This window comes from Mesorhizobium sp. NZP2077 (assembly GCF_013170805.1).
Lineage (GTDB): Bacteria > Pseudomonadota > Alphaproteobacteria > Rhizobiales > Rhizobiaceae > Mesorhizobium.
This window is the reverse complement of sequence record NZ_CP051293.1, coordinates 1,569,990-1,667,500: the sequence shown is the minus strand read 5'-3', so window position 1 is coordinate 1,667,500 and position 97,511 is coordinate 1,569,990. Positions and strand designations below refer to the sequence as shown.

Sequence of the window (97,511 nt, the reverse complement as noted above, 5' to 3'; positions counted from 1 at the left end):
CCAACGGGAGATTCACCTCCGGGTTTGGCGCACGCAAGCATCCTATCCTCGGCTACGTCCGCATGCACACAGGCACCGATTGGGCCGCCCCGATCGGATCGCCGATCATCGCTGCCGGCAATGGCGTCGTCGAGAAAGCCGGCTGGGCCGGCGGCTATGGCAAGCAGATCATCCTGCGCCATGCCAATGGCTACGAGACCTCATACAATCACCAGAGCGCCTTTGCCAAAGGCATCGCGCCGGGCGTTCATGTTCGTCAAGGCCAGGTCATTGGTTATCTCGGCCAGACCGGTCTCTCCACAGGTCCTCACCTCCACTACGAGCTGATCGTCAACGGCACCAAGGTCGATTCGATGCGTGTCCGCCTGCCGGTCGGCAAGGTGCTGAAGGGCGACGACCTCGTCGCCTTCAAGCGCGAGCGCGAACGTATCGACGATCTGCTGAAGCAGGAAGATGGCAATTCGCTGAAGGTGGCGAGCGCCAAGATCGACGGCTGATCCCCCGGCTTTTCAGTCCTGCCTGGATTCGGCGCGCCGCGACCAAGGCAGAGGCGAGCCGGAAACTGTCGTCCAAGCGATGACGGCGGAAAGCAGGCAAAGCAGCGCCGTCACCGAAGAGACCACCGAAAAGGCGGCGTCGCTGGCGGCGAGCCTTGCCGCATCGAGCGCCGGCGCAAGGTCGGCTGGCGCCGGTTCGCCAAAGCCTGGCACGCCTGATATCGCACTGCCGTCCAATGCATTGGCGTAGATCCAGGCGGCCAGTGACCCCATCGCCGCCACCGCGATTAGGCCGCCAATGCGCGAGACGGCATTGTTGATGCCCGAAGCTGCCCCCGTATCCTTGTCTTCCACCGCTGTCATGATCGCGGTCGACAGTGGCGAGACGACCAGCGCCATGCCGAGCCCCATCAGCGCCATCAACGGAAATGTTCCCGTCCAGAAATTGTGGATGCCGGCATGGGTGAGCAAGGCAAGTCCGGTAAAGGCGAAAGCCACGACCAGGCTTCCGCAGGCGATCGGGAAACGCGGCCCGATCCGGTCCGACAATTGGCCGACCGGTCCCGAGAGAAGCGCGATCGATGCCGACAGCGGCAGGAAGGTGAAGCCGACTTCGGCCGTGCTCAGCCCCCAGCCGGCGATCAGCAGCATCGGCAGATAGAAAAGATTGGCCGACAGCGCGAAATAGAGGAAGAAGGTCGCGAGATTGGCGCCGGCGAAAGCGCCGATGCGAAACAGGCTGAGGTTGATCATCGGCTCGCGCTGCCGCTGCTCGAACAGGACAAAGACGACAAGCAGCACGACGCCGGCGACGATGCTCGGCCCCGCCATATGGCCCTCGCCGCTGGAACTCATCGAGGTCAGCCCATAGGCGAGCGCGCCGAAGGCCAGTGTCGCCAGCGCCCCACCACCGAGATCAAGGCTGCGTTCTTCCGTCGGCGCATCGGCCGGAATCTTGGCAAGCAAGAGATAAATCGAGATCAGGCCGAGCGGTAGGTTGACGGCGAAGATCGCACGCCAGATGCCGCCGCCGAAAGCCGACAGCACGAGGCCGCCGAGCACCGGGCCTAGTGCCGTCGTCAGCGCTGATGCGGCGGCCCAGATGCCGATCGCGCGGCCGCGTTCTTTCTTCGGGTAGGCCTTGGCGATGATGGCGAGACTGCCCGGCACCATGATCGCCGCACCAATGCCCTGGAGGGCGCGAAACGCGATCAGCACGACAGCATTCGGCGCCAGCGCGCAGGCGAGCGACGCCGCGACGAACAACACGATACCGGCGACGAAGGCGCGGCGCAGCCCGAACCTGTCGCCGGCAGCCCCGCCGGCAAGGATCAGCGCCGACAACGTCAACGCATAGGCATTGGAAATCCACTGCGCCTCGGCAAGGCTGGCACCGAGGTTGATGCGGATCGCCGGCATGGCGATGGCCAGGATCGATCCGTCGATGAAGCCGAGCGCCGAAGTCAGGATTGCCGCAATCAGCACGAATCGCCGCTGCGATTGCGGACAGAACGTCCCGTTGGCAACCGGGCTGGTCAGCGGGACGGCGGCGGCTTCGCTTGGTGAATGCATGGCACCCTGCTTAGACCCCAAGCGCGCCGGCAACAACCGGCCAGCAGGTTGCAGTCCTTGAAACCAGCCGGTTGGCCAGGATACATCCACCCCGGATGCAAACGGCAGCAGTCATGCTAAGTTTTCCGGAAGGCGGCAGGCGGGAGAAATCGATGAAGCGTCCACTTGAAGCATCGGCGGAAGGGCGCGGCCGCATCGTCGGCATCACCGACGGCGTCTTCGCCATCGCGCTCACGCTCATCGTGCTTGAGATCAGGGTGCCGGCGCATGAGGCAATCCATTCAGAACACGATCTGCTTGCCGCCATCGCAGCACTGGCGCCACGCTTCCTGACCTATGCCTTGAGTTTCCTGACCCTGACCATCTTCTGGTTCGGCCAGCAGGCGCAGCATGGGCTCATCGCCAGATCCGATAGACGGCTTGCGACGCTGAACCTCTGCTTTCTTGCCTTTATCGCCCTGCTGCCGTTCTCGACCGACCTTCTGGCCGACTTTCTCGAATTCAGGACTGCGGTGCTGGTCTACTGGCTCAACCTGCTGATGCTCGGTCTCACCCTGTTCGCCAGTTGGCGCTATGCAGAGAAGAACGGCTTTGTCGCGGAAGATGTCGATGCCGAAACCAAGCGCACGGTCTATCTGCGCATCGTCAAGGCGCAGATCCTGTGGGCGGTCGGCGCGCTACTCTGCCTGATCAACCCGTTGCTCAGCGTCGGCTTCATTCTGGTCGTGCAGTTCACCTATGCCGCCGCGCTGCGCGGCTCATTGCTGCGCAACGTCATCGGCTGAAGGTCCGCCAACGAATTCCACGGTAACGCCTGGCGATACCAGCTTGGCGAGTTCGCGCGCGTCCCAGTTGGTCAGGCGCACGCAGCCATGACTTTCGGTCTTGCCGATCTTCGACGGTTCCGGCGTGCCATGGATGCCGTAGGTCGGCTTGTCCAAGGCGATCCAGACCGACCCTACAGGTCCATTCGGGCCTGGCGGAACGGTCAAAATTTTGTCGTTCTGGCCCTGCTTGAAATTGATGTTCGGGTTGTAGGTGTAGTTCGGGTCGAGCGCGATGCGCGACACGGCGTGGATGCCGGTGGGCGACGGCGTGTCGGCCGAGCCGATGGTCGCGGGATAGGCTGCGACCAGCTTGCCGCCCGCATCGTAGGCGTAAACTTCTTTCTTGGTCTTGTCGGCGACGATGCGCGCGACCGGCGTCGACACCAGCTTGCCGAAATTGGCGACCTTGATGATCGTGCCGGGACGGTTGAAGTCGAGGCCCTTGTTGATCGACTTCAGATAGTTCTCATCCATGTGGAAGCGCTCCGCCAGCGCCTCGGTGACAGAGGTGTAGCACATGCAGTTGAGCTGCGCCTTCTGGCTGTAGTCTTCCGGGATCGAGGCGACATAGGGGCCGGCCGCGTCCTCCGCCGTGATGGTGTAATTCGCGAAGGGATCGCCACCGGATTGTGCCAGTGCTGCCTGGATGCCGACCGCATCGGTCGACTTCAGATTGCTGCCTGTAATTTCATTATAGGCGGCAAGCGCCTTGTCAACGTTCGAGCCGAAGCGACCGTCGATGACGCCAGGCGAAGCACCACCGCGGTCGAGCAGCACTTGCAATGCCGCGACGTCCTGGCGGGCTCCAAGCGACAGCGACGGATCGACGGCGGCCTTGCCGTTGGTGTCCGGCGGCAGGGCTGCCTGCGTTTCCGGATTGGTCTGCTGCACGTCCGGCTGCGCCGGATCGATCGAGGCCTCGTTGAGCGGCTGGCGCTTGATGGTGCCTGGCTTTGCCGGCTGCGGCGCGTCGGGATAGTTATCGTAACTGCCGTCGTCCTGCGGCGCCGGCGGATAGGCATCTACGGAATTATCACTATTGGGATCGTATTCATCGGCTGGCGGCGGGATGACCCGGCCTTCCTCTTCCAACTGCTTGCGGCGGAACCGCGCCATGTCTTCCGGATCGTCGAGATAGTAACGATCATCGTTGGCGGGAGCCCGGCCCAACTCGCGCAGCCTGGTTTCACGGCGCAACGCACGACGATCAAGCCGTGTCTGCGGCGGCTGGATGGCGACAACCTTGCCGGTGTCGGCATCGACGATCACGCGGTTGCCGCGGGCGTCGTAGTAGATGTCCAGATTTCCGTCCTGGGCGACGAGAATGCCGCCATCATTGGCAGCGCGAGCAATTCTTGGTGCGTTGTCCTGTGTCGGCGCGGCAAGCGCGGCAGAAGACACAAGCCCGGCGGCAATCGCCGAAAGGGCAAAGATCGTGCGGAACATCGTGGCCAAACTCTCCGGTCCGTAATTGCCGCCGCCCGGCAGTGGTGTCCCTGTAAGGCGAACCCCTTCGCCAGCAAACCAGTTACCCCACCATATGGTTCCAACATGAACCGGGCATGAAGATGGCGGATTTCCGGCGTATCGACGAATATTAGCTAGGGTCAGGACTCATTGATCCAGAAGATGAAGGCTGCAGCGAAGGCGATCGCCGACAGGAAAGTGTGAGCACATCGGTCGTACCTGGTGTGGATGCGTCGCCAGTCTTTGAGGCGTGCGAACATGTTCTCGATCCTGTGGCGTTGTCGGTATAGGACAGGATCGTAGCTGTGCTGAATACGATGCTTGGCATGGGGCGGGATGCATGGCGTGATACCGCGCTCGACGAGCGCCTGACGGAAGGCCGCTGAACTGTAGGCCCGATCGGCCAGCAGGGCGTTGGCGGCGGGCAAATCCTCGATCACTGCCGCAGCAGTCTTGTGATCATTGGCCTGCCCTTCGCTCAGATGCAGCAGCCGCGGGCGTCCCTTGCCGTCACAGACCACTTGCAGCTTGGTGGTCAGTCCACCTCGGCTGCGTCCGATACATCGGGATAGAGCCCCTTTTTAAGGAGGCTGGCGGCAGTGCGATGCGCTTTGAGATGGGTGGCATCGATCATCAGATTGTCCGTTTCGCCGCCCTGCGCGGCCAGTTCCGCCAGGATGCGATTGAACACACCCAGCCGACTCCAGCGGATGAAGCGGTTGTAGATGGTCTTGTGCGGACCGTAGTCAGAAGGGACATCTCGCCAGCGAAGCCATTGCGGATCACGAACAGGATGCCGCTCAGCACCCGGCGGTCATCTACACGCGGCACACCATGCGACAAAGGAAAATAGGGCTCGATCCGGCGCATCTGCTCCGGGGTCAACATCAGCAAATCACTCAAGGCGGCACCTCCTGCCACCTTGAATCACCCAACAGATATCAATTCAACAAATTAATAGGTCCTGACCCTAGCTTGCGAGCCCTAATGCCTTGCGCCCCTGCCTGGTCAGCTTCAGGGCGACAAGGCGATGGCTCTCGCGCAGATAGTCCTTCAGCGCAGCATCATCCATGCTCTGGCTTGTCCGACGCTGGATCCATGTCATGCCGCGCGAGGCAAGGTATGGCGCGGGCAGCAAGCCCGGCTGTTCCTTCAGCAAATCATAGGCGATGTCGGAACATTTGAAGGTGACGAAGAGCTGCTGGCCCTGATCCCAGCCGCCGATCGCAAACACCTTGGTCCCGACCTTCCAGACATGGGCGCCGCCCCACTGGACGACATGGTTTGTCGCGGGCAACGAGGCGCAGAAGCCGTTGTAGTCGTCCAGCGTCATCCGCGCCCCACCATCACGATGAAAACGCCGCGCGTCCAGGCTGGACGCGCGGCGTTGGATCAGGCCGCCGCTTCGGTCGCGACGACCGTCGGCTTCGAGCGGAAGTTCAACCGGTCGGAGCCGGCGGTGACCTTGACCGTCGAGCCGTCAAGAATCTCGCCGAGCAGGATCTTCTCCGCCAGCGGGTCCTGCAGTTCCTTCTGCATCACCCGCTTCAGCGGCCGCGCGCCGTAGGCCGGGTCGTAGCCCTTGGCCGCCAGCCACTCGATCGATTCGTGATCCAGTGACAGCGTGATCTTGCGATCGACAAGCAGGCTCTCCAGTCGCTTGAGCTGGATCTCGACAATGCGGTCCATGTCCTTGCGGCGGAGCCGGTGGAACAGGATCACCTCGTCGACGCGGTTGAGGAATTCCGGCCGGAACGACGCCTTGACCACATTCATAACCTCGTCGCGCACGGCATCGACATCCTGGTCCTCGCCGAGATTAACCAGATATTCGGCGCCGAGGTTCGACGTCATGATGATCAGCGTGTTGCGGAAATCGACCGTGCGGCCCTGGCCGTCGGTCAGACGCCCGTCATCGAGCACCTGCAAGAGCACGTTGAAGACATCGGGATGCGCCTTCTCGATCTCGTCGAACAGCACGACCTGATAGGGCCGGCGCCGCACGGCTTCGGTCAGCGCGCCGCCCTCCTCATAGCCGACATAGCCGGGAGGTGCACCGATCAGCCGCGAGACCGAGTGCTTCTCCATGAACTCCGACATGTCGATGCGCACCATGGCGCTGTCGTCGTCGAACAGGAAGCTTGCCAGCGCCTTGGTCAGTTCGGTCTTGCCGACGCCGGTCGGCCCGAGGAAGATGAATGAGCCGATCGGCCGGTTCGGATCCTGCAGCCCGGCGCGCGCGCGCCGCACCGCCTTGGAAACGGCCTGCACCGCCTCGCCCTGGCCGACGACACGCTTGCCGATCTCGTCTTCCATGCGCAGCAGCTTGTCGCGCTCGCCCTGCAGCATCTTGTCGACCGGAATGCCGGTCCAGCGCGAGACGATATGGGCGACGTGGTCCGGCGTGACCACTTCTTCGACCATGCCGACCTTGCCGTCCTGGGCCTCGGCCTCCTTCAGCTTCTTTTCCAGCTCCGGGATCTTGCCATAGGCAAGCTCGCCGGCGCGCTGGAATTCACCTTTGCGCTGGGCAATGGCGAGGTCGTTGCGTGCCTCGTCGAGCTGCTTCTTCAAGTCGGCGGCAAGCCCGAGCTTCTGCTTCTCGGCCTGCCACTTGGCGGTGATCTCGGTCGATTCCTCCTCGAGGCCGACAAGCTCCTTCTCCAGGCGGGCGAGCCGGTCCTTCGAGGCCTCGTCCGTCTCGACCTTCAGTGCCTCGCGCTCGATCTTGAGCTGCATGATGCGGCGGTCGATCTCGTCCAGCGCCTCGGGCTTGGAATCGACCTGCATCCTGAGCCGCGAGGCGGCCTCATCGACCAGGTCGATCGCCTTGTCGGGCAGGAAGCGGTCGGCGATGTAGCGGTTGGACAGCGTCGCCGCCGCCACCAGCGCCGAGTCGGAGATACGCACCTTGTGGTGCTGCTCATACTTCTCCTTCAGGCCGCGCAGGATCGAGACGGTGTCCTCCACCGTCGGCTCGTCGACAAAGACCGGCTGGAAACGGCGGGCAAGTGCCGGATCCTTCTCGACATGCTTTCTGTACTCATCGAGCGTGGTCGCGCCGACGCAGTGCAGTTCGCCGCGCGCCAGCGCGGGCTTCAACAGGTTCGACGCATCCATGGCGCCGTCCGCCTTGCCGGCGCCGACCAGCGTGTGCATCTCGTCGATGAACAGGATGATCCCGCCAGCGGCCGAGGTGACCTCCGAAAGCACGGCCTTCAGCCGCTCCTCGAATTCGCCGCGATATTTGGCGCCGGCGATCAGCGCGCCCATGTCGAGCGCCATCAGCTGCTTGTCCTTCAGCGATTCCGGCACGTCGCCATTGACGATGCGCAGCGCCAGGCCTTCGGCGATCGCCGTCTTGCCGACGCCCGGCTCGCCGATCAGCACCGGGTTGTTCTTGGTGCGGCGCGACAGCACCTGGATGGTGCGGCGGATCTCGTCGTCGCGGCCGATGACCGGATCGAGCTTGCCGGCGCGGGCGTCGGCGGTGAGGTCGCGCGCGTACTTCTTCAGCGCGTCATAGCCCTGCTCCGCACTCGCCGAATCGGCGGTGCGGCCCTTGCGGACATCGTTGATGACCTGGTTCAGCGCCTGCGCGGTGACGCCGCCCTTGGCCAGGATTTCGGCGGTCTTGGCCGACTTCTCCATGGTGAGCGCCTGCAGCAGCCGCTCGACGGTGACGAAGCTGTCGCCGGCCTTTTTGGCCAGCTCTTCCGCCGTCGAGAACACCTTGGCCAGCGGCTGCGCCAGATAGAGCTGGCCGTTGCCGCCTTCGACTTTCGGCATCGCCTCGAGCGCCGTCTCGACGCCAAGCTTGACGTCGCGGACATTGCCGCCGGCGCGCTCGATCAGCGACGCGGCCAGGCCCTCGTCATCGTCGACGAGCACCTTCAACATGTGTTCGGGGGTGAATTGCTGGTGATTGCGGGAGAGCGCCATGGTCTGCGCGGACTGGATAAAGCCGCGCACGCGCTCTGAGTATTTCTCGAGGTTCATATCTGTCTCCTTCCATCACCGGCCCGCTTTGCGGCACCGGATCAGATTGCGGTGACGGACCCGCCCATTTGAGCCGGATCCTGTTCAGCCGAGATATGGTGCATGGACCATGCCGTCTCAAGACGCCTTGATATCGGTCAATGCATAATATTCCACGTCAGCCCAAACGAAAACGGCGAAGATTTCTCCCCGCCGTTCAACGTCTTGAAGTGCTGTTCGATCAGTTGTCGATATCGACAATCACGGGCTCGGCATTGCCGCTGTCGACGGGGCTGGCTGCCACCTCGCCCGTATCGGCGCTTTCGCTACCGCCATCGACCTGATCGACGTTTGTGCGCGGACGGCGCGGACGGCGCGGGCGACGGGCAGCACCGCTCTCGGCGGCCGCCTCGTTCAGCTCGGCCTGGGCGGCAAGAGCCGCTGGCGAGAAACTCTCGAACAGCGGAGCCGGCTCGGCTGCCGCAACGATCTCGACCGGTGAAGCGGACTCTGCCTGTGCGTCCACTTGGACCGGTGTCTCGTTGCGCTGCTGCTGGCCACCTTGATCGGAGGACGAAGCAAAGTCGCGCTGGCCGTTCTGGCCGTAGCCGCCATTGGGGCGACGATCACGATGGCGTCCGCCATTGTTGTCGCGGCCGTTGTTGCGCCCGCCATTGTTGTCGCGCCCACTATTGTCTCGATTGTCGCGACCGTTTTCCCGGTTCAGCGCAACCTCGGCCGGCATGCCTTCGATGACCGGCTGCGGGCCGGCGCCATGGTTGGTCACCGGGATCTGGGCATCGGAAACATTGTTGTTGCCGGAATTATCGAAGTCGTCACGATCCTCGTCGCCGTCATCGTCGAAATCATCGCGATTCTGTTGCGCATTCTGGATCGGCATCTGCGCCTGTGCGGCGGCAATGATGCGGTTGTAGTGTTCGGCGTGCTGGAGGTAGTTCTCCGCCATAACCCGATCGCCGGAGCTGTGCGCGTCTCGGGCCAGGGTGGCGTATTTTTCGGCGATCTGCTGAGCCGATCCGCGGATCTTCACGTCCGGGCCGTTGCTCTCGTAGTTGCGCGTCAGGGGATTCGGTCCCTTGCGGTTGTTGTTGTTATTATTGTTGTTGCCACCGCCGCCGCCATTGTTGTTGCGACCGCGCATGCGCCTGTTCTGCTGTTGTGGCCTCATTCGACTCTCTTCATTTTGAAATTTTTGAAAACTCGTCACGAACGGTGGCGCTCATGCAGCCAGCCGTTTGGTTTCTTCACCGGCGTTCGCCCGCATCAATTGCGTTGGCGCCACGTGCCATCCTGTTCCGGTTACATCACTTGCCGGACGATTCCCGCACGAAGCTTGGGCGTCGTTTGCGCAAGAAGGCAGCTATTTCCAAGGAGGACCGAATCGCTAAGAGCACTGCCTGCTTCGTCTCATCCGGTTGCGGTGACCCTAGCCGCATTCCCTGGTATTGCCAAGCGGTTTTTTCGCAGTGCGTCAAGGCTTATCCCCATTGAAAGACAAGAACCCTGTCGTTTCCGCCGAGATCGCGCAAAGCAGAGGCCGATGCATAACCTGCCGCCTTGAAAATGTCCGTAACCTCGTTGCGCTGCGTGTGGCCGATCTCGACCGCAATCCTGCTTTCGGCTTCAAGAAACCGTGCCGCCTCGGCGGCAATGATCCTGTAGGGGTTCAGCCCATCCACACCGCCATCCAACGCTAGGCGTGGGTCGAAATCGCGGACCTCGTCCTGCAGATTTCCAATGTCTTGTGAGGGTATATAGGGAGGGTTTGCGGCAATTACATGGTATCGGCCGGAAACTTTTTCGAACCAGTCCGACTGCAGTGTCGTGAACCGGCCGCCAAGCCCGAGCTGTCCGGCATTGCGGGCCGCCGTTGCCAGCGCGCCGGCGGAAATGTCGACACCGGTAGCGGTCGCGGCCGGCACCGCACTCAGCAGCGCCAGCGCGATGGCCCCTGTGCCGGTGCCGAGATCGAGGATGCGGCAGGCGCCTTCCCGCGCGGCTATTGCCTTGACGAAAGGCAGCACCGCCTCGACCAGCGTCTCGGTATCCGGCCGCGGCTCCAGTGTTTCCGGCGACAGCGACAGGCGCAAACCGTAGAATTCGCGGTAGCCGAGGATGCGATGCACCGGTTCGCCACCGGTTCGCCGCCTCAGGGCGTCGTCGATCGCGGCGATGGCCTTCCTGTCGATCGTCCGTTCGGGTTCGGCAATGGCCTGCGTGCGCGTCGTGCCGGAAAAATGTTCGACGATGAGCCGCGCGTCGAGCGCCGGATCGGCGACCGCGGCCGCCGCAAGCCTGACCCGCGCTTCCCGCAGCAGCAGCCCCAGCGCTTCGGACAGAGGATCAGCCATCAAGGCCGATATCGGCCAGCAGTTTCGACTGGTGATCGGCGATCAGCGCGTCGATGACCTCGTCGAGTTCGCCCATCATCACCCGGTCGAGCTTGTAGAGCGTCAGGTTGATGCGATGGTCGGTGACGCGGCCTTGCGGGAAATTGTAGGTGCGGATGCGCTCCGAGCGGTCGCCGGAACCGACCTGCGACTTGCGCGATTCGGAACGTTCCTCGTCCGCCTTGCTGCGCTCGAGATCATAGAGCCGGGCGCGCAGGATCTGCATGGCCTTCGCCCGGTTCTGGTGTTGCGACTTTTCCGCCTGCACCACCATAATGCCGGTCGGCAAATGGGTGATGCGCACTGCAGAATCGGTGGTGTTGACGTGCTGGCCGCCGGAGCCCGAGGCGCGCATCGTGTCGATGCGGATGTCTTCGGCACGGATCTCGATGTCGACCTCTTCCGCTTCCGGCAGCACGGCGACGGTCGCAGCCGAAGTGTGGATGCGCCCGCTGGCCTCCGTCGCCGGCACGCGCTGCACGCGGTGCACGCCGGATTCGAATTTCAGATGGGCAAACACCCCCCTGCCGGAAATGGTGGCGATGATTTCCTTGAACCCGCCAGCGTCGCCGTCGCTGGCCGACACCGTCTCGAACCGCCAGCCGCGCCCGGCGGCGTAGCGCTCATACATGCGAAACAGGTCACCGGCGAAAAGCGCGGCTTCATCGCCGCCCGTGCCGGCACGGATTTCGAGGATGGCGTTCTTGTCGTCGGCGGCATCCCTGGGCAACAGCAGGACCTGGATATCCTTCTGCAGCGCCTCGATGCGCTCCTCCACCCCGGGCAGATCCGCCTCGGCGAGCGCCCGCATCTCGGCGTCTGTGCGCTTGTCGGCGAGCATCGCTTCGAGGTCGGCCTGCTCATGCTCGGCCGAGCGCAGTTCCCTGACCTTGGCCACCATGTCCTGCAGCTCGGCATATTCCGATGCCATTTTCACATAGGCATCCGGCGCCGGTCCGGCCGACATCTGCGCTTCGAGCATCTCGAAACGCTTGACGACTTGATCCATACGATCGCGGGGCAAATTGACCATGATGAGGGCCCTACAACGGGATCGAACGATCGTCGGCGAAGGCCTGCAGCAGCGCCCGCATCGGCAACCCTTGTGCCGGCGCCATCAGATTGTCGTCGAAGAACGCCGTCAGCTCGTCCAGCGGCAGTTCCGTCAGCATCGCCTTGACCGGGCCGATCGAGGCCGGCGACATCGAGATCGAACGGAAGCCGAGGCCGATCAGCGCCATCGCCGAGATCGGCTTGCCGGCCAGTTCGCCGCACAGCGTCACCGGCGTGTGGTTGCGGATGCCGGCATCCGCGATCTGCTTGAGCACACGCAGGAACGGCGCCGACAGCGTGTCGAAGCGGTTGGCCAATTGCGTGTTGCCGCGGTCGACCGCCATGACGAACTGGAACAGATCGTTCGAACCGACCGAGACGAAATCGACGGCTTTCATCAATTCGTCGAGCTGGAACAGTAGCGACGGCACTTCCAGCATCGCGCCCAGCTTGAGGCTGGTCGGCAAATGATGGGCAAAGCGAGAGAGATGCCTCACCTCGCGGTCGATGATTTCGCGCGCCTGCGCGATCTCGCCGAGTTCGGTCACCATCGGCAGCATCAGCTTGAGCTCGCGCCCGCCGCTGGCCTTCAGCAAGGCACGGATCTGGGTGCGCAGCAACCCAGGCCGATCAAGCGTCAGGCGGATCGCCCGCCAGCCGAGCGCCGGGTTCTCTTCCTGGATGGCACCCTTGAAATAGGGCAGCACCTTGTCGCCGCCGATATCGATGGTGCGGAAGGTGACCGGCTTGCCGCGCGCCGCCTCGAGCACGTCGCGATAGAGTTTCTCTTGCGCCTCGGCGCGCGGGAAGGTCGAGGCGACCATGAACTGCAATTCGGTGCGGAACAGGCCGATACCGGCCGCACCTGCCTCGGCAAGCTGCGGCAGGTCGACGGCAAGCCCGGCATTCATCAAGAGATCGACCTGGACGCCGTCCCTGGTCGTCGACGGCTTCTTGCGCAGCTCGCGATAGACCTCTTGCCGGCGGGCGCGGAAGCGCACCTTCTCGGCATAGGCGGCTTCGAGATCGGGCTGCGGCCGCAGATGGATCACGCCCTCTTCCCCGTCGACGATGATGGCGTCGCCGTTTTCCGCCATGGAAACGGCGCCCTTCATCTGTCCGGCGACCGGAATGCCCATGGCGCGCGCAACGATGACGACGTGGCTGGTGGCTGCGCCATCCTCGAGCACCAGCCCGCGCAATTTGTCGCGGGGATAGTCGAGCAGTTCAGCGGCGCCCATCGAGCGGGCAACGATGATGGCGTCCTTCGGCAGCGAGTTGGCGACATCCTCCGGCCCGCGTCCCATCAGCTGGCGCAGCAGCCGGTTGGCGAGGTCGTCGAAATCGCTCATCCGTTCGCGCAGATAGGGATCTGTCATGTGAAGCATGCGGGCGCGCATGTCGCTCTGCACCTTCTCCACCGCAGCTTCCGCCGTCAGGCCGTTGCGGATCGCCTCTTCCAGGCGCCGCACCCAGCCGCGGTCATTGGCGAACATGCGATAGGCTTCGAGCACCTGGCGATGCTCGCCCTCGAACGCGACGTCGCGGCGCTCCAGCATGTCGTCGATGGAGAGCCGCAGCGAGCCGAGTGAGGTCTCGAGCCGCCGGACCTCTTCCTCGCTGTCCTCGTTGAACAGGTTGGTGACGACGATGCGCGGCTCGTGCAGCACGACATGGCCAAGTCCGACGCCGTCGTTGAACGACAGGCCGGTGAAGCTGACAGGCCGGCGCAGGTCGAGTTCGAGGCCAGGTCGGGTCAGCCGCGCCAGGTCGCCGGTGGCGATCATCTCGGCGATGACCATGGCCGTGGTTTCCAGCGCCTCGACCTCATCGTCGCGGTAATGGCGCATGGTCTTGTTCTGCACGACCAGGACGCCCAGCGTGCGCCCTGCCCTGAGCACCGGCACGCCGAGGAAGGAATTGTAGATCTCTTCCCCCGTCTCCGGCAGATAGGCGAAGGCCGGATGTTCCTGCGCGTTGGAGAGGTTGAGCGGCCGCGCGCTTGCCGCGATGGTGCCGACAAGGCCTTGCCCGAGCCTCAGCTGCGCCAGGTGGACGGCGTTCGGGTTCAGACCCTCGGTGGCGTAAAGCTCGAGCACCGAATCGGCGCGCAGCACGTAGAGCGAGCAGACTTCGGCGACCATGTTGGAAGCGATGTCGCGCACGATCCGGTCAAGCCGCTCCTGCGGCTCCAGCGGCTCCTGCATGAGCTCGCGGAGCCGTTTCAGCAAAACGCGCGGGCCACTGGCCTGGTCACGCATCGCGGCTTCTTCTCCAATGGGCATATTGCCCGCCGCAGTTTCCACTGCGACCGGCGCACACGCAACAACTCAAATCGTTCTCGCTACTGCTTATCCAGACCGTAGACGGAATGCAAAGTGCGAACCGCGAGTTCTGTGTACGGACCGTCGATCAGTATCGAAATCTTGATCTCGGAGGTGGTGATGGCGCGGATATTGATCGCCTTGTCGGCCAGCGCCTTGAATGCGGTGGCGGCGACACCGGCATGGCTCCTCATGCCGATGCCGATGACCGAAACTTTCGACATGCCGGCTTCCGACTGCACGACATCGTAGCCGATCTCGGCTTTCAGGCGCTCCAGCACGATAAGTGCCTTGTCGACGTCTCCGGAAGGCACCGTGAAGGTCATGTCGGTGAACTTGCCGTCCTCGGAGATGTTCTGGACGATCATGTCGACATTGATGTTGGCCTCGGCCAGCGGCCCGAAAATGCCGGCGGCGACGCCTGGACGGTCGCCGACGCGGCGCAGCGAAATCTGGGCCTCGTCCTTGGCGTAGGCAATTCCGGTGACGACCTGCTGTTCCACGATCTCTTCCTCGTCGCAAATGAGCGTTCCCGGAGGATTGAGCAAATCCCCCATTCCGGGCGCGTCGGGATCGTCGAAGGACGACCGCACGAAGGTACGCACCCTGTGCACCATGGCAAGCTCGACCGAACGCACCTGCAGAACCTTGGCGCCGAGCGAGGCCATTTCAAGCATTTCCTCGAACGAGATCTTGGCCAGCCGCCGCGCCTTGGGCTCGATGCGCGGATCGGTGGTGTAGACCCCATCGACGTCGGTGTAGATGTCGCAGCGGTCCGCCTTGACCGCCGCGGCGATGGCGACCGCGCTGGTGTCGGAGCCGCCACGGCCAAGCGTGGCGATGCGATTGTCCGGCCCAATGCCCTGGAAGCCGGCGATGACGGCCACCTGGCCCTCGCCGAAGCGTTTGATCAGGAAGGCGCCGTCAATGTCGAGGATGCGCGCCGCGCCGTGCGCGTTGTCGGTCTTGATCGGGATCTGCCAGCCCTGCCAGGAGCGCGCATGCACGCCCATGTTCTGCAAGGCAATGGCCAGCAGGCCCGCCGTGACCTGTTCGCCGGAGGCGACGACTGCGTCATATTCGCGGGCGTCGTGCATCGGCGAGGCCTCGCGCGTCCAGCCGACCAGCTCATTGGTCTTGCCGGCCATCGCCGAAACCACCACCGCCACCTCATGGCCGGCGTCGACCTCGCGTTTGACGTGACGCGCCACATTGCGGATGCGGGCGATGTCGGCGACGGAGGTTCCGCCGAATTTCATCACGATACGCGCCATGGAAGCGAAATGCCTTTGACTGAAGCCGGCCTGGAGCCGAAAACGAAGGAAAGCGCCCGGCTCTCGCCCGCCGCTGAATGCGCGGCCTCCTTAGCCAAATGCTTTCGGTTTCGCAAGGCTGGCGGCGGAATGCCGGCTCAAGACGACGCCATATTGCCTTCCAGGCCCGCGCCGCTTACCAAATGCTGCCCGCGGGGAATTCCTTTTGGTTCGGCATAACACATGATTGCTCGTCTTCGACGCGCCATGCGATTGCAATCGCTCCCGCTTGTCGTCGGCTTCGCCTTGCTGGCGCTGATCGTCGGCACTCGCGCCCTGCTGGTCGAGGGCCAGCGGGCCAACCGTGCCGCCGCGCGCGAGACAATCGAATACCAGGAACAGCTTTCCGGGCTGCTTTCATTGGCACAGGACGCCGAGAGCGGCCAGCGCGGTTACCTGCTGACCGGCGAGAAATCCTATCTCGAGCCGTACCAGAAGGCTGTCGATGCGATCCCGGGGCAACTTGCCCACATCGATGCCATGACAGCCTCGAACGATCAGCTTGCCCCGCAGGTCAGCCACATCAAGGACGCGCTGGCGCAAAAGCAGGCTGAACTGGCGGAGACGATCGCTCTCTACGACAAGGGCGACGCGACCGGGGCCTTGCAACTGGTCCGCAGTGGCCAGGGCAAGGCCGCCATGGACGAGATCCGCGCCAGCATGGATACGATCCGGCGCATCGGCGCCGCCGACATCGCCGCGCGCGACGAGCACACCGACCAGGTCGAGGCCTGGCTGCGGATCGGCTCGCTGGTCGCGCTGTTGGCGGTCTTCCTGCTCGGCGCCTACACGATCCGCCAATCCCGCCGCCGCTTCCGCGAGGTCGTCACCGCCCAGGAAGAGCTGATGCGCAAGAACATCGAGCTCGGCAACGAGATCCAGACACGTGAAAAGGCCGAATCCCAGATACGCCAGATGCAGAAGATGGAGGCCGTCGGCCAACTGACCGGCGGCATCGCCCACGATTTCAACAACATGCTGGCGGTGATCCTCAGCGCCATGAATCTTGCCCAGCGCAAGCTGAAGCGCGGCGAGAACGATATCGAGAAATTCATCGAGGCTGCGACGGATGCGGCGACCCGCGCGGCCAATTTGACCGGCCGGCTGCTTGCCTTCTCCCGCCAGCAACCGCTGGCGCCACAGGTGGTCGATACCAACCGTCTGGTGACCGGCATGTCCGACCTTCTGCACCGTGCGCTCGGCGAAGGTATCCGCATCGAAACGGTGCTGGCGGGCGGTCTGTGGAGAACCCATGCCGACCCCAGCCAGATCGAGAATGCAATCCTCAACCTGGCGGTCAACGCTCGTGACGCGATGGGAGAAGAGGGCAAGCTGACCATCGAGACCGCCAACAGCCATCTCGACGACAGCTACGCCGCCACCCATGCAGAGGTGATCGCCGGCCAGTATGTGATGATCGCGGTCAGCGACACCGGTGAGGGCATGTCGGCGGATGTGATGGCCAAGGCCTTCGAGCCTTTTTTCACGACCAAGCCGGTCAACAAGGGCACGGGACTTGGTCTGAGCCAGGTGTTCGGCTTCGTCAAGCAGTCTGGCGGCCACGTCAAGATCTACTCCGAGCCAGGCGAAGGCACGACGATCAGGATCTATCTGCCGCGATTTTTCGGAGCGGAGGAGCCGGTAGCGCCTGCCGAGCGGGGCAAGAACCCTGCCAAGGCCACCGAAACGATCCTGGTCGTCGAGGACGACGCCCGTGTGCGGGCCTCAACGACGGACGCTATGCGTGAACTCGGCTACACGGTGATCCACGTTGGAAGTGGCCAGGAGGCCCTTCAGAAGCTGGCGGCGACCTCTGGCATCGCCCTGCTTTTCACCGACATCGTCATGCCGGTGATGAACGGCCGCAAGCTCGCCGAGGAAGCGGTCGCGCGCCAACCCGGTCTGAAAGTCGTCTTCACCACCGGTTTCACCAGGAATGCCGTCGTCCACAACGGCGTGCTCGACCGTGACGTGCACTTCCTGGCCAAGCCGTTCACCATCGAGCAGCTCGAGGCCAAGCTGCGTGACGTGCTGGACGCGAAATAGACCGGCGCCTTCGGCAACGCCGGCGCTTTGTCGGCCGTTCCTTGGCAGCATTGAAAATTGCTGCCTTGACATTCCCGCCCTCACGCCCGACTTCCTAGCGCTCTGAAGCAATTCCAGGAAAAGTGTGAAACGGTTTTCCGTCAGGAACTGCGACAAATCAAAGAGCTCTAGGAGACCAACCGATGCCAGAGCCCCGACGATCGACGATCGATGCCGGAGAAGTGGAACGCTTTTCCGCCCTTGCCGCCGAATGGTGGAACCCGAACGGCAAGTTTCGTCCGCTGCACAAATTCAATCCGGTCCGGCTTTCGTATATCCGCGACCAGATAGCGGCGCGCTTCGGCCGTGATCCGCGCGCAGCGCGGCCGTTCGAGGGCCTGCGCATCCTCGATATCGGCTGCGGCGGCGGCCTTTTGTGCGAACCGATGGCGCGGCTTGGCGCCGAAGTGGTCGGAGCGGATGCCTCCGAAACAAACATCGAAGTGGCGAAACTGCATGCGGCCGAAGGCAATGTGAGCGTCGACTACCGCGCCACGACGGCCGAGGACCTTGCCGACGCCGGCGAGACATTCGATGTCATCCTCAACATGGAAGTGGTCGAGCATGTCGCCGACATCGACCTGTTCGTCGCCAAATGCGGGCAGATGGTCCGACCCGGCGGCATCATGTTCGTGGCCACCATCAACCGCACGCTGAAGGCGCTCGGCCTCGCCATCATCGGCGCCGAATACGTGCTGCGCTGGCTGCCGCGCGGCACCCACCAGTTCGGCAAGCTGGTGCGCCCGGAAGAGCTGGAAAAGGCGCTGGGCGGTGCCGGCCTGACGATCATCGACCGCACCGGCGTCACCTACAGTCCGCTTGCCGACCGCTGGGCGCGGTCGAAGGACATGGACGTCAACTACATGGTGCTGGCGGAAAAAGGGTCGGTCTGACCCTGTCTCGTTTCAGGTTTCTGATCTACTACCCTTCTGGCTCTGAGCCTTGGTGGTGATGAAGACGCCGACGGTGATGATGACGGCGCCGACCCAGGTCAGCAGCTGATAGTGCTCGCCAAGGAAGATCGTACCGGCAAACAGCCCGACGGCGGCCGCCACATAGCCGATCTGGCTGAGATAGACCGGGCCGCCGACCGCTTGAAGCCGGAAGAAGAAGGCGAACATCGCCGATGCCGATGCGACCTGCGCGACGGCGACCAGCGGCACGGCGCCGAGCGGAACGAAGGCCCTGATGCCAAACAAGGCGAGAATGCCGGCCAGCAGCAGCGTCGCCGACGCCAGATGGCTGCCGACGGCAAGTTCGATCGGACCGGTGCCTTCCGGCCAATCCACCGTGCGGTAGATGTTGCCGGCGGCAAGGCTGACCGGGATCAGAAGCCCCATGACCACCCAGAACAGATCGGCCGGCTGGCCGGCCTCGCCGCGCGTCACCGCCACCATGACGGCGCCGACGAAGCCGACGGCGATGCCGACAATGCCCAGCATGTTGGGGCGCCGGACACGCAGCAGGATCGAGAACACCAGCGTGATGACAGGCGAAAGCGTGAACATGATGCCGGTATAGCCGGCGCCTAGATGCGGAATGGCCGAGAACATCAAGAGGTTGGGTGCGGCATAGGACACGGCGGCCGTAACGAAGAAATAACGCAATTTGTGGCGGGTGAGCCGGATGCGCTCGCCGCGTGCCAAGAGCACGCACAAAAGGACGCCGCCGGCGCCGAGCGAGATGACGAAGGCCCAGACCATGGCCGGCACACCGGCCGCCGTGGCAAGCTTGCCGAAGGGCAGCGTCAGGCCAAGCAGGCCGCCGGTGACGACCAGCAGGCCGAGCACCGAATCCCAGAGAAATTTCATGATCGAGCCCTGTGGTGCGCGACCCCTTGGCCGGCGTTGCCTCTTGCGGTAAGATAATAGAAAGATTCTTAACGTCAAGATATTTAATGGTGAGACAGTGGACAGGGCAGCGCGTGCGATCGAGCAGTGGAAACGGGAGCGGCCGGATCTTGATGTCTCGCCGATGGGCGTGCTCGGGCGGCTGAACGAGGCATCATCCCTGATAGCTCGCGACCGCCTCGCTCCGCTGTTTGCCCGCTACGAATTGCAGGCCGGGGAATTCGACGTGCTGGCGACGCTGCGTCGTTCCGGCTCCCCGTACGCGCTGACGCCGACAGCTCTCTACGAGGCCACCATGGTGACCTCAGGCGCCATGACCAACCGGCTCGACCGGCTGGAGACCTCCGGGCTGATCCAACGCGGACCGCACCCCAACGATCGGCGCGGCATCGTCGTGCGGCTGACCGAAAAAGGCTTCGCCTTGATCGACGAGGCCGTCACCGCCCATGTCGCCAACGAACACGAGATTCTCGCAGGCCTGACCCGCACTGAGCAGGAGACGCTTTCACGCTTGCTTGAGAAGCTGATCGGTAGCCTGAGCTGACCGCTCAGTTGCGGTCGTCCGGGAACACCGGGATTGGCATGAAATCGACGCCGTCGTCGGCCAGGCCCTTGGCCTCTTCCAGCGTCGCCTCGCCATAGATGCCGCGCGCATCGGTTTCACCGAAATGGATTTTCCGCGCTTCCTCGGCGAACTTGTCGCCGACATAGTCGGCATTCTCGCGCACCTTCTCGGCCATCGCCTTGAGTTGCGCCAGGGCCTGCTTCTGCGCCTCGCCCATGGCAAGCGCTATGGTCTCCTGCTTGCGGGCCGTCGAAACCGCGGGCGCCATCAGGGCCTTCTGCACCTTGTGCGAGCCGCAGTTCGGACAATCGACGAAGCCACGCTTCTTCTGCGCCTCGAAATCGTCATTGCTGCGAAACCAGCCCTCGAACTCGTGCTCGTTCTCGCAGATCAGGGAAAAGCGGATCAAGAGGCTGCACCCCTGAGACGCGGCGCCTCCGCCGCACCGGCATTGACGGCAAAATCCCGCGCATTCTTCAAATTGGGGATCTTCTTGCGCGCCGCGAGAGACTGCGCCGGGTCGATCTCGGCCACGATCACCGCGGGCTCGTCATGCGCGGCCTCGGCGATGATGCGGCCCCAGGGATCGACGATCAGCGAATGGCCAAAAGTCTCGCGGCCGTCCTCGTGCAGGCCGCCTTGCGCGGCGGCGACGACAAAGGCGCCATTCTCGATGGCACGCGCTCTGAGCAGCACATGCCAATGCGCCTCGCCGGTCTGACGGGTGAAGGCGGCGGGCACGGTCAAAACTTCGGCTCCTGCCAGCGCCTCGGCACGGAACAGTTGCGGGAACCGCAGATCGTAGCAGACCGCGAAACCAAGCTTCGCGCCCGCGACCTCGGTCACAACAGCCTCGGTGCCCGGCTCGTACGCCGCGGATTCGCGCCAGCTCTCTCCATTGTCGAGGTCGACATCGAACATGTGGATCTTGTCATAGGTGGCCAGCGTGGCACCGTCCGGACCAAACAGCAGCGCCCGGTTGGCAAGCTTGCCGTCGGCGCGCAGGATGGCGGTCGAGCCAATGTGCAGGAAGACGCCGAGTTCGCGCGCCAATCCGCGCGCGGTCGCGACGATGACGTCCTTGTCTTCGGAGGTGAAGGAGGCTGCCCGCGCTTCCTTGTCGCGGATCAGCGCCCCGGTCATTTCCGGCGTCTGGATATAGGTCGCACCCTGGGCCGCCGCTTCACGCACCAGCCGTTCGAGATCGACCGCATTGCGCTCGGGGCTTTCGCCTGAACGCATCTGGACCGCCGCAGCCTTGAAAACACCCATCATCATACCCTCAAATCGTCGCGCCGTTGGCGAGCAGTTTGTCCAGCCGGCCTTCGGCCTCCAGCTCGTGGAGGTCGTCGCAGCCGCCGACATGCGTGTCGCCGATGAAAATCTGCGGAAAGGTCGTACGCCCGTGCGCCTTGGAAATCATCTCCTGGCGCAGTTCCGGCGAAAACGAAGCGTCGTGCTCGGTGTAAGCGACGCCTTTGCGCTCCAGCAACCGCTTGGCCGCCGTGCAGTAGCCGCACATCATGCGGGTATAGATCGTGACATCGACCATGCCTAATTTCCGCCTTCGTTGCCGACTTATATAGTCGCGGACTCGTCCGCCCGGAAGTCCCCCGGCAACACACGCGCAAAGGTCAGCACGTCGACGGCGGCCGCACCTCCCCTTTTCAGCGCCTTGGTTGCCGCGCGCACGGTGGCGCCCGTGGTGTAGACGTCGTCGATCAAAAGCACCCTGCGGCCGGCGATCTCGATTTCCGCCTCGACCGGCACGCGAAAGGCAGCGCGCACATTCTCCTCGCGCTCCTGCCGTTCCAGTCCGACCTGCTGGCGGGTGAGTTTCACACGCCGCATGGCGGAAGGCGCGAAAGACAGCCAGCTGAACTCGCAAACCCCGCGCGCCAACTCCGCCGACTGGTTGAACCGCCGCCGGAAGAAGCGCCGCCAGTGCAGCGGCACCGGCACCACCACATCGGCCTCGGCGATGAGATCGGCGCCGGCGCGCACCATCCAGCGCGCCATCCAAGGCGCCAAATCCGTGCGATCCTGGTATTTCAGCCCTTGCACCATCTGCCGGGCGACGCCGGAATAGGCGACGGCTGCCCGCGCCCGCTCGAAGGGCGGCGGATCGGCGATCGCTTCCGCCGACAGAAAGCCCTCGCCCATATGATGGGTGAACGGCGTGCCCATCACCGGGCACCAAGGTCGTTCCAGCAGCCGCAACTTCGGCCAGCAGGCGCCGCACAGCACGCCGGGCTGCGAGACATGCCGGCGGCAACCGGCGCAGACCGGCGGAAACAGGATGCGCGCCGGCCAGCCGAGAGCCGAGCGGGTGAGGTTCCTGATCCCGATGGACTTGATCTCTGACATCGGATCGGCCACGTGGTTGGTTCTCCGCGCCACCATACCAATTATATCTGGGGCGTCGACAAACAAGGATGCGCCCGTTGCAGCCGATAATGGATACCTCTTTGTGGCTCGCGCACAAGCGGCGTGCGCTCACCCATCCGGTTGACGGTGCCGACTTCCTCGTGAGCCGCGCCGCCGAAGACCTGGCCGACCGGCTGGGCGCTGTCGAGCGCAGGTTCGCCAAGGCGGCGGTGCTGTTTTGCCAGACGCCGGCGGCGGCCGATGTACTGGCCGTGAGCGGCAAGGTGACGGAGATCGTCCGCGTCGAGACGGACGCGGTTTTCCTCAATGGTGCCGCCGGCCTGGTCGCACCGCTGGAAACCGTGCCGTTCGAGCCGCAAAGCCTCGATCTGGCGGTGTCGCTTCTTTCGCTGCAGGCGATGAACGACATTCCCGGCATGCTGATCCAGATCCGCCGCGCGCTGCGGCCGGACGGACTTTTCCTCGGCGCCTTCGCCGGCGCCGGCACGCTCAGCGAACTGCGCGAAAGCCTGCTTGCGGCCGAGACCGAGCTTTACGGCGGTGTCAGCCCGCGCGTCATCCCCTTCACCGACGTGCGCGATGCCGGTGCGCTTTTGCAGCGCGCCGGTCTCGCTTTGCCGGTCGCCGATGTCGAGACCGTGACGGTGCGCTATGCCAATCTGTTTGCCTTGATGGCCGATCTGCGCGCCATGGGTGAAACCAGCGCGCTTGCCGATCGCAGCCGGCGACCGGGTACGCGCGGACTGTTTGCCCGTGCCACGGAAATCTACGCCGAGCGGTTTTCCGACCCCGACGGTCGGATCCGGGCAAGCTTCTCGATGGTTTGGATGTCCGGCTGGGCGCCCGATGCGTCACAGCAGAAACCGCTGAAACCAGGTTCAGCAAAGGTCTCGCTGAAGGCTATTCTGGAAGGACCCGGCAAACACTGATGCATGTCGCCCAAAAGTGATACGACGCGCTCTAGGCTGCCGCCACGATCGCGCTCAAGGCGAAGCAAACGCGTTCGAAAGCCTGCTGCTGTTGTCGCTGAACAGCCAGGTGATCGAGTTGAAGACCTGGCCGATACCGCCGATGATCGTCAGCGACAGCACGGCGACGATCAGGGCGTACTCGACGACGGTGGCGCCGGTCTCGTCCGTCAGAAAACGCAGCAGCATTGTTTTCATCACCTCGATCCCCCTTGCCAGGACCTTACCGCCGATCTGTTAAGAAAGGTTAACGGCAAAGCCTTAACAGGCGGTGAAACCGCCCCCTTCTCGAAAATGTCTTAACCATGTCAGCAGTCGCCACTGGTCCTGCCGTCGGAGCCGATGATGCAGACTGAATCTGGCTGCGGCTGCAACACGCTGCGGCGCACCGTGTAGGTGCTGCGATGGCTGATCGAGCCGGTGGCCGTCATGTCGAGACCAGGAAAATCGTCGCGCGCCGATTGCGAGCGCGTCTGTCTGTCGAGGAAAGGGGTCGCGATCAGCGCCAGCGCCACCGCGGCCGACCCGAACAGCAGCGTGATGCGCAGGATGCCCATGCCGGCATCGGCGGCACGGAAACCGCGCTCGGGCCGGATGGAATCCCAATCCCTGTCCAGGCTCATACGATCGCTCCCCAGCGAATTGGCGACGCGGCCGCGAGGACACGGCCATGCATCAATTTTTCACGATCAGATAAATCTTCCATTAACGCTGGCTGATATGGATCCTGGTCCCGATCCTCAGAGCAATTCCAGGAAAAGTGTGAAGCGGTTTTCCCGGGAAAAGCGCATAGCGCTTTCCCTTGGGAATTGCGTCAAAACAAATCCTCAGAGCAGGTCGATGAGGAACGGGATCAGCGGCGCATCGGCCGGCGGCATCGGATAGTCGCGCATCTCTCTTGGCCGCACCCATTTCAGCGCCTGCCCTTCCCGGGGCTGGGCGATGCCGCGGAAGCGTCGGCAGACGAACAGCGGCATCAACAGGTGGAAGTCGTCGTAGGAATGGCTGGCGAAGGTAAGTGGCGCCAGGCACGGAATATCGGTCTCGATGCCGATCTCCTCATGCAGTTCGCGGATGATGCATTGTTCCGGCGTCTCGCCGGGCTCGACCTTGCCGCCGGGAAATTCCCACAGGCCGGCAAACTGCTTGCCTTCTGGCCGCTGCGCCAGCAGCACGCGGCCGTCGGTGTCGACCAGCGCGCAGGCGGCGACCAGCAGCAGGCGCTTGCCGGTATTTGCCAGATCATTCATGCCCACTTCACTCATAACCAGGCGGCTGGCGATAGTGGTAGCGATAGACTTCCTCGAAGCCGAGTGAGCGATAGAGCGCCAGCGCCGGCACATTGCCGGCCTCGACCTGCAGCCAGGCCTCCCGCGCGCCACGCAGCCTCGCCCATTTCAGCGCCGACAGGATCAGGTTGCGGCCATGCCCCTTGTTGCGCGCCGATCTGTCGGTGGCGATCTCGAACAGGCCGGCGAGATCGCCGTCATGCACGCAGATCAGCGTCGCCAGCGCCTCGGCTTCATCCTCGAGCGCGAACAGCCCGGCCTCGGGCTGGATGGCGCCGATGATCTCCGACAGACCAGGCCGCAGCGAAATGTCGGAGCCGCTGACCTTGAGCAAAGCACCGATGAAGCGGCTGATGTCCTTGAGCGGAATCTGGTCCATGGCGGCATCGAGCTGGGCATCGGCGAGCGGCAGCCGCATCACCAGCGATTCGCCGAAGCGACTCCAGCCCTCCTTGTCGAGGTGACTGGCCAGATCGGGGCCCGACAGCGGCGACATGCGGAACGTCAGCGGCCTGCCATAGGCGTCGAAACGGCGGCTGGCCCGGCCGATGCGGTCGGCGATGTGCTGGATGTCGCCGGGATCGAGCGGATTGACCGAATTCAGCCGCTTGGCCGGATGGCCGGCGGTCAGCCGCACCACCCAGGTGCCGTCATAGTGGACGGCGGCCGCCGGCCAGGCGCGAAAGCCGGCCGCCTCGAAGCGCCGCACGATTGCGAGCATGCTAGCCGGATGTCTGGAAGCCAAAACCGTCAGCTCCGGTAGTCGCCATTGATGGCGACATATTCCTTGGTGAGATCGCAGGTCCACACCGTCGCCTTGCCGCGGCCGATACCGATATCGGCGCGGATGCGGATGTCGTCGCGTTTCATATAGGCCGAGGTCTTTTCTTCCGAATAGGCCGGATCACGCTCGCCCTCATGCGCCAGCCGGTTGTCGCCGAACCAGATCGACAGCCGGTCGCGATCAGCGGGCTCGCCGGCCTTGCCGACGGCCATGACGACGCGACCCCAATTGGCGTCCTCGCCGGCGACCGCTGTCTTGACCAGCGGCGAATTGGCGATCGACAGCGCGATGCGCTTGGCCGAGCGGGCCGATTTCGCGCCGGTGACGGTCACTTCGACCTGCTTGCGGGCACCTTCGCCGTCGCGCACCACCTGCAGCGCCAGCGACTTCAGCACCTTGCCGAGCGCCCGGCGGAACTGGCCAAGGCGGGCATCATTGGGATCGGTTATTTCTGGAGCACCGCGCTTTGCGGCCTTGCCGGTGGCAAAGAGCAGCAGCGTATCGCTGGTCGAGGTGTCACTGTCGACGGTGACCGCGTTGAAGGTTTTGGCCGTGCCGCGCGACAACAGATCCTGCAGCACCGGAGCCGCGATCGGCGCGTCGGTGGCGATGAAGGACAACATCGTCGCCATATCAGGGGCGATCATGCCGGCGCCCTTGGAGATGCCGTTGATGGTGACATCGGCATCGCCGAGCTTGACGGTCGCCGTCGCCACTTTCGGATAGGTGTCCGTGGTCATGATGGCCTTGGCCGCCTCGGTCCACAGGTCGGGCTTGCCGTCGCTGACCAGTCCGGCGAGCAGATGGCTGAACTTGGTCGTGTCGAGTGGCTCGCCGATGACGCCGGTCGAGGCCAGGAAAACCTCACCTGCCGTGCAGCCGGCCGCCTTGGCCGCCGCCTCGCCGGTCAGCGCCGTGGATTCGCGGCCCTTCTTGCCGGTGAAGGCATTGGCGTTGCCGGAATTGACGATCAGCACCCGGGCCTTGCCGGCGCCAAGGTTCTGGCGGCAGAAATCTACAGGCGCCGAGGGGCATTTCGACTTGGTGAACACGCCGGCGACCGCGGTGCCGGCGTCGAAGACCATGGCCAGAAGATCGGTGCGGTTCTTGTACTTTATCCCCGCTTCGGCGGTGGCAATGCGCACCCCTTCAATGACAGGCATTTTGGGGTATTTCTTCGGCGCGAGCGGCGAAATGGTCGTGGACATGGGGACCTCGGGCGGGAAATTCGCAAGGGAAGGCCGGTTTGCCCGATACGGCGCGCAGGCGCAAGGGCGTTTTCGCCGCGCCTGCCGGGGCGGTGAACCACGCCGGATTAAGCTTGCGTTTCAAATCTGTTGGCGTCGCCGGGGCCTGTGGCGCTATGATTGCGCCCATGGGCAGGCTTGCGATCCTCGCTTGGGCATTTCTGGGACTGTTGCTGCTGAGCGCCGACGCTGAGCCGGCGCGGCGCGTGGCGCTCGTCATCGGCAACGGCACCTATGCCGAAGCCGGCACGCTGGCCAATCCAGTCAACGACGCCCTCGACATCGCCGACAAGCTGCGCTCCATCGGCTTCGAAGTCATCGAAGGCAACGATCTCGGCAAGCGTGAACTCGAGCGCAGCATCGGCGAGTTCTCCGATGCGCTGGAAGGTGCTGGCGTCGGGCTTTTCTACTATGCCGGCCACGGCCTTCAGGTCGACGGGCGCAACTACATCGTGCCGGTCGACGCCAGGCTCGACATGCCGGTGAAGCTGCAGCTCGAGGCCGTGCCGATCGACGAAATCCTCGACATCATGGAACAGCAGACCAAGGTCAGCCTGGTGTTTCTCGACGCCTGCCGCAACAACCCGTTTGCCCGCAGTCTGAGCCGCACCGCCACCACCCGCTCGGCGACGGCGTTGGCGGGACTGGCGCAGTTCGATTCGACGCGCGGCTCGTTCATCGCCTTTTCGACGGCGCCGGGTGCGGTCGCCATGGACGGCACCGGGCGCAACTCGCCCTTTGCGTCAGCCCTTTTGCAGCACATCGCCGAGCCCGGCCAGAGCATCAACGACATGATGATCGCGGTGCGCCGCGACGTGGTTTCGCAAACCCGCGAAGGCCAGCGCCCCTGGGAACAGGGCTCACTGCTCGAACGCTTCGAATTCGTCCCGGGTGACGGGCCTGCCCCGGAGCCCAAGCCGGCGGCTGAGCCCGCGCCGGCCTCGCAGGTGGCGGCACTGGAACGCTCCGTCGGCGACGACAAGACTTCGATCGAGAAATTCCTGCGCCGGGATTATCTGGCGCCGGACGCCAGGACGATGAGCGAGACGGTCAAGCGGATCTACGGCTCGTCGGCGACCATTTTCGGCACACGCTACGACGCCGATGCCATCGTCAAGGTGAAGATCGACTGGTTCGCGCAATGGGCCTCGTGGTCGCTTGGGCTTGAACCCGGCAGCCTGGAGATCACGCCGCATGGCGAGAACCGCAGTGAGGCCGCCTTTGCGATGCGCTACGACTATGTGCCGAAGGACAAGTCGGCGCCACGCCTGACCGGCAAGGCTCGCGTCACGCTTGGGCTGGTCAAGGCCGAAGACGGATGGCGCATCGAGTCCGAGACATCGCAAGCGATGCAATGATTGCGATCTGACGGTTTCCTTGAACCGCCGGAAACGCCCCGTTTCGTTCCACCTCGACCTCACCTATATTGCCGACGAAGTGTTTGGCGAGGACGATGGCAATGGCGGAAATCGCCGATCCGGCACGCAAATCGATTGGCGCCAGGCGCAATCCCGACAGCGCCGAAGCGATTTTGGAGGCTGCCGAAGCTGTGCTGGTCGAGGCTGGCTATGCCGGTTTCTCGATCGAGGCGGTGGCGCGGCGCGCGCGCGCCGGCAAGCCAACCATCTATCGCTGGTGGCCGAGCAAGGCGGCACTGCTGCTCGAAGTCTATCAGCGCCAGAAGCGCGTCGACATTCCCGATACCGGAAGCCTGGAGGAGGATCTCGTCGGCTTCCTGGTCAATCTGTTCACGCACTGGCGCGAGACATCGTCGGGCAGCGTGTTCAGGTCGCTGATCGCCGAGGCGCAGTCGGATGAAACCGCTGCCTCCGCCCTTGCCGGCTATGCCGGAGGGCGCCGCAGCCACACCGGCCAGATCATCGAGCGCGCCAAGGTAAGGAGCGAAATCCCTGGGGATGTCGACCCGGGTGTGGTCGCCGACCTCGTCGCTTCCTATGCCTGGCGGCATCTCCTGATCAACCGGCTCGACGAGCCCGAGGCGACGATACGCAAGATGGTTCGCTATCTCCTGCATGGCATAGCGGCATCAGGCAGATAGCGGCGGCCAACAAAAAGGGCGCGGCAGCGCTTGGCTGCCGCGCCCTTTGAAACGGTCGTTCAGACTTACTTGCCGGCTTCCATCGTATCGACGGCCTGCTTCAGCTTGGCGTCCGGGATCTCGACCTTGGCGCCGGCGCGCAGCGACTTGACCAGCGCGAAATACTTGTCGCGGATGACCGCCTGCTTGGCCTGGTCCTTGACGTCGGCGAAGGCCGGCGGCTGCTTGGCGCGCTTGTCCTCGAGCTTGATGACGTGCCAGCCGAACTGCGACTGCACCGGCTGCTCGGTGTATTTGCCGACCTCGAGCGCGAAGGCGGCCTTGTCGAACTCCGGCACCATCTGGCCAGGTCCGAACCAGCCGAGGTCGCCGCCGTTGGACTTGCCCGAGGGATCGCTGGTGTGCTCGTTGGCGAGCTTCTGGAAATCGGCACCGCCGTCGAGTTGCTTGATGATGGCCTCGGCCTCTTCCTTCGTCTTCACGAGGATGTGACGGGCATGCACCTCGTTGACCGGCGGCGTGTTGGCGATTTCCTGGTCGTAGCGGGCGCGGATTTCGGCGTCGGTGACCTTGTCGACGACGCCCTTCTCGACCATCTCGCCATGCAGCGCGCGCTGCTGCAGGAAGGCCATGCGGCGCTGGAAGTCGGGATCCTTGTCGAGACCGTCGGTGACGGCCTTGGCGGCCATGACGCGGATTTCGATGGCCGCCGAAAGGGCCGCGGCACGGCGCTGTTCGGGCGGCAGCTGCGCGAATTGCTGCGACAGCTCGCCTTCGGCAAGCACCAGATCGGCTTCAGTCAAGGGCTGGCCGTTGACCGTGGCGACCACGGCGTTCGGATCGACGGGTGCAGCCGCCGGTGCCGCGGCGGCATCGGCCGGAGCAGCGGGAGCGGTCTCCTGCGCCATGACAGGCGACAGGCAAAGAGCCGACAGGCCGAAGGCCAGGCCAAGGCTGGCGAGCGACGCACGGCGAAACAACAAGGACATGAAAATGACTCCGGGGAATGATTGTAAGGAGGGGTGGCTTCCAGATCAGCCAGATTGTGGCGGAATTTGGCGCGACCGGCAGGGCCAGCGCGGCGTTGACATCAGTTGAGCCCCCTCTTATCTGTCCAACGACTTTGCGTCCAGAACCGTTTTCCGGGCGCTTTTTGTGTTTGCCCGTATTCAGGCGGTGCGTTCACGCGGATGTGATGGGGCCGGCCGGCGCTCATCTTAAGATTGAGAATTCTATCGAAAGGACCATTGTATGGTCAGTCTCGGCGGTCTCGCCCGTAAGGTTTTCGGTTCCTCCAATGACCGTCGGGTCAAATCGACCCGGCCCCGTGTCGAGGCGATCAACGCCATGGAAAACGAGATGCGGGCGCTTTCCGACGCCGAACTCGCGGGGCGTACGGCAAAATTCCGGCAGGATATCGCCAACGGCGCCAGCCTTGACGACCTGCTGATCCCGGCCTTCGCCACCGCCCGTGAGGCGGCTCGACGCGTGCTCGGCATGCGCCCCTTCGACGTCCAGCTGATCGGCGGCATGGTGCTGCACAATGGCGGCATCGCCGAGATGCGCACCGGCGAGGGCAAGACCCTGGTCGCGACGCTGCCGGTCTACCTCAACGCACTGGCCGGCAAGGGCGTCCACGTCGTCACCGTCAACGACTATCTCGCCACGCGCGACTCCGAATGGATGGGCCGTGTCTACAAATTCCTCGGCCTCTCGGTCGGCGTCATCGTCCACGGCCTGTCCGATGAGGAACGCAGCACCGCATACGCCGCCGACGTCACCTACGCCACCAACAACGAGCTCGGCTTCGACTATCTGCGCGACAACATGAAGTATGAGCGCGCCCAGATGGTGCAGCGCGGCCATAACTACGCGATCGTCGACGAAGTCGATTCCATCCTGGTCGACGAGGCGCGCACGCCGCTGATCATTTCCGGTCCGCTCGAGGACCGTTCGGAAATGTACAACACCATCGACACCTTCATCATCCAGCTGCAGCCGCAGGATTATGAGATCGACGAGAAGCAGAAGACCTCGATCTTCACCGAGGAAGGCACCGAGAAGCTGGAGAACCTGCTGCGCGACGCAGACCTGTTGAAGGGCGAGTCGCTCTACGACGTCGAGAACGTCGCCATCGTCCATCACGTCAACAACGCCCTGAAAGCGCACCGGCTGTTCCAGAAGGACAAGGACTATATCGTTCGCAACGGCGAGATCGTCATCATCGACGAGTTCACCGGCCGCATGATGCCCGGCCGCCGCTATTCGGAAGGCCTGCACCAGGCACTGGAAGCCAAGGAGCACGTGGCGATCCAGCCGGAGAACCAGACGCTCGCTTCCGTCACCTTCCAGAACTACTTCCGCCTCTACAAGAAGCTGTCCGGCATGACCGGTACGGCGCTGACCGAGGCCGAGGAGTTCGGCAACATCTACGGTCTCGAAGTCACCGAGATCCCGACCAACCTCCCGGTCATCCGCAAGGATGAAGACGACGAGGTCTACCGGACGGTCGAGGAGAAATATAAGGCGATCGTCAAGGAAATCCGCGAGGCCAGCGCCAAGGGCCAGCCGACGCTGGTCGGCACGACCTCGATCGAGAAGTCCGAGCAGTTGGCCGAGCGCCTGCGCAAGGAAGGTTTCAAGGATTTCGAGGTGCTGAACGCCCGCCACCACGAGCGCGAGGCGGCGATCGTCGCCCAGGCCGGCAAGCCCGGCGCCATCACCATCGCCACCAACATGGCCGGCCGCGGCACCGACATCAAGCTCGGCGGCAATGCCGAGATGCGCATCGAGGATGAACTGGGCGACATGCCCGCCGGTCCCGAGCGTGAGGCGCGCGAGAAGGAAATCCACGCCGACGTCGAGCGCCTGAAGGAAAAGGCGCTGGGTGCCGGCGGCCTCTACGTGCTGGCCACCGAGCGCCATGAATCGCGCCGCATCGACAACCAGCTGCGCGGCCGCTCCGGCCGCCAGGGTGACCCCGGCCGCTCGAAATTCTTCCTGTCGCTGCAGGACGATTTGATGCGCATCTTCGGCTCCGAGCGCATGGACGGCATGCTGCAGAAGCTCGGCCTCAAGGAAGACGAGGCAATCATCCATCCCTGGATCAACAAGGCGCTGGAAAAGGCGCAGAAGAAGGTCGAGGCGCGCAACTTCGACATCCGCAAGAACCTGCTGAAGTATGACGATGTCTCCAACGACCAGCGCAAGGTGGTGTTCGAGCAGCGCATCGAACTGATGGACGGCGAAGGCCTGTCGGAAACCATTGCGGAGATGCGCGAAGGCGTCATCGACGAGATCGTCGCCAAGGCCATTCCCGAGAACGCCTATGCCGAACAGTGGGATGTCGCCGGCCTGAAGGCCGAGGTTGCCGAATTCCTCAATCTCGACCTGCCGATCGAGGACTGGGCCAAGGAAGAGGGCATTGCCGAGGACGACATCCGCGAGCGCATCACCCAGGCCGCCGACGTCGCCGCCAAGGAGCGCTCCGAGCGCTTCGGCCCCGAAGTGATGACCTATGTCGAGCGCTCGGTGGTGCTGCAGTCACTCGACCATCTGTGGCGCGAGCACATCGTCAATCTCGACCATCTGCGTTCGGTCGTCGGCTTCCGCGGCTACGCCCAGCGCGATCCGCTGCAGGAGTACAAGAGCGAGGCGTTCGAGCTGTTCCAGGCGATGCTGGGCAATCTGCGCCAGGCCGTCACTGCGCAGCTGATGCGCGTCGAACTCGTCCGCCAGGCCGCCGAAGCCCCGCCTCCCGAAGCTCCCGACATGTTCGGCACGCATATTGACGGCACCACCGGCGAGAATGATTTCGAAGGTGGCGAAACAGCCCTCCTGGTCCGCCAGGAATCGAACACCATCGTCGCCCCCGAAGACCGCGACCCAAACAACCAGGCCACCTGGGGCAAGATCGGCCGCAACGAAGCCTGCCCCTGCGGCTCCGGCAAGAAGTACAAGCATTGTCATGGGGCGTTTGCGTAAGGGCGCCCTCTTCCTTCTCCCCGTTCACGGGGGTGAGGCGTGGTCCGCGCAGCGGACGAAAAGCCAATTGCTTGGCTTTTCGAACAACGGACGCGCGGAGCGATGGCAAAGGGCTGGGTGCCCGAAGGGCGGATGAGGGCGGCGCTGAGGTCCGCGATTGGCCGCTAGAATCTGGCGAATGTCACCTCATCAACGGTCATCGTACCGCAAAAGTCGCGCACGACGCTGCGCCGACCGAGCCTTTCCAACGCTTGCATCGAAACAGCACGTGGAATGACAGCTGGTTGACCCGCACCCGGCGTTCTCTCGCCATTCGTCATGCCACCGGAACACCAAAATACGCTCGCCGAGCGCCAGCGGCCTGCCGACCCTCCGCTATGCCCTTCGGGCGTTCAGTCCCTTCAAAAGGTCCACTGGACGTTTTGATCCGCCCGAAGGCGGACCGGGTCTTCACCGTTCGTCGCTCGAAATGCCAAATCGTTGGCTTTTCGTCCGCTACGCGGACCGCTCCTCACCCAACCGTTTCTTAATGTGTCTCCGCTACACCAAAGGCTGAAAAAGAGGCGGAAAACGGAGAGAGATCGGGGTGCGCTTTTCCGCGGCCACGACTGCCGGGCGGTTCTTGCCGCAGCGTTTGGCGCTGCGCATCGAGCCGTTGCTTGGCCGCATCGACGCCGTGCTGTTCACCGCCGATGAACGCGGCGAGGCCGGCCGCATGTCGGTCATCGCCTTCTCCATCCGCATCGTCAGCGCCGTCATCGCCTTCATCAGCCAGGTGCTGATGGCACGTTGGATGGGCTCGTTCGAATACGGCATCTTCGTGCTTGTCTGGGTGACGATGGTCATCGTCGGCAACCTCGCTTGCCTCGGCTTCCACACCTCGGTCATCCGCTTCATCCCCGAATACCGCGAGCGCGGCATGATGGACGAACTGCGCGGCATCGTCGTGGCCAGCCGCCTGTTCGTGCTGATCGCCTCCACCATCATCGCCGCCCTCGGCGCCCTCGGCGTCTGGCTGGCGGCACCCTGGCTCGAAAATTATTACGTGATACCGTTCATCCTCGGCGTCATCTGCCTGCCGATGATCGCGGTGTCGGATCTGTTGCAAGGCCAGGCCAGGGCGAACAGCTGGGCGCTTTTCGCCCTGTCGCCGACCTATCTGATACGGCCGGTGCTGATCCTGCTGTTCATGGCGCTGATGCTCTACGCCGGCTACGCCGCCGATGCCAGGACGGCGATCTTCGCATCGATCGCCGCCACCTATGTCACCACGCTTGCGCAGCTGATCGGCGTTACGCACCGCATGGAAAGGCTGATCCCGGCCGGGCCGATGAAGGTGCATTTCGCGCAATGGTTCATCGTCTCGCTGCCGATCTTCCTGGTCGAAAGCTTCTTCTTCCTGCTCACCAATGCCGACGTGCTTATGGTCGGCGCCTATATGAATCCCAATGACGTCGCCGTCTATTTCGCCACGGTCAAGACGCTGGCGCTGGTGCATTTCGTTTATTTCGCCGTCAAGGCCGGCGTTGCCCAGCGCTACGCGCAGTTCACCCATGGCGATCCCGAAAGGCTTGCCGCCTTTGCCCGCGAAACGGTGTCGTGGACCTTCTGGCCGTCACTCGTCATGGCGCTGCTGGTGCTGGCGCTCGGCGAACCCATGCTGGTGCTGTTCGGCCCCGAATTCACCTCGGGCTATCCGCTTCTGTTCCTGCTCGTCTTCGGCGTCGTGGCGCGCGCCGCCGTCGGCCCTTGCGAAAGCCTGCTCACCATGAGCGGCAACCAGAACATCTGCGCCGCCGTCTATGCCATGACGCTGGCCTTCAACATCGGCCTCAACGTGGTGCTGATCCCGCATTTCGGCCTGTGGGGCGCGGCCATGGCCACCGCCTTTGCCATGATCTTCGAGGCCAGCGCGCTGTCCTTCACGGTGTGGCGCAAGCTCGGCATCGTCATGGCGATCTTCGTGCCTGCCAAAGGAGCCGCCTGATGGCCGCCATCCCGTTGCTCGAGGAAACCAGCGGCGGCACCGCCGGCGCCATGGTGTCGGGCCTTGCCGGCCTGTCGCGCGACGCGGACCCCGCCCATATCGAAATCCTCGCCAACAACCGGCCCGAGCGCAAGCTTGCCATCTATCCGGCATCGGCCGGCTTCGACCTGGTCGAGGAACTGGACTATCTCTGCGCCCGCACGATCGAGCCGAACGTCTTCTTCAACCCGCGCTTCCTGGCGCCCGCCATGCCCCGGCTGGAGGATCGCGAAGTCCGGCTGGCGGTGATCCGCGACGGCGACGAATATCGCAACCGGCTGCGCCTGCTGGTGCCGCTCTCGGTGGAACGGCCCGTGGTGCCGCTCGGCGTTCCGGTGATGCGCACCTGGTCGAGCCCGTTCGGGCCGCTCGGCACGCCGCTGATCGACCGCGACGATCCGATCGGCGTCGTCGAGGATTTCTTCTCGATGCTGTCGCGCCCGCACCTCAAGATGCCGAAAGTCCTCGTCCTGCCCGACATGAGGCTCGACGGCCCGGTGGCGAGCCTGCTTGGCACCGTGGCCGAGACGCGTGGGCTGACGCTGGTCACCACCGGCCAGACCCCGCGACCCGTGCTGGAGAGCGAGCTCGACGGCGACGACTATCTGAAGGCTTCGCTGCGCGCGCACCACTATCGCGAGTTCCGCCGCCTGAAGCGGCGCCTTGCCGACCTCGGGAGGTTGGAGCATGTGGTGGCGCGCGGCCCCGACGATATCCGCCACGCCATCGAAAGCTTCCTGACGCTGGAAGCGTCCGGCTGGAAGGGCCGCGAGCGCACCGCCATGGCGATCGACCGCTTCCGCGCCGCCTTCGCCCGTGAGGCCGTGCACCGGCTCGCCGAGCAGGACATGTGCCGCATCCATTCGCTGACGCTCGATGGCCGCACCATCGCCTGCCTGATCGTCTTCGTCGAAGCCGGCGTCGCCTACACCTGGAAGACGGCCTATGACGAGACGCTGGCAGCCTATTCGCCCGGCACGCTGCTGATGATCGAGGTCACCCGGCAGCATCTCGACGACCCCAACATCATGATGACCGATTCCTGCGCGGTGCCGGACCATCCGGTGATGAGCAGGCTGTGGACCGAGCGCCGGCCGATCGGCACGCTGGTGATCGGGCTGACGCCGGACGCCGACCGCCTCGCGCGCCAGGCCGCCTCGCAGCTACACCTCTATCGCGAGACGCGCAACATGGCCCGGCTGCTGCGCAACCGCATGAAGAGCCTGCTGAGACGGCGCTAGACCATGATTCCGAATTTCGGCGGCTGCGGGAAGCTTGCCAAGACCCCTTCCCTTCACACAAATTGTGCAAATCGCCGGACGTGTGGTCCGATGCGACGCATAGCCCAGAGGCTGAAATGATCGCACGGCACGGTTTCACATTCGCGAGCACTGTCGTCGGCCTTTGGTTTCTGTCGGGTCTGGCATCGACTGCGAACGCCGCCAACGCGTCGGTCTTCCTCGAGGACCAGACCTGGACCGAACTGCGTGATCGGATCGGATCGGGAACGACGACGATCATTGTCCCGATAGGCGGCACCGAACAAAGCGGCCCCGCCATGGCGCTGGGCAAGCACAATGTGCGGGTTAAGTTCTTGGCCGAGAAGATTGCCGATCAACTCGGCAACGCCTTGGTTGCCCCCGTGATCTCCTATGTTCCGGAAGGAACCATCGATCCGCCCACCGCCCATATGCGGTTTCCCGGTACGATCACCATCAGCGACAAGATTTTCGAGCAGCTGCTCGAATCCGCGGCCCGCAGCTTCAAGCTGCACGGCTTCAAGACCATCGTGCTGATCGGCGACCACGGCGGCTATCAGGCCGACGAGCGTCATGTCGCCGATCGCCTGAACGCCGAATGGCGCAAAACTCCTGTCCGGGTCTTTGCGGCGCTCGAATACTATCAGATCACCCAGGGCGCCTACATCGACAAGCTCCTGTCGGCCGGCGCGAAGCAGCCGGAGATCGGAACCCACGCGGGACTGGCGGACACATCGCTGATGCTCGCCATCGACCCTTCCACGGTGCGCAAGGATCGCCTTGCGGCCAACCCGAAGCTCGATGCCGCCGACGGCGTCTACGGCGGCGATCCGGCACGATCGTCAGCCGCGTTTGGCCAGCTCGGCGTCGACCTGATCGTCAACGGCACCACCGAGGCGATCCGCGGCTTCATCGAAAAGCAGCAGACCAAATGATCAAGGCATATTGGTGGTTCACGAGCTTGTGCGCGCCGCTCGTCTTGATGCTTGCCCTGTCTTCAGCCCCGGCTTCCGCCGGCTCATGCCCGGAAGATTGCAGCGAGCCGCCGCCGCGCGCTCCGATCAACATCTACAGCCAGACAACCTCTGATCATTTGAGCCCGGCGACGGCTGGCGCGCTGCCGCGTGTCTATGTTCCGAACCGCTCATCCAACAGCGTGTCGGTTATCGACACCACGACTCTCAAGGAAGTCGACAGGTTCCCTGTTGGGTTCAAGCCGCAGCACGTCGTTCCGTCCTGGGATCTGAAGACGCTCTGGGTCGCCAACAACGCCAGCGGCACCAGCAAGGGCAGCGTGACGCCCATCGACCCCCGGACCGCCAAGCCGGGTCACGAAATTCCGGTCGATGACCCCTACAACATGTATTTCATGCCGGACGGAAGCGCGGCCGTCATCGTCGATGAAGCCTATCAGCGGCTCGACTTTCGCGATCCGCAAACCATGGCGCTGAAGTCGACGCTCCCGACGCCGACCTGCCCCGGTATCAACCACGCCGATTTTTCCGCCGACAATGCCTACGCCATCTTCACCTGCGAATATGGCGAAGGCGGCCTGTTGAAGGTGGACCTGAAAAATCAAAAGGTGCTCGGCCACCTCGCCCTGTCGAAAATGGGCATGCCGCAGGACGTCAGGCTCTCCCCCGACGGCAAGGTCTTCTATGTCGCCGACATGATGAACGACGGCGTGTTCCTGATCGACGGGGACAGCTTTTCCGAGATCGGCTTCATCGCCACCGGCATCGGCACGCACGGATTTGCCGTCAGCCGTGACGGCACAAAGCTCTACGTTTCAAATCGCGGCTCGCACAAGATGGAGCAAGGCCGCGCAAAGGGGCCGGGCAGCGTGACCGTCGTCGATTTCGCCACCCGATCGGTCGTCGCGCAATGGCCCATACCAGGTGGCGGCAGCCCGGACATGGGAAATGTCAGCGCCGACGGCAAGCAATTATGGCTGTCGGGCCGCTTCGACAGCGAGGTCTACATGATCGACACGATTTCGGGCACTGTCACGAAAATCCGGGTCGGCGTCGAGCCTCACGGCCTCACCGTCTGGCCGCAGCCGGGCAGATACTCGCAGGGCCACACCGGCAACATGCGATAGCCATCTCGACATCGGGATCAAGTACAAGCATTCGCTTTGAGCGGATTGGTTGGGGCGCAGGCTGTCCTGCGCCCCAAATCGTCTCAGCTGTCTCCGGCGCAGCGAATCCATCCATGGTCCCATCGAGCTTGCCTAGACCATGAGCAGGCAAGCAAACATGAACCGGTATCTGAATGGAATGGTGCCCCTAGCCGGGATCGAACCAGCACTCCTTGCGGAACTCGATTTTGAGTCGAGCGCGTCTACCAATTCCGCCATAGGGGCTCAGGCCGGGCGGCCTGGATGGGCGCGGACTATACGGTTGGAGGCCTGTTCGTCAACTGGCCAATTCTCGGATACCCCGAGATGCGACCAATCTTCGCCTTTTGATTTCCTGGCGGTGCTGCCATTGTGCAGCGCGGAAAATCTTTCTAGACAGGCGGCGCATGAAGCGTGGCGCGTCTGAAGGGACCGACGCGCAAGCTTGGGCCCTTGTTTTCATCCCTGCCTTTGCCCGCGGGGATCTGCGCACTTTTGGGCGACACGCATTAGGAGAGCCGATGCTTCGCGGATTGTACGACTGGACCCTGTCGCTGGCGGCGCGCAAATCCGCCGAATGGTGGCTGGCCTTCATCGCTTTCGTCGAGAGCTCGGTGTTCTTCATTCCGGCGGACGTACTGTTCCTGCCCATGGCGTTGGCGCGGCCCCAACGCGCCTATCGCTACGCGCTGACCGCCACAGTTGCGTCCGTACTGGGCGGCATTGCCGGCTGGCTGATCGGCTACTATGCCTACGACACGATAGCCCGGCCGATGCTGGAGCACTTCGGTGGCCTTGCCACATTCGAGAAGTGGCAGTCGTCCGGCACCGGGCTGATGCTGCTGCTGCTCGTCACATCCGGCGTTGCGCACCTGCCGCCGATCAAGGTGGTCACCATTCTGGCCGGAGCGCTTCACGTCAATCTTGTTGTCTTCATCGTCTCGGCCATCCTGGCGCGCGGCGCTCGTTTCCTGCTGCTTGCCTGGCTGCTGCGCCGCTATGGTGAGTCGATCAAGGAGTTCATCGAGAAGCGCCTTGGATTGATTGTCGGCGCCGGCGCGGCTGCCCTGATTTTGCTCTATATCGTCGTCAAATACGCCCTCTAGTCCATGTCACCCAAAAGTGCCCTGCGGTGTTGGGGCAACGACATGGATAAAAGCGAGCGGGCCGAACTCAACGGACGAAAGACCTCATGACAGCGACCATGAATGCCGACACCGGACGCCAGCGGACGCGGACCGCCCTGTTTCTCGCCGTCGCCATGGCCGCGACCGTCGGTTCGGCGCTCTGCTTCCAGTACATTGGCGGCTATATCCCCTGCCACCTCTGCCTGGAACAGCGCACCCCCTATTATATCGGCGCGCCGCTGATGGTGCTGGCGGTGATTGCATCGATGCTGCACGCACCCGCATGGCTGACGCGCGGCCTGCTGGCTGTCGGCGGCCTGCTGATGCTCTACGGCCTCTATCTCGGCGTCTACCATTCCGGCGTCGAATGGCAGTGGTGGGCCGGCCCGACCGATTGCACGGCGGGCGCTGGACCGGTGGACACTGGCGGCAAGGGCGTTCTCGACGCGCTCGACAAATTCGTACCGCCCTCCTGCGACAAGGCCGCACTGCGCATCCTCGGCCTGTCGCTGGCCGGCTGGAACGCCATCGCCAGCCTTGTGCTTGCAGCGGTCGCCTTCCGCGGCGCGCTTTCCCGCGACTGAACCAATTCGATTTTGCGGCGCGACGCAGAGTTCGAGCAAAATTTCGGCAGGCTGAGTCGGATAGCGCGGTTTTCGAGGACCGGAGCGGAGCGTACTTAGGTACGTGAACTCAGCTCTACTGCGACGCAGTAGAATGGGGAAGCGCAGAACGCGGCGTCAGGCGGCCAGCATTGCGGATTTGTGCCGAACTCTATGGTTCCAGCTCAACATCCCAGTACAGATAATCCATCCAGCTTTCATGCAGATGGTTCGGCGGGAACAGGCGGCCGTTGTTGTGCAGATCATGCACCGTCGGCTGGTAAGGCTTCTGCAGCGGAAACATCTTGGCATGCGCCGGCATCATGCCGCCCTTCCTGAGATTGCAGGGCGAGCAGGCGGCGACGACATTCTCCCATGTCGTCGCACCGCCGCGATGGCGAGGGATGACGTGGTCGAAGGTCAGATCGTCAGGCGTGCCGCAATACTGGCACTGGAAGCGGTCACGCAGGAAGACGTTGAAGCGCGTGAAGGCGGGATGCCTCGACGGCTTCACATAGGCCTTCAGACTAACCACGCTCGGCAGCTTCATCGAGAAGGTCGGCGAGGACACCGCATGCTCGTATTCGGCAACGATGTTCACTCGGTCGAGGAACACCGCCTTGATGGCGTCCTGCCAGGACCAGAGCGACAAGGGGTAATAGCTGAGCGGACGGTAATCCGCATTCAGCACCAGTGCTGGAAGCCCATCCGGAGATACGGCAACCGTCACGTGTTTACCTCCTTGGTTCTAGACCCGAACGGCGCGGATACTGTAAGCCCGACATGACAGGGATGTGAAGCAGATTGTCGCTCGCGCGAACTGCCAAAAACGCATGATTTTTATGCTTTTTTGCGGATTCAGGCTGGCGGTGCTGCGTCCCTGCCCCTGGTTTCTCGATAATAGGACCAGAAAAGCCGCGATGCGACACCTCGCCACGGGCTCCATGATTCGGCGAGTTGGATCAGTGTTTTCTCCGGCGGACGCGGCTCGATGCCGAGCGCATGGCCGACCGCACTCTGCAGCGCGACATCGCGCGCCGGAAAAATATCGGGGTGCCCGGCGGCAAACAGCAGGTACACTTCCGCCGTCCACGGGCCGATGCCGGGCACCGCCGTCATCGCAGTGATCGCCTCCTCAGCCTCAAGCGAGCAGAGGTGATTGAGGTCGAGGCCGTCGGCCACCGCCTGGGCGATCGCGATCAGACCGCGCTGCTTGGGCCGCGACAGGCCGGCCTCGCGAAACATCTCCTCGCCGGCGGCCAGGATCGCCTGCGGCGTCAGCGGATCGACAAGCCTGGTCAACCGGCCGAAGATGGCATCGGCGCTCGCCCGGGAGACCTGCTGCGAGACGATGATCGAGGCCAGGCTTCTGAAGCCGGGCTCGGAGAGCCGCAGCGGCACCTCGCCCGCCATGCCGCGCACCTTTTCCAGGCGTGGATCGATGATGCAAAGCGCATCGAGCCCGCGCGCAATGTCGTCCAGTGTCGCGATGCGTTGCATGGTATCCTTGTCCGCCAATGTGCCGCAAAGTAGCAATCGCCGAAACCGCAGCACAACCCGATTGCCGCTCGAGACATGACGCTCCTGACATTCCGCTTCGCGCCCAGCCCCAATGGCGAACTGCATCTCGGCCATGCCTATTCGGCGCTGCTCAACCGGAAGCTGGCAAAGGCCAGTGGCGGCAGCCTGTTGCTGCGCATTGAGGATATCGACACGACGCGCTGCACGCCGCAATTCGAGGCCGGCGTGCTTGCCGACCTGAAATGGCTTGGCTTTGGCTGGGAGGAGCCAGTGCGCCGCCAGTCGGAACATTTCGCCGAGTATCAGGCGGTGCTTGACCGACTGATCCGCGACGACCTCGTCTATCCCGCCTTCATGAGCCGTGGCGAAATCCGCGCTTTCATCGCCGACAGCGAGAAGCGCGGACGCGACTGGCCGCGCGATCCCGACGGCGTGCCGCTCTACCCCTCCGCCGACAAGGCGCTGCCGGTCAGGGAACGCAAGCGGCGCGTCGCCGAAAATGCGCCCTTCGCCTGGCGGCTGGATGTCGCCGCCGCTGTTTCGCGTATCGGAAAGGGCCTCACATGGGCCGAATTCACGGATGAAACGCTATCCACGACGCGCTCGGTCGAAGCTCGACCGCAGGACTGGGGTGACGTGATCGTGGCGCGCCGCGATATCCCGACCAGCTACCACCTCGCCGTCGTCATCGACGACGCGCTGCAAGCTATCAGCCATGTCGTGCGCGGACAGGACCTGTTTTCCGCCACCGGCGTGCAGCGCCTGCTGCAGGAACTGCTCGGGCTACCGCAGCCGGCCTACTTCCACCATCGGCTCATCCTCGGGTCAGATGGGCGAAAACTGTCGAAGAGCCTTGGCGATACCGGCCTTGCCAAGCTGCGCGATGCCGGCGCATCGCCTGACGATATCGGGCGGATGGTCGGGCTCTGAGCCCGGCAGAACTCTGGCAACGCGTGACGAACTCGCCACCAATTGAATTCCGGTGATGCATGGATCAATCGTTTCGTTTTGCACACCGGGTTGAACCGGACTAGAGCAGCGCCACGGTCAGTTTTTCACCAGCGCGGCGGTCTCCGGAAAATGCACAGCATCAAGCGGTTCATCCCCGCCACCTTCGTCGTCCTGTGGGCGACCGGCTTCATCGGCGCGCGCTACGCCATGCCATGGGCGGAGCCGTTCACCTTCCTCGCCGCGCGTTTCGTTATCGCCGCCATCCTGCTGGCTGCGCTGATGCTGGTACTCGGCTCGAAGCGAGCCACGCGCGAGGAAGCGCTTCATGCCACCGGCGCCGGCATCCTGATGCACGGCGTCTATCTCGGCGCCGTCTTCTGGGCCATCCACCGGGGCATGCCGGCCGGGTTTTCGGCCCTGATCGTCGGCCTGCAGCCGCTGATAACAGCGGTGCTTGCCGGCAAATTTCTCGGCGAGGCCATCCTGCCGCGCCACTGGCTCGGCCTTGGCATCGGCCTGATCGGCATCGTCATCGTGCTGTGGCCAAAACTCGGCGCGCTCGGCGGCGGCGTGACCGCCGCGACGTTGACCGCCTCGCTGGTCTCGGTGCTCGGCATGAGCGCCGGCACCATCTGGCAGAAGCGCTTTGCCTCCGGCGGCGATCTCGTCGCGGCCACCATGTGGCAATATGTCGGCGGCGCCTCGCTGATGATCCTAGAGCGTTTCCTCTTTTGAGAGAATCGTAGGATTCCCAAATCAGGGCGATTGTGATTCAAGATGCTGGCTGGATTGGAGGCCAGCATCTGATGACGCGAGCGCTTTCAAACGATCTTCGTGAGCGTGTTGTTGAGGCAGTTGGCGCCGGTGAAAACTGCCGTGCAGTGGCATCGCGCTTTGGCGTTGCAGTTTCCTCGGTGGTGAAGTGGTCGCAGCGTTACCGTGCAACGGGTTCGGTGGCGCCGGGCAAGATGGGCGGACACCGCAAGCGGGTTCTTGAGCCGCATCGGGCCTTCATCGTGGAGCGGATTAATCAGACCTCTGAACTGACGCTGCATCGGCTGAAGGACGAGTTGGATGCGCGCGGGGTCAAGGTCTCGCACAATACGGTCTGGATGTTCTTGAGGCGCGAGGGCCTGAGCTTCAAAAAAAACGCTGTTCGCCCTTGAGCAGGCGCGCGCCGATATTGCCCGCAGGCGCCGGCGATGGCGATCCTGGCAGGCCGGCCTCGATCCGCAGTGCCTTGTCTTCATCGATGAGACGTGGATCAAGACCAACATGGCTCCACTGCGCGGTTGGGGGCCGAAGGGCAAGCGGCTGCGCGGCTTGGCTCCGCACGGCCACTGGCGTACGCTGACCTTCCTCGGCGCGCTGCGCTGGGATCGGCTAGCGGCACCTTGCGTGTTCGACGGCCCGATCAACGGCCAATGCTTCCGGGCCTATGTCGAGCAACAGCTCGTCACCGTGCTGAAGCCCGGCGATATCGTCGTCATGGATAATCTGGGAAGTCATAAGTCGGCGGCCATCAGGCAGATGATCAAGGCTGCCGGCGCCAGGCTCTGGTACCTGCCGCCCTATTCTCCAGACCTCAATCCGATCGAGCAGGCCTTCGCCAAGATCAAACACTGGATGCGCCAAGCCCAAAAACGCACCATTGAGGACACATGGCGCCACATCGGCCACCTCGTCGAAACGATCGAGGCAGCCGAATGCAAGAACTACTTCCAAAACGCAGGCTACGCTTCTGTCAAAACGTGAAAGGCTCTAGCCGCGCTTGCCTTCGAGACGCACACCGTCGTCATCAACGGCGAACTGATCTTCGCCATGGCCTGGCTGGTGCTGGTGCTGTCGCTCGGCGCCATCTTCCTTTTGATGGTGATGATCCGCGACGGCGAAATGTCGAAAGTCGCCTCGCTGTTCTACCTCGTGCCAGCGGTGACGGCGATCATCGCCTGGGCCCTCTTCAACGAGCAGCTCAATGCGCTGCAGATTGTCGGCATGGCGATCACGACCTTCGGCGTCGGCCTGGCAACCGCTCGGCAGGCCACTCAGCCAACCCGGGCGCGCGCCTCCAGATAGCGGCTGATCGCAGCGTTGAGCTCGCCGCCGAGGATGAAGATCGCCGAGACGATGTAGAGGAAGACCACCGCGATCATGATCGAGGCAAGGCCGGCATAGGTCGTCACATAGGACGAGAAATGGTCGAGATAGGTGGCGAACATCGTCGAGCCGATGAGCCATGCGGCCAGTGTGAAGATGATGCCCGGCACCAGCGAGACGAAGCGGCGCTTGCCGGCCGGCAGCCAGTAGTGCACCGAAAACAGCCCGCCGATGATAACGGTTGAGGCGATGACGTAGCGCCACAGCGTGATCGTGCCGGTATAGGGTTTGATCCACTCGAAATGGGCTTCGGCCAGCCGCGCCAGCAAGGGCGCGAAGACCAGCAGCACGCTGATCGCCAGGAACCCGGCCGTAGCGATCAGCACGAAGAACAGGCTCTGCACCCGGCGATGGATGATGCCGCGCGTCTCCGTGACGCGGTAGGCGCGGTTGAGCGACGTGCGCAGCGCCTCGATGCCGTTCGAGGCAAAATAGGCGGCGAGCAGCACGCCATAGGTCAACAGATCGGTGCGCCGGACGGTCAGCACGTTCAGCACCTCATGCGCGATCGGCTTGGCGATCTGATCCGGCCATGTGTCGAAGACCAGGTGCACGGCCGTGTCGGCAAAGGCCTGGGCGCCGAGGAAGCTGCCCAGCGTCGTGGCGAAGATCAGGAACGGAAACAGCGCCATCAGCGAGGTGATCGCCAGATGGCTGGCCATCGCCCAGCCGTCATCGGTGTTGAAATGACCGAGCGCGTCGTAGAGCACGCGGCGCAGGGCGACAATATTCCGCAGCAAGGACGCGCGCTCCCTTCGATTGTCTCGACGCCGCGAATATGGGAAGTGAATGCGGCAAATGGCAACCCTGAGTCAAACCACGAATTCTCCAGCGACCGAGTTGCGCACCATCATCATCACCGGTGCGTCCTCAGGCATAGGCGCCTATTGCGCGCGAGCGCTGAAGGCCGAGGGCTGGCGGGTGTTCGCGACAGCGCGCAAGCCGGAAGACATCGCCGCCCTCGAAACGGACGGCATCGAGGCTTTCTACCTCGACTATGGCGAACCGGGCTCGATCGCTGCCCTGGTGGCTTCAGTGCTCGACCGAACCGGCGGAAGGCTCGACGCGCTCTTCAACAACGGCGCCTACGCCCAGGCCGGCGCCGTCGAAGACCTGTCGGTGGCAGCGCTCAAGGAGCAGTTCGAGGTCAATTTCTTCGGCTGGCATGATTTGACCAGCCGTCTCGTGCCGGTGATGCGCCACCAGGGCCATGGCCGCCTCGTCCATTGCTCATCGATCCTTGGCCTCGTGCCGGTACGCTTTCGTGGTGCCTATTCGGCATCCAAACATGCACTCGAGGCGCTGATGCTCTGTCAGCGCCAGGAACTGGAAGGCAGCGGCGTCCATGTTTCGCTGATCGAACCGGGGCCGGTGAATTCGAAGATCGCCAGCAACGGCCTGCCCTGGTTCCTGAAAAACATCGACATCGAGAATTCCGTGCACAGCGCCGACTATGCCGCGCAGTTGGAGCGGCTGCGCGCCGGCGGCAGCCAATCGGCGCTGAAGCCTGGGCCGGAAGTGGTCCACAAGGTTCTGCGTCATGCACTTCTGTCGCGGCGCCCGCGCCCGCACTATGTGGTAACGGTGCCGGCTAAAATCGGCGCTGCGCTCAAACGCATACTGCCGGCATCGATACTCTACCGCCTGATGGCCAAACGCGCCTGAACGCGAAAACAACTGGAAACGCAACAATGGCAACCGTCTTCAACATCCTCGCCATTCTGGTCATGGCCGCCGTGGTGATCGTGCTGATCCGAGGCCTCATCAACATGATGCGCGGCGGTTCCGGCGTCACCTCGAACAAGTTGATGCAGGCACGCGTCATGCTGCAGGCCGTGGCGCTGGTGCTGATTCTGCTCGCGGTATATTTCACCCGCAAGTGAGGATGGCGACCGTTCGGGAGGCGACGTGGTCAAGCTCAACAAGATCTACACCCGTACCGGCGACGATGGCACCACGGGTCTCGGCACCGGCGAGCGGCGGCTGAAATCCGACCTGCGGGTGGATGCCTACGGCACGGTCGACGAGGCCAATGCCTGTATCGGCATCGCCCGCGTCCATACGGCAACCAGCCATCCGGCGATCGACGCCATGCTTTCCCGTATCCAGAATGACCTTTTCGACCTCGGCGCCGATCTTGCGGTGCCCGACGACGGCAAGCCGCTTGGCTATGAACCGCTGCGCATCGTTTCCACGCAGACCGATCGTGTCGAAAAGGACATCGACCTGCTCAACAAGGATCTCCAACCGCTCAAATCCTTCGTGCTGAATGGCGGCACGCCGGCGGCAGCTGCCCTGCACCTTGCCCGCACGGTGGCGCGACGAGCTGAGCGGCTGATGGTGGCACTCGCCCAGGACCCGGGCGAACACGTCAACCGCGACGGGCTGAAATACATCAACCGCGTTTCGGATTTCCTGTTTGTCGCTGCCCGGGCGGTCAATGACAACGGAAATGCCGACGTGCTATGGGTTCCCGGCAAGAACCGCTGAACGGATCGACAAGCGGGAGGGGGCCAGCAACCGATGTTCATCCCGCTTTATGACACCAACAGGCTACGCCACATCCGCCTGCAATATGTGACGATCGGCCTGATCGTGGCTAACGCGCTCGTCTATTGCGCGACCGCACTCGGCGGCGAGAATTTCACCAATGCCGCCGTGCTTGGCCTCGGCTTCATCCCGTCCGTCGTTCACGACACAGCAGAGCTCGACCCCCGCTTTGTCATCATCCCCGAAAGCCTGAGCTACGTCACCTATTCCTTCCTGCATGCCGACATCTTCCACCTCGGCGGCAACATGCTGTTCCTGTGGGTGTTCGGCGACAATGTCGAGGACGCGCTCGGCCACATCCGCTACCTGATCTTCTACCTGCTCTGCGCCATCGCCGGCGCCGCCTTCCAGGGCCTCGTCGCCTGGAATTCGCAGGCGCCGCTGATCGGCGCGTCGGGCGCCATCGCCGGCGTGGTCGTCGCCTATTTGATCCTCTATCCCAGGGTGAAGGTCTGGGTTCTGGCCTTCGCCCGCATCCCGCTGCGCATTCCGGCCTTCATCCCGCTCATCCTGTGGGTGCTGTTCCAGATCGTCATGTTCGCGGCCGGTGGTGAGGACCAGATCTCCTGGGCCTGCCACATCGGCGGCATCATTGCCGGCGCCGTGCTGGTGCTTGTCCTGCGCAGCCGAGGGGTGCCGCTTTTTGCAGGCGCCGACGAGGATACCGTGGTTCCCACATCAGACCCGTCGCCGGTTGCTGCGGAAACAGCGGTTCCTGAACCGCCGGCCACCACGACGCGCTGGGGTCGAGGAAACCCCTCTGGCCCAAACTGAACCGATTGAGCCGCTTTCAGCGTATTGACGTCAAGGGTTGCCGCAACTACGGAAACGTCTCCGTCTAAGCCCAGGCGGGCCAAGACCAGAATTTCCATCCGACCAGAATTCCGTCTGGCCGGAATTCAGTCAGGAATGTCGGCTTTCGACAACTCAGAAAGGGCGCAGGCTGCTATAGCGCGCCCAACTAGCGTGAAGAGGTGACAGGCAAATGAAGATCCTTGTGCCCGTGAAGCGGGTTGTGGATGCGAACGTCAAGGTTCGCGTGAAGGCTGATGGTTCGGCGGTGGAACTCGCCAACGTCAAGATGGCGATGAACCCGTTCGACGAGATCGCGGTCGAAGAGGCGATCCGGCTGAAGGAAGCCGGCAAGGCCGAAGAGATCATCGTCGTGTCGGTCGGCCCGCAGCAGGCGCAGGAAACCCTGCGCACAGCGCTCGCCATGGGCGCCGACCGCGCCATCCTGGTCAAGACCGACGAGCAGACCGAGCCGCTCGGCGTCGCCAAGGTGCTGAAGGGCGTCGTCGACGCCGAACAGCCCGGCCTCGTCATCCTCGGCAAGCAGGCGATCGACGACGATTCCAACCAGACCGGCCAGATGCTGGCGGCACTTCTGGGTTGGGCGCAAGGCACCTTCGCTTCAAAAGTCGTGCTCGACGGCGACAAGGCCAAGGTGACGCGTGAAGTCGACGGTGGCCTGCAGACTGTGGAACTGAAGATGCCGGCGATCATCACCGCCGACCTTCGCCTCAACCAGCCGCGCTATGCCTCTTTGCCCAACATCATGAAGGCCAAGAAGAAGCAGCTCGACGAGAAATCGCCAGCCGACTACGGCGCCGACGTCAAGCCGCGCCTGAAGGTCATCAAGACCGAGGAGCCGAGCGGCCGCAAGGCGGGCGTCAAGGTCAAGAGCGTCGCCGAACTGGTCGACAAGCTCAAGAACGAAGCCGGCGTGCTCTGAGATCGGAAGGAACAGATAAAATGGCAATTCTCCTCATCGCAGAACACGACAACGCGACGCTTTCCGACCAGACCGCCAAGGCGCTTTCAGCGGCCCTGCAGATCGGCTCGGATGTCCACGTGCTGGTTGCCGGCAAGGGCGCCAAGCCGGCGGCCGACGCCGCCGCCAAGCTCAAGGGCGTGACCAAGGTGCTGCTTGCTGACGCCGACGAACTCACCGAGCGCCTCGCCGAGCCGCTGGCCGCACTCGTCGTGTCACTTGCCGGCGCTTACGACACGATCATCGCGCCGGCGACCTCGTCGGGCAAGAACGTCGCGCCGCGCGTGGCGGCCCTGCTCGATGTCGCGCAGGTGTCCGAGATCATCGAAGTGCTCTCGCCCGACACGTTCAAGCGGCCGATCTATGCCGGCAACGCCATCCAGACCGTGCAGTCGACCGACGCCAAGAAGGTCATCACCGTGCGCACCGCCTCCTTCCAGGCAGCCCCTGAGGGCGGCTCGGCCGCGGTCGAGACCGTCAAGGCGGCGGCCAATCCCGGCCTCTCCACCTTCGTCGAGAACAAGCTGTCGGACACTGACCGTCCGGAACTGACCTCGGCCAAGATCATCATTTCGGGCGGCCGTGCTCTCGGCTCCTCGGAGAAGTTCCAGGAAGTCATCCTGCCGGTCGCCGACAAGCTCGGTGCGGCGGTCGGCGCTTCGCGCGCCGCTGTCGATGCCGGCTATGCGCCGAACGACTGGCAGGTCGGTCAGACCGGCAAGGTCGTCGCTCCCGATCTCTACATCGCGGTCGGCATCTCCGGCGCCATCCAGCACCTCGCCGGCATGAAGGATTCGAAGGTCATCGTCGCTATCAATAAGGACGAGGAAGCACCGATCTTCCAGGTTGCCGACTATGGCCTCGTCGGCGATCTCTTCGTCATTCTGCCGGAGTTGCAGAAGGCGCTTTGACGCTCTCTGACAAAGCGTATTAAATACCGGGGGTGGGGTAGACGAAGTCTCCCCGCCCTTTTAGTTTGCACTGCACAAAAACCAGGCCGCAAAGGCCAGAAGCAATTCCAGCAAAAGTACGCAGCGGTTTTGCGTCCGGAATTGCGGAAAACAAAAGGTGGAGCGCTTTCGCAAATCGTGCGGAAGGGCTCAGGACGGGATCGGTGTAATGAGCAAGATCGAGACGATCGGCATCATCGGCGCGGGCCAGATGGGTGGGGGTATCGCCCATGTTTCCGCCCTATCAGGCTACAAGGTGCTGATCTACGATATATCGCCTGACCGCATCGAGAAGGGCATCGCCACCATCAGCGGCAACATGGCCCGTCAGGTGGGCTCCGGCAAGCTTGACGAGAAGCTGCGCAACCAGGCTATGGCACGCATTTCGTCCGCACCGGCGATGGCAGATCTCGCCGGCGCCGATCTGGTGATCGAGGCGGCGACAGAGGACGAGACGGTCAAGCGCAAGATCTACGCCCAGCTCTGTCCGCAGCTCAATCCCGAAGCCATCCTGGCGACCAACACCTCGTCGATCTCGATCACGCGGCTTGCCGCGCAGACCGACCGGCCGGAGCGCTTCATCGGCATACATTTCATGAACCCGGTGCCGCTGATGAAGCTGGTCGAGCTGGTGCGCGGCATCGCCACCGAGGACCAGACCTTCGAGGCGGCCAAGACCTATGTGAAGCAGCTCGACAAGACGATCACAGTCTCGGAGGATTTCCCGGCCTTCATCGTCAACCGCATCCTGCTGCCGATGATCAACGAGGCGATCTACACGCTTTATGAGGGCGTCGGCTCGGTCGATGCCATCGACACCGCCATGCGGCTTGGCGCCAACCATCCCATGGGGCCGCTGCAGCTTGCCGATTTCATCGGTCTCGACACCTGCCTGTCGATCATGCAGGTGCTGCATGACGGCCTGTCGGATTCGAAGTACCGCCCCTGCCCGCTGCTGGTGAAATATGTCGAAGCCGGCTGGCTCGGCCGCAAGACCGGGCGCGGCTTCTACGACTATCGCGGCGAGCATCCCGTCCCGACGCGCTGACGCGTCGGCTCACGACGCTGCGGCAAGCGGCGCGGGCAGTTCTGACCTGTTGTCGGTGATCCTGTCATCCGAGGCCACCGAAACGCACCCGCGGCCGGCGGCCTTGGCCACATAGCAGGCGGCGTCAGCCTTTGCGATGATCTCATCGACATCGCCGCAATTGGCGCAGATCGCCGCCAGCCCGATGCTGGCACCGATCGCGTGCGGCCGGCCGGCCCAGGTGAAGTTGAGGCCGGCTATCGCATCGATGATGGAGCGCGCCGCGATCCTGGCGCCGGCCGTCGAACCCGATTTCAGGATGACCGCGAATTCGTCGCCACCCAGGCGCGCGACAATGTCCTCGGGCCCAAGCACGTCGCGCACGGCCTCGGCGACCCGCTTTAGCAAGGCGTCTCCGGCGGCGTGACCACCGGTGTCGTTGACCAGTTTGAAATGATCGAGGTCAATGAACATGAACTGATGGCCGCTCCCGGCCGTCGTGCCGTCCTTGCGCGCCTGATCGACCAATCCCTCCATGGTGCGGATGAAGCTCAAGCGATTGGCAAGGCCGGTCAGCGCATCATGCGCGGCGGCGTGAGCGAGCTGGCGCTGCAGGGCACGCGCATCGGTGAAGTCCTGGAAGACGATGACCAGGCCGCAGAATTCGTCGCGCTCGTTCATGATCGGCGACACGACCTGACGGATGCTGCAGCGTGTGTCATCTCGGCGGATCAACACGGCGCGACTGTTCTGATCGGAGGGCGCCTCCGCGCCGATCGCCGGCCGTGTCACGCCGATCCTGTGACCCGTTTCCTCGTCGACCGCCCAATAGACATGGCCGAGCGTCTTGCCGAGTGCCGCCTCGCCGGAAACACCGGTCAGCTTCTCGGCAACCGGGTTCATGAAGGTGACGCGGCTCGCCGCATCGGTACAGATGACGGCATCGCCGATCGACTGCAGCGTCACCCGTAGTCGCTCTTTCTCGTCGGCCAGCATTGCCGCCGACACGGTCAGACGCTCTTCGACTTCCTTGCGTCGGGTGATGTCGGTCAGGCTGCCGATGGCCCTGATCAGACGCCCGTCCCCGTCGCGCTCTATGGCCTTGCCGCGATCGAGAATCCAGATCCAGTGGCCGTCCTTGTGACGCATCCTGAACTCGGCCTCGAAAAACTCCGTCTGGCCGTCAAGGTGGGCGCGGTCCGCTTCGGCGACGGTCTCGCTGTCGTCGGGATGGATCATGGTCAGCCAGCGGTTCGTATCGCCGTCGAGTTCGCCATCCGCATAACCCAGCATCTTGACCCAGGTCGAGGAATAGGTCGTGCCGCCTTTGCGGATGTCGAAATCCCAGACGCCTTGGCCGGCGCCGGCCAGCGCGAAATTCCAGCGTGTTTCGGCTTCCGCAATGCGCGCTTCGGCCTGCTTGCGCGCGTTGATGTCTTCGATCTGCGAGACGAGATGAAGCGGTCGGCCGCTTTTCTGGTCACGAATGACGGAGCCGGCGAGATGCGCCCAAACGGGTGTGCCGTCCTTCCGCAGATAGCGCTTCTCGAGGTGAAAGGCATGGACGGTCCCGGCCTTCAGACCATCCATGGTTTCGCGCCCGATCTGCAGGTCGTCGGGATGCGTGATCTGGAAAAACGTCAGCGCCTCGATCTCCTCGCGGCTGTAGCCAAGCATTGTGGCTAAGGCCGGATTGGTTTCGAGAATGCGCCCGTCCAGCCCGACAATGGCGATGCCGATCGCCGAATCCTGCATGGCCCGGCGGAAGCGCTGCTCGCTCTGCGCGATCTGCCGCCGGTCGTCGGAGATACGAACGACAAACAGGCTGGCGAGGAAAAGAGCCCCGGCCGCAACGGCGACCGAAGCTTGAAGACAAATTTTGAGTGCCTCGGCGCCAAGGTCCAGCCTCGACAGCACGACCGAGGCCGCCGCCACGGCGAGGCCGGCCACAAGCAACGCCGGCGCAACATGTCCGCGAAATCTGATGAGTCCCGGTAATCTCACGATGCGTGCCACCCCCGTGGGCAATCGCTTTTTCCCGTTAAAACCTTGAAGGATCGATTTTAAGGAAAGGTTGCGTGAGGGGTACTGGCGATATGGGCAACCGGCAAACAATTGCCGGCATGATTAAGGATCGGTGTGCACGGGGGTGTGGTCGCAGGTATCCTGCTACCAGCGCAAGAAAAACCGCCCGCCGAGCGCGCCAAGCAAGGCAAGCGCCGCAATCGCGATCGTGTACCAGGTGGCGACGAAAAGCGGCGAATCGTCGAAACAATGCGCGGCATAGAAGGTCGCCGCCAACCCGCCGGCGAGCAGGCCCGCGACCGCACCGGCCAGCACTGGCCGCGTCGGCGCCCCGTAGCGCAGCATCCACAGGAAGATGGCCAGCGGGCCGATGCCGATCAGCGGGATGAAGCCCATGCAGATCATCATGTTGGAGCCCACCATGCGCGTGCCCCACAACGCCTCCGGCACCATGAAGAGCTCCAGCACCACCGCAACGGCCACCAGCAGCGGCGCGGCAAGCATCCCCGCCATCGCCAGACCTGTTGGGGCACCTGGCGTCGACAAAGCGCGGATAAGGGCGAAGGCGCTGATGGCCAACAAGATGGTGAAAACGAATTTCGACAGGAAGCGCATCGTGTGCGCGGCGACCATGAAGTCGGGGCGCGGGCCGATCGTCAGCAGGAAAACGACCGCCGCGACGACAATGGCCGCACCGGCAGCCAGCCACCAGGCCGAACGCAATGGCATCGCCTTGCTGCCTGCATCGGCGTCCAGCGCCTTGATGAGATCCTCGGTCCTCATGTCATTCCCGCCCGAATCGCCCCTGCCCAAATCGCTTGGCTATGGCGGCAAGTCCGCGATGCAGCGACACACGCACCGCCGTCTCGCTGATGCCGAACTTCGCTGCCGTCTCGCCGATCGAGCGGCCTTCCACGGATACCGCCGAAACCACGGAACGCTGGGCCGGCGGCAGCCCGTCCAGCGCCCGGTTGATGTCGCGCTCGCTGACGGTTTCGGTCTCCGGCTCGGCAAAGGTCTCGGCTATATCGTCGACATCGATCTCGATGCGTCGACCGCGCCGCCGGAACGCATCGATCAGCTTGAAGCGGGCGATCGCATAGATCCAAGGCAGCACCGGCGCGTCCTGGCGCCAGGTATGCCGTTTCACATGAATGGCCAGCAAGGTTTCCTGCACGACATCCTCGGGATCGACCCCGCCCTGCACGATCTTGCGCCGGACAAAACCACGCACCAGCGCGGCAATCCGGTGAAGAAAGTCGGCGTAGGCCTTTTCGTCTCCCGCGATCGCGGCCCGCAACAGCCGGGAAAGTTCGGCCTCGTCCTTGCCGCTCACAAGAGTTCACTCCCCCGATTTCGTGCCTCGGCACTGATTTGTTACGTGGCCGGCGAAATAATGTCCAAGCCAAACTACGGGCAAATCACGAAAGTTTGCGGGTCCCGAAGGCACAGCCGCGTACCGGGTCCACCTTACAGACCTTGCCATCACATGGAATTGTCCGCTTTGCGTCGACCTTTGCGCCTCAGCGACCGATTGAAGCAGCCGCCAATGTTGACTATGTCTGTCAGGTATCGATAGGTGCAGCGTGCAAAGACCAACGACATCGAGGATGACGCTATGAAATTCACCCTTTCCGCCCTTGCTGGTGCCACCGCACTTGCAATCAGCCTGGCCGCGGTTCCTGCGATGGCCGAGGATGCCGGCATCATCGTCTACAACGCCCAGCACGAAAGCCTGGCCAAGGAATGGGCCGAAGGGTTCACCAAGGAGACCGGCATCAAGGTCACGCTGCGCAATGGCGGCGACAGCGACTTCTCCAACCAGATCGTCGCCGAAGGGACCGCCTCGCCCGCCGACGTGTTCCTGACCGAGAACTCGCCCGCCATGGTGCTGGTCGAGAATGCCGGCCTGTTCGCGCCCGTCGATGCCGACACCCTTGCTCAGGTGCCGCAGGACTATCAGGCCGCCAGTGGCAAATGGGTGGGTGTGGCCGCGCGCAGCACCGTCTTTGCCTACAACACGACCAAGCTCAAGGCCGACCAGTTGCCCAAGTCGCTGCTTGATCTTGCCGATCCGAGCTGGAAGGGCCGCTGGGCCGCTTCGCCGTCGGGCGCTGATTTTCAGGCCATCGTCAGCGCGCTGCTGCAGCTCAAGGGTGAGGCCGCCACGGCGGACTGGTTGAAGGCGATGAAGGGGAACTTCACCGCCTACAAGGGCAACAGCACGGTGATGAAGGCGGTCAACGCCGGCGAGATCGAAGGCGGCGTGATCTACCATTATTACTACTTCGGCGATCAGGCCAAGACCGGCGAGAACAGCAAGAACGTCGCGCTGCACTATTTCAAGAACCAGGATCCGGGCGCTTTCGTCTCGGTCTCCGGTGGCGGTGTGCTCGCCTCGAGCAAGCATCCGAAGGAAGCCCAGGCCTTCCTGAAATGGGTGACCGGCAAGGGCGGCCAGGATGTGCTGAAGAACGGGACCTCCTTCGAATACGCGGTCGGCAAGGGTGCCGAGTCCAATCCGAAGCTGGTGCAGCTGGTTGATCTGCAGGCGCCGAAGGTCGACGCCACAAAGCTGAACTCCAAGAAGGTCACCGACCTGATGACCGCAGCCGGCTTGCTTTAGTTGCCGTTCGTCCTGATAAGGACGTCAGACCGTGCTCCCGCGGGACCTTGCCTTCCGCGGGAGCGCTTATTTTCGAGATGGCCTTCGTCGATGACGACACGCTGCGTTCCTGACCGCCGACCGTGGTCCCTTGATTGCCGGCACCCCGCCGCAACCGTGGGGCGTCCGAGCTGATGCAGCCCACGCTCGATCTCGCGCGCTCGGACCTGCCGATGAAGATGCGTCGAAGGCGGCGGCGGGCCGCACCCTGGCTTGTCACTGCCGCTGTGCTCGTCTCGCTGCTCGCCCTTGTGCCGCTCGCCTTCATCATCTGGATCGCGGTGCAGACAGGCTGGGAGACCGTTTCGGCGCTGGTCTTCCGGCCGCGCGTCGGCGAGCTGCTGGTCAATACGACGCTGCTGGTGCTGCTGGCCGTGCCGATCGCCATCGTGCTGTCTGTTGCGCTGGCCTGGCTGACCGAGCGCAGCGACCTGCCTGGCGCCAGGCTGTGGGCGTGGCTGTGCGTGGCGCCGCTCGCTATTCCCGCTTTCGTCCACTCCTATGCCTGGATCACCATGGTGCCCGGGCTGCACGGCCTGTGGGCCGGCGTGCTGGTGTCCGTGATCGCCTATTTCCCCTTCCTCTATCTGCCCATATCGGCGGCGCTGCGTCGCCTCGACCCGGCGCTGGAGGATGCCGCCGCCGCCCTTGGCCTTGGACCCTGGCGCGTCTTCTGGCGTGTCGTGGTGCCGCAGCTCAGGCTCGCCATCTGCGGCGGCTCGCTGCTGGTCGGACTGCATCTGCTGGCCGAATACGGCCTCTACGTCTTCATCCGCTTCGACACCTTCACCACGGCGATCGTCGACCAGTTCCAGTCGACCTTCAACGGACCGGCCGCCAACATGCTGGCCGGCGTCCTGGTGACCTGCTGCTTCGTGCTTCTGGGCCTCGAAGTGCTGGTGCGCGGCGAGGAGCGTTATGCCCGTGTCGGCTCCGGCGCGGCGCGCTACCAGCAACGCACCCGCCTCGGCCGTGCCACCATACCGAGCCTGCTCTTGCTTGTCGTCACCACACTGCTGGCGCTTGGCGTGCCGTTCGTCACCATCGGCCGCTGGCTCGTCGCCGGTGGCGCCGACGTCTGGCGTCTCGACGAGATTGGCCTGGCGCTCGGCCAGACGCTGTTCCTGGCGCTTGCCGGCGCCTTGCTTGCCACCGCCGCCGCCATGCCGATGGCCTGGATCTCGATCCGCGCGCCGGGGCCGTTGCAGCGCGTCCTGGAGGGTTGCAACTACATCGTCGGCTCGCTACCGGGTGTCGTCATCGCGCTGGCGCTGGTCACCATCACCGTGCGCATCGCCCTGCCCCTCTATCAGACGCTGTTCACAATCCTGGTCGCCTATGCACTCATGTTCCTGCCGCGTGCCCTGGTCAGCCTGCGCGCCTCGATCGCCCAGGCGCCGGTCGAACTCGAGCGCGCCGCGTCCAGCCTCGGCCGGCGTCCGCTCAACGCGCTGTGGTCGACGACCATCCGTCTGTCGGCGCCCGGTGCCGCGGCCGGCATGGCGCTGGTGGCGCTCGGCATCATGAACGAGCTGACCGCGACACAGATGCTGGCGCCGAACGGCACCCGCACACTGGCGATGGCGTTCTGGTCCTACAGCGGCGAGATCGATTATGCCTCGGCCGCCCCTTACGCCTTCATCATGGTGGCGATGTCGCTGCCCCTGACCTGGCTGCTCTATGTCCAGTCGAAACGGATGGCCGGACGATGAGCTTTCTCGAAATCAGCGCTCTCACCAAGCATTACGGCCCGGTCGCAGCCCTTGCCGGCGTCGACCTCAGTGTCGCCAGCGGCAGCCGGACCGCAATCGTCGGACCCTCCGGCTGCGGCAAGACCACCTTGCTGCGGCTGATCGCCGGCTTCGAGGCCCCGGACCAGGGCCGCATCGTGCTCGACGGCGAGGTCCTGGCCAAGGACGGCGTCGCTGTCCCGGCACATCGCCGCGGCATCGGCGTGGTGGCGCAGGACGGCGCCCTGTTCCCGCATCTGACCATATCGGACAATATCGGTTTCGGCATGGACCGGAGCGAGGATAAGCGTGCCGAGCGCATCGTCGAACTCGCCTATATCGTCGGGCTGGACAAGGCGGTCCTCAAGCGCCGCCCGCACGAACTCTCCGGCGGCCAGCAGCAGCGCGTGGCGCTCGCCCGCGCCATGGCGATGAAGCCGCGGCTGATGCTGCTCGACGAGCCGTTCTCGGCCCTGGACACTGGCCTGCGCGCCTCGATGCGCAAGGCGGTCGCCGAACTGCTGGAGGCGGCCGGCATCACCACCATCCTGGTGACGCACGACCAGGCCGAGGCGCTGTCCTTCGCTGCCCAGGTGGCGGTGATGCGCGACGGCAAGTTCTCGCAGGTCGGCACCCCGCGCGATCTCTACCTCAAGCCGAAAGACAGGATGATCGCCGAGTTCCTCGGCGACGCCATCATCCTGCCGGCGAAGATAGCGGGTGGTTTCGCCAACTCGCCGCTCGGCCGCATCGCCGTCGATACCAATGACAGCCGCGATATCGCCCGCATCATGCTGCGGCCGGAGCAGATTGCCCTCAAGAGAACATCGCGCGAAGGCATGTCGGGCACCACTGACATGTTGTTCGGCCAAGTGACGGAATCGGAATTCGCCGGCTCGACATGCACGATCGCGGTGAGGCTCTTGAACAATGCCGATCCGCCGGATGCCGCCGCGATCGGCAACACACCGCTGATCCTGCGCAAATCCGGCATGGACGCGCCGGCGGTCGGTGAGATCGTGCGGCTCACCGTGTCGGGAAAGGCGCATGTGTTCGCCTGAGCGGCCAACAGCTCGGCGCGCGGTGGCTTGAAAATCAGAGCGCCGGCTCGGGAACGGACGCCTTGAAGACATCGAGGCGGCTTCCCGTCTCCGACGAGAAGAAATGCATGTCCTCCGGCGAGATCTTCAGGCCGACCGTACTGCCGGGCTCTGGGTGGATGGCCTCGGACGTCATCACCGAAAACGGCGCGCCGTCGAGATCGACATAGATGACCCGCCCCGCACCCAGTTCCTCGACCAGGTCGACGGTGGCGTCGATCGCGCCTGTCGTGCCGGGCGCCGCCAGCCGGACGGCTTCCGGCCGGATGCCCATCGCGACCTTCGTGCCGACCGGCAGGCCGGTGCGTGTCATCGCCAGCCGCCGGCTGCCGCCGAGCAGCGACAGCCCGTCGAGATCGACCGTGCCTTCGAGAATGTTCATCGCCGGTGCACCGACGAAGGTGGCAACAAAGCGGCTGGCCGGCCGGGTGTAGATCTCACCTGGCGTGCCGACCTGCTCGACCTTTCCGCCGTTCATGATCACCAGCCGGTCGGCCAGCGTCATCGCCTCGACCTGGTCGTGGGTGACGAAGACGGAGGTGGCGTTCAGCCGGCGATGCAGCTTACGGATTTCCGAGCGCATCTGGACGCGCAGCTTGGCGTCGAGATTGGACAGCGGCTCGTCGAACAGGAACACTTTCGGCTCGCGGATCATCGCCCGGCCCATGGCGACGCGTTGCCTCTGGCCGCCGGAAAGCGCCATCGGCTTGCGGTCGAGCAGATGTTCGAGTTCGAGCGTGCGGGCGACCGACTGGATGCGCTGTGTGCGTTCAGCGGCGGGAACACCGGCGACCTTGAGCGAATAGCCTATGTTCTGCCCCACGCTCATATGCGGATAGAGCGCGTAGTTCTGGAACACCATGGCGCATCCGCGCTCGCGTGGTTCCAGCTTGTTGACGACGATGCCGTCGATCGAGATCGTGCCGCCGGAAATGTCTTCCAGCCCGGCGATCATGCGCAGCAGCGTGGACTTGCCGCAGCCGGACGGCCCCAGGATGACGACGAATTCCCCCGAGGCGAAGTCGAGGTCGACGCCGTGCACGACCTGCGTCTTAGCGTAATTCTTCTTGACGCCGCGAATGGTGATGGAGGCCATTTTTTGTCTCCTGTTATTTCTCGGTGGCGATCAGGCCACGCACGATCCAGCGTTGCATGAGCACCACGACAAGCAGCGGCGGCAGCATCACGATTAGCGTGCCGGCCATGGCAATGTGCCATTCCGGAGTGCCGCCGACATTAGGGATCAGCTGTTTGAGTTCGGTCACCGCCATCGCATGCGACTGGTCAGTGGTAATGAGCAGGGGCCACAGATACTGATTCCAGGCCCACAGGAACATGATGGTTCCGAGCGCGGCCATGTTGTTGCGCGACAGCGGCAAAAGCACGTCGATGAAGAAACGCAGCGGTCCTGCACCATCCATACGCGACGCCTCGGTGAGCTCATCCGGCACCGTCAGGAAGAACTGCCGGTACAGGAACGTCCCGGTGGCGGTGGCGACCAGCGGCAGTATCAGGCCGGGGTAGGAATTGAGCAGCCCGAGGCTGAGCGAGACCTGCACGCCTGACACCTTCTCGATCAGCCAGCTCAAGCCAGTCACGTCGAGGATGGTCTGATAGGGCGACAGCACGTTGGCGACGACCGCGTAGGTCGGCACGATGCGAACTTCCAGCGGCAGCATCAGGGTGACGAAGATCAGCCAGAAGATGAACATCCGGCCGGGAAAGCGGAAATAGACGATCGAGAAGGCGGTGAGCGCCGAAATGATCACTTTGCCCGCCGCCACGCCGCCGGCGACGATGAAGCTGTTGAGCAGCTTGGGGCCGAGATCGGCCGTCACCCACGCCGTCTTGATGTTGACCCAGAAGTCGCTGCCCGGCAGCAGCGACATCGGCACATCGTTGACATCCCGCAGGTTGTGCGACGCCGCAATCACCACGACCACGAACGGCGCGATGCAGAAGACGAAGCCGACGAACAGGATCAGATGCGTGAAGAAATTGAGGAATGGGGTGCGCTCTACCATGTCATCCTCACCCGTAATGCACCCGCCGCTCGATGAAGCGGAACTGGAAGATGGTGAGCACGATAATGAGCATCATCAGGATGATGCTCTGCGCAGCGGCACCCGAATAATCCAAACCTTTAAAGCCGTCGGAATAAATCTTGTAGACCATCAGATTGGTCGAGTTCGCCGGGCCGCCTGATGTCATGATGTCGACGATGCCGAAGGAATCCTGGAAGCTTTCGGTGATGTTGATGACCAAAAGGAAGAAGATCGTTGGCGTGATCAGCGGGAACTGGATGTCCCAGAAACGCCTGATGACGCCCGAACCATCCATTGCGGCGGCCTCGATCAGCGAGCGGGGTATGGCCTGGAACGCGGCCATGAAGAAAATGAAGTTGTAGCCGACATACTTCCACGAGAAGGCGACGATGATCGACGCCATGGCATCCGCGCCATCGAGACCCGGATCCCAGATCCCCGGCCACATCCGGTTGATGACGGAAAGGAACCCCGCCTCCGGCGCCAGAATGAAGCGGAACGCCAGCGCCAGCGCCGGTGCGGCGATGCCGTAGGGCCAGATCAGCACCACGCGATAGAGGCGCGAGCCGGCGAGCTGCCGATCGGTCAAGGCGGCGAGCACGAGCGCGATGAACATCGCAAGCCCCGTGCTGATGCCGGCAAAGACGAGGCTGGCCGTAATCGAGTTCCAGTAGTCGGCGTTGGCCAGGATCGAGCGGAAATTGTCGAGCCCGACCCAGATGTTGCCGCCGCCCCAGGGCTGCTGCAGCGTCAGCGACCAGTATACCGCCTGGCCGGCCGGCCAGTAGAAGAACGTGAAGATCAGGAGGAGTTGCGGCACCGCGAAAAGGATGCCGATCGTCCAACTGCTGAAAGTGACGCGTTTTTCCATCGGTCCACCGATGCCGCTGAGCGGCCAGTCACGTTTGCATTAAATACGCGAAACAACCGCCCGTCGACTCGAAGCACGGGAGTCGACGGGCGGCCCGAAAATTTCCAGCGATCAGGGCAGGGTCTTGCCCGGATAGGTCTGCTGGAAGCGCTCAAGGATGGCGTCGCCATTCTTGACCAGCGTGTCGAGGCCTTCCTGGACGCTGACCTTGTTGGCGAAGATCGCCTGCATCTGCGTTCCGAACTCGGCGCGGATCTGGGTGAAGTTGCCCAGCCGGATGCCGCGAGTGATTTCGGTCGGCTCGGACGCGGTCAGGCTGGCGATCGCGGTTTCACGGCCCTTGTAGGGTGCCTTGTCGTAGAACCCCTGGCCCTTCATGTAGTCGAAGCCCGACTTGGTCACCGGGATGTAGCCGGTGTTGGTCGACCAGAACAGAGCCGTCTTGGGGTCGTGGATGAAGTTGAGGAACGCGGCCGCGCCCTTGTATTCCGCATCCGACTTGCCGGAGAGGACCCACAAAGAAGCGCCGCCGACGAGCGAATTCTTGCGCTCGGTGCCGGCATAGACCGGCAGCTCGGCGACATCCCACTTCATGCCTTCCTTCTGGGTCCTGCCGACGGTACCGTGGTCGCCGACCGAGGTCAGGATGACCTGACAGGTGCCCGAGGCGAAGGCCTGGACCATGTCCTGGCCGAGGTCCTTGGATTTGATCTTGATGAGACCGGCGTCATACCACTTCTTCAGATCGGTGACGTACTGGACGAACTTGGTCTTGTTGACTTCGAGGCGGGCGTCGAGGCCGTCATAGCCGTTGTTCTTGGTGGCTATCGGCTGGTTGTGGATGGCCGAGAACTGCTCCATCAGCTGCCAGCTTTCATTGGCCGAGATGTTGATGGCCATCGGGCACTCATAGCCGGCATCCTTCATGGCCTTGAGGTCGGCGCCGACATCTTCCCAGGTCTTTGGCGCTTCGGTCTTGCCGATCTTGGCGAAGGCATCCTTGTTCCAGTACATCAGCGCGGTCGACGAATTGAACGGGAAAGACAGCATCTCGCCCTTCGACGTGGCGTAATAGCGCGCGATACCGGGGAAATAGTCGGCGTAGTCGATCTTGTAGCCGTTTTCTTCCATCAGCTTGTCGGCGGGCTTGTAGGCGCCCGACAGCATCATGGTGGCGGTGCCGACGTCATAGACCTGGACGATGGCGGGCTGCTTGCCGGCGCGGAAGGCCGCAATGGTATTCTGCAGCGTAGCGTCGTAGTTGCCCTGGCTGGTGCAGACGACTTCATAGTCGGTCTGTGAGGCGTTGAAGTTCTTGCACATCGTGTCGACGACACGGGCGAGGTCGCCCGAAAGGCCGAACCAGAAATCGAATTTTACCGGTTCCGCAAAGGCAGGCATCGCCAGCGCGGTGCTGAGCGCACCAGCGGCGAGGGCAACGAAGCCCCGCTTGATCATAGTCATGGTTTTTCCCTCTTGAGTGGCTGGTGACAAGTGTCTTGCGCAAATCCTTGCCGGCTCTCTTAGAGAAGGTATGTGACAGTTCTGTTGTGGCTCTCCGGCCTTTGCACAGCTGCTCGCCCCTCTCCCTCGGCGGCTTGGCCGGCATCAAACGGCACACCGGCGTCTGAGATAGCTAGAGCGACTGCCGGGGACGTAAAGACATGATTATCCCGCTACGGGACGTTGAAATGCTCTGCGGCAACTGATGGACGCGCGCTGAGGAAGCACGCTCTGGTTGCAGGAAGCCTTATCGATCCTTCAACAGCCAAGCAGTAATCAGTCATATTTCCTTTTTATTTCCAATGGGCTTGGGGAAACAGGATGTTGACGGTCTACAATTGTATCGTGAACCAGCACGATCTGAGACTGGTCGCACTCGCCGCGCTGATCTGCGGAATTTCCTGTTTCTCTGCTGTCAGCCTGCTTCATCACATCAGCCGCTCGACAGACCGGAACCGGCTTGCCTGGCTGATGATTGCGGCCACCTCGACCGGCTTCGGCATCTGGGCAACGCATTTCATCGCCATGCTTGCGTTCACACCGGGCATACCCAGTGCCTACGATCCGTGGCTCTCCGTGCTCTCGCTCGCCGCCTCGGTCACGCTGACGGCGGCCGGCATGTGGATCGCCACCTTGCGCGACGAGTTCGACTATCATCTCGTCGGCGGCGCCGTTCTGGGCGGCGGCATCGCGGCCATGCACTACATCGGCATGGCGGCATTCGAGGTCCAGGGCCGCATCGAATGGAACCTGTTGATGGTCGCCGCTTCCCTGCTGGCCGGCGTGACACTCGGGGCGCTGGCGCTGCGTGTCGTGCTGCGCCGCCCCTCCCGGGTGGCGACGTCCGTCGGCGCGGTGCTACTGACGCTGGCGATCTGCACCTTGCATTTCATCGGCATGGGTGCCGTCTCGATCTTTCCCGATTCCTCGATCGTCATATCCGAATACACGATCGAGCCGACCTCGCAGGCTTTCGCGGCCGCGGCCGCCACGCTGGTGATCCTGGTGCTGTCGGCATCGGCGCTGTGGATCGATTTGCGCTTCCGTCGCCAGAAGCTCGAGGTCGATCGCATGCACGGCCTGGCCAATGCCGCCGTGGAGGGCCTGATCGTCTGCGACGGCAATCGCATCGTCAGCGCCAATGACAGCATGGGCATGCTGACCGGCACGCTGGCAGCAGCGCTGAACGGCATGGAACTCGGCGAGCTCTTCGACGGACACACCGCAACAGACGCGGCCAGCCTGGAAGGCCAGCCACGGGAGGCGGAGTTGAGGAACCGCGACGGAACGCGAATTCCCGTCGAGCTGATCGCCCGAAGCATCGACTATTGCGGCAAGCCCCACAACGTCATCGCCGTCCGCGACATCCGTGAACGCAAGAAGGCGGAGCAGGAGATCCTCCGCCTCGCCCATTTCGACCCGCTGACAGGACTTGCCAACCGCCGCTCCTTTTCCAGCCGTCTCGACATGGAAATCGCATCCATGAAACGGACCGCCAATGCCGACAAGGGCGTGAAAGGCCGGCATCTTGCGCTCCTGTTGTTCGACCTCGACCGCTTCAAGGAGGTGAACGACCTTTACGGACATGGCGCCGGCGATGCGATGCTGCAGAAAGTGGCAAGCTGCGCAGCCGGCGTTCTGCGCCACGGACAGATGCTTGCCCGCCTCGGCGGCGACGAGTTCGCCATCATCGCTCCCAACCTGCCCGACCCGCAGGCGGCGGGCCGCATCGCAGGCTCACTGCTCGCCGCCATGCGCGAGGAGAACCGGGCCGCGGTTGGCGGCGGGCTGGTCTCGGCCAGCATCGGCATCGCGATCTATCCGCTCGATGCCGAAGACCAGACCAGCCTGATCAGCCATGCCGACACGGCACTCTACCGCGCCAAGATCGAAGGCCGGGACACTTTCCGCTATTTCGAGGCGTCGATGGGCGCCGAGGCCCGCGACAAGCGCGTGATGGAGCACGAATTGCGCCAGGCCGTCGTGCGTGGCGAATTCTACCTCGTCTACCAGCCGCAGAAGGAGATCAGTAGCGGCAGGATGGTTGGCTTCGAAGCCCTGATCCGCTGGCGCCATCCCGAGCGCGGTGATGTTTCGCCGGCAATATTCATCCCGGTGGCCGAGGACAGCGGCGCCATCGGCCAGATCGGCGACTGGGTGCTCGACGCGGCCTGCGCGGAAGCCGCCCGCTGGGAAAATCCGCTGACGGTCGCCGTCAACGTCTCCGCAGTCCAGCTTCACAATCACAATTTCAGCCGCAAGGTGCACGAGACGCTGCTGAGGACAGGGCTTGCCCCGACAAGACTGGAACTCGAGATCACCGAAACTGCGCTGGTGAAGGACATGCCGCGCGCGCTGGCAAGCCTGCGGCAGGTCAAGGCGCTGGGCGTGCGCGTCGCCATGGACGATTTCGGAACCGGCTATTCCTCTCTCTCCAACCTGCGCGCTTTCCCCTTCGACAAGATCAAGATCGACTCCTCCTTCATCAAGGCGGTCGATACCAACGGCCAGGTGGCGGCAATCGTGCGAGCCGTGCTGGGGTTGGGGCGCGGCCTTGGCCTGCCGGTTCTTGCCGAAGGCGTCGAGACGCTTGGCGAGCTGAAGTTCCTGGATGCGGAAGCCTGTGAGATCGGCCAGGGCTACTATCTCGGCAAACCGGCGCCGATCGAGGCGTTCGACGACCTGACCGGCCACGGCAAGCGCGCTCCGGTGCGCGCCGACCGCCAGGATGGCAGTCTCGTATTGCTCAAGCCAAGCGTGCGCTCGGCCTAAAGCAATTCCAGGAAAAGTGTGAACGGTTTCCCGGGAAAAGCGCGTAGCGCTTTCCCTAGGGAATTGCGTCAAAACAAAGAGTCACGATCCTAGCGCGGTCTCGACCAGCCGCTTGGCGTCAGGACCCGACCATTCGGCCGGACCGTTCATATGCGCGATCAGGCAGCCTTCGCCGTCGATCAGCATGGTGACGGGAAGGCCGAGCGCCAGGCCGCGTGCCTTGAGGTCGTTGAACAGCGCCACCGTCGAATCCCGGTAGTAACCGAGCGTCTCCACACCGGTATCCCTGAGGAACTTCTTCGGCTTCACATCGTCGCCGGCATCGACATTGACGGCGACGACCTGAAAGGCGTCGCTGCCTTTCTCCTTCTGCAGCGCATCGAGCGCCGGCATTTCGGCGCGGCACGGCGCACACCACGTCGCCCAGAGGTTGAGCAGCACCGTCTTGCCGGCATGGTCGGCGATCGTCATCGGCTTGCCGTCCGGGCCGTTGAAGGCAAGGCTTTTCATGGATTGCGGCGGGTCGGCGGGCAACAGGGCGGCGACTTCGCCGGTCGCAGCGGCCGCGACCTTCTTGGCGCGGTCGCTCTTGGTGGCGCAGGCGACGTCGTCCTTGCTGTCGCCGACGGCCACTTGCGCCGGTGCATTGTTGCCAGACCGGCTCTCGCTGACATATACCGCGACCGCGCCGGCCAGCGCTCCCGTCACCAGGGCGGCGAGGATCAGGCGCGGGGCCGGGAAAAATCTGTTTCCGTCTGCCATGTTCTCAAAACTGCTCCAGAGCACGGGTTTTATAGCGATGAGCGACAAGAAGACCAGCAACCAGATGTGGGGCGGACGATTTGCCTCGGGTCCGGCCGCGATCATGGAAGCGATCAACGCCTCGATCTCGTTCGACCGCAAACTCTACGCGCAGGACATCCGCGGCTCCATCGCCCATAGCGAAATGCTGGCGCAAACGGGCATTATTTCGGCGGCCGATCAAGAAAAAATCGCTCACGGGCTGAACACGATCCTGAAAGAGATCGAGGCCGGCATATTCGAGTTTTCGACCAGGCTGGAAGACATCCACATGAATGTCGAAGCGCGCCTTGCCGACCTGATCGGCCCGGCCGCCGGCCGCCTGCACACCGCGCGTTCGCGCAACGACCAGGTGGCGGTCGACCTGAGGCTCTGGGTCAAGGACGAATGCTTTCGCGTCGCCGAGGCGTTGAAGGGGCTGATCACTGCGCTGCTCGAGCGGGCCGAGCAACATGCCGCGACCGTGATGCCGGGCTTTACCCACATGCAGGCGGCGCAGCCGGTGACCTTCGGCCATCACTGCATGGCCTATGTCGAGATGTTTTCGCGCGACCTGTCGCGCGTGCGCGATGCTATCGAGCGCATGGACGAGAGCCCGCTGGGTGCGGCGGCGCTTGCCGGCACCAGCTTCCCGATCGACCGCCATCAGACCGCCAAGGCGCTCGGCTTCCGCGAGCCGATGCGCAATTCGCTGGACAGCGTCTCCGATCGCGATTTCGCGCTGGAATTCCTCGGCATGGCTGCGATCTGCGCCACGCATCTGTCGCGGCTGGCTGAGGAGATCATCATCTGGTCGACGCCGCAATTCGGCTTCATCAGGCTGTCGGACTCGTTTTCCACCGGCTCCTCGATCATGCCGCAGAAGAAGAACCCTGACGCCGCAGAATTGGTGCGCGGCAAGACAGGCCGCGTCAACGGCCATCTGGTCGGCCTGTTGACGGTGATGAAAGGCATGCCTTTGACCTATGGCAAGGACATGCAGGAAGACAAGGAATCGGTGTTCGATGCCGCCGAGACACTCGACCTGATGCTGGCGGCGATGACAGGCATGGTCTCGGACATGACAGTCAACGCAGCCGCGATGAAGAAGGCCGCCGGCTCCGGCCACGCGACCGCGACCGACCTCGCCGACTGGCTGGTGCGCACGCTCGGCCTGCCGTTCCGCGAGGCGCATCATGTCACCGGCCGCGCGGTGGCGTTGGCCGAGGAGAAAAAGGTGAGCCTGGAGAAGCTTTCGCTGGAGGACCTGCAGTCAATCAACCCCGGTATCACATCGGATATTTTCTCGGTGCTGGCGGTGCAGAACTCGGTCAAGAGTCGCACCAGTTTCGGCGGCACCGCGCCGTCGGAAGTGAGGAAGCAGATTCGCTATTGGAAAAAGCGACTGGCGAAAGATTGAGCCAGGGGTGCAATACGCCGAGAACTCGGCTAAAAGCGGCGGCTGACAAAACGTTTCGGACGGATGGATCGATGACCGGAAGCAGGATTTTGGTGACGCTGACGCTGCTGGTGGCGATGGCCGCCGTGACCGCCTGCGGCCGCAAGGCCGGTCTTGACACCCCCTATGAGGCCGCCGAACAGGCGCGCAAGGATGCCGAGAGGGCCAAGCAGCCGTTGCCGCCGGAGCCGGAAAAACCGGTCAAGGACAAGAAGTTCTTCCTCGACCCGCTGATCTAGAGCCTATGAGACCGCGGCTTTCCAGCCCGATCTCTTCGTGCTCCAACTTTCCGGAACCACTCTCGTGAACCATTTCGACTACCGCGACGGCGTGCTCCATGCCGAAGACGTGGCAATCCCCGATATCGCCGCACAGGTCGGCACGCCGTTCTACTGCTACTCCACCGCCACCTTGACCAGGCACTACCGGGTGTTCGCCCAGGCCTTTGCCGGGCTGGACGCGCTGGTCTGCTACGCCATGAAGGCCAATTCCAACCAGGCGGTGCTGCGGACCCTGGCCAAGCTCGGCGCCGGCGCCGACGTGGTTTCGGAAGGCGAGTTGCGCCGGGCGCTGGCCGCCGGCGTCCCGCCCGGCAAGATCCTGTTCTCGGGCGTCGGCAAGACCGCGCGCGAGATGGACTTCGCGCTCGAAGCCGGCATCCTTTGCTTCAACGTTGAATCCGAGCCCGAGCTCGAGCTGCTGTCGGCCCGTGCCACGGCGCTGGGCAAGGTGGCACCGATCTCGCTGCGCATCAATCCCGATGTCGACGCCAAGACCCACAAGAAGATCTCCACCGGCAAGGCCGAGAACAAGTTCGGCATACCGTGGCAGCGGGCGCGGCAGGTCTATGCCCGCGCGGCAACGCTTCCGGGCATCAAGGTCACCGGCATCGACACCCATATCGGCAGCCAGATCACCGAGTTGCAGCCCTTCGACGACGCCTTCGCTCTGCTGGTCGATCTGGTCGGCGCGCTGCGGGCGGATGGCCATGCCATCGATCATGTCGATCTCGGCGGCGGCCTCGGCATTCCCTATCGCGTCGACAACAATCCGCCGCCCTTGCCCGATGCTTACGCCCAGGTCGTCAGGAAGCATGTCACCAAGCTCGGTTTGAAAGTGATGTTCGAGCCGGGCCGGCTGATCGTTGGCAATGCCGGCATCCTCGTTTCGGAAGTGATTTTCGTGAAGGAAGGCGACGCCAAGAATTTTCTGGTCGTCGACGCCGCCATGAACGATCTGATCCGGCCGACGCTCTACGATGCCTTCCACGACATCAAGCCGGTCGTGCAGCCGCCGGCCGACACGCCGCGCATGATGGTCGACGTGGTCGGCCAGGTCTGCGAGACCGGGGATTATCTCGGCCTCGACCGCGATCTGCCCAGGCTGAAGGCCGGCGATCTCGTCGCTGTTTCCACCGCCGGTGCCTACGGCGCCGTGCAGGCCGGCACCTACAACACCCGCCTGCTGGTGCCCGAGGTGCTGGTCGACGGCGACCGTTTCCACATCGTGCGCCCGCGGCTGACCTATGACGATCTGATCGGGCTGGATTCGGTACCCGACTGGCTGGCATAGCCGAGATTTTTTATACGAGGAACAAGTCATGGCGCAGGGCAACACCGTCACACGCGAACGCATTGCCGCTATGGAACCGCGCATCCGCCCCTATATCAGACACACGCCAGTGCTGCGCGTCGACATGGCCGACTTCGACCAGCCGCCGCTGGCGGTCGATCTCAAGCTCGAATGCCTGCAGCATTCCGGCTCGTTCAAAGCGCGCGGCGCCTTCACCAATCTGCTGGAGCGGCCGGTCCCCAAGGCCGGCGTCGTCGCCGCGTCGGGCGGCAACCATGGCGCCGCCGTCGCCTACGCCGCCATGCGGCTCGGCCACAAGGCAACCATTTTCGTTCCTGAGGTGAGCCCGCAGGCCAAGCTGGACCGCATTCGCTTCTATGGCGCCGACCTCGTCGTCGGCGGCGCCCGCTATGCCGAAGCGCTGGCCGCCAGCGAACGTTTCGCCGAGGAAACCGGCGCCTTGCAGATCCACGCCTTCAACCAGGAGGAAACGCTGATCGGCCAAGGCACGCTCGGGCTCGAGATCGAGAACGATCTGCCTGAGATCGAGACGCTGCTGGTCGCCGTTGGCGGTGGTGGCCTGATCGGCGGCATCGCCGCCTGGTTCGCTGGCCGCATTCGCATCATCGCCATCGAGCCCGAGGGCGCGCCGACGCTTCATCGCGCCTTCGAGGCGGGCCATCCGGTCGACGCGCCGGCGGAAGGCATCGCCGCCGATTCGCTGGCGCCAAAGCGCGTCGGCGAATTGATGTTCCCGCTCGCCGAGGCCTTCGTCGAACGTTCCATCCTGGTCAGCGACGACGACATCATCGCCGCCCAGAGGGCGCTGTGGAACCGAGTGCAGATCATTTCCGAGCCGGGTGGTGCGGCTGCCTTCGCGGCGATCCTGTCCGGCCGCTACGCACCGGCACCGGGCGAACGCGTCGCGGTGCTGGTCTGTGGGGCGAATGCAAATCCTGCAAACTTCTGATTGCAACTATCGCGGCCTGCTTCACGTTTTTTAAAAGCGCCTCGCCTTTGCCGTGTTTGCTGGTATTCTTCGAGTCGTAAGGATCGGGCTATCCTGTCCGATTCCAGGAAGGGCCGATGACGCAACGACCCACCTTCAGCAACGATCGCGGCCTGGCCGGGCGCCTGGCCTTGAGTCGGCTGGCGACGCGGGTCTCGATGGTGGTCGAGCGCGGCTGGCCGCTGCTGCTGCCGCTGATCATTATCGCCAGCCTGTATCTCAGCATCTCCTGGTTCGGTATTTTCTCGCGGCTTCCGGATATTGTACGGATCGGCCTTGTCGCCGCGTTCGGCCTGGCTGGGGTGGCAGCGCTCTATCCGTTGCGCTTCTTCCGCCTGCCTGCTGCCGCTGAGGTCGATCGCCGCATCGAGGCCGCCAACGAACTGCTGCACAGCCCCGTGCTGGTGCAGGCCGACCGACCAAGCGGCCGGGACAGCAGCTTCTCGCAGGCGCTGTGGCGCGAACACCAGAAGCGCATGGCCGCCAAACTCGACAGAATCGGCGCCGACCTGCCGCGCACGCGCGTGCCGGAGCGCGACCCCTGGGGGCTGCGCGCCGTGGCGGCACTCCTGCTCGTCACCGCCTTTGCCTTCTCCTTCGGGCCGACCGGCGGCAGGATAGCCGACGGCTTCAGCGCCCACGGCGCGCACGATGCCGTACCGCCGCGCATCGATGCCTGGGTGACGCCGCCGGCCTACACCGGCAAGCCGCCGATCTTCCTGACCGCAGACGCCAACCAGGCGACGCCAACGTTTCATGTACCTGAAGGCAGCGATGTCTCGCTGCGCGTGACCGGAGGCTCGGGCGAGGAAACGCTTGCCTATGCCGACAAGGATGGCAATGCGCGCGCCATCGACCCGGCCGGACCGCAGGCGGCCACCGCCAAGCCGGCAGCTAGCCCAGCAACGCCTTCCAAGGTGCGCCAGTTCACCGGCAAGCTGACCGGCGACGGCACGCTGACGCTGAAATCGGGTGAGGACCAGCTTGGTCGCTGGGCCTTCGCCGTGATCCCCGACAAACCGCCGCAGATCCGCTTCATCGGCGAGCCCAAGCGCGCAGCCAACGGCGCCTTCGAACTCAACTACCAGATCGACGACGACTATGGCGCAGCCAACGCCAAGGCGGTCTTCGAACTGGCCGACCCGCAGGCGCCGGATGCGCACCCGCTCTACGGCGCGCCCGAAATGCCGCTGGCGCTACCGCGCCGCGGCGGCAAGTCGAATGCCGCCAAGACCACCAAGGACCTGACCGAGCATGTCTGGGCCGGCAGCAGCATCAAGCTGACGTTGGTCGCCACCGACGATGCCGGACATTCGGCGTCCAGCGAGACCAAGACGCTTGTCATGCCCGAGCGGCCGTTCGCCAACCCGCTGGCGCGGGCGGTGATCGAGCAGCGCCGCCTGCTGGCGCTCGACGCCAATGCCAGGCCGCACGTGCTCGACCTGATCGACGCCATCACGCTGCGGCCGGAAGATACGTTCGACAACATGTCCCACTACCTTGCCATCATGAGCGCGCGCAGCCGGCTGAAGCTCGCCGGGAACGACGATCAGCTGCGCAGCGAGGTCGCCTTTCTCTGGGAAATCGCGCTCGGCATCGAAGAGGGCAACCTATCGGCCGCCGAAAAGCGGCTACGCCAGGCGCAGCAGGCGCTGCAGGACGCCATCAAGAATGGCGCCAGCGACCAGGAAATCGAAAAGGCGATGAAGGAACTGCGCGAGGCGATGAACCAGTTCCTGCAGGAATTCGCCGAGCGCGCCAAGCAGAACCCGAACGCGCCGCAGATGCAGCAGAATGGCCAGGAACTGCGCCAGAGCGACATCGACCGCATGATGGACCAGATCGAGAACCTGGCAAAGTCGGGCGATCGCGACAAGGCTCAGCAATTGCTGTCGCAGCTGCAGGACATGATGAACAATCTCCAGGCCGGCCGTCAGCAGCAGGGCGGCGAGCAGGACAGCCAGATGCGTCAGCAGATGGACAAGCTCGGCGATATCCTGCGCCGCCAGCAGGAGATGATGAACGACACTTTCCGCATGGACCAGATGCAGCGCGGCAAGAACCCCAACGACCAGTCTGGCGGTGGCCAGGACCAGGACTTGCCGGGCGTTGGCCAGGACCGCGATCCGCTCGCCAAGCCGAAACAGCAGATGACGCCGCAGGAGTTTGCCGACGCGCTGAAGCAGCTGCAGGAAGGCCAGGGCCAGCTGAAAAGCGACCTTGAGCAGCTGAAGAAAGGCCTCGAAGGCATGGGCATGGAGCCCAATGAAGGGTTCGGCGAGGCCGGCAAGTCCATGGGCAATGCCGAACAGGCGCTTGGCGAGGGCCAGGGCGGCGAGGCCGTCGGCCACCAGGGCCGGGCGCTCGAGGCGCTGCGCAAGGGCGCCAAGGACATGATGAAGCAGATGCAGGCCATGCAAGGCGACCAGGGCGGCAGCCAGGAAGGCGGTCGCCAGCAGAATGCCGACCGTGACCCGCTCGGCCGACCGCGCGCCAGCCAAGGCCCCGATTTCGGCGATTCAGTGAAAGTCCCCGACGAGATCGACGTCCAGCGTGCCCGCCAGATACTGGAAGCGATCCGCAAGCGCCTCGGCAATGCGCTGAGCCCCGACATCGAGCGCAGCTATCTGGAACGGCTGCTTGAGCTAAAATAGCAAACGGCGACCGTCCGCATTTCCATGAAAGCTGTCGCCGACTCTACCGGTTGACGAACGCCTCGCGGATCGCCTCCTGCATGCCGTCGATCGCCTCGCCTGATGCATTCGGGTTGCGGTGCATCACCACATTCGAGGAATCGATGTCGCCGAATCCGTCGGCGGACGTCAATTCACGGCAGCCGTCCGGAATGTTGCTGCGCGAGATCGGCGCGATCGCCAGTCCCGAGGTGACCGCAAGCTTCAGACCACCTGTGGTGTCGCTGGTATAGGCGACGCGATAGGCAAGCCCGCGCTGCTCCAGCGACTTGATGGCGAAGTCCTTGCACCAGCTGACCCGGTTGTAGAGCGCGATAGGCACCGGCCGTTCCTCGTGCATGTGATGCAGGGTCGACGTCACCCAGACCGTCGGGTCGTGCATTAGCACTTCGCCGCCGGCCGGATCCTGCCATTCGAACACGACGCATAGATCGAGTTCGCCGGCGGCGAGCGCTGCCAGCTGCGCCTCCGAATGCGCGTAGCGCACGGTGACCTCGACCTTGGTGTGGCGTTTCGAAAACGCGCCGAGCGCGCGCGACAGGATGGCATGGCCATATTCCTCCGGAATGCCGATGCGCACCGGTCCGCCGAGCGGCGGCGCCGCCATCGACGCCGCCGTTTCGTCGAGCAGCGAGACGATGCGGCGGGCGTTGACGATGAGTTCGCCGCCACGCCGGGTCAGCGCGACGCCGCGCGAGCCGCGCTCGAACAGGCTGTCGCCGACCAGCTCTTCCAGCTTCTTCATCTGCATCGACACCGCCGACTGGGTGCGGCCGGCCTGCTCGGCCGCCCGGGTGAAATTGCCGGCCTCGGCGATGGCGACAAAGGTGCGCAGTAGATCACTGTCGAGGGTTGGTCGCATGGAATCCGCCATAAGAAAATCTGATTACAGCTATCATTCCAATTCGTTTGCAACATGTCAAACGCCGGACGATAGTTGTTACACCCATTGGATATGCGGCTGCGAAATCAGCCGCGGACCAATAAAGAGTCCTCACTCGTGCCCGCTGCCCGAAACGGTGGCGGGTTCTTTTTAGCCGCAGGCGACAGCTTCGGATCATATGCGCAGGAGCCGAACCGCAGATGCAGAATAGGATGGTGCGCGGCATCCTGAGCCTGTGCCTGGGTGTACTGGTTTTCTCGCTGCAGGACCCGCTCGTCAAGGCCGTGTCGAGCGGCTACCCGGTGACCGAGGTGATGGCGATCCGCTCGATCGTCGCCTTGCCGATCCTGATCGTCCTCGTCCAAGCAGATGTCGGGCTGCGAGCAATCCTGTCGAAACGGTTCGGCCTGCTGACGATCCGCGCCTTCATCCAGTTCACCTCCTACACGGTGTACTATCTGGCCATCGCCGCGCTGCCGCTGGCCGACGCCGTGGCGCTCTATTTCATGGCGCCGCTGTTCATCATGGCGCTGGCCGGGCCGTATCTTGGCGAACACGTCTCCTGGCGGACGCTGGCAACCGTCCTGATCGGACTGGTTGGCGTCATCGTGATGGTGCGTCCCGGCGCCGGCCTGTTTGACTGGGCGGCGCTGCTGTCGCTGGGCTCGGCGGCGCTCTACGGTTTCTCGCAGCTGATGGCCCGCAAGATCGGCGATACCGAATCATCCACGGTGATGGCCTTCTATCAGAACGGCGCCTATCTCATCGGCGCCGCCGTGGTTGCCGGCACATTCCACCTGGCCGGCATAACCCACGCCATCCACCCCAGCGTCGAATTCCTGGTGCGACCGTGGATATTGCCGACGCTGCCGGATTTCCTCAAGATGGCCGCCTGCGGTTTCGTCGCCTCCGCCGGCATGATCCTTCTGTCGCAGGGCTACAGGCTGGCGCCGGCCAACCGCGTCGCCACTTTCGAATACACCGGCATCCTGTGGTCGCCGCTGTGGGGTTTCCTGTTTTTTGCCGAAGTGCCCAGGTCGACGACCGTGATCGGTGCGGTGCTCATCATCGGCGCCGGCCTGCTGGCGCTCAACTCCGAGCGGCGCAAGAGCGCGGCGCCTGTGCTTACCGCAACACGCGAAACGGCCTGAAGCCGATATCAGCCGGACAGAATTTCGATGAAGCGTTGGACGATTGGCCGGGTCGGCGAGTTGGTCTTGTCCAACTCCAGAAACTTCTTGTAGGCGGCGATCGCTTCGGGCTTGCGGTCGGTGTCGCGATAACTGTCGCCAAGCGCGCTGTAGATCTCGGCCTTGTCGGGCGCCAGCTTGACCGCCGTTGCCAGCGCCTCCAACGCCTCTTTCTGCTGACTGAGCGCCTGCAGGCAGTGGGCATATTCCAGCCAGTAGCCGGCATTGCCGGGCTCGATGATCTTGGCGCGGTCATAGCGCTGCGCCGCGGCATCCCATTTGTGCAGCAAGGCCAGCAGATTGGCATCCTGCGCCTGCGCCTCGGCATTTTGCGGCGAATAGTCGGCGGCGTCGCGAAACACCTTCTCCGCCTCTTCGTAATTGCCGTCGCCAATATACATCGACGCCAGATAGGCGAAGGCCACGATATAACCGGGATCGAGTTCGAGCGAACGGCGCAACAAGCCGACGCCTTGCTCCTTGCGCCCGCGATCGAGCTCAATCTTGCCGGCCTTGGCGTAGTAGCGCGGATTCTCGGGATCGAGATCCGCCGCCTCGACCAGGAATTTGATCGCCTCGTCGGTATGCTTGCGCGCCATCGCTATGTCGGAGAAACCCTCGACGGCAAGCGCGTTCGTCGCGTCACGGCTATGCACTTCTCGGAACTCGGCCTGGCCTCCGTCAAGGTCGCCGGAGACGCGCAGCACATTTCCCAGATTGAGGCGCGCCGGTAGAAAACCGGCATCGAGCGCGATCGCTGCCCTGAAATCCTCGATAGCGGCTGGCAGGTCATTGGCATTGTAGCGGATGAGTCCGACGAGATTGTAGGCCCATTTGGCATCCTTGTGGTGCGAGCGGATCAGCCGTCGCGCCAACGTCGTCGCCCGCAAAGGCTCCTTCTCGGCGTCGGCGGCGATGGCAACGAACGGATCAAGGGTCGCCATGATGCTGGAGGCGGCGTCGGCGAAGTATTCCCGCTCGGACCGGTCGCCGATCGGCGGCAGATCGATGATCTCGACCGTGTCGCGCACGACCCTGAGCCGCAAGCGCAGGCCCGAGCGCCCACATGTCTCGTCGGCACAGACGAATTCGCCGGAAATGCGCGTCTCGTAGGCGTTGAACAGTCGGCGCACATGGAAGATCAGCGATTCGATCGAGAAGCCGGAATCGGGAAAGGAAAACTCGACACGCCGCGATTGCGGGATGGCGCTGATGCTTGCCTTGCTGGTCTTAGCCTTCGCCGCTACGTCCTGAAGACCATCCCAGACCCGGCTTGCCGCAACATCGGCGGTCAGGCCTTCCTTGCTCAGCGCCTCGGGCACGGCGATCGGCTCGATGACCACCTCGTCACGGCGGAACTGGCTGACCAGCACCGGGAAAACAATGATGACGGCAACCAGGAAGAGCGCGTTGAGGAAAATGCTGCGAACCGTGGTCGACCACGTATCAAAGCCGGCAAGCGAAAACTTGTCGCGCAGACGCCGTGGCCGCTCCGGCGGCGACGGCGGAGTTTCCGCGCTTGCGGGCTGTTCTTCCGCCGTCGATTCAAGTTTGCGACGCTGACGCGCCATTCTTCCCACCCCAAGCTGCCCGCAGGCATATTAGGGGATGCGAAGATAGATTGCCACGTTGGATATCTAATGCATGTCGCCCAAAAGTGACCTCGGTTTTGGGAGAACGACATGCATAAAACAAAGACCTAAGGCACGTCGCATGAATCCGTTTCAACCCGACGCGCTTTAGGCGAAGCAGATCAGCGCCCGTTCGACGCGTGAGCGGATCTCGGCCAGCGTGAACGGCTTTTGCACGACATCGAGGATGATGCCGTTCAACTCCTCGGCGCGCTCGCGCTGGTCGGCATAGCCGGTCATCAGCATGATCTTCATCGCCGGAAAAAGTGCGGCCGCTGCGATCGCCATCTCGATGCCGTCCATCTCCGGCATGCGGATGTCGGAGACGACGAGATCATATGCGCCATGCGCGGCGCGTATCAGCGCCAGGCCTTGCGCGCCGTCAGCGGCGATATCGATTGCGTGGCCGGCGCGTTCGAGCGCGCGGGCTGCGAGGGTGCGGACGGACTCATCGTCCTCGACGATCAAAAGCTTTGCCATGGCCGGCAATTTGGCCGCGAAAAGTTGACTTTTCCTGAAAGCCCCCGGCGCCCGACCAGGCTAATTTTTCCGGCGCCGTTAAGGGCTTTTTCAGAACTTGCCGGTGCAAGGCTCTCGCCTCACGCATCGCCCTTCACAACGCCCACGAACGGCAATTCGCGAAAGGCGTGCGCCACGTCCATGCCGTAGCCGACGACGAAATAATCGGGGCAGTCGAAGCCGACATAGTCGGCGACGAGCGCGGTCTGGCGGCGCATGCGCTTGTCGAGCAGCACGGCGATGGAACAGCTTTTCGCACCGCGCGACAGCATCAGGTCGCGGGTGAAGGTCAGCGTCTTGCCGGATTCGAGAATGTCGTCGATCAAAAGCACGTCACGGCCGGCGACCTCGTTGTCGATGTCGCGCAGCACCCTCACCTCGCCGCTGGTGGTGCCGGCGCCGTAGCTGGAAATGAAGATGAACTCGACCTCGGGCGACAGGCCGACATCATGCATGGCGCGGATCAGGTCGGCGGCGAAGATGAACGAACCCTTCAGCACCGAAATCACCAGCAGATCATGATAGTCGTGCTCGGCGATCTCCTTGGCCAGTTCGAGATTGCGGCGCGCGATCGCCGACGCCGAAAACAGGACTTCGATGTCCTTGTTGCGTACGATTGGCATTTTTCGCCCCCTCAAGTTTTTACCCAACGCCTTCACACCGAGCGTGTGTTGAGATTCAGGTCAGGCCGAGCCGAAAACGGCGATTTCCGAGAACCGGAGCGGAGCGTACTTAAAGTACGTGAGCACCGGAAGCGCAGGGAACCGCTGTTTGCAGGCCGGCCTCACCTGAATATCGACACACGCTATTCGGCGAAGGTGACCAAAACGGTCCTTACGCCGTTCTTAGGCACGTCGAGGCGGCTGGCAAAGCGGAATCTTTCGCCCGAAGCCAGCGAATGGCCGGATGTCCCCAACGTATAGCGGGCTGTGCGTCCATCATTGCCCGTCACCCGGATTTCGAGCGGCGGCAGGGTCGCCGGCCCTGTCCCGTCATTGGCGGCCTCGCCATCGACGAACAGCACCGGATTGGCGCCTGAGGCGTCGATGCGTGAGGTGACGCCAGAAATGGTCAGCGCCGACGCTTGGGCGGCGGACAGGAACGGCGCCTGGCGTACCAGCGCATGTCCGCCGGAGACCCAGAAGGCGGCAAAGGCAGCACCGATGCCGGCGATCCAGAAAATCGGCCCGCCGCGCGCGGCCGGCGGACGTTCCGTCGGCGCCTCCGGCTTGCGCAGCATGTCCATGCCCTCGATGGGTGGCGTAACGATCGCGCGCGGCAGCGGTGAAACGCTTTCCACGGCAGGGATAAAGCGCGGCATCACTTCATAGTCGGCATCGACGATATCGGCGGCCGGGCAGCGCACGATCCGGTCCGCCACGGCAATTGCCGGTAGATCGGTCATGATTTCGCCGGAAACCGGGCGCGCGGTTCGTTCGTCAGCCATATGGCCCCGTTATTGCGCGTGTTCGCTTTTCGTTTCTTTTGCGTAAACAAAAATGGTTAACGCTTCCCCACCGGAGCCGTCGTGACAAGCCGAAACAGCACAGGAATTAACCGCCGGTTAACCATGCCGGCCGATGGTCTTCTCGCAGAACAGGCAGGCTCGGCACTGCCGGGAAATTCAGGTCGTCGAAATTGATTCGCTTCGAAAATGTCGGCCTTCGCTATGGCATGGGTCCGGAAATCCTCCGCGACATCTCCCTGCACATACCGGAGCGCTCGTTCCAGTTCCTGAGCGGGCCTTCGGGCGCCGGCAAGACGACGTTGCTGCGCCTTTTGTTCATGTCGCTGAAACCGACGCGCGGGCTGATCACCATCTTCGGCAAGGACCGCTCGCGCATCTCTCGCGCCGAACTGCCGCATCTCAGGCGCCGCATCGGCGTGGTGTTCCAGGATTTTCGCCTGCTCGACCACATGACCACCTACGAGAACGTCGCGCTGCCGCTGCGCGTGCGCGGGCGCGAGGAAGCGAGCTACCGCACCGACGTCACCGAGCTGTTGAAATGGGTGGGGCTGGGCGAGCGCATGCATGTGCTGCCGCCGGTCCTGTCGGGCGGCGAAAAGCAGCGTGCCGCCATCGCCCGTGCCTTGATCGAGCAGCCGGAAATCCTGCTGGCCGACGAGCCGACCGGCAATGTCGATCCGCCGCTGGCGCGGCGCCTGCTGCGGCTGTTCATCGAGCTCAATCGGTTGGGCACCGCCGTGGTGATCGCCACCCACGATCTCGGCCTGATGGAACAGGTCGACGCGCGCCGCATGATCCTGGCCGGCGGAAGGCTGGACATCTATGACTGACCTGTCGGCCGAACATCTCGAAGAGCATGAGCAGGAAGCCGAGGCGGCCGAGGCAAAGCCGCGCGCCCAGCGCCGGATGGCGCCGATCGTGCCGGCGCAGAACATCGCCGGCCGCGCCCTGGTGCTGGTCATCGCCATCATGACCTTCCTGTCGTGCCTGACCTTCGGCGCGGTGACGCTGGTGCGCGACACCGCCTCGGTCTGGGAGAACCAGATTTCGCGCGAGGCGACGATCCAGGTGAAGCCGGCCGACGGCCTCGACATGGAGGCAGCGCTTGCCCAGGCTTCGCAGATCGCCGCCGAATTTCCCGGCGTGAAATCGACGAGGATCATCGACCGCGAGGCGACCGCCAGGCTGTTGGAGCCATGGCTGGGCTCCGGTCTCAACATTGACGAGCTGCCGGTGCCGCGCCTGATCATCGTCACCATCGACGAGAACAGCCCGCCCGACTTCGCCGCCATGCGCGCTGCCATCACGCCGAAACTGCCGAGCGCGTCGCTCGACGACCACCGCACCTGGGTCGACCGGCTGGTGGCCATGGCCCGCACCACGGTGACCATCGGCATTGCCGTACTGGCGCTGATGCTGTCGGCGACCGTGCTGACCGTGGTGTTCGCGACCCGCGGCGCCATGGCCGGCAACGGCCACATCATCGAGGTGCTGCATTTCGTCGGCGCCGAGGCGGCTTTCATCGCACGCGAATTCCGCCGGCATTTCCTGGTCACCGGCATGAAGGGCGCGGCCGCCGGCGGCGCGGCGGCGGTGCTGGTCTTCATCGTCTTTTCCTGGTGGTCGTCGCGCAACATGGCGACGCCGCAGGCCGATCAGGCGACTGCCCTGTTCGGCAATTTTGCCATCGGCTCGGCAGGCTATCTCGGCGTCGTTCTCATGGTGCTGGTGATCGGCGCGCTGACGGCGGCAACCTCGCATGCCACCGTCGTCGCCTATCTCAGCGACATCGACGTTCGCCAACCCGACGCATGAAAAGGAAGCATTCTCTGGCGGCGACGGAAGCAGGGCGATCACGAATGGAGAAACGGCGTAACGCAAAGTGCGTCTTTTACCTACCAAAGGCCGCATTTCAGGATTAACCATATGGCTATGGACGTGCGGGATTCGACCGGGACGGCTGGGAAGATGCCAGTGGTGGTTGCTCGTTTGCGCGACCACGGCGGGGTTAGCCGTTTAAAGACCGCACTGCGGATATCCGCGCTCTCCCTTCTCGTCCTCGCAACCTTGTTTGCCGGCGGCTTCGGCTGGTTCGCCAGCAAGGTCGCCCATCTGACCACGCCAGCCAATCCGGCAAAGGCCGATGCCATCATCGTGCTGACCGGCGGCCAGTCACGCCTCGACGCCGCGATGGATCTGCTGGCGTCCGGCAAGGGCGAGCGGCTGCTGATCAGCGGCGTGCATCCTTCCGCCAGCCGCCGCCAGCTCCAGGTCGCGACCGGCGGCGACAAGAAGCTGTTTTCCTGCTGCGTCGATATCGACCGCGCCGCGCTCGACACGATCGGCAATGCCGAGGAAAGCGCCAAATGGGTCGAAAGCCATGCCTATAACACGGTGATCCTCGTCACCAACAACTATCACATGCCACGCAGCCTGCTGGAAATGAGCCGGCTGCTGCATGGCGCCAAGCTGGAACCCTATCCGGTGGTCAATTCCAATCTCGACAATGGTGGCTGGCTGACCAAGCCGCAGGCTTTGCGCGTGCTGTTCACCGAATACAACAAATATCTGCTGGCGCTGGCCCGCGGCATCGTCCCGGTGAAGCAGACCGCCGACGGCCTGGCACTGGCCGAGACCGCGGCCGGCGGCTGAGCCCCCTGGCGCTCCGTCATCATTCCTTGTCCGTCCCCTTCGACGCCGCCTTGAGACGCGCGACCTCCTGCTCGAGGTGCCGAATGCGCTTGTCCCGCTCACCAAGCGCTGTCGCCACATCGGCCGCTTCGAAACGCTGTGGAATGTGTTGCGGACAGTTGGAATCCCAGGCTGAGACCGTAAGCAGGATGACCTGCTCGGGACGCGCCTTGTAGTCTTGAGGCATCAGCCTCGCCATCAGTTCGGCATCGTTTTCGACAACGCGCGCCGTGCCCCAGATCTTGATGCGCTGGCGCAGCATGTAGTCGATCAAAAACAGGAAGGCGCGTGGATTATCGGCCAGATTGCCTTGCGTGATGAACTGCCTGTTGCCGGAGAAATCCGCAAAGCCGATCGTCTTTTCGTCCAGCACCTTGAGAAAGCCGGCCGGCCCGCCCCGATGCTGGATGTAGGGCTGGCCGTCGCCATTGGCCGTCGACAGGAAGACGCTGGTCTGCATCTCGATGAACGCGGCAAGGTCCGGCGTGATGACGGCTTGCCAGCCACCGCGCTCCTCGACGCGGGCGTAAGACTGGCGCGAGCCCTTGCGTGCCTGGATCGCCTTGACGGTCGGCGTGAAGGCGACGTCGCTGGTGAAAGCATGCGCGTTCATCGAAACCTCCTTGCCCGGAACGGGTCTAAAGCCCGAGCTCCGACAATGTTGGGTGGTCATCCGGGCGGCGCCCAAGCGGCCAATGGTACTTGCGGTCGGCCTCGCCGATCGGCAGGTCGTTGATGCTAGCGATGCGCAGGCGCATCAGCCCGTGATCGTCGAACTCCCAGTTCTCATTGCCGTAGCTGCGGAACCAGGAGCCCGAATCGTCGTGCCATTCATAGGCGAAGCGCACGGCGATGCGGTTGCCGTGAAAGGCCCAGACTTCCTTGATCAGCCGGTAGTCGAGCTCACGGCTCCATTTGCGCGTCAGGAAAGCCTGGATGGCATCGCGGCCTTGCAGGAATTCGGCGCGGTTGCGCCAGCGGCTGTCCGTCGTATAGGCGAGCGCGACCCGCGCCGGATCACGCGAATTCCAGGCATCCTCGGCCATGCGCGCCTTCTGCGCGGCTGTCTCGGCGGTGAAGGGCGGGAGCGGGGGGCGGCTCTCAGACATGGGAAATCCTCTGGGGCATGAAGGGTGGTACCGGCGGACACCGCCAGCCCTATCCGCATTCAGGCAGCATCGCGGGCAGAAACAACCGGAAAATCGATCACGGTCCTGGCAACCTCGTTGATATAATTGGTCCAGACATTCAGGGCGACATGCTGGACGATCTCGATGATCTCCCCATCATCATAGCTTGCCATCCTGACGGCGGAGAGATCCTCGTCGCCGACATGCCCACGGCTTTGCGCAACCCTGGCGGCAAAACGCACCGCGGCAGCCGCCTTAGGGTCCGTGGAGCCACCATGGCGGTTGGTCATCATCTCGGCTTCATCGAGCCTGGCGAGGTTCTTGCCCAGATAGGTGTGCGCGGAAAGACAGTAGTTGCAGCCATTGATCTCGGCGACCGCCAGCGCGATGCGCTCGCGTGTCGGCGCCGGCAGCCGGCCCTTGGCCAAAGCCCCCGACATGCCGAGATAACCTTCCAGCGCGGCTGGACTGTTGGCGACCATGCGAAACAGATTCGGCACGACACCGAGTTGTTTCTCTACAGCCTGCAGCATGGGCTGCGCAGCCACGGGAGCGGTGGCGATGGACGAGGGCGTGGCAATGCGGGGCATGAGGACTTCCTTGTTGAGACACCCCCTTTATGCAGCCTTCCATATTGAAGATGTAGGTGCCATTCTTGCAACCTATCCTTCCAATTTTCGGAAGAAATGATGGATCGCCTCGAGGCTATGTCCCTTTTCGTCGCGACGGTGGAGGCCGGTAGCCTTTCCGCCGCCGCACGCCGTTCGGGCGTTCCACTTGCGACCGTCAGCCGCAAGGTCTCCGATCTGGAGCGGCATCTCAAGACACGCCTGTTGAACCGGTCAACACGACGGCTGACGCTGACCGATGCCGGCGAAGCTTACCTCGCCGCTTGCCGCCGTATTCTAGACGAGGTTGGCGAGGCCGAACGGACCGCTGGCGGCGAATACAGCGCTCCCACGGGTGAGCTGATCATCACCGCGCCGATCGTCTTTGGCCGCCTTCATGTGCTGCCGGTCGTCACTGCCTTCCTCGCCGCCTACCCGCAGGTGGATATCCGCCTGACGCTCGGCGACAGGATAAGCCAGCTGGCCGAGGACCATATCGACCTAGCCATCCGCATCGGCCGTTTGCCGGATTCGCGCATGGTCACCGTCAAGGTCGGCTCGATCGGTCATGTAGTCTGCGCAAGTCCGGCCTATCTGGCAGACCGGGGCGCTCCGAAGACCCCAAGAGATCTCGAAACGCACAGCTGCATCACCTTCGAGGGCCTGAGCTCGCTCGCCACCTGGACCTTCGCGGTGGACAAGGCTGACTTTCCTGTCCCGGTCCACTCAAGGCTCCGCGTCAACACCGCGGAGGCGGCGATCGATGCTGCGATTGCCGGCGTGGGGATGACGCGAGTGCTTTCCTACCAGATTGTCACCGCTGTGCGCTCAGGGACACTCTGCCCGGTACTCAGGGAATTCGAACCGGAGCCTTGGCCGGTAAACCTGGTGCACGCCGGCCAGGGCCGGCTGCCGGTGAAACTGCGCGCCTTCCTCGATTTCGCCGCCCCACGCCTGAGGGAACGTCTGGCCCGGGCGACCTGGTAAAATGAGCCGCATCGCCCTGTTTCCATTTTGCCGCTGCTTGGTGTAACCAACGCACACTTCCTCACCGGACCTCCCCCATGCTCTATGTCAGATCGCTGGCGTTCAACTTCGTCTTCTACGTCAATCTGATCGTCCAGATGATCCTCTGGACCCCCTATTATTTCCTGTCGCCCCGTCACCGCGCGTGGTTCGTGCCGAAATTCTGGTCGCGCAGCTGCATGTGGCTCTATGACAAGATCGCCGGCACCAAAAGCGACATTACAGGGCAGGAAAACCTGCCCGAAGGCTCCTTCATCCTGGCGCCCAAGCACCAGTCGTTCTGGGACGCCATCGCCTTCTTCCCTTTCCTCCAGGATCCGCTCTACATCCTCAAGCGCGAGCTGACCTGGATACCGTTCTTCGGCTGGTACATCATGAAGATGCGCATGATCCCGGTTCATCGCGGCAGCCGCTCCAAAGCCTTGAAGGCAGTGGTCGCCGCGACCAGGGAAGAGATGGCGCGCAATCCACGCCAGCTGATCATCTATCCCGAGGGCACGCGCCGGGCGCCGGGCGATGAGCCGGCCTACAAATACGGCATCGTCGAAATCTACGCACAGCTTGGCGTTCCGGTGGTGCCGGTCGCCCATGTCGCCGGCCTCTATTGGCCGCGCCGCAAGTTCCTGCGCTATCCCGGCACCATCAAGGCGCGTTTCCTGCCGCCGATTCCACCGGGCCTCGGCAAGGACGAGTTCATGGCGCGGCTCATCGGCGAGACGGAAGCGGCCTGCGACCAGATGCTCGTCGAGGCATCCCGCGCACCCAACCCGCCGGCCTTGCCGCCGACCGCGGTGAAGCGGTTGCGGGAACTCGGCGCGAAGACCTGAAGGCCCTCCGGCCAGGCAATCAGCCATAGACAGCCAGCACTGTGGTCAGCACCAGCGTCGCGGCAAAGACCAGATTGATGATCCGGGACGTGACGGGCCTGCGCAGGAAGCGCGCGAACGCCGCGCCGGCAAGCAGCCACACGGCGTGGATGACAACGATCATCACCGCGAGCACCGTCAGCTTCAGCCATAGGCCGAGTTCGGCACCGCCCTGGTTCGACGAGGCGCCGGCGAACACAGCGGCGATCGCCACATAGGCCTTGGGGTTAGCGACAGCCAGGAGAAAACCGGCCAGCCAGGTCGGGTGCGAAGCCTCGGCCGTGCGTGCCGCCAGCGGCGGCGCCGTGGCGATCTTGAAGGCGAGATAGAGGATGTAGGCGGCGGACGCGACAACCAGCAACGGCATCAGCTTCGGCATCGACCCAAGCACGGCCACGATCCCGGTCGCCACGACCAGCAGTACGGCGATCGTGCCCAGGATGATACCGCTTGTATAGCGCAACGAGTGGCGCAGGCCGAAGGCGGCACCGACGGCGGTGACGCTTATCGTTGCCGGACCTGGACTGCCCATGACGACCGCGGCGGCAAGCACGAGTGCGAGCAGCGGCCGCCAAAGCTCCGGCTGCGAAAGAAGCGGTTCAGTCATTGCACCCCCTGTCTTGCCTCGAGCCAAGGACGCTATGGCAAGACAGGAGGGTGGTCTTGGACGTTCGTGCGCAGCGCGGTGGCGGGGGGCCTCAGTTGCTCGCCTTGTCGAGCTCGGCCATATCGTCGGCGCTCAACTTCAGTGACACTGCCTTGATCAGGCTGTCCATCTGGCTCGGCTTGGTGGCGCTGGCTATCGGCGCGGTGACGCCTGGCCGCGCGATAACCCAGGCAAGCGCGACTTCCGCCTGCTTCGCCGAATGCCTCGCCGACACCGCGTCCAGCGCTGCAAGGATGCGCATGCCGCGCGGGTTGAGATAGCTGCCGACATCTTCGCCTCGCTCGCTTTGGCCAAGATCGGCTTCGCTGCGGTATTTGCCGCTTAGGAAACCCTTGGCCAGGCTGAAATAGGTGATGACGCCGATATCCTCGGCCACACACAGATCGCGCAACGGCCCATCGAAGGAGGAGCGGTCGTAGAGATTGTATTCTGGCTGCAGCACCTCGTAGCGCGGCAGGCTGCGCAGGCTCGCCACATCGAGCGCGGCGCGCAACTGGCCGGCATCGAGGTTCGAGCAGCCGACATGGCGGACCTTGCCCTTGGCGAGCAGCTTCTCGTAGGCGCCCAGCGTTTCCTCATAGGGCGTGGTCGGATCCGGCCAGTGCGACAGATAGAGGTCGATGGCGTCGACCTGCAGCCGCTTCAACGACGCGTCGACGGCCTTTTCGATATAGGCGGCGGACAGGTCCTTGTGGCCCTGCCCCATATCGGAGCCGACCTTGGTTATCACCACGACCTTGTCACGGTTGCCACGGTTCTTCATCCAGTTGCCGATGATGGTTTCGGATTCGCCGCCCTTGTGGCCGGGGACCCAGCGTGAATAGGCGTCGGCCGTATCGACAGCGTTAAGACCAGCCCCGACGAAGCGGTCGAGCAGGTCGAAGGATGTCTTCTCGTCGGCGGTCCAGCCGAAGACGTTGCCGCCCAGAACGAGCGGCGCGATGGAAAGGTCGGTGCGACCGAGACGGCGTTTCTGCAAGACGGATCTCCGTGAGGATTGGGCCAGGCGGATGCCGCCCGCTGGCTGGGGTTCGCAGCCTAACCTAGGTCTCGCCGCACCAAGGTCAAAGGCCTGGCTGCCTTTTCCGCAGAGCCAGCCTTCACAAAGGCGCTATCCCCCGAGCCACTTCTTCCAGCCAATGGTCGCGGATATCAAGCGCTTCCAGATGCTTCAGCGTGCTGAACACATAATCCTCATTATTGCCGGATTGGCCGACCGCACCGCGCACCACCGCCGCCGCATGCGCGGTGTCCAGCGCGCCGGCATATTGCTCATGCTTGCGGTCGACGATGTAGGCCACCGCTTCGACCATGCCGCCGCCATCAAGGCGAACCCTGAGCGTACGCTCGAGATAGACTGATGTAACGAGCTCGCGTTCGCGCAGATAGGCGATGACCTCGTCGCGCAACTCGCCTGGCACACGGAAAGCCAGGCCGACGCAGGAACCGCCATGGTCGAGACCGAGCACCAGTCCAGGTCGCTGGCGCGTGCCGCGATGCACGAAGGAATAGACACAGAGCGAGCGGCGGTAGCCATGCAGCCGGGCGCGGCGTGTCTCGACATGTGCGAAACCGGGCCGCCAGATCAGCGAACCGTAGCCAAACACCCAAAAATCGCCCATATCGCCGCGCCTGATTGTAAAAGATTGCCGACACCGCACCTGAATCGGTGTTTTTTCCGTCTGTGTCTGTCTACCTATTGTTGTCGGAATCGAAGCTCCGTCCACCAATACCCATGCGTTAATGAGAGCCAAAGCATGACGTCAAGTGACGAACGCCAACCAAAGTCCCGCCGCGGCCTGTTCTGGCTCGTGGCGTTCATCGTTGTGCTGTTTGCCATCTACAGCGGCGGCTGGTTCTACATGGCTGACCGGGTCAGGACTGAGGCCGACAAGGCGGTTGCCACGCTCAACAAGAGCGGCATCGAGGCCGGCTGCGCCAATCTCCAGGTCAGCGGCTATCCCTTGAGCTTTACCGTCTCCTGCGACAACCTCGCCTACGAGGACGATGCCAAGAACATCGCCGCCTCGGCCGGCTCCTTCAATGCCGTCGCCCAGATCATCCAGCCTTTGTCCCCGGTTGCCAATCTGCGCGGACCGCTCAGAACCTCTGTCCCAGGCATGATGCCGCTGTGGATCGACTGGGACAATCTGCAGGCCAACGTCAAATTGTGGTACCCGCTGCCGCACCGTATATCCCTGCAGGCCGAGGGCCTGTCCGGCCAGACCGATCCGGCTGACGACACCGATCCGGTTGAACTGTTCAGCGCCGGCAGGGCCGCCGGCCAGTTGCAGCCGAATGGCGGCGATCTCGACTATGTCGGCAGCTTCGGTGATCTCGAGATCGACCCGGATGCGATCGGCGGGCGCGTGCTGCCGGCGCTCGATGCCAGCGGCGACGCCACGCTGAAGAACGGCGTCGCGCTGATCGGCACGCAGGTGAAAAGCCTGCGCGGCCAGAAGGTCGAAATCCGCAACCTGGATGTCTCGTCGGGGACGGCGCGCATCACTGTTTCCGGACCGCTATCGGTCGATGCCGAAGGCCTGGTCGACGCCGATCTGATGATCCGGATCAAGGATCCGAAGGCTGTTGCCACCATCCTTGCCGGCGCCATACCTGAGCAGAAAAATGCAATCGAGCAGGGTTTTGCCGCCCTCGCTTTGCTCGGCAGCGAACCGTCGATGCCGCTGAAAGTGGTCAAAGGCAAGGCCTCGCTCGGCTTCATTCCGCTCGGCAAGATCAAGCCGGTGCAATAGCGCGGCCATGGCAAAACCTGTGAGGCTCCTGAGTGTCGGCGCGCTGACGCTGGACACGATCCTGCGTGTCGAGACACTTCCCACCCACCAGGGAAAATTCATTGCCTCCGACGGTGTCCAGATTGCCTCGGGCATGGCCACCAGTGCTGCCTGCGCCGCGCATCGCCTGGGTGCCGACGTATCGCTGTGGGCGAGCGCCGGCAACGATCCCATCGGCGATCAGCTGATTGCCGGGGTCGAGGCCGAAGGCGTCGATTGCAGCTATGTCCGCCGCGTCAGCGACGCCCGGTCGGCACTGGCCTCGATCCTGGTCGACGCGCATGGCGAGCGCATCATCGTGCCTTTCTATGACAGGCTGGCCCAGACCAATCCCGAGACTTTGCCTTTCGCAGACATAGCGGCGTTCGATGCCGTGCTGGTGGACGTGCGCTGGCCGGGTGCCGCGGCCCTTGCCCTCAAGGCGGCGCACGCCGCCGGTCGGCCGGCGATCCTTGACGCCGATACCGCGCCGCTGGCGGTGCTGGAGCAGTTGTTGCCGCTGGCCTCGCACATTGTCGCCTCCGAGCCGGCGGTCCGCATCATATGCGGCCAGGCGCTGGATCTGGAGAGTGCTTGCACCGACCTCGCCTCCCGCACCGACGCCTTCGTCGCGGTCACCGGCGGCGCGGCAGGCACCTGGTGGTTCGATCGCGCGGCGCAATCATGCCGACATGTCGCGGCGCCAAAAATCAAGGCGGTCGACACGCTGGCGGCGGGTGATATGATGTCTTCCACGGCGCCTTTGCCGTCGGACTGGCGGAGGCCATGACGGTCGAGCAGGCTTTGCGCTTTGCAAGCGCCGCCGCGGCGCTCAAATGCCAGCGCTTCGGCGGCAGGCTGGGCGCGCCTGACCGAGCCGAGACGCTGGCGATGATCGCGGCGACCTGGCCTGAAACAGCTTAGCTCTTGGCTGGGTGCTCGACTGCCTGACGGCCGAAATCCGGCACGTCGATATCCTGGCCGGCCTCGATGATCGACCGCCGCACGGCCCGGGTGCGGGTGAACAGATCGAACAGCTTGTCGCCGTCGCCCCAGCGGATCGCGCGTTGCAGGAACGCCAGATCTTCCGAGAACCGTGCCAGCATTTCGAGGATGGCGTCCTTGTTGTGCAGGCAGACATCGCGCCACATTGTCGGATCCGAGGCCGCCAGACGCGTGAAATCGCGAAAGCCGGAGGCGGAATATTTGATCACTTCCGTCTTGGTCACCGATTCCAGGTCGTCGGCGGTGCCGACGATGTTGTAGGCAATGATGTGCGGCAGATGCGAGACGATGGCCAGCGTCATGTCATGATGCTGCGGGTCCATCGTGTCGATGTTGGCGCCGCAGCGGCGCCAGAATTCCGACAGCTTCTCCAGTGCATCCGGATCGGTGCCCGGCACCGGCGTGAAGATGCACCAGCGATTGTCGAACAGGTCGGCGAAACCGGCATCCGGTCCGGATTTTTCCGTGCCCGCCAGCGGATGGCCGGGAATGAAATGCACGCCGTCAGGCACATGCGGCTGCATCTGCGCGATGACCGACGCCTTGGTCGAGCCGACATCGGTGAGGATCGCGCCCTTCTTCAGCGCCGGCGCGATCTCCTGCGCCACAGCGCCGGACGAGCCGACCGGCACCGAGACGATGACCAGATCGGCATCGCGGACCGCTTCCTTCGCATCGGTTGTGTAGGAGTCGCCTAGTTCAAGCTCCTGTGCTCGCGCCAGTGTCGAGGCGCTGCGGGTCGAGATGGCGACGTGACCGGCCAGCCCCTCGCGGCGGATGACGCGGGCGAGCGACGAGCCGATCAGGCCGATGCCGACGAGCGCGATCTTTTCAAACATCGGTGATGTCATGGCGTTCCGGCCTTTGGGCGTTCAGCTTTTCAGGAATGTCGTAAGCGCGGCGACAACGCCGCGATTGGCCTCTTCGGTGCCGACGGTCATGCGCAACGCGTTGGGGAAGCCGTAGCCTGAAACGCGCCGCAATATATAGCCGCGCGCGGTCAGGTAATCGTCAGCCGCCGCCGCCGAATGCTTCTGGTCGTCGGGAAAATGAATGAGCAGAAAATTGCCGACGCTGGGCGTCACCCGCAGCCCGAGCCCGGTCATCTCCTGGCTCAGCCAGGTGAGCCAGGTCTCGTTATGCGCCACGCTGCGCTCGACATGGGCGCGGTCGCGGATCGCGGCGATGCCGGCCTCGATCGCCGTCGCATTGACGTTGAAAGGCCCCCGCACGCGGTTGATCGCGTCGACGATATGCAGGGGACCATACATCCAGCCGATCCGCGCGCCACCCAGGCCGATCTTGGAGAAGGTGCGGGTCATGACCACGTTCTCCGTGCTGCCGACCAGCTCAATGCCTGCTTCATAGTCGTTGCGGCGGACATATTCGGCATAGGCCGCGTCGAGCACCAGCAGCACATGCCTGGGCAGGCCGGCATGCAGGCGACGCACCTCCTGGAACGGCACATAGGTACCGGTCGGATTGTTGGGATTGGCCAGGAACACGATTTTCGTATGCGGCGTGACAGCGGCCAGGATCGCATCGATGTCGGCGCGTTCCTCGGTCTCCTTGACCACAACCGGAGTGGCCCCGGCCGACTGGATGTAGATCTTGTAGACCATGAAGGCGTGTTCGGTGAAAATCGCTTCGTCGCCGGGCGCAAGATAGGTCTGTGCCAAAAGGCCGAGAATCTCGTCGGAACCGTTCGAGCAGATGATGTTCTGCGCGTTGAGGCCGTGCACCTCGGCGATCGCCTCGCGCAGCCGTTTGGCGGTGCCGTCGGGATAGATGTCGAGTTTGGCGGCAACCTCACGCGCGGCCTCGATAGCCTTCGGTGACGGCCCGAGCGGGTTCTCGTTCGACGACAGCTTGTAGACCTTGGCGACACCCGCCGGCGCCGTGCTCTTGCCGGGCACATAGGCGTCAATGTCCATGATGCCCGCGCGCGGGGTTGGACGTGCCTGATCCGGTGTCTGGTTCATTTTTTGCAAAATCCGTCGAAAATGCCTCCATCCGGAGGCCGCAGCGGAAATACAAGCCATGGCCGGCAATGTCGAGAGGCGGCAGTGGGGCCAGCAGCCGGCCTGGCAGCTGCCATTGACGGCAGGGCGGGCGAGTTCTAGAAGGACTGCGACAGTTCCGTGGTGATTTGGCCGGTCGGCTTGCAGCCACGTTAAACAATTCGCTAAAGGGCCGTTTGCGTGACGTAACCGGCTTTGCGAACGGCAATGCCGGTTTTTTATTGTCCGCTTCCGGCCGGACGGACGCATCGTCGGCGATTTTTCGTCTGATACGATGCAGCTAGTGAGACGAGAATGGCCGCTCTGCGCGCAGGAAAGACCAACAATGAGGCCGACCAGCCGTCGAGCCCGGTGTTGCGCTTTGGCCCCGACAAGCCGCTCAAGCTCGATGCCGGCACGCTGCTGTCGCCGTTCCAGATCGCCTACCAGACCTATGGCACGCTGAACGATGCCCGCTCCAATGCCATCCTCGTCTGCCATGCGCTGACCGGCGACCAGCATGTCGCCAACACCAATCCGGTGACGGGCAAGCCGGGCTGGTGGGAAGTGCTGATCGGCCCCGGCAAGATCATCGACACCAACCGCTTCTTCGTCATCTGCTCCAACGTCATCGGCGGCTGCCTCGGCTCCACCGGCCCGGCCTCGACCAATCCCGCCACCGGAAAACCCTACGGGCTCGACCTGCCCATCATCACCATCCGCGACATGGTGCGCGCGCAGCAGATGCTGATCGATCATTTCGGCATCGAGAAGCTGTTCTGCGTGCTCGGCGGCTCGATGGGCGGCATGCAGGTGCTGGAATGGGCCTCAAGCTATCCCGAGCGCGTTTTTTCAGCGCTGCCGATCGCCACCGGCGCCCGCCATTCCTCCCAGAACATCGCCTTCCACGAGGTCGGCCGGCAGGCCGTCATGGCCGATCCCGACTGGCATGGCGGCAAATATTTCGAGCACGGCAAGCGTCCGGAAAAGGGCCTGGCGGTGGCGCGCATGGCCGCCCACATCACCTACCTTTCGGAAGCCGCCCTGCACCGAAAATTCGGCCGCAATTTGCAGGACCGCGACCACCTGACTTTCGGCTTCGATGCCGACTTCCAAATCGAAAGCTATCTGCGCCACCAGGGCATGACCTTCGTCGACCGCTTCGACGCCAACTCCTACCTCTACATGACGCGGTCCATGGATTATTTCGACCTCGCCGCCGACCATGGCGGCAGATTGGCGGACGCCTTTGCCGGCACCAAGACTCGTTTCTGCCTGGTGTCGTTCACATCGGACTGGCTGTTTCCGACCGAAGCGAGCCGTTCGATCGTGCACGCGCTCAATGCCGCTGGCGCCTCGGTATCCTTCGTCGAGATCGAGACCGATCGCGGCCACGACGCCTTCCTGCTCGACGAGCCGGAACTGTTCGCCGCCATCAAGGGCTTCATCGGCTCGGCGGCTCGCGCCAGAGGACTCGCATCATGAGCGTCAATGGCAGCCAGCGCGTCGACCTCGAGGTCGTCGCCAACCTCATCCCGCCGCAGTCGCGCGTGCTCGACGTCGGTTCGGGCGACGGGTCGTTGCTTGAATTGCTGCAGGACACCAAGCAGGTTGACGGCCGCGGACTTGAACTGTCGCAGCGCGGCGTCAACGAATGCGTGGCGCGTGGCCTCTCCGTCATCCAGGGCGATGCCGACAAGGATCTCGAATTCTATCCCGACAAGGGTTTTGACTTCGTCGTCCTGTCGCAGACCTTGCAGGCGACCCGCAACCCGAAGCTGGTGCTCGACGAACTGCTACGGATCGGCAACCGGGCGATCGTGTCCTTCCCCAATTTCGGCCATTGGCGGGTGCGCCTGTCGCTGTTCGTCAAAGGCCGTATGCCGGTGACCCAGGACCTGCCCTATTCCTGGTACGACACGCCCAACATCCATTTCTGCACCATCCGCGACTTCGTCAATCTGTGCGAGGAGCTCGGTGCGACGGTGGAAAAAGCGACCGCCCTCGACGCCGCCGGCCAGAAGATCGGCCTGTCGATGCCCTGGTGGTTCTGGAATTTCTTCGGCCAGCAGGCGGTGTTCTTGTTGAAGCGATAAGGTTGATATCCGGATTTCTTCGTGCTGAAGCGTTGCTTGAACTGCTTGCGTTACAATCGGATTCCATAAACGTGCCTGTAAATTCGCTGAGCTATTCCGTTGTCGTGGAAATGGAGAACGCCAGGTCGGTCGACCTGGACGAGGTCAGCATCGGGTTGACTGCCTTGGCGCGCGAAATCGGCGCTGTGTCTTCGTTGGGCCTTGCCAGGCCGCAGGTCGTTATTTCCCATGGCGGAGACGATGCGGACACCGTTTTGCTGAGATGTAATATCGCATCTGCAGCATTGCGGCTGGAACAGGTTGCCGACTTGATCTTCGTCGCATGCCCAGGCGGCAGGTATTACGATCTCAAGAACAATGGCATCCCGGCCACCGACGGTGATATCGTCATTTTCACAGACTCGGACACCGTCACGGAATCCGGATGGCTCTCGGCCATGCTTGATCCATTTCAAGATCCCGTGACCGTGGCCGTGAATGGATATACGTACCTTTACTACGATGACTTCATGTCGAGAACATTTGCACTGATCTGGTTTTTTCCGATGGCGAAAAGGGATGCCCGTTTTGCTTCGAAACGGGCGATCAACGCCAACAACGTTGCCTTTCGCCGTGACTGGATCACCGATCATCCTTTCCCCGAAAACAATGGGTTCAAGGTTTCCTGCACGCTCCTAATGCGTGAGCTTGAGCGCGACGGCCATAAACTGATCAGCGCCAATGCACGTGTCTATCACCACCCGCCGCGCGGCTGGCGATTCTTCCTCTGGCGCGCGCTGGTGACCGGTCGCGATGCCGACCGGAAATTCAGAGAACTGGAATCTTCTCGTCGTGGTCGGCGGATCGCAAAATCGCTCAGCCGATGGCTCACCATGTCGTGGCGCACAGCACGGCGCGTCATACGGCATGCCCGGCAAACAGGAATGCCAATCTGGCAAATTCCATTGTCTCTGCTTGTCGGCCTGGCGTTCTACAGTTTGGCATTTTGGGGCCAGTTCAGTTTGGCCATGGGCCTCATCACAGACGAGATTGAAGTTCTGCCCGATTTTACCGGTGGATGAACGCATCCAAGCGCAAAGCAGAGGGCCCCACAGCGGCCGATTACCGGGCCGCTAGCCCAGAACATCCGTCGCCTTGTGCGGATGTTCGACGCCGTCAACGAACACCACGTCAGATAGAGAATTTTCTGTGCGCAGCGCCAGTATCGCCTGATAGGCGGGCGAATCGTACCAGTTGCGCGCATGGTCCCTCTCTGGAAATTCGATGATGATAAGGTTGCCCGGCCAGTCGTTCTCGATCACCTCGACGTCGTCGCCATGGACCAGGAAACGGCCGCCGAAAGGTTCCAGCGTGGCATCGATCTTGTGCAGATACTCGACGATTTGCGGACCCATCGTGACTTGGCGCATATGGGCAACGGCGTAAGCGGTCATGACATAAACTCCCTCTGGTTCAACGCCGGGTTGCTGCCGCGCAAGGGTAATCTGCCCAAACATCAGCTGCGACGCGATTACCTCTGACGTCATGGAATAGCTGCGATCGCACGTCAGGCCGTTCCATCTTCGCAATGGCGATTCGCAAGCATAACGGGCAGCGATGGTGTTGCACTTGGGGCGCTAGTCGCGGGAATCGTCATTCCGCATGGATTTGCCGCGGCGCGATGGTGACATGAGTGGCTGTCTTTTGTAGCCTCACAACGAATTGATGAGGGGTCACGGAAGGGGAAGTCCGATCCATCTAACCATCCCAAAAATCGAGGGGACTGGCGGGACAAGCATTTTTGCGCCGGATGTGGCTGACGCGATATGACCGCAAAGACGGAGCGCTCTCCCCTTATCACGGTCATCACGCCGACCCACAACCGGCGCGAAACGGTATTGCGCGCCGTGGAAAGCGTGCTTTCCCAGAGCATGGCGAGGCTTGAGCATATCGTCATCGACGATGGCTCCACCGATGGCACGGAAGCGGCGCTGGCCCGCATCAGCGATCCGCGGCTGATCTATGTCGGTGCGAAATGGCGAGGTGCCAATGCTGCCAGGAATGCCGGAATCGAGCGTGCGCGGGCACCGGTGGTGACATTTCTCGATTCCGACGATGTCTACATGCCGCACCGGCTCGAACGGACCTTGAGGTGGTTCGATGACAATCCCGCGCTTCAGGTTCTGCTCAGCTCGTTCGTCTCCTTGAAGAGCGGCCGCACCACCAACTGCATCAACCCCGAGGCATTCGTCAGCCCGGCTATGCTGGAGCGGACGCTTGTGGCGCAAACGATCTTCATCGCCGGCTCGGCGATATCAGCCCGCCGCGAGGCCTTGCTGGCCATTGGCGGCTATGACAGCGACATAACCCGGATGCAGGATCGGGAATTGCTGCTGCGCCTCGCCAGGCGCTTCGGCGCGCAACTGTCCGGAGATCTCGACTGGACGAAACACAATTCGGAGAATTCGATTTCAGGCCGCCGCGATGGCTATGTCGAAGCCTATGCAAATCTGATGAGCAAGCATCCGCATATTGCCCACGCCTACCCGCACATTCCCCCCTACATGATCTCGCGCCAGCTGATTGCCGATATTCTCAGGGGCCGTTTGCCCGAGGCATTTGCCGGGTACATGGCCAACCGCTCTTCCAAGGAGCTTGGCTACTCGCTGCCGCAACTGGTCAACGGCTATGTCTGCGGCCGGCGTTGGCGCCGCGATCTCTACACCGAGTTTCGCAACAAGTTCGGCGCCCGGCCGACCTGAATCCTTCGCAAGTTCACCGGTCGAGTTCCGGAAAATACGGATCCGACAGAAAGCGCCTGTCCCGTTCGCCCTGCAGGCAGTCGATCGGCGCATCCGCGTCGACGGGGATGACGCGCGGCTTGTCCTGAATGCCGCTCACTTCGAGGATCAGCTTGCGCCGGATGGCGGTGGAAAATTCGGCGGCCGCATAAATCGGCAGCACGAAGGAGCCGGGGCCACCGGTCACGCACTGCGCATAGTACCGGTCGAGATGGCTGAAGGTCGTCGACGGGTTGATCAGGATCGGCAAGCCGTTGATGACGATGCCTTTGGCGGTTGCAGCATCACGCGTCGCGGTGACTGGCGGCCCGATATTGTTGGGGCCATCGCCCGATATGTCGATGACGCTGCGCTCGCCCGTGAAATCCGTCCTGTCGAACAGCCCGGCACCGAAGGCAAGTGCTGTGGAAATCGAGGTTCCGCGAAAACTCCGGAACGGGCGCGCCGCCACCTTGTCGGCAAAGCGGTTGGCGCTCTCAGTGCTGTCGATGATCTGCCAGTCGATGACCGCGTCGTCGCGCGCCGTGCCTGCCCATTCGAAATAGGCGAGCGCGATGCGGCCGGTATTGCCGGATCGGACCGCCTGGATGAAGTCGGGATTCCGCAATGCCTCGACATAGCCGGCGCGTTGCAGCGCGAATTCCTTCTCGTCCATCGACAGGGAGATATCGACCGCCAACACAAGCTTGACATCGACGGCCGGCGCATCCGGCGATGAAGCGACGGGAATTGCCTGGGCGCAGGCAAAGCAAGCAAGCAGGCGCAGCACATCGAGCATGGCCAATGCCGGGGTTGTTTCTCCGGGAAATCTTCCATTGCGATCACGGCGAAATAAGGTTTTGCCCACGCGACCCGAAGAAACCCACGCGACCGGAAGAAAACAGCCTATTTCTTGCGGCGGGCGGCAGCCGGCGGCGGATCGATGGCGCCGGCCCTGACGCGGGCGGGTTTCAGCGCCGGCGCGCCGGAATCCTTCACGATCGTCAGGCCGCGCGGAAAGAACTGAGTGTTGTGCTGGCCGCGCCCGATATTGACGATCGTGGCTCCCTTCAGATGCTTTTCCAGCATCGCCAGCACCCGGCGCAGCGCGGGTCCGTCGAACGCATCCATCGCTTCGTCGATGATCACCCATTTCGGCTGCCGCAAGGCGAGCCTGGCCACGCCCAGCAAACGCTGTTCGTCATCGCCCAACTCATGGTCCCAGCGCCCGACGCGGTCGAGCGACGAGG

Annotated in this window: 91 protein-coding genes, 1 tRNA gene, 4 pseudogenes and 1 riboswitch (2 of these 97 cut by a window edge); of the genes and pseudogenes, 47 read left to right on the top strand and 49 right to left on the bottom strand. The window is 63.5% G+C overall.

Annotated elements, in window-relative coordinates:
• A protein-coding gene (locus HGP13_RS08245) for a M23 family metallopeptidase (RefSeq protein ID WP_172223776.1) crosses the window boundary here: on the top strand, positions 1 to 497 show its end. The gene continues 1,474 nt to the left of window position 1, outside the view; the window shows 497 of its 1,971 coding nt (coding positions 1,475-1,971); its start codon lies off the left edge, out of view; the stop codon is at positions 495 to 497.
• Between the two features lie 12 nt (positions 498 to 509).
• Here HGP13_RS08245 and HGP13_RS08240 read toward each other — a convergent pair whose 3' ends face one another.
• Entirely contained in the window at positions 510 to 2,069 is a 1,560-nt protein-coding gene (locus HGP13_RS08240; protein ID WP_172223772.1) for an MFS transporter, read from the bottom strand.
• Between the two features lie 152 nt (positions 2,070 to 2,221).
• Here HGP13_RS08240 and HGP13_RS08235 point away from each other — a divergent pair, with 152 nt between their 5' ends.
• Positions 2,222 to 2,854, top strand: a complete 633-nt coding sequence (locus tag HGP13_RS08235) for a TMEM175 family protein (RefSeq protein ID WP_172223769.1) — start codon at positions 2,222 to 2,224, stop codon at positions 2,852 to 2,854.
• Here HGP13_RS08235 and HGP13_RS08230 read toward each other — a convergent pair.
• The 9 genes and pseudogenes from HGP13_RS08230 to HGP13_RS08190 all read right to left on the bottom strand — a co-directional run bounded on the left by HGP13_RS08230 (position 2,828) and on the right by HGP13_RS08190 (position 15,403).
• Positions 2,828 to 4,342, bottom strand: a complete 1,515-nt coding sequence (locus HGP13_RS08230; protein ID WP_172223765.1) for a L,D-transpeptidase family protein — start codon at positions 4,340 to 4,342, stop codon at positions 2,828 to 2,830. The genes HGP13_RS08235 and HGP13_RS08230 overlap by 27 nt on opposite strands.
• A 161-nt stretch (positions 4,343 to 4,503) precedes the next feature.
• Positions 4,504 to 5,266: pseudogene (locus HGP13_RS08225) on the bottom strand (IS5 family transposase).
• Positions 5,267 to 5,333: 67 nt separating this feature from the next.
• Positions 5,334 to 5,696, bottom strand: coding sequence for an MmcQ/YjbR family DNA-binding protein (locus HGP13_RS08220; RefSeq protein ID WP_172223763.1), 363 nt, complete (start codon positions 5,694 to 5,696; stop codon positions 5,334 to 5,336).
• A 59-nt stretch (positions 5,697 to 5,755) separates the two neighbouring features.
• Positions 5,756 to 8,362, bottom strand: coding sequence for an ATP-dependent chaperone ClpB (gene clpB / locus HGP13_RS08215; protein ID WP_172223760.1), 2,607 nt, complete (start codon positions 8,360 to 8,362; stop codon positions 5,756 to 5,758).
• Between the two features lie 220 nt (positions 8,363 to 8,582).
• The gene (locus HGP13_RS08210) at positions 8,583 to 9,530 is read right to left on the bottom strand and encodes a DUF4167 domain-containing protein (RefSeq protein WP_172223757.1); all 948 of its coding nucleotides are present in this window, start codon (positions 9,528 to 9,530) and stop codon (positions 8,583 to 8,585) included.
• Positions 9,531 to 9,840: 310 nt separating this feature from the next.
• Complete coding sequence (gene prmC / locus HGP13_RS08205) at positions 9,841 to 10,713, bottom strand: peptide chain release factor N(5)-glutamine methyltransferase (RefSeq protein ID WP_172223754.1); 873 nt, start codon at positions 10,711 to 10,713, stop codon at positions 9,841 to 9,843.
• Positions 10,706 to 11,785, bottom strand: coding sequence for a peptide chain release factor 1 (prfA, locus tag HGP13_RS08200; protein ID WP_172223752.1), 1,080 nt, complete (start codon positions 11,783 to 11,785; stop codon positions 10,706 to 10,708). The genes prmC and prfA overlap by 8 nt, the downstream gene beginning before the upstream one ends.
• A gap of 10 nt (positions 11,786 to 11,795) precedes the next feature.
• A complete protein-coding gene (gene ptsP / locus HGP13_RS08195; protein WP_172223749.1) occupies positions 11,796 to 14,066 on the bottom strand; it encodes a phosphoenolpyruvate--protein phosphotransferase in 2,271 nt (756 codons plus the stop codon).
• Between the two features lie 83 nt (positions 14,067 to 14,149).
• On the bottom strand, positions 14,150 to 15,403 hold the full coding sequence (locus HGP13_RS08190; RefSeq protein ID WP_172223746.1) for an aspartate kinase: 1,254 nt from the start codon (positions 15,401 to 15,403) through the stop codon (positions 14,150 to 14,152).
• A gap of 246 nt (positions 15,404 to 15,649) precedes the next feature.
• On the opposite strand from HGP13_RS08190, the gene HGP13_RS08185 reads away from it, so the two are divergent.
• On the top strand, positions 15,650 to 17,488 hold the full coding sequence (locus HGP13_RS08185; RefSeq protein ID WP_172223744.1) for a CHASE3 domain-containing protein: 1,839 nt from the start codon (positions 15,650 to 15,652) through the stop codon (positions 17,486 to 17,488).
• A 182-nt stretch (positions 17,489 to 17,670) separates the two neighbouring features.
• Entirely contained in the window at positions 17,671 to 18,420 is a 750-nt protein-coding gene (ubiG, locus tag HGP13_RS08180; protein WP_172223740.1) for a bifunctional 2-polyprenyl-6-hydroxyphenol methylase/3-demethylubiquinol 3-O-methyltransferase UbiG, read from the top strand.
• Positions 18,421 to 18,432: 12 nt separating this feature from the next.
• On the opposite strand, the gene HGP13_RS08175 is transcribed toward ubiG, so the two are convergent.
• The gene (locus tag HGP13_RS08175) at positions 18,433 to 19,338 is read right to left on the bottom strand and encodes a DMT family transporter (protein WP_172223737.1); all 906 of its coding nucleotides are present in this window, start codon (positions 19,336 to 19,338) and stop codon (positions 18,433 to 18,435) included.
• Between the two features lie 97 nt (positions 19,339 to 19,435).
• On the opposite strand from HGP13_RS08175, the gene HGP13_RS08170 reads away from it, so the two are divergent.
• Positions 19,436 to 19,921 (top strand): MarR family transcriptional regulator, encoded by a 486-nt coding sequence (locus HGP13_RS08170; RefSeq protein ID WP_172223735.1) that lies wholly within the window; start codon positions 19,436 to 19,438, stop codon positions 19,919 to 19,921.
• Positions 19,922 to 19,925: 4 nt separating this feature from the next.
• On the opposite strand, the gene HGP13_RS08165 is transcribed toward HGP13_RS08170, so the two are convergent.
• From HGP13_RS08165 to HGP13_RS08150, 4 genes are read right to left on the bottom strand one after another with little or no spacing between them, the layout of a single operon-like run.
• On the bottom strand, positions 19,926 to 20,351 hold the full coding sequence (locus tag HGP13_RS08165) for a DUF1178 family protein (RefSeq protein WP_172223732.1): 426 nt from the start codon (positions 20,349 to 20,351) through the stop codon (positions 19,926 to 19,928).
• Positions 20,348 to 21,214, bottom strand: coding sequence for a carbon-nitrogen hydrolase family protein (locus HGP13_RS08160; protein ID WP_172223730.1), 867 nt, complete (start codon positions 21,212 to 21,214; stop codon positions 20,348 to 20,350). Before HGP13_RS08160 ends, HGP13_RS08165 begins: the two co-directional genes overlap by 4 nt.
• Before the next feature lie 10 nt (positions 21,215 to 21,224).
• Positions 21,225 to 21,494: a glutaredoxin 3 gene (gene grxC / locus HGP13_RS08155; protein ID WP_172223726.1), complete on the bottom strand. Its 270-nt coding sequence runs from the start codon at positions 21,492 to 21,494 to the stop codon at positions 21,225 to 21,227.
• Positions 21,495 to 21,520: 26 nt separating this feature from the next.
• Positions 21,521 to 22,321, bottom strand: a complete 801-nt coding sequence (locus HGP13_RS08150) for a ComF family protein (RefSeq protein ID WP_172223723.1) — start codon at positions 22,319 to 22,321, stop codon at positions 21,521 to 21,523.
• Between the two features lie 65 nt (positions 22,322 to 22,386).
• Between HGP13_RS08150 and HGP13_RS08145 the strand changes: the two genes are divergently transcribed.
• Entirely contained in the window at positions 22,387 to 23,259 is an 873-nt protein-coding gene (locus tag HGP13_RS08145; RefSeq protein ID WP_172223720.1) for a methyltransferase domain-containing protein, read from the top strand.
• A 54-nt stretch (positions 23,260 to 23,313) separates the two neighbouring features.
• Here HGP13_RS08145 and HGP13_RS08140 read toward each other — a convergent pair whose 3' ends face one another.
• The 5 genes from HGP13_RS08140 to argJ form a co-directional block, all read right to left on the bottom strand.
• Positions 23,314 to 23,496, bottom strand: coding sequence for a Flp family type IVb pilin (locus HGP13_RS08140; RefSeq protein ID WP_172223718.1), 183 nt, complete (start codon positions 23,494 to 23,496; stop codon positions 23,314 to 23,316).
• A gap of 110 nt (positions 23,497 to 23,606) precedes the next feature.
• Positions 23,607 to 23,921, bottom strand: coding sequence for a hypothetical protein (locus HGP13_RS08135; protein WP_172223715.1), 315 nt, complete (start codon positions 23,919 to 23,921; stop codon positions 23,607 to 23,609).
• 204 nt (positions 23,922 to 24,125) lie between these two features.
• Complete coding sequence (gene mutT, locus HGP13_RS08130) at positions 24,126 to 24,548, bottom strand: 8-oxo-dGTP diphosphatase MutT (RefSeq protein ID WP_172223711.1); 423 nt, start codon at positions 24,546 to 24,548, stop codon at positions 24,126 to 24,128.
• Positions 24,549 to 24,555: 7 nt separating this feature from the next.
• Entirely contained in the window at positions 24,556 to 25,308 is a 753-nt protein-coding gene (locus HGP13_RS08125) for a GNAT family N-acetyltransferase (RefSeq protein ID WP_172223709.1), read from the bottom strand.
• Positions 25,309 to 25,337: 29 nt separating this feature from the next.
• Positions 25,338 to 26,579, bottom strand: a complete 1,242-nt coding sequence (gene argJ / locus HGP13_RS08120; RefSeq protein WP_172223707.1) for a bifunctional glutamate N-acetyltransferase/amino-acid acetyltransferase ArgJ — start codon at positions 26,577 to 26,579, stop codon at positions 25,338 to 25,340.
• 167 nt (positions 26,580 to 26,746) lie between these two features.
• Between argJ and HGP13_RS08115 the strand changes: the two genes are divergently transcribed.
• Both HGP13_RS08115 and HGP13_RS08110 read left to right on the top strand, forming a co-directional pair.
• Entirely contained in the window at positions 26,747 to 27,976 is a 1,230-nt protein-coding gene (locus HGP13_RS08115) for a caspase domain-containing protein (RefSeq protein WP_172223704.1), read from the top strand.
• 101 nt (positions 27,977 to 28,077) lie between these two features.
• The gene (locus HGP13_RS08110; protein WP_172223702.1) at positions 28,078 to 28,677 is read left to right on the top strand and encodes a TetR/AcrR family transcriptional regulator; all 600 of its coding nucleotides are present in this window, start codon (positions 28,078 to 28,080) and stop codon (positions 28,675 to 28,677) included.
• A 65-nt stretch (positions 28,678 to 28,742) separates the two neighbouring features.
• Here the strand turns inward: HGP13_RS08110 and HGP13_RS08105 are convergent, their stop codons facing one another.
• The gene (locus tag HGP13_RS08105) at positions 28,743 to 29,666 is read right to left on the bottom strand and encodes a peptidylprolyl isomerase (protein ID WP_172223700.1); all 924 of its coding nucleotides are present in this window, start codon (positions 29,664 to 29,666) and stop codon (positions 28,743 to 28,745) included.
• A gap of 262 nt (positions 29,667 to 29,928) precedes the next feature.
• Between HGP13_RS08105 and secA the strand changes: the two genes are divergently transcribed.
• From secA to HGP13_RS08080, 5 genes are all read left to right on the top strand, one after another.
• Positions 29,929 to 32,661: a preprotein translocase subunit SecA gene (secA, locus tag HGP13_RS08100; RefSeq protein ID WP_172223698.1), complete on the top strand. Its 2,733-nt coding sequence runs from the start codon at positions 29,929 to 29,931 to the stop codon at positions 32,659 to 32,661.
• A gap of 586 nt (positions 32,662 to 33,247) precedes the next feature.
• Positions 33,248 to 34,648 carry a lipopolysaccharide biosynthesis protein gene (locus HGP13_RS08095; RefSeq protein ID WP_172223694.1) on the top strand — a complete coding sequence of 467 codons (1,401 nt, stop codon included), beginning with the start codon at positions 33,248 to 33,250 and terminating at the stop codon, positions 34,646 to 34,648.
• Positions 34,648 to 35,928 (top strand): GNAT family N-acetyltransferase, encoded by a 1,281-nt coding sequence (locus tag HGP13_RS08090; RefSeq protein ID WP_172223691.1) that lies wholly within the window; start codon positions 34,648 to 34,650, stop codon positions 35,926 to 35,928. The genes HGP13_RS08095 and HGP13_RS08090 overlap by 1 nt, the downstream gene beginning before the upstream one ends.
• A 116-nt stretch (positions 35,929 to 36,044) precedes the next feature.
• A complete protein-coding gene (locus HGP13_RS08085) occupies positions 36,045 to 36,881 on the top strand; it encodes a creatininase family protein (RefSeq protein WP_172223688.1) in 837 nt (278 codons plus the stop codon).
• Positions 36,878 to 38,047, top strand: coding sequence for a YncE family protein (locus HGP13_RS08080; RefSeq protein ID WP_172223685.1), 1,170 nt, complete (start codon positions 36,878 to 36,880; stop codon positions 38,045 to 38,047). Before HGP13_RS08085 ends, HGP13_RS08080 begins: the two co-directional genes overlap by 4 nt.
• A 179-nt stretch (positions 38,048 to 38,226) precedes the next feature.
• On the opposite strand, the gene HGP13_RS08075 is transcribed toward HGP13_RS08080, so the two are convergent.
• Positions 38,227 to 38,311, bottom strand: a tRNA-Leu gene (locus HGP13_RS08075).
• A gap of 275 nt (positions 38,312 to 38,586) precedes the next feature.
• Between HGP13_RS08075 and HGP13_RS08070 the strand changes: the two genes are divergently transcribed.
• Positions 38,587 to 39,171 (top strand): YqaA family protein, encoded by a 585-nt coding sequence (locus HGP13_RS08070; protein ID WP_172223681.1) that lies wholly within the window; start codon positions 38,587 to 38,589, stop codon positions 39,169 to 39,171.
• Between the two features lie 86 nt (positions 39,172 to 39,257).
• Positions 39,258 to 39,776, top strand: coding sequence for a disulfide bond formation protein B (locus HGP13_RS08065; RefSeq protein ID WP_172223678.1), 519 nt, complete (start codon positions 39,258 to 39,260; stop codon positions 39,774 to 39,776).
• Positions 39,777 to 39,966: 190 nt separating this feature from the next.
• On the opposite strand, the gene HGP13_RS08060 is transcribed toward HGP13_RS08065, so the two are convergent.
• Both HGP13_RS08060 and HGP13_RS08055 read right to left on the bottom strand, forming a co-directional pair.
• Entirely contained in the window at positions 39,967 to 40,524 is a 558-nt protein-coding gene (locus tag HGP13_RS08060) for an HNH endonuclease (protein WP_027041701.1), read from the bottom strand.
• Between the two features lie 128 nt (positions 40,525 to 40,652).
• The gene (locus HGP13_RS08055; protein WP_172223675.1) at positions 40,653 to 41,294 is read right to left on the bottom strand and encodes a DNA-3-methyladenine glycosylase; all 642 of its coding nucleotides are present in this window, start codon (positions 41,292 to 41,294) and stop codon (positions 40,653 to 40,655) included.
• A gap of 75 nt (positions 41,295 to 41,369) precedes the next feature.
• On the opposite strand from HGP13_RS08055, the gene gluQRS reads away from it, so the two are divergent.
• The 4 genes and pseudogenes from gluQRS to HGP13_RS08035 form a co-directional block, all read left to right on the top strand.
• Positions 41,370 to 42,245, top strand: coding sequence for a tRNA glutamyl-Q(34) synthetase GluQRS (gluQRS, locus tag HGP13_RS08050; protein ID WP_172223673.1), 876 nt, complete (start codon positions 41,370 to 41,372; stop codon positions 42,243 to 42,245).
• A gap of 150 nt (positions 42,246 to 42,395) precedes the next feature.
• Positions 42,396 to 42,983: pseudogene (locus HGP13_RS08045) on the top strand (DMT family transporter); the annotation flags it as partial.
• Between the two features lie 89 nt (positions 42,984 to 43,072).
• Positions 43,073 to 44,021, top strand: a protein-coding gene (locus HGP13_RS08040; protein WP_172223669.1) for an IS630 family transposase whose coding sequence is annotated in 2 segments (ribosomal slippage) — positions 43,073 to 43,408 and positions 43,410 to 44,021 — 948 coding nt in all. Because the reading frame shifts where the segments join, the coding sequence is not laid out codon by codon here.
• 6 nt (positions 44,022 to 44,027) lie between these two features.
• Positions 44,028 to 44,342, top strand: a pseudogene (locus HGP13_RS08035) (EamA family transporter); the annotation flags it as partial.
• Here HGP13_RS08035 and HGP13_RS08030 read toward each other — a convergent pair.
• Positions 44,312 to 45,163 (bottom strand): YihY/virulence factor BrkB family protein, encoded by an 852-nt coding sequence (locus tag HGP13_RS08030; protein ID WP_027061768.1) that lies wholly within the window; start codon positions 45,161 to 45,163, stop codon positions 44,312 to 44,314. The pseudogene HGP13_RS08035 and the gene HGP13_RS08030 overlap by 31 nt on opposite strands.
• Before the next feature lie 58 nt (positions 45,164 to 45,221).
• Between HGP13_RS08030 and HGP13_RS08025 the strand changes: the two genes are divergently transcribed.
• The 7 genes from HGP13_RS08025 to HGP13_RS07995 all read left to right on the top strand — a co-directional run bounded on the left by HGP13_RS08025 (position 45,222) and on the right by HGP13_RS07995 (position 50,745).
• A complete protein-coding gene (locus tag HGP13_RS08025; RefSeq protein ID WP_172223665.1) occupies positions 45,222 to 46,088 on the top strand; it encodes an SDR family oxidoreductase in 867 nt (288 codons plus the stop codon).
• A 26-nt stretch (positions 46,089 to 46,114) separates the two neighbouring features.
• The gene (locus tag HGP13_RS08020) at positions 46,115 to 46,306 is read left to right on the top strand and encodes a twin transmembrane helix small protein (protein WP_027031242.1); all 192 of its coding nucleotides are present in this window, start codon (positions 46,115 to 46,117) and stop codon (positions 46,304 to 46,306) included.
• Between the two features lie 25 nt (positions 46,307 to 46,331).
• Positions 46,332 to 46,913 (top strand): cob(I)yrinic acid a,c-diamide adenosyltransferase, encoded by a 582-nt coding sequence (locus HGP13_RS08015; protein ID WP_172223662.1) that lies wholly within the window; start codon positions 46,332 to 46,334, stop codon positions 46,911 to 46,913.
• 33 nt (positions 46,914 to 46,946) lie between these two features.
• The gene (locus HGP13_RS08010; RefSeq protein WP_172223659.1) at positions 46,947 to 47,747 is read left to right on the top strand and encodes a rhomboid family intramembrane serine protease; all 801 of its coding nucleotides are present in this window, start codon (positions 46,947 to 46,949) and stop codon (positions 47,745 to 47,747) included.
• Between the two features lie 211 nt (positions 47,748 to 47,958).
• The gene (locus HGP13_RS08005; RefSeq protein WP_172223657.1) at positions 47,959 to 48,708 is read left to right on the top strand and encodes an electron transfer flavoprotein subunit beta/FixA family protein; all 750 of its coding nucleotides are present in this window, start codon (positions 47,959 to 47,961) and stop codon (positions 48,706 to 48,708) included.
• Positions 48,709 to 48,728: 20 nt separating this feature from the next.
• Entirely contained in the window at positions 48,729 to 49,658 is a 930-nt protein-coding gene (locus tag HGP13_RS08000) for an electron transfer flavoprotein subunit alpha/FixB family protein (protein ID WP_172223654.1), read from the top strand.
• 208 nt (positions 49,659 to 49,866) lie between these two features.
• Positions 49,867 to 50,745 (top strand): 3-hydroxybutyryl-CoA dehydrogenase, encoded by an 879-nt coding sequence (locus HGP13_RS07995; RefSeq protein WP_172223650.1) that lies wholly within the window; start codon positions 49,867 to 49,869, stop codon positions 50,743 to 50,745.
• Positions 50,746 to 50,754: 9 nt separating this feature from the next.
• Here the strand turns inward: HGP13_RS07995 and HGP13_RS07990 are convergent, their stop codons facing one another.
• The 3 genes from HGP13_RS07990 to HGP13_RS07980 all read right to left on the bottom strand — a co-directional run bounded on the left by HGP13_RS07990 (position 50,755) and on the right by HGP13_RS07980 (position 54,085).
• On the bottom strand, positions 50,755 to 52,674 hold the full coding sequence (locus tag HGP13_RS07990; protein ID WP_246707309.1) for a PAS domain S-box protein: 1,920 nt from the start codon (positions 52,672 to 52,674) through the stop codon (positions 50,755 to 50,757).
• 219 nt (positions 52,675 to 52,893) lie between these two features.
• On the bottom strand, positions 52,894 to 53,532 hold the full coding sequence (locus HGP13_RS07985) for an NrsF family protein (RefSeq protein WP_172223647.1): 639 nt from the start codon (positions 53,530 to 53,532) through the stop codon (positions 52,894 to 52,896).
• Between the two features lies 1 nt (position 53,533).
• Positions 53,534 to 54,085, bottom strand: coding sequence for a sigma-70 family RNA polymerase sigma factor (locus tag HGP13_RS07980; RefSeq protein ID WP_019861390.1), 552 nt, complete (start codon positions 54,083 to 54,085; stop codon positions 53,534 to 53,536).
• Between the two features lie 282 nt (positions 54,086 to 54,367).
• Between HGP13_RS07980 and HGP13_RS07975 the strand changes: the two genes are divergently transcribed.
• The 3 genes from HGP13_RS07975 (at position 54,368) to HGP13_RS07965 (ending at position 58,205) form a co-directional block, all read left to right on the top strand.
• A complete protein-coding gene (locus tag HGP13_RS07975; protein ID WP_172223645.1) occupies positions 54,368 to 55,375 on the top strand; it encodes an iron ABC transporter substrate-binding protein in 1,008 nt (335 codons plus the stop codon).
• Between the two features lie 212 nt (positions 55,376 to 55,587).
• Positions 55,588 to 57,126 (top strand): iron ABC transporter permease, encoded by a 1,539-nt coding sequence (locus HGP13_RS07970; RefSeq protein ID WP_246707433.1) that lies wholly within the window; start codon positions 55,588 to 55,590, stop codon positions 57,124 to 57,126.
• On the top strand, positions 57,123 to 58,205 hold the full coding sequence (locus tag HGP13_RS07965) for an ABC transporter ATP-binding protein (RefSeq protein WP_172223639.1): 1,083 nt from the start codon (positions 57,123 to 57,125) through the stop codon (positions 58,203 to 58,205). The genes HGP13_RS07970 and HGP13_RS07965 overlap by 4 nt, the downstream gene beginning before the upstream one ends.
• 34 nt (positions 58,206 to 58,239) lie before the next feature.
• Here HGP13_RS07965 and HGP13_RS07960 read toward each other — a convergent pair whose 3' ends face one another.
• The 4 genes from HGP13_RS07960 to HGP13_RS07945 all read right to left on the bottom strand — a co-directional run bounded on the left by HGP13_RS07960 (position 58,240) and on the right by HGP13_RS07945 (position 62,624).
• Positions 58,240 to 59,340, bottom strand: coding sequence for a sn-glycerol-3-phosphate import ATP-binding protein UgpC (locus tag HGP13_RS07960; RefSeq protein ID WP_172223635.1), 1,101 nt, complete (start codon positions 59,338 to 59,340; stop codon positions 58,240 to 58,242).
• Between the two features lie 13 nt (positions 59,341 to 59,353).
• Entirely contained in the window at positions 59,354 to 60,268 is a 915-nt protein-coding gene (locus tag HGP13_RS07955; RefSeq protein ID WP_172223632.1) for an ABC transporter permease subunit, read from the bottom strand.
• 7 nt (positions 60,269 to 60,275) lie between these two features.
• The gene (locus tag HGP13_RS07950) at positions 60,276 to 61,160 is read right to left on the bottom strand and encodes an ABC transporter permease subunit (RefSeq protein WP_172223629.1); all 885 of its coding nucleotides are present in this window, start codon (positions 61,158 to 61,160) and stop codon (positions 60,276 to 60,278) included.
• Between the two features lie 111 nt (positions 61,161 to 61,271).
• A complete protein-coding gene (locus HGP13_RS07945; protein WP_172223627.1) occupies positions 61,272 to 62,624 on the bottom strand; it encodes an extracellular solute-binding protein in 1,353 nt (450 codons plus the stop codon).
• Positions 62,625 to 62,984: 360 nt separating this feature from the next.
• Here HGP13_RS07945 and HGP13_RS07940 point away from each other — a divergent pair, with 360 nt between their 5' ends.
• Positions 62,985 to 65,435, top strand: a complete 2,451-nt coding sequence (locus HGP13_RS07940) for an EAL domain-containing protein (protein ID WP_172223624.1) — start codon at positions 62,985 to 62,987, stop codon at positions 65,433 to 65,435.
• 81 nt (positions 65,436 to 65,516) lie between these two features.
• Here HGP13_RS07940 and HGP13_RS07935 read toward each other — a convergent pair whose 3' ends face one another.
• Positions 65,517 to 66,197: a TlpA disulfide reductase family protein gene (locus HGP13_RS07935; RefSeq protein ID WP_172223621.1), complete on the bottom strand. Its 681-nt coding sequence runs from the start codon at positions 66,195 to 66,197 to the stop codon at positions 65,517 to 65,519.
• Between the two features lie 37 nt (positions 66,198 to 66,234).
• On the opposite strand from HGP13_RS07935, the gene argH reads away from it, so the two are divergent.
• The 5 genes from argH (at position 66,235) to HGP13_RS07910 (ending at position 72,909) form a co-directional block, all read left to right on the top strand.
• Positions 66,235 to 67,635, top strand: coding sequence for an argininosuccinate lyase (gene argH / locus HGP13_RS07930; protein WP_172223618.1), 1,401 nt, complete (start codon positions 66,235 to 66,237; stop codon positions 67,633 to 67,635).
• A gap of 71 nt (positions 67,636 to 67,706) precedes the next feature.
• A complete protein-coding gene (locus HGP13_RS07925; RefSeq protein ID WP_172223614.1) occupies positions 67,707 to 67,913 on the top strand; it encodes a hypothetical protein in 207 nt (68 codons plus the stop codon).
• Positions 67,914 to 67,977: 64 nt separating this feature from the next.
• Complete coding sequence (gene lysA, locus HGP13_RS07920; protein ID WP_172223611.1) at positions 67,978 to 69,246, top strand: diaminopimelate decarboxylase; 1,269 nt, start codon at positions 67,978 to 67,980, stop codon at positions 69,244 to 69,246.
• Between the two features lie 28 nt (positions 69,247 to 69,274).
• Complete coding sequence (locus tag HGP13_RS07915) at positions 69,275 to 70,216, top strand: threonine/serine dehydratase (RefSeq protein WP_172223608.1); 942 nt, start codon at positions 69,275 to 69,277, stop codon at positions 70,214 to 70,216.
• 116 nt (positions 70,217 to 70,332) lie between these two features.
• Positions 70,333 to 72,909 carry a TIGR02302 family protein gene (locus HGP13_RS07910; protein WP_172223605.1) on the top strand — a complete coding sequence of 859 codons (2,577 nt, stop codon included), beginning with the start codon at positions 70,333 to 70,335 and terminating at the stop codon, positions 72,907 to 72,909.
• 43 nt (positions 72,910 to 72,952) lie between these two features.
• Here HGP13_RS07910 and HGP13_RS07905 read toward each other — a convergent pair whose 3' ends face one another.
• A complete protein-coding gene (locus HGP13_RS07905) occupies positions 72,953 to 73,810 on the bottom strand; it encodes a LysR substrate-binding domain-containing protein (protein WP_172223602.1) in 858 nt (285 codons plus the stop codon).
• 221 nt (positions 73,811 to 74,031) lie between these two features.
• On the opposite strand from HGP13_RS07905, the gene HGP13_RS07900 reads away from it, so the two are divergent.
• Positions 74,032 to 74,982 (top strand): DMT family transporter, encoded by a 951-nt coding sequence (locus tag HGP13_RS07900; RefSeq protein ID WP_172223599.1) that lies wholly within the window; start codon positions 74,032 to 74,034, stop codon positions 74,980 to 74,982.
• An 8-nt stretch (positions 74,983 to 74,990) separates the two neighbouring features.
• Here HGP13_RS07900 and HGP13_RS07895 read toward each other — a convergent pair whose 3' ends face one another.
• From HGP13_RS07895 to HGP13_RS07880, 4 genes are all read right to left on the bottom strand, one after another.
• The gene (locus tag HGP13_RS07895; RefSeq protein ID WP_172223596.1) at positions 74,991 to 76,592 is read right to left on the bottom strand and encodes a tetratricopeptide repeat protein; all 1,602 of its coding nucleotides are present in this window, start codon (positions 76,590 to 76,592) and stop codon (positions 74,991 to 74,993) included.
• Between the two features lie 168 nt (positions 76,593 to 76,760).
• Positions 76,761 to 77,132 carry a response regulator gene (locus tag HGP13_RS07890; RefSeq protein ID WP_172223593.1) on the bottom strand — a complete coding sequence of 124 codons (372 nt, stop codon included), beginning with the start codon at positions 77,130 to 77,132 and terminating at the stop codon, positions 76,761 to 76,763.
• 119 nt (positions 77,133 to 77,251) lie between these two features.
• On the bottom strand, positions 77,252 to 77,794 hold the full coding sequence (gene hpt, locus HGP13_RS07885; RefSeq protein ID WP_172223591.1) for a hypoxanthine phosphoribosyltransferase: 543 nt from the start codon (positions 77,792 to 77,794) through the stop codon (positions 77,252 to 77,254).
• 182 nt (positions 77,795 to 77,976) lie between these two features.
• Positions 77,977 to 78,618, bottom strand: a complete 642-nt coding sequence (locus HGP13_RS07880; RefSeq protein WP_172223588.1) for a hypothetical protein — start codon at positions 78,616 to 78,618, stop codon at positions 77,977 to 77,979.
• A 191-nt stretch (positions 78,619 to 78,809) separates the two neighbouring features.
• Here HGP13_RS07880 and ftsE point away from each other — a divergent pair, with 191 nt between their 5' ends.
• The 3 genes from ftsE to HGP13_RS07865 all read left to right on the top strand — a co-directional run bounded on the left by ftsE (position 78,810) and on the right by HGP13_RS07865 (position 81,291).
• On the top strand, positions 78,810 to 79,469 hold the full coding sequence (ftsE, locus tag HGP13_RS07875; RefSeq protein ID WP_027023302.1) for a cell division ATP-binding protein FtsE: 660 nt from the start codon (positions 78,810 to 78,812) through the stop codon (positions 79,467 to 79,469).
• Complete coding sequence (locus HGP13_RS07870; RefSeq protein WP_172223585.1) at positions 79,462 to 80,454, top strand: ABC transporter permease; 993 nt, start codon at positions 79,462 to 79,464, stop codon at positions 80,452 to 80,454. The genes ftsE and HGP13_RS07870 overlap by 8 nt, the downstream gene beginning before the upstream one ends.
• Positions 80,455 to 80,565: 111 nt before the next feature.
• The gene (locus HGP13_RS07865) at positions 80,566 to 81,291 is read left to right on the top strand and encodes a YdcF family protein (protein WP_172223582.1); all 726 of its coding nucleotides are present in this window, start codon (positions 80,566 to 80,568) and stop codon (positions 81,289 to 81,291) included.
• Between the two features lie 19 nt (positions 81,292 to 81,310).
• Here the strand turns inward: HGP13_RS07865 and HGP13_RS07860 are convergent, their stop codons facing one another.
• Genes HGP13_RS07860 through HGP13_RS07850 form a run of 3 tightly spaced genes read right to left on the bottom strand, consistent with a single transcriptional unit; the run spans position 81,311 to position 83,050 of the window.
• Positions 81,311 to 81,943: a pyridoxamine 5'-phosphate oxidase family protein gene (locus tag HGP13_RS07860; RefSeq protein ID WP_172223579.1), complete on the bottom strand. Its 633-nt coding sequence runs from the start codon at positions 81,941 to 81,943 to the stop codon at positions 81,311 to 81,313.
• A gap of 25 nt (positions 81,944 to 81,968) precedes the next feature.
• Positions 81,969 to 82,439 carry a DUF1348 family protein gene (locus HGP13_RS07855; protein ID WP_172223577.1) on the bottom strand — a complete coding sequence of 157 codons (471 nt, stop codon included), beginning with the start codon at positions 82,437 to 82,439 and terminating at the stop codon, positions 81,969 to 81,971.
• Between the two features lie 59 nt (positions 82,440 to 82,498).
• On the bottom strand, positions 82,499 to 83,050 hold the full coding sequence (locus tag HGP13_RS07850) for a carboxymuconolactone decarboxylase family protein (protein ID WP_172223574.1): 552 nt from the start codon (positions 83,048 to 83,050) through the stop codon (positions 82,499 to 82,501).
• 99 nt (positions 83,051 to 83,149) lie between these two features.
• Here HGP13_RS07850 and HGP13_RS07845 point away from each other — a divergent pair, with 99 nt between their 5' ends.
• Together HGP13_RS07845 and HGP13_RS07840 are read left to right on the top strand one after the other, a co-directional pair.
• A complete protein-coding gene (locus HGP13_RS07845) occupies positions 83,150 to 84,055 on the top strand; it encodes a LysR family transcriptional regulator (RefSeq protein ID WP_172234642.1) in 906 nt (301 codons plus the stop codon).
• A 77-nt stretch (positions 84,056 to 84,132) separates the two neighbouring features.
• Positions 84,133 to 84,921, top strand: a complete 789-nt coding sequence (locus tag HGP13_RS07840; RefSeq protein WP_172223571.1) for a 1-acyl-sn-glycerol-3-phosphate acyltransferase — start codon at positions 84,133 to 84,135, stop codon at positions 84,919 to 84,921.
• 19 nt (positions 84,922 to 84,940) lie between these two features.
• Here HGP13_RS07840 and HGP13_RS07835 read toward each other — a convergent pair whose 3' ends face one another.
• The 3 genes from HGP13_RS07835 to HGP13_RS07825 form a co-directional block, all read right to left on the bottom strand.
• Positions 84,941 to 85,567 carry a LysE family translocator gene (locus HGP13_RS07835; protein WP_172223568.1) on the bottom strand — a complete coding sequence of 209 codons (627 nt, stop codon included), beginning with the start codon at positions 85,565 to 85,567 and terminating at the stop codon, positions 84,941 to 84,943.
• A 91-nt stretch (positions 85,568 to 85,658) separates the two neighbouring features.
• A complete protein-coding gene (locus tag HGP13_RS07830; RefSeq protein ID WP_172223564.1) occupies positions 85,659 to 86,606 on the bottom strand; it encodes an aldo/keto reductase in 948 nt (315 codons plus the stop codon).
• A 121-nt stretch (positions 86,607 to 86,727) separates the two neighbouring features.
• Positions 86,728 to 87,249 carry a gamma-glutamylcyclotransferase gene (locus HGP13_RS07825; RefSeq protein WP_172223561.1) on the bottom strand — a complete coding sequence of 174 codons (522 nt, stop codon included), beginning with the start codon at positions 87,247 to 87,249 and terminating at the stop codon, positions 86,728 to 86,730.
• Positions 87,250 to 87,384: 135 nt separating this feature from the next.
• Here HGP13_RS07825 and HGP13_RS07820 point away from each other — a divergent pair, with 135 nt between their 5' ends.
• Entirely contained in the window at positions 87,385 to 88,383 is a 999-nt protein-coding gene (locus HGP13_RS07820) for a DUF2125 domain-containing protein (RefSeq protein WP_172223558.1), read from the top strand.
• 7 nt (positions 88,384 to 88,390) lie between these two features.
• A pseudogene (locus tag HGP13_RS07815) lies at positions 88,391 to 89,325 on the top strand (sugar kinase).
• On the opposite strand, the gene HGP13_RS07810 reads toward HGP13_RS07815, so the two are convergent.
• Positions 89,322 to 90,257, bottom strand: a complete 936-nt coding sequence (locus HGP13_RS07810) for a prephenate/arogenate dehydrogenase family protein (RefSeq protein WP_172223555.1) — start codon at positions 90,255 to 90,257, stop codon at positions 89,322 to 89,324. The pseudogene HGP13_RS07815 and the gene HGP13_RS07810 overlap by 4 nt on opposite strands.
• A 21-nt stretch (positions 90,258 to 90,278) precedes the next feature.
• Positions 90,279 to 91,388: a histidinol-phosphate transaminase gene (gene hisC / locus HGP13_RS07805; protein WP_172223552.1), complete on the bottom strand. Its 1,110-nt coding sequence runs from the start codon at positions 91,386 to 91,388 to the stop codon at positions 90,279 to 90,281.
• Positions 91,389 to 91,537: 149 nt separating this feature from the next.
• Positions 91,538 to 91,615, top strand: a riboswitch (SAM riboswitch).
• Positions 91,616 to 91,721: 106 nt separating this feature from the next.
• Between hisC and HGP13_RS07800 the strand changes: the two genes are divergently transcribed.
• From HGP13_RS07800 to HGP13_RS07790, 3 genes are read left to right on the top strand one after another with little or no spacing between them, the layout of a single operon-like run.
• Complete coding sequence (locus tag HGP13_RS07800) at positions 91,722 to 92,891, top strand: homoserine O-acetyltransferase (RefSeq protein ID WP_172223549.1); 1,170 nt, start codon at positions 91,722 to 91,724, stop codon at positions 92,889 to 92,891.
• Positions 92,888 to 93,502 carry a methionine biosynthesis protein MetW gene (gene metW, locus HGP13_RS07795; protein ID WP_027047441.1) on the top strand — a complete coding sequence of 205 codons (615 nt, stop codon included), beginning with the start codon at positions 92,888 to 92,890 and terminating at the stop codon, positions 93,500 to 93,502. Before HGP13_RS07800 ends, metW begins: the two co-directional genes overlap by 4 nt.
• Positions 93,451 to 94,563, top strand: coding sequence for a glycosyltransferase family 2 protein (locus HGP13_RS07790; protein ID WP_246707308.1), 1,113 nt, complete (start codon positions 93,451 to 93,453; stop codon positions 94,561 to 94,563). The genes metW and HGP13_RS07790 overlap by 52 nt, the downstream gene beginning before the upstream one ends.
• Before the next feature lie 51 nt (positions 94,564 to 94,614).
• Here the strand turns inward: HGP13_RS07790 and HGP13_RS07785 are convergent, their stop codons facing one another.
• Positions 94,615 to 94,935 carry a DUF1330 domain-containing protein gene (locus tag HGP13_RS07785; RefSeq protein WP_172223546.1) on the bottom strand — a complete coding sequence of 107 codons (321 nt, stop codon included), beginning with the start codon at positions 94,933 to 94,935 and terminating at the stop codon, positions 94,615 to 94,617.
• A 372-nt stretch (positions 94,936 to 95,307) separates the two neighbouring features.
• Here HGP13_RS07785 and HGP13_RS07780 point away from each other — a divergent pair, with 372 nt between their 5' ends.
• Positions 95,308 to 96,243, top strand: coding sequence for a glycosyltransferase family 2 protein (locus tag HGP13_RS07780; protein ID WP_172223544.1), 936 nt, complete (start codon positions 95,308 to 95,310; stop codon positions 96,241 to 96,243).
• 13 nt (positions 96,244 to 96,256) lie between these two features.
• On the opposite strand, the gene HGP13_RS07775 is transcribed toward HGP13_RS07780, so the two are convergent.
• Entirely contained in the window at positions 96,257 to 97,060 is an 804-nt protein-coding gene (locus HGP13_RS07775) for a DUF1194 domain-containing protein (protein ID WP_172223541.1), read from the bottom strand.
• Between the two features lie 107 nt (positions 97,061 to 97,167).
• Positions 97,168 to 97,511: the end of an ABC transporter ATP-binding protein/permease gene (locus tag HGP13_RS07770; RefSeq protein ID WP_172223538.1), read on the bottom strand. Its footprint extends 1,474 nt past the window's final position; 344 of the gene's 1,818 nt are visible here — the last part of the coding sequence; its start codon lies beyond the right edge, outside the window; the stop codon is at positions 97,168 to 97,170.

Coding starts and splice junctions, on each gene's coding strand:
- HGP13_RS08240 (WP_172223772.1), bottom strand. CDS start 2,069: ATGCATTCACCAAGCGAAGCCGCCGCCGTCCCGCTGACCAGCCCGGTT.
- HGP13_RS08235 (WP_172223769.1), top strand. CDS start 2,222: ATGAAGCGTCCACTTGAAGCATCGGCGGAAGGGCGCGGCCGCATCGTC.
- HGP13_RS08230 (WP_172223765.1), bottom strand. CDS start 4,342: ATGTTCCGCACGATCTTTGCCCTTTCGGCGATTGCCGCCGGGCTTGTG.
- HGP13_RS08220 (WP_172223763.1), bottom strand. CDS start 5,696: ATGACGCTGGACGACTACAACGGCTTCTGCGCCTCGTTGCCCGCGACA.
- clpB (WP_172223760.1), bottom strand. CDS start 8,362: ATGAACCTCGAGAAATACTCAGAGCGCGTGCGCGGCTTTATCCAGTCC.
- HGP13_RS08210 (WP_172223757.1), bottom strand. CDS start 9,530: ATGAGGCCACAACAGCAGAACAGGCGCATGCGCGGTCGCAACAACAAT.
- prmC (WP_172223754.1), bottom strand. CDS start 10,713: ATGGCTGATCCTCTGTCCGAAGCGCTGGGGCTGCTGCTGCGGGAAGCG.
- prfA (WP_172223752.1), bottom strand. CDS start 11,785: ATGGTCAATTTGCCCCGCGATCGTATGGATCAAGTCGTCAAGCGTTTC.
- ptsP (WP_172223749.1), bottom strand. CDS start 14,066: ATGCGTGACCAGGCCAGTGGCCCGCGCGTTTTGCTGAAACGGCTCCGC.
- HGP13_RS08190 (WP_172223746.1), bottom strand. CDS start 15,403: ATGGCGCGTATCGTGATGAAATTCGGCGGAACCTCCGTCGCCGACATC.
- HGP13_RS08185 (WP_172223744.1), top strand. CDS start 15,650: ATGCGATTGCAATCGCTCCCGCTTGTCGTCGGCTTCGCCTTGCTGGCG.
- ubiG (WP_172223740.1), top strand. CDS start 17,671: ATGCCAGAGCCCCGACGATCGACGATCGATGCCGGAGAAGTGGAACGC.
- HGP13_RS08175 (WP_172223737.1), bottom strand. CDS start 19,338: ATGAAATTTCTCTGGGATTCGGTGCTCGGCCTGCTGGTCGTCACCGGC.
- HGP13_RS08160 (WP_172223730.1), bottom strand. CDS start 21,214: ATGGGTGTTTTCAAGGCTGCGGCGGTCCAGATGCGTTCAGGCGAAAGC.
- grxC (WP_172223726.1), bottom strand. CDS start 21,494: ATGGTCGATGTCACGATCTATACCCGCATGATGTGCGGCTACTGCACG.
- HGP13_RS08140 (WP_172223718.1), bottom strand. CDS start 23,496: ATGAAAACAATGCTGCTGCGTTTTCTGACGGACGAGACCGGCGCCACC.
- HGP13_RS08135 (WP_172223715.1), bottom strand. CDS start 23,921: ATGAGCCTGGACAGGGATTGGGATTCCATCCGGCCCGAGCGCGGTTTC.
- mutT (WP_172223711.1), bottom strand. CDS start 24,548: ATGAATGATCTGGCAAATACCGGCAAGCGCCTGCTGCTGGTCGCCGCC.
- HGP13_RS08125 (WP_172223709.1), bottom strand. CDS start 25,308: ATGCTCGCAATCGTGCGGCGCTTCGAGGCGGCCGGCTTTCGCGCCTGG.
- argJ (WP_172223707.1), bottom strand. CDS start 26,579: ATGTCCACGACCATTTCGCCGCTCGCGCCGAAGAAATACCCCAAAATG.
- HGP13_RS08115 (WP_172223704.1), top strand. CDS start 26,747: ATGGGCAGGCTTGCGATCCTCGCTTGGGCATTTCTGGGACTGTTGCTG.
- HGP13_RS08110 (WP_172223702.1), top strand. CDS start 28,078: ATGGCGGAAATCGCCGATCCGGCACGCAAATCGATTGGCGCCAGGCGC.
- HGP13_RS08105 (WP_172223700.1), bottom strand. CDS start 29,666: ATGTCCTTGTTGTTTCGCCGTGCGTCGCTCGCCAGCCTTGGCCTGGCC.
- secA (WP_172223698.1), top strand. CDS start 29,929: ATGGTCAGTCTCGGCGGTCTCGCCCGTAAGGTTTTCGGTTCCTCCAAT.
- HGP13_RS08090 (WP_172223691.1), top strand. CDS start 34,648: ATGGCCGCCATCCCGTTGCTCGAGGAAACCAGCGGCGGCACCGCCGGC.
- HGP13_RS08085 (WP_172223688.1), top strand. CDS start 36,045: ATGATCGCACGGCACGGTTTCACATTCGCGAGCACTGTCGTCGGCCTT.
- HGP13_RS08080 (WP_172223685.1), top strand. CDS start 36,878: ATGATCAAGGCATATTGGTGGTTCACGAGCTTGTGCGCGCCGCTCGTC.
- HGP13_RS08070 (WP_172223681.1), top strand. CDS start 38,587: ATGCTTCGCGGATTGTACGACTGGACCCTGTCGCTGGCGGCGCGCAAA.
- HGP13_RS08065 (WP_172223678.1), top strand. CDS start 39,258: ATGACAGCGACCATGAATGCCGACACCGGACGCCAGCGGACGCGGACC.
- HGP13_RS08055 (WP_172223675.1), bottom strand. CDS start 41,294: ATGCAACGCATCGCGACACTGGACGACATTGCGCGCGGGCTCGATGCG.
- gluQRS (WP_172223673.1), top strand. CDS start 41,370: ATGACGCTCCTGACATTCCGCTTCGCGCCCAGCCCCAATGGCGAACTG.
- HGP13_RS08025 (WP_172223665.1), top strand. CDS start 45,222: ATGGCAACCCTGAGTCAAACCACGAATTCTCCAGCGACCGAGTTGCGC.
- HGP13_RS08020 (WP_027031242.1), top strand. CDS start 46,115: ATGGCAACCGTCTTCAACATCCTCGCCATTCTGGTCATGGCCGCCGTG.
- HGP13_RS08010 (WP_172223659.1), top strand. CDS start 46,947: ATGTTCATCCCGCTTTATGACACCAACAGGCTACGCCACATCCGCCTG.
- HGP13_RS08005 (WP_172223657.1), top strand. CDS start 47,959: ATGAAGATCCTTGTGCCCGTGAAGCGGGTTGTGGATGCGAACGTCAAG.
- HGP13_RS08000 (WP_172223654.1), top strand. CDS start 48,729: ATGGCAATTCTCCTCATCGCAGAACACGACAACGCGACGCTTTCCGAC.
- HGP13_RS07995 (WP_172223650.1), top strand. CDS start 49,867: ATGAGCAAGATCGAGACGATCGGCATCATCGGCGCGGGCCAGATGGGT.
- HGP13_RS07985 (WP_172223647.1), bottom strand. CDS start 53,532: ATGAGGACCGAGGATCTCATCAAGGCGCTGGACGCCGATGCAGGCAGC.
- HGP13_RS07975 (WP_172223645.1), top strand. CDS start 54,368: ATGAAATTCACCCTTTCCGCCCTTGCTGGTGCCACCGCACTTGCAATC.
- HGP13_RS07970 (WP_246707433.1), top strand. CDS start 55,588: ATGAAGATGCGTCGAAGGCGGCGGCGGGCCGCACCCTGGCTTGTCACT.
- HGP13_RS07965 (WP_172223639.1), top strand. CDS start 57,123: ATGAGCTTTCTCGAAATCAGCGCTCTCACCAAGCATTACGGCCCGGTC.
- HGP13_RS07960 (WP_172223635.1), bottom strand. CDS start 59,340: ATGGCCTCCATCACCATTCGCGGCGTCAAGAAGAATTACGCTAAGACG.
- HGP13_RS07955 (WP_172223632.1), bottom strand. CDS start 60,268: ATGGTAGAGCGCACCCCATTCCTCAATTTCTTCACGCATCTGATCCTG.
- HGP13_RS07950 (WP_172223629.1), bottom strand. CDS start 61,160: ATGGAAAAACGCGTCACTTTCAGCAGTTGGACGATCGGCATCCTTTTC.
- HGP13_RS07945 (WP_172223627.1), bottom strand. CDS start 62,624: ATGACTATGATCAAGCGGGGCTTCGTTGCCCTCGCCGCTGGTGCGCTC.
- HGP13_RS07940 (WP_172223624.1), top strand. CDS start 62,985: ATGTTGACGGTCTACAATTGTATCGTGAACCAGCACGATCTGAGACTG.
- HGP13_RS07935 (WP_172223621.1), bottom strand. CDS start 66,197: ATGGCAGACGGAAACAGATTTTTCCCGGCCCCGCGCCTGATCCTCGCC.
- argH (WP_172223618.1), top strand. CDS start 66,235: ATGAGCGACAAGAAGACCAGCAACCAGATGTGGGGCGGACGATTTGCC.
- HGP13_RS07925 (WP_172223614.1), top strand. CDS start 67,707: ATGACCGGAAGCAGGATTTTGGTGACGCTGACGCTGCTGGTGGCGATG.
- HGP13_RS07915 (WP_172223608.1), top strand. CDS start 69,275: ATGGCGCAGGGCAACACCGTCACACGCGAACGCATTGCCGCTATGGAA.
- HGP13_RS07910 (WP_172223605.1), top strand. CDS start 70,333: ATGACGCAACGACCCACCTTCAGCAACGATCGCGGCCTGGCCGGGCGC.
- HGP13_RS07905 (WP_172223602.1), bottom strand. CDS start 73,810: ATGCGACCAACCCTCGACAGTGATCTACTGCGCACCTTTGTCGCCATC.
- HGP13_RS07900 (WP_172223599.1), top strand. CDS start 74,032: ATGCAGAATAGGATGGTGCGCGGCATCCTGAGCCTGTGCCTGGGTGTA.
- HGP13_RS07895 (WP_172223596.1), bottom strand. CDS start 76,592: ATGGCGCGTCAGCGTCGCAAACTTGAATCGACGGCGGAAGAACAGCCC.
- HGP13_RS07890 (WP_172223593.1), bottom strand. CDS start 77,132: ATGGCAAAGCTTTTGATCGTCGAGGACGATGAGTCCGTCCGCACCCTC.
- hpt (WP_172223591.1), bottom strand. CDS start 77,794: ATGCCAATCGTACGCAACAAGGACATCGAAGTCCTGTTTTCGGCGTCG.
- HGP13_RS07880 (WP_172223588.1), bottom strand. CDS start 78,618: ATGGCTGACGAACGAACCGCGCGCCCGGTTTCCGGCGAAATCATGACC.
- HGP13_RS07870 (WP_172223585.1), top strand. CDS start 79,462: ATGACTGACCTGTCGGCCGAACATCTCGAAGAGCATGAGCAGGAAGCC.
- HGP13_RS07865 (WP_172223582.1), top strand. CDS start 80,566: ATGGCTATGGACGTGCGGGATTCGACCGGGACGGCTGGGAAGATGCCA.
- HGP13_RS07860 (WP_172223579.1), bottom strand. CDS start 81,943: ATGAACGCGCATGCTTTCACCAGCGACGTCGCCTTCACGCCGACCGTC.
- HGP13_RS07855 (WP_172223577.1), bottom strand. CDS start 82,439: ATGTCTGAGAGCCGCCCCCCGCTCCCGCCCTTCACCGCCGAGACAGCC.
- HGP13_RS07850 (WP_172223574.1), bottom strand. CDS start 83,050: ATGCCCCGCATTGCCACGCCCTCGTCCATCGCCACCGCTCCCGTGGCT.
- HGP13_RS07845 (WP_172234642.1), top strand. CDS start 83,150: ATGGATCGCCTCGAGGCTATGTCCCTTTTCGTCGCGACGGTGGAGGCC.
- HGP13_RS07840 (WP_172223571.1), top strand. CDS start 84,133: ATGCTCTATGTCAGATCGCTGGCGTTCAACTTCGTCTTCTACGTCAAT.
- HGP13_RS07835 (WP_172223568.1), bottom strand. CDS start 85,567: ATGACTGAACCGCTTCTTTCGCAGCCGGAGCTTTGGCGGCCGCTGCTC.
- HGP13_RS07825 (WP_172223561.1), bottom strand. CDS start 87,249: ATGGGCGATTTTTGGGTGTTTGGCTACGGTTCGCTGATCTGGCGGCCC.
- HGP13_RS07820 (WP_172223558.1), top strand. CDS start 87,385: ATGACGTCAAGTGACGAACGCCAACCAAAGTCCCGCCGCGGCCTGTTC.
- HGP13_RS07810 (WP_172223555.1), bottom strand. CDS start 90,257: ATGACATCACCGATGTTTGAAAAGATCGCGCTCGTCGGCATCGGCCTG.
- hisC (WP_172223552.1), bottom strand. CDS start 91,388: ATGAACCAGACACCGGATCAGGCACGTCCAACCCCGCGCGCGGGCATC.
- HGP13_RS07800 (WP_172223549.1), top strand. CDS start 91,722: ATGGCCGCTCTGCGCGCAGGAAAGACCAACAATGAGGCCGACCAGCCG.
- metW (WP_027047441.1), top strand. CDS start 92,888: ATGAGCGTCAATGGCAGCCAGCGCGTCGACCTCGAGGTCGTCGCCAAC.
- HGP13_RS07785 (WP_172223546.1), bottom strand. CDS start 94,935: ATGACCGCTTACGCCGTTGCCCATATGCGCCAAGTCACGATGGGTCCG.
- HGP13_RS07780 (WP_172223544.1), top strand. CDS start 95,308: ATGACCGCAAAGACGGAGCGCTCTCCCCTTATCACGGTCATCACGCCG.
- HGP13_RS07775 (WP_172223541.1), bottom strand. CDS start 97,060: ATGCTCGATGTGCTGCGCCTGCTTGCTTGCTTTGCCTGCGCCCAGGCA.